Here is a 115,343-nt window from a genome sequence, read left to right on the forward strand (position 1 = left end):
TGGACGGCGTTTACTCAATGCTACAGAACTCATGCAATTGGAAGAAGGAGAAATGGTGGTTATCCGAGGGATCAAGCGACAAGATCAGAAACGAAAAAAGATCAAGGCTTACCCGATTTATAACACAGAAAAAACCCGTATGAAATATCGGTTTGAGTACTTAGCCGATGATTTTGATACCTCCAAAGCTGCGAATGAAATCGACATTCTTTGTTTACATGCCGATCTCTCTTTAAATCAATTACGTTATGAGTTTCATCAGGACGATCCAAAAGCGTTAGATGAAAATGAGGAAACGGAAACTCCGTTAGAACCTTCTTCCCCGTTGCAAGAACACAATACAGAAAAATCTTTTGATGCACTGGAAGTTGGGGTTGTGTTAGAAAATGATAATATTTTGCGTTTCATCACTGAAAAAATAGCTCCTGAAACAGACATGACCGAGGAACAGGTTTTATCGATGCCAACGGTTGATTTCGAACACTTCATTCAGCAGCTAGAACAGGAGAACAAAGTGAAGTCCAATACGGTCAATGTTGTCCTAGATAAATTAAGTGGATTGAGAAATCAGGAAGAAAGCGAGGAACGACACGATGAGCAGTTACCAATGTAAAGTAAGCGATGTGATTCACCAATATGCCGATCTCTTAGAAGACCAGGATTTGATTATACGCTTGAAAGACGGGACATGTCGCATCCAAAAAAACATATACGATAACAACTACAAGATATGGGTTGATGATTATGATCTGATCGTGTCTTCCACCATAGAGAGATTTTTAGACGAATAGGGGGGTGGGTATTGTGAGTGATGAAGATATTTTAGAGATACTAGAAAAATTTGCGGAGCACCTATCTTTGGGGACCATTTTCATTGATATTTTTCGGACAATTGGCTGGTTCTTGGTGCAAGGGATGGCTTGGATTGTTGATCAAGTGGAAAACATCACGGATACGATGCTTGGATTAAAGGCACTTTATAGCCAATCAGAAATCGCGGAATTTTTGGACTCAGCGCAGCCGGTTTTGGTCATTCTCTTTGCTTTTAACATCCTATTCATTGGATATTTGCTTACATTCAATCGGGATTCATTAAACCGTTCTGCCATTTTCACCAATGTTTTTATGGCATTAATGGTCATTGTTTTACTCAGTGCAGGGATGGATCAAGCCAATGAATTCACGGATGATGCCGTAGAAGCGATCAATTATAACGATGAGGCCAGTTCCCTTGCCGATGATGTGATCACCAATAATATTACCGATATTTCGGTGTTTGATTTGGACGATTGGAACAACCCGGATTTAGAAGATAAAAATCATTTAAGCCCATCCTATGCCCGTGACATCAATATTACTTCCCCTCTGACCGAAGGGAGTAAGATCACCGAAGATGAGGAGCTATCAAATGATGGAAAAAAAATTTTAGAAAAAAAAATCGAAACACTCGGGGATGGATCACGGACAGTCGTAGATTTACAGGATGGCAACTGGATCACAGACATTACGCAAGAGTATTACTATCGCTATGACGTGGACTGGATCAATCTACTTGGTACGTTGGGGATTATAACGATTGTTTTGGTGACCATTGCGATTAAGCTTGCTCGTTTATTCTTTGAGTTGGCGTTTAACCATGTGTTAGCTCCGTTCGTTGCGGCATCGGATATGCACAGTGGCCAAAGAACCAAACAAGTGGTTCAAAACATCTTGAATATATTCCTCGTTACGATCATGATCTTTCTTTCTCTAAAAGTCTATATGATCGGGGCGAGTTGGCTAGGAGAAACATTGAGTGGCATTTCATATTTAATTGCCATGATCGGTTTTGGTTTGGCGCTATTGGATGGACCGAATATTGTAGAGCGCATCTTTGGTATTGATGCTGGAAGTAAATCTGGTTGGGGTGCCCTTGCAGCTACTTATGTGGCGACAAAAGGCGCTGCTGGAATGGCTACCAAGGGAGCAAGTGCTGCAGGTAAACTCGGGAGCAAAGTCACCAGTGGCGCAACAAAAGCGAGTGCAGGTGGTGCTGGAATGCTTTCCGGCTTAAGAGGTAAAGGCGATAATCAGCAAGGGAATGTGGCACAGCAAGCCCAAGCGCAACAAGTTAATGGAAAAGGACTGGCAAACAGTCAAGATCAACAAGGAAAAGGGCAAGGGGATAGAACACACCAAGCTCAAGGAAACCTTACCAATGCTCAAGGTACTGAAAAAAATGAAAACCAGAAAGGAAATGGATCTGGGACACAAGAGGGAGGTCCAACCAGACCACAATCCTTGCATGATGAAATGAAAGTGAAGGGTGCTGTATCTGGCGCAGATAAATCAGCTGTAAATGCTGTTGGAAGTACCGTAGTTAGTTCGTCCGCAGGTGCAGCTGGCAAGGTAGCCGGAAACGCCGTAGGAAGCACCTCAAGCAGTGTATCAGCAATGCCTGAACAGAATGTCGGGCAACCAACAGAAGGCGCTGAGAATGTCGTAGAAGGACGCCAAAGTGACGGTGACGTTGCAAGCGTGTCCGAGCAACACCAATTCGGCGCTTTTCATTCGTCAAAAGGTGGTAGCACGGTAACAGGAAGTTTATCTACATCCAGTGCAACGACTGGTTCCCCATCTAGTTCTGTATCCGGAAATGCTGCAAGTATCAATGCAAAAGGTGCATCTGTAACTGGAAGACAACAAGCGTCTTCCAGTGGATCAGGACAGCACAAAGAAGTTATTGAGCAAGAGAATGAAATTGCGGCTACTACGGACCAAGAAATAAGAAATGCAACCGTAGACCGTGGCGGCGCTTCAGGAGGAAACACCTCATCAACAATAAGCTCAACGGGTGGAACAAGTACACCGTCAGGAGGAAGTACTACATCTATCGGAGGCAGCACATCATCGGTTTCTGCTGGTTCATCGGGAAGCACGACGACGACAACGACAACGCAACAAACCACCACAAACGTTTCAGGTGGTGGCGGCAATGATCACGAGGTGATTCAAGAGGAAAATGTGGTCGTGCATGATGATCGCCATGCAGGGCAAGTCATTCGAGATTCTGTGACTCAACGATTGAACAACAATCAAACCGTTCAGGGAGCCAAAAAACATTATAATATCGGGAAAAATACCGGTCAGGCCATCCAGCGTAACGTCAAGAAGCGATTGAATCGAAAATAGAAAGAGGTGATTCGATGAGTCAATATCGCATCCCAAAGGATATGACGAGTGAATTAAAAATCAACAAAGCGTTATATCTGACCGATTTCTTCATCTTGGTTGGATTAATCCCATTCACGATGGTCATGAGTAACATCGTTCATGATTCGTTGCTATGGTACTTTTATCTTTTCATGGTTATTGTGGCAGGCCTGCTAATTATCAGACCTGCCACAAATCCAAAAAAACGAATCTATGAAGCTGTTTACTACGCCATTTGTAGACGAAAGGATACCTACACCGCCATTGATTATGTGATTGACGATGATGAAGATACCGAAGAAATCGGGGGAGCAAAGGAGGATGAACATGGCGATCTTCGATGAGAAAAAGAAGAAACGACTACTAGGAAAAAAAGGCTCCAACGGTACATCTGTTTTTGTGGAATCTGATACTAACAATACGACCCCAAAAGAAAAGCCAATGAAACAGAAAGTGCAATCGAGTTTTGCGGATATTGCCCCGGTGATCGATATTACGGGTAATGGCTATTTGCAATTGTCGATTAATGACGGATACATGGACATTGTGCAATTGACATCGATGGATATTTACTCGTTAAACCAAAATGACAAGGATAAAATGATTTTCTCTTTTGCGTTTTTCTTACAGTGGTATCAACACGACCTGAAAATCATCCCTTTCGATTTTCCGGTCGATACCTCCCGCCAGCAACGGTTTGTATTGGAGAAAATGGACCGCACGACAAACGAGAAATACCGTATGTTTTTAGAACAAAAGCTACGTGAGCTTCAATTCATTGAAAAAGAACGTTCCAATCGTGAATTTTACATGTTCATTTATGCAGAGGATGAATTCACCCTACGTTCACGGATCAGTGACATCACCGGCCAAATGAGTACGGTATGTCCAATCATTAAACTGACCGATGAAAAAAAGATCAATATTCTCTATAAGTTGCACAATTTAAATTCAAAAAACCGAAGCATAAGAGGTGAATCATAATGTTAACCACACTCTTAGATAAAATAAGACCGTCTTCATCGCCTGAAGAAATAGGGTACAATCCGTATTTATTATCGACCATTCAACCCCAAGGGGGGATCAAATTTCATGAGGCTTATATTCGTAAGGGTGATGGCTATGAGACCTCTATACACATCTATGATTTTCAAACCATTGTGAGCGACTTTTGGTTGGAAGAGATCATGAATATGCCCAATGTGATTGCTTGCTTAGATATTGGTACACCGAACCGTAGGGATGTGATTCAAAGCATCAATAAAAGCATGGCCGAACAAAAAACAAGGGGTATTCAAGCAAAGGATACGGCTGATTTGATAGATGCCAGCGAAAGCTACGAGGAATTGAAAGAAGTCTACAACGACATTCGTCAAGGGGAAGTGGTAAAACGAATGGTGCTACGGTTGTTTATCGCTACCAAAACCATGGATGAATTGGAGCTTCGGGCGAAAAAAGTGATGGGTGATTTGGAATCTCTGAACTTTCGTGGCAGCGTGTTTCTGAACGAGCAGGAATACGAATGGGAAAGTTTATTTAAGAGTTATCGCTCGCAAATCAAGTATCCCAATCATCGAAAAGGAGTAGAGATTCCTGCCCTTTCATTGGCTGGTGGATTTCCTTTTCACTATACAAGTTTGGATGATCCGTATGGCACCCATTACGGTACAACCGATACAAATGGCAACGTCATTTTTGATATTTTCCATAGGGATTCTCGACGAAAATTCTATAATGCTTTGATAATTGGAAAGATGGGTTCCGGAAAGTCCACCCTTTTGAAAAAGGTAGCACTGGACAATGCGATAAAAGGACATCAAATACGTATTCTGGACATCACGGGAGAATTTACAGACTTAGCACAAATGCTCGATGGAAAAGTGATTGCCCTGGATGGAAGCAACGGATCGATTAATCCTCTTCACGTATATAAAGCTGCTACCGATGATGACGGTGTTGCTAATCAGGAAGCATCGTTTACGCAGCATTTATCCAAACTGAGTGTGTTCTATCGATTTCTGAATCCTGATGTTAGCAATGAAGAAATTAAAGAATACGAGAATCTTTTGAGAAAGTTATACATTCATCATGGTCTATGGGAGGAAGAATCGGACGATAACCAAATCACGGATTTAAAAGCTGAACGTTATCCGGTTTTCTCTGACTTTTTGAAACTACTACAGAGTGAACTCTATGAAAACGTGGAAAAACAAAAAGTCGATGAAACGATTAGTGTACACAAACGCGAACGATTGGAAAACATTGAACTAAACATTGCGAATGTCGTTCAAAATTATGCTCACTTGTTTAACACTCATTCGAGTATCGATGATTTTTATGCTGAGGACTTTGTTTCTTTTCCATTGAGAAATTTATCGGAATTAAAACCGGAAATATTTCAGGCCCAGTTGTTTAACGTGATGAACATGCTATGGGATGGCATGTTGAGCAATGGTCAACCGCAATTTCGAGCTTTCAATAAGCATCGATTAAAGTTTGAAGATGCCATAAGATATTTGATTTTAATTGATGAAGCACACCACATCATTAATACAAGAAAAGGTTCAGAACATGGCGTCCAGTATTTGCAACGATTCATGCGTGAAGCAAGAAAGTATTTCGGCGGTATTTTCTTTGCCAGTCACGTCATTGAAGACTTTGTTCCAGATAATGCAGAACAAAGTGCAGCAGAGGAAGTCAAAAAATTATTCAGTTTAACGCAATACAAATTTATTGGTGAACAGGATAGTGAGTCATTAGGAAAATTAAAAGAAGTATTTACGGGGCAGTTAAATAGCTCGGAATTGAGCCAAATACCTTTTCTTCAAAAGGGGCAAGTCATCCTCTCCATATCCGGTTTAAAGAACATCAAAATGAGCGTGGATGTCTCCCAAGAGGAACTGGACTTGTTTGGCGGAGGTGCTTGATCATACATGAGTTCTTTTGTTAGAGGGGCAGCAAGAGTCGGGTTATTTTTAAGTAGCTTAGCCACAGTAAAAGCCAAAATTATTACGTTTTTGGTTCTAGGTTTGCTTGCTTTTCTCTTTGTTTTGATCATTGGTATCTTTCAAACGTTGATCGGAAGTACAGGAGACAATGCCATGGAAGGGGACTATGATTTTATATCATCTGGAACGCAAAACCTTTCACCAGCAGTAGAAGAATTAAGGCCTCTTTTTGAAAAATATGCAGAAAAGTATGGCATTCCGGAATACGTCGATTTGCTTATGGCAAAAACGCAACAGGAATCCGGTGGAAAGCTCCAGGATGTCATGCAAGCCAGTGAATCACTAGGACTTCCACCCAACACGATTGATGATAAAGAAACCAGTATTGATGTGGGAACTCAGTACTTTGCGCAAGTGTTAGAACAAGCAGGCGGGGACGTAAAACTAGCCTTACAATCCTATAATTTTGGATCAGGCTTCATTGATTATGCGAATGAACATAACAACGGAAAGTATTCGAAAGAGCTGGCTATTGAATATTCAAGGAAGCAATATCAAAAGGTCAAGCATACAGGAAATTATTCTTGCATTCGACCAGAAAGTGCGGAAACGGGAGCTTGCTATGGAGATATTGGATATGTCGATGCTGTGATGGCTTATATGCGTCCATCTTTTGATATAGATGGGGATGTGGAAGAAGTGGTTGAAGTTGGTACGAAATGGATTGGAAACTCTGACTATGTATTCGGTGGGGGACGTTCAAGATCAGAACAAAAACAAGGGATATTTGACTGCTCTAGCTTCGTTCATTGGTCTTTTGAACAAGTCGGAGTGGAGCTTGGAGATTTAGGTTCGGTCACAACAGATACGCTAAAAAACAAAGGCCAAAGAGTCTCCTATAGTGACGCTCAACCTGGTGATTTAGTGTTTTTTGATACCTACAAAATCGATGGACACGTGGCCATATTTGTTGGTGATGGGCAGTTTATCGGAGCGCAAAGCAGCACGGGTGTTTCGATTGAAAACATGGAAGAAGGCTATTGGCAGGACGCCTTTAATGGGCGTGTGATACGCCTTTAAAAAGAATAGGAAGGGGGCGTTTCCATGGATACATTTAAAGCCTTTAAATCGATTTCTACGATTATTTTAGTTGTTCTATTGGTGCTGAATGGAGTGGTGTTTTTCTCCATTCAGCAAAGGGATACTACAGAAGGTCAAGAGCTCGATCCATCCGAACAAATCCAAGAATTAAAACAAGAAAATGAACGACTTCGCCACCAAGAAGAATTTCAATCTTTAACCGGTCGAGAGGAAATTTTTAAGCAGTTAGAAGAACAGGCTGAACGATTTGCTCATCTAGCTTTTGTTCAGAATGTAGACGAATATCAAACGAGAAAAAATGAGGCAGAAGAAGTGATGAATGAAGAACTTTTTGATCGGTTTTATTCAGCCGAAATGTACGGGGGAGGAGAAGTGGAAACAGATATCAGGGAAGACGAATATTTCATAAAAAATGATCCCATAAGTAGTGAAAAAATGGATGTGATTATTAAGTTGAAGCATGACATTTACTATGTACAAACCGATGTGGAAGAAACATCAAATGTGCTCATTCAAGTGACATTTGAACGTCAAAATGATACTTGGATGGCCACTGATTTAGACGAGTTAACATAGAAAGGGAGGGTGGAACATGTTCAATAAAGACCGTGTAAATTTGAGAAAAAGAGTTAGTAAATGGTACATCATTGGTACTTCTTCTGTGTTTTTGGTGATGGCATATTTTTTATCATCAGGGTTGTTTATGGAAGAAGAATTTGATGTTCTCGCTTCTCCTATAAAAGAAGAAATTGACACAAGAGGGCAAAGTGAAATGGAGATTTTAGAATGGATTTATGACAAAGGACAAAATAAAATGCAGGTCTTATTAGACATAAAAGACTTACGATTTGATGCAGAAGAATTGCAATATCGAGCCATTCAACGTTCAGATGCAAGAGAATTGCAGGTTACTATTCCCTATCAATTAGAAGAATATGTTGTCGTGAATATCGATGGTATTGATCAGGAATTTGTGCAAATGTCATTAGAAGTTTTGGAAGAAAATGAGGAGGGTGAATATCAACAAATTGCTCAACTATTTACCGATATGAGAGAGGTAGATCGAGAACAAATCGACACGATCGATCAGGAAAATTATTTATTTTATGTGATGGATACTCTTATTGAAACATCCGAAGAAGATATAAAAATGTTGGAAAATCAAAGAGAGGAATCGAAAAACGAAGTAGCAGAAATGGACGATGAAATACGGCAAATAAAAAATGAAAGAATGTATGAAACAGAAGAAGAACAATTACAAACAGACAATTATATAAACTCCTTAGAAGCCGAAAAAGAGCAAGTGATTTCAGAGGAAGAAGAGATCAAAGAAAAGATAAAAATAGAGAAAGAACGCATCAAAAATTATAAAGAAAGAAAGAGAGATTCAACCATTTCTCCGTCATAAATGAGTCGAGTTTTTATCATTTTAATGCCCCTATTTTGTAGAGAAAATCAGCCGAATATAAATCAAAAATTGGCTGATATGGGGCTATTTTTAAGAATAATAATCGGCACAAAGGAGGCACAAAGGGGTAAAATCGTGGCACAAACTATGCACAAACATATAAAAAGTATGCACAAAAATGGCACAAAACGATAAAACGATGATATCACTGAAAAATCCGGCACTGCCGGATATAACACGCAAGTGTTATCATTTTTTCCTTATGCTCTTTCTAACTAGTAGTCTTGCACATGCCAAAATCCGGTGTGTTAATGAAAAGGGGGAGGTTTATCGATGGATATTATGATTCGAAATGTAGACCCAATGGTGGTAAAAACTATCGATGAAAAGGCCAAAAAAATGAAGCAATCCAGACAGGTTTTTTTAAAAAACATGATCGAGAATTATGTCATGATGCAGGAGTTAAATGAGCGTGAAACGGAATTAAAAACAACGCTAGAAAAAAATACAGAAATGTTGATGATGGTTGGAGATCACTTGAGACGTCATGAAGAGTTATTTGATGCCCTTTTAGATGAATAAAGAAGGTGAATAATGGTGGTTGAATTAGGAAAGAAAACCGCAGTTGTTGTAAAGTCTCAATTCACTTTACCAGAAAAGAAAGGGGATCATCGTTTTAATGATTACTTGAACTATTTAGACCGACAAGAAGCAAAAAGTAATGGTGACTTTTCTTCGTACAATGATTACATGGATGATGAAAAAAAAGCGACATCCTTATTCTCCCAAACAGATGATTATTTAGATGAGGAGAAAAAGGAAAAGATGAAGCAGGTATTTAAATTAGCACAAAAACGTGGAAGCATTTTATATCAAGATGTTGTTTCTTTTGATAACCGTTGGTTGGAAGAGAATGGAGTGTATGATGCGAAAACAAAACAGGTCGATGAAAAACGATTGAAAAACATCACACGATTAGCGATGAAGGAAATGCAAGAGAAAAATAAACTGGATGGCAATACGGTTTGGTCAGGAGCTATTCATCATAATACGGATAATATTCATATTCACATTGCTACGGTTGATTTATCTCCGGTTGATCATCAACGAGGAAAACGAAAGTTAAAAACGCTAGAAGGTATGCGTTCTATGTTTGTAAATAAGATCAATGATCGTTCAAAACAGCATCAGAAAATTAATGATTTGATAAGAAATCGAATGGTCAATAAGAAGAAAAACCATAAAACATTTACGATATTCAATCGGAAGTTTAAAAAAGACTTTCTTTCCATCTATAATCAATTACCTTCTAATAAACGGTATTGGAATTATGGATACCAGAACATTAATCATGTAAAGCCTGCCCTGAATGATTTAACCAAAAGGTATATTGATACGTACTTCAAGGAAGAAATGAAGCAATTAGAAACAAAACTTAATAAAGAAGAAAAAGTATTAAAACGGACATATGGGGAAGGAAATCAAGCAAGGTACAAGGATTATAAGAAAAATAAAATCAATGATTTATATAAGCGAATGGGGAATGCCTTTCTTTCTGAAATGAGAGAGTACGATAAAAAAATGAAGGACATTGAACAGTCATCAAGCAGTACTCACAAAACCAACTATAATCAAAAGAATCATCAAACCATACGAAAAAATGTAGCATTTCAACAAGTCAAATATGGATTGGATCGAATGGTGTATTCCGAATTAAATTCTTACAAGAATCAGGCTTCCTATGAACGAATGCAACGAAACATTGAAAGGGGGAACTCCATGTGAGTGAAGGTATTTTAAAACGAATGCGTTTATCTGGTGATTCCGTGGAATATATAGAGGATTATGCAAGAGAAAAAGGGTTTCCTGATGGTCGTATGAATCGAACAGTGGATCTTATTATTCAAGAACATAAAGAGATGAGAGAACGGAAAGAGAATGAACAAGAAACAGGAAACGAAATGATACAAGAAGTGTCCGACTCCGTTAGCAAAGAAATGAAAAAAGAAGTGAAACGTATTTTACTAGGAACTAACAATGCAGACCGGAACACACAAATTCTTATTGAGCTACTAAATGGATTAATGATTCACAATAATATATCAGACATTGTAACGACAGATGATATGGAATCGAAGCCCGTTACAACGGCTAAAGAAAACGTGCAAGATCGCATAAAACATTTACAACAAAAGCGTGCGGATTACTATACAAAACAGGGAGGTCAATAAACATGTCGGTAAAGTATGAACATGTATTTATTAAAGAAATTGGCGAAAACGATTTGATTGTTTCTACCAGTAAAAAAGATTATCACATTCTCCTATCCGAGGAAGAAATGAGCGATTTGCAAACGTTATTGATAGAAGAAGAAGTCGAGTATGTGTTGTTCGATACGGAAAAGGAAGTGGTGGTTTTTGATGACCGTTTGAACATGACGGAAATGGAAAATGAAGAGCTAGAAAATATTCATGAAGGCGTAAACGATGAGGGCATGATCGACTAAAGAAAGGAGCGTTGACCGTGGCATATAAACAAAAATCAGCTGAAGCTAAAAGGAAAGAAATTGCTCAATTAACAGAAGACCGAGATGCTCAAGTGGAGAAATTCTTTACAACGCCGGAAGACATGAAAGAATATCTTTCTTTCATGAGCAAATTTTATACCTATTCCCCTCGGAATTCCATCTTAATTCAAAAACAGTTTCAAGGGGCAGAAGCTGTTGGTAGTTTTGATTTTTGGAAGAAAAAAGGCTACTCGGTGCAAAAAGGGGAAAAGGGCTTGAAAGTGTTCGTTCCTGTTCGATATAAAACCTTCATTCGTGAAGAGAATGGCAAGAAGAAATCGGTGAGTGTGAAATATGCAACGAAGGCTGAAAAAGAAGCGATAGAGAAAAAGGAAATCGAAACAAAAGATCATCTTACGTATCGGGTCGGACATGTGTTTGACGTATCCCAAACGAATGCAAAAGCCGAAGACCTACCAAAGATTTTTCCAAATAAATGGCTGGAAGGGGAAGTAGCAAACTACGATGAGATGTTCCAGTCTTTAAATGGGTTAGCTGAGAAAATGAATGTGGAAATAATGGAGGAACCCCATCGGGAATTAGGAGCTGCGAAAGGGGCGTATATAGAGTATCAACAGTTAAATAAAGATGGTCAAATGGAAAACCACAAAGGAATTGAATTGAATCCTCGTAATTCAGAATTGAACAATATTAAAACAATCATTCATGAGTTAGCCCATGCCAAACTTCATCATTCCAGTACAGAACATTCTAAGAACCTCAACCATAATGAAAAAGAATTTCAAGCTGAAATGACTGCATATACGGTTTGTTCCCACTTTAATATTGATACCAGTGATTATAGCTTGAACTATCTTCACACCTACACAAAAGATCACGATCAGATTAACGACAAATTAACATTATTAGAAGAAGTGAAAGATACATCTTATACATTTATTACACACCTGGAACAAGACATATCGAAGACGAAGGAAATAGAAGATACGCTTTTAAGCAATCAGGAGTTACAAGATCGCTTTTCAAATGTCGATGTGATTATTCATGGAGACGTGCATTCTATTGGAGACTTATCTCGTGATGACTTCGCTAAAACGTTCACCGACCAGTATGGGAATAACATCTTAAATCATGGAAATATACGAGGAAAAGAACTATTTGAGCAAGTGGCAGCCTTTAATCAAATGAATGAACCGTGGACGAAACATGGCGACAGTGTAAAAATGCTAGATACAAACGCAAAAGCTCCACAGGCGTATATAGAGTGGTCAGAAACGCATCTTGATCGAAGAGTTATGAATGTCTCAGACATGGATAAGATGCTTGCTCAGAAGAATCTGGAAAGCCTGCAAACCATTGGGTATGACAAAACAAGGGTACGAATGATTATTCCGGAAGAAAAGCGTGTAGAAGGCATGGATCGAATGGACTTAGGCGATGGACATTATCATGATTTGAAATCCCATGTAGAGGAAACAGCTAGCTCTTTAAAGGAATTTGTTCCTGATACTCAAGAGCATTTAAAAGGTGTGTATACAAAAGAAGCTATTTCCAACACGTTGCACGCTATGTATAAGAATGATTTTTATAATCGTTCTTCCGAAATGGGAACTGAGGAAGCTAGAAGAGATAATATTCGTGCAACAGAAGACTTTTCCGTCACTCACCATTATTTATCATCCCATGACGTAAAGAACATCCAGCAGCAAGCACAAGAAGACTATCTTACCCACAAAGAGGAAATGGATGCTGCCAATACAACGGTACAGTTAAAAGACTCCTTTCAGCAATTTCAAGAGAAAGCATGGAAAGAAAAGTCTGGTGAACTTTCAGAAGATAACATTGTAGATCGTATGGCTGCTGAGAATCAATATACGGCATTAAAGCTCCACGCTTTAAAATCAAACGCCCTTACCGAAAGCTCTATTGTTCGGATGGAAAAAAATGTTCGGAAAGAAATGGAGGACACCCCATTTACAAAAAGGGTCAAAGACACCCCCTTTGAAAAGAAGACTCCTCATCAGAAAAATTCGAGTTTTAGCATGTAAGAAGCTAATCAGGAGCGAAAGGGTGATTTTAAGTGTATAGGAGGAAAAATACGGCTAGAGTAACGACAGATGAGATCAATCAAGCGAAAAGTGTATCAGTATTGGATTTTATCGATGCTAATGGCATTGACGTTAAGAGAGAAGGCCGAGGGAGTGATCCGTATTTTCGTTTAGTAGACCATGACAGCTTGGTCATTAAGGGAGAAAAGTTTTTCTGGAATAGCCGCCAAGAGGGAGGACATGGGGCCATTAGCTTTGCCATGACCTATTATGACTTGAACTTTCCGGAAGCTGTTAAACGGATTAATGAACATGCATATGCTCCAAGCATAAATCACATATCAGAAGTGAAGAAAGAGCCTTTTCGCTATCCCCACTATTTTGAAGTCGATAACACAGAGGAACTACAAAACTATTTGGTGAATGATCGGAAAATTGATCAAAGGGTAGTGAATTGGTGTATCGAGAAAGACCTTATCGTTCAAGATAAGAAAGCTAATGTTGTATTTAAATGGAAAGACATGAAAGGAAACATTATTGGCGCAGATCGGCAAGGGACTCAGTCAATGGATAACAAAAAGCAACATACGTTTAAACAAATTGTTCCCAACTCTGCAGAAACAGGTGGTTTTATGATTGATGTAGGGAAAAACATTGATAAAGTCGCCATCTTTGAAAGCCCCATTGATCTCCTTTCCTACTGGTCCGTGAAAAAGGGAGAAGTGCAGAACACACGGTTGAAAAGCATGAGTGGTCTTAAAGAACAATCTCTCATGGATGCGATTAAAGAGCTAAATCAAAACGGCCAGGATGTAACAAAAGTAATTTCGTGCGTTGATAATGATGAAGCCGGAAATCATTTTCATGAACGTCTGAGTAGATTGTTGAAAAAAGGAGCTCTGGAAGATCAACGACCGACACGAACAAAAGATTGGAACGAAGAATGGAAACATTTACAAAGAAGCAAAGAGAATTCAAAGAATCTATCTTATGGGATGTGAACTTGCATCCTTTTTTCCTTTATTTGTGTTATTGTAGTATTATCGTATAATAATCTCGATGACTACCACTATTGCAGCAGTTCAATCCACGCACCCATATAGGATGCGACTTCAAGTTTTTTCATTTACTAGCAAACTTCTACTTTTCCCCTGGTGACAGCTTCGCCGGTACTACCCCTAGTAGTGTGATGTAGAACACACTAGATGGAGTTGACCAGGAACCTCAGCGTGGTAGAGTGGTTCTTGTCCGCAGGGGAAACCCTGAAACACTCGAAGAAAGAGGAAACATGGGTAAGAACCAGAAGCGCAAGGATGGCGACCTCGGTAGCCGTTTCAATATGGATGAGAAGACCTTCAAGAAGCTAGCCGAGAAGGCCAAGGAGAACGAGAAGAAGGACAAGGACAACAAGAAGAAGAAGTAAGTAAAAGCCTACCCTTAACTTTCGCCCCCACCCTCCTCAGGGTGGGGGCCTTTTTCGCTTTGTCTCTCGTAGCATCAAGGTGATGTAAGACACAAAAGCATTGATCAGGCCCATCAACGTGGTAGAGTAGTTCTTGTCAGCAGGGAGAAACCCTAAACCTCAACGGGAAGTAAGGAACGGACGATGGCTAAGCAGAAGTGTCCAGGATGCGGTGAGACCAAGAAGTTCAAGGGAACGGCGTGTTCTCCGAAGTGTGCAAAGGTAGTGGCGAAGGACTACCCGAGCTTGCATCTCAGCTGCGGGTGTAATAAGCATAACCTATTCCACAACTGTGCTGACAAGTATAGAGAGCGTACTTATCCCCCTCCTATTTCTTTCTATTAGTAAATCATTTTCTTCTTGAAGCAAGTGAATGGATCGTGGATGGAGCTGATACAGTGGGACATGTTCGATTTATCCCTTGACGAAGTCGGGGGATAAATCAGGACATGTCGGATAAATGCGGATATGTCCATATCCGTATTTATCCAGTGCCAACAGTTCTAACGGAGAGTGAACAATGTCACTCTCCGTTAGAGCCTTTTTCTTTTCCTATAAGTTCCCCGACCCTCATTTTAGAGGGGCGGGGACTTGCTTGTTACTTCTTCTTCTTGTCGTTGCCCTTTTTGTTCTCCTGCATCTTCTTCTGGGTCTCCTTGCTGACCTTGATCTTCATGTTGCTGCCGACGTCGTTCGGGTTCGACTTCCCGTCCTTCTTGCCCATTTAACTCTCCTTGTTTCTGGTATCTGGGGCTTTGGCTGTCCCCTGCGAACAAGAACAACAATACCACCTTGACCGTCACTGTCAAAGCCCTAGCAAGTGTGACCTGCATCACCCCTTACCTTCAGGTTCCAACCAACAGGAGGCAGGGGGCGTTTATGCCGCGAAAGCCCCTTGATATGGAGGGGTCCCCTCGAAACAGACTCGCCGGAGTCGGTCCCCCCGGGGCGTTTTTTCCCCGGGGGGATTGACTTCGGGGAGCTCGAGGGGACAGAGGCTCCATGTCAAGGGGGACCGTGGAATAAAAAGCCCCCTGCCGGAAGGGGACGCACAGGGGACATGTTCGATTTATCCCTTGACGAAGTCGAGGGATAAATCAGGATATGTCGGATAAATCCTCGGATTTATCCTAAACTCATTTGTTTAAATTTTTATCTTTAGCCTTCATTTTTATTTTGCTATTTTACATTTTTACAAATAAAAAACGTTTATTCGTTTCTTCTTTTATTTATTTCTATAAATAAACATTTCTTCAAAAAGACAGAGGAATTCTGTAATATTCTCTACATTTTTTCTTGAGTTGCTCTAATAAGAAAAGTGTAAGAGAATATTGAATCTCTTAATAAAGTTGTTCCGTTAAAGGTCCATTTAATGGAATAAAGGTTATTAAGTTAGTCTAAATTTTGTTATAATACCACATAGGGGTATGTTTTAAGGGAATTGGTCAGTATGAAAATCTAAAATATTTGAGCGGAGGTTGTAACAATGAAAAAAAAGCAATTAATAATAGGGTTGCTTGCTTTACTTACAACTATGATTTTAGCAGCTTGTGGTGGAAATGAAGAATCAGCTCCAAATGATGATACCAATACGGAGACTGAATCTCACGAAAATATGGATATGAATGAAGAAGGTTCTAATGACCATCCAGGTCACGAAGGAATGAATCATTCAGGCTCAAGTGATGTCCCAGAAGGCTTAGAAGAAGCAGAAAATCCTACCTACCCTGTTGGAAGCCAAGCCATTATTAATGCAGAACATATGTCTGGAATGAATGGTGCTGAAGCTACAATATCTGGTGCCTTTGATACGACAGTTTATACTGTTACATATACTCCAACAACTGGTGGTGAACCAGTTGAGGATCATAAATGGGTGATTCATGAAGAAATTGAAAATTACGGTAATGAGCCGTTTCCACCAGGTGATGAAGTAGTATTAAACGCTGAACATATGGAAGATATGGATGGTGCTACGGCTGTCATTGATACAGCAGAACAAACAACTGTATATATGGTAGATTACACAGATACTGAAGCAGGAGAAAAGGTAATGTATCATAAATGGGTAACAGAAAGTGAACTTTCTCCAGTTGAATAAATACAAACAATTTAACCTTATTGTTATTCGTGGTTAATTGTTAATTCGAAATAAGTATTCCTCCATAATCGGGCGCGTTAATGTAAAAGGGACTACTTTTGAAATAGTCCCCCAAACCATTCCTATGGTCTTAAGTAATAGTAGTGTTTTTTGCAACAGCATACCACTGTTTAACATAAGAATGTTCCAAAAAATGAGGATAGTCTTTAATAGTTTTAAGAAACCACCTTAGTTTTCCATCCCAATTTTCTAATTTTCCAGGCGGATGCAAATACCAGCCTAGTTCACCTAAAGTAAAATTGGATTTGGCACTATTCCTTTTCATTGAAGTAGTCACCAAATTTTCCTTATCATTTGTTCCACCTAATGCAATTGGAATTATATGATCTACTGTAGGCACTAAATCCCAATAGGCCGGATGGCTTTCATTGTATTTCCAATTTGGATGAAAGGGAAATTCCTTAGGATAGATTTCTGATAATATTCTTAGTACAGGTGGAAATAATAGTTTCTCACCACTATAACGGTCTGTAAAACCATCCCTTACAAATATACTCAACATATAAGCTTTTGAATAATTTCTTTTTACATAATCAACCTTTTTAAAAGGATAGTTGATATTTATTAGTTTTGCCCCCGATGTTTTCTCCCCTGATTCAAGTAGCTCACAAACTCTTGCAATAATATCTGCTTTATCCATGATTGGTGCTCCTTTTGTTAACTCATTATTTCTCTTATGTTTCCTATTTTAAAGCAAGGACCATTATTATCGAACCCATTTGTCTCTTGAATAATGTGGTTTTTCGCATTCAAAAATAAATAATTTTATTTGATAACTGCACAATTTGGGTACACCCTGTACAAACAAATAGGAATCCAGTAAAACCAGGGTATTCACGTGTTCAAACAGACTTGTTCATTAAGTAGGAGGAAGGAAGATGATTTTTGGGTACGCCAGAGTAAGTTCCAAAGATCAAAATTTGTCTCGGCAGATAAAAGAGTTGGAGGAATTTGGCTGCGAGCGTATTTATCAGGAAAAACAATCCGGAAAAGACTTAAAACGACCTGTTTATTATGAAATGCGATCCAAAATGCGTTTCGGTGATGTACTGGTCGTTCATGACCTAAGTCGTTTTGACCGGAACAAAGAAGACATTCGAAATGAATGGAAGTCCTTAACGGACGAAGAAATAGATATCGTTGTAATAAATATGCCAATTCTTGACACCCGAAGGTATAAAGATCTTGAGGGAGTAGGTCAGTTGGTATCGGATATTGTACTTACTTTGCTGTCCTGGATGGTAGATGAGGAACGAGAACGAATAAGAGCTGCACAGCGTGAGGGGATTGAAATTGCTAAAGATCAAGGGAAATTTGAAGGTGGAAAGAAACGTTACCATGCAGGTGCCACAGGAAAAGACAAAGTGATCTATGACCGAGTGGTACATTATTAAAAACAGGAAAGAGTGTTATGGATATACATAGGGAAGTAGGAATATCAAGAAATACTATTTATAGTATTAAAAGAAACTTAAAAGAGTAATTAGAAAATAGTTCCCTATAATAACACTAAAAACACATGTTACGTGGAATTTTCAATGTCTGCTCTCATTATACTTCGTGGTCTCTTTTTGTGTCGACAAATTTAACTTATAATGGGATATAAGTACTGGGATTTTAGAAGGGGGATTTTTATGATTAGTCAAAAGCTAAATAAAAATCAAAAACGAGCTGTGAAAACTACGGATGGTCCCCTCTTAATCATTGCGGGGCCTGGCTCAGGAAAAACTTTTACATTAGTAGAAAGAATCTACTATTTAATCACAGAGAAAAATGTGGAACCTGAAAATATATTAGTCTCTACTTTTACTGAAAAAACAGCAAAAGAACTAATGACCCGTGTATCGAATCGGTTGAATGAAGATAATATTCAATTTAATCTAAACGAAATGTATTTGGGAACGATTCATTCAATTTGTTTAAGGTTACTTGAAGAAAATCGTGAATTTACTAGATTAAAGAAGAACTTTATTTTAATGGACCAATTTGATCAACAATACTTCATTTATCAAAAATCCTACCAGTATGAGAAAATTACCGGTAGTGAATTAATTTTAGGAAATAGATCGAGATGGAAAAAAGCTGAGGAACTACTTAAGTGGATAAATAAAGTCAGTGAAGAAATGTTAAGTGTTGATGAATTGAAAAAGTCACCAGAACCACAAATACAAGCATTAGGTCAATGTTATGAGCTATATCAACAGCACTTAGAAGAAGAGAATGCTTTAGACTTTTCCACTATACAATTAGAAGCATCGCGCTTATTAAGAAATCATCCAGAAATACAAGAGTCATTAAATGAGAAGATTGATTATCTAATGATTGATGAGTATCAGGATACAAACACGATTCAGGAAGAAATAATATTTCTTCTAGCTGGTAAAAAAAATAACGTCTGTGTTGTGGGAGACGATGACCAAGGTTTATATCGTTTTAGAGGGGCAACTATTAGAAACATTTTGGAATTTCCAAAGAAATTTGAAGAGGAAAAATGCACGCAGATTGAGTTATCGGTAAACTATCGATCTCATCCATCTATAGTACAGTTCTATAACCAATGGATGGAACAGCAGAGTTGGCATTATGAAAATAAGTCTTTTAGATTTGATAAAAAAATTGTACCTGCCGAAAGAAGTTATTATGGACGTGAGGGAGTCATTAAAGCTTCTGGATCTGATGGAAGGAATGATTGGTATGAAGAGGTATACCAATTTCTAATTTCCATGAGGGAGAAAGGTGAACTCAAGGACTGGAATCAAATTGCCTTTTTATTTCGGTCTGTTCGAAACCCAAAAGTTGTAGGGTTAGCTAATTATTTAGAAGAAAGAGAGATTTCTGTCTACTCCCCAAGATCAAATATGTTTTTTGACAGGGAAGAAATAAGACTTTTAATTGGAGCCATCATGTTCTTATTTCCTCAGCTACCTGAGGTCAGAAAATGGAATGAGAATGCCTATTTAGAAGAATGGGAAATGTACGACCAATGCTTTCTTGAGTTTACAAATGAGCTTAGGAAACCTGAAAATGCAAAGTTACTCAAATGGGCTAGAAAAAAAGCCAAAGCACATTATAACTTAGCAGAGAATACTGATTACGCTTTTGCTGGTCTCTTTTATCAATTGCTTCAGTTTAATTTATTTAATAAATATTTAGAGTCAGAAACGAGTTATATTATTGATAGTAGACCAGTTAGAAACCTTTCATTATTTTCACAGCTATTAACAAAGTTTGAATATTTACACCGTGTGTCAGTGTTTACACCTAAAAATATAAACCAGCTACTTCGAGCGTTCTTTAACCAATATCTTCGGTTTCTAATAAATGGAGGGATTAATGAATATGAAGATGATTCTGAATACGCTCCTAGTGGTTGTGTTTCTTTTCTAACCATTCATCAATCTAAAGGACTTGAATTTCCCATTGTCATTGTGGGTTCACTAGAGTCGACCCCTAGAAAACAATACTCAGACCTGGACGAGGTGTTACAAGAAAATTATTATCATAAAAATCCTTTTGAACCTCTAAATAGAACAAAATATTATGATTTTTGGAGGTTGTATTACACTGCATTTTCACGAGCTCAAAATTTATTAGTACTAAGCTGTCAAGAAAATAAAGCTAGTGGTCAAGGGACAAGAAATGTACCATCAAAAAGTTTTGTAGACTCGTATACGCCTCTTAAAAGTTGGAGACATGTAGATGACATATATAAATTAGAAATTGATGAAATAAAAGACGTGAATATTAAAAAGGAATACTCTTTTACGTCTCATATAAATGTATTTGAAACTTGTGCCCTTCAATACAAGTTTTATAAAGAACTAGATTTTTCTCCTGTGCGGCACGGTGCCACCTTGTTCGGTACGTTGGTTCATCAAACAATTGAGGATATTCATAAGGCAGCGATACGTGGTGAAGAAGGAAAAATAACAAAAGAAAGGATTGATGAATGGTTTTATGCTAATTATAACAACTTAATTAAAAAAGAAAGGGTACACCTAGCTCCAACAACAAAAGAAGCGGCATTGTCCCAAGTGAAACATTATGTTGAACGCCAGAATAACGATTGGTCGCATATAAAGGATGCGGAAGTCGATGTTTCTCTAGTAAAGGATGAATATGTCCTTAAAGGAACAATTGATTTAATTAAAGGTCAAGATAATACAGTTGATATTATTGACTTCAAGTCTGAAAAAAAGCCTGACTTAGTAAAAGAACAGGACACAATCTATCATTATAAGCGTCAACTAGAGATTTATGCTCACTTAGTAGAGGAAAGGACCGGACAACAAGTAAACAACATGCATTTGTATTACACAGGTGAAGATAATAGCAATCCTTATGTTACCTTTCCGAAAGATGGTAAATCAATTGATCACACGATTTCTAAATTTGATAGAATTGTAGAGCGAATCGAAGAAAAGGACTATTCAATAGAGAAACGACCCGTAAAGCAATGTCAGAACTGCGATATGCGTTTTTACTGTAACCAGAAATTTAAGGAATAGGATGATAAGAATGGATGAAATTAATTCCCAACAGTCAGGTAGTCTGGAAGTTGAAAAGCACGAATTTGAACCCATAAAAGGTTATCCAATGTTAGGTTGGAAAGGTAAGCGTCCTTTTCGTTCGACACAGTACTATCCTGCACAATTAAAGGAAACACACGGTGAGCCTGTAGATGGTTGGCTTAATAAGATACTTTGGGGGGACAATTTACAGGTAATGAGTCACCTTTTGAAAGAATATAGAGGCAAGGTTAATTTGGTTTATATTGATCCTCCATTTGACTCCAAAGCTGATTATAGAAAGACTGTTAGGATAAAAGGTACTGATACAGAGTCTTCCTATAATGTTTTCGAGGAAAAGCAATATACTGATATATGGACTAACGATGAATACTTGCAGTTTATTTACGAACGTTTGATTTTAATTAAAGAGCTTTTATCTTCAAACGGCTCTATTTATCTTCATTGCGACTATCATAAAAGCCACTTGCTACGGTGTTTGATGGATGAAATATTTGGACCTCAAAACTTTATAAATGAAATCATTTGGAAAAGGAGAGGGGGAGCGTTAAATAATTCAAAGTCATTTGGTACTATTACAGACACAATTTTTATTTATAGTAAAACTGATAAATATACTTTTAACCCTATACGCACAAAGGAATCTGAGGAAGCTAAAAAATATATAGAAGAAAGGTTTGTCTATAGAGACGAAGACGGAAGGTTGTACAGTAGGGATCCGGTGACAAATCCTTCTTCGAATCCCTCTCCAAGTCTAGTTTATGAGTACAAAGGATATAAGTCTCCTGCAAAAGGCTGGGCTTTTGCAATTGAAACTATGAGGAAATGGGACAAGGAAGGCAGGCTTTATTTTCCTAGCGATAAAAGCAAAAGAATTAGAAGAAAAACTTTTTTAGATGAATATGAGGGTCAGCCTGTTCAAAATTTATGGACTGATATTCATGTTATAAATTCTCAAGCCAATGAATATTTGGACTATCCTACGCAAAAACCAGAATCCTTAATTGAGCGTATTATTAAGACATCAAGTAATGAAGGAGATTTGGTTTTTGATTGTTTTATGGGCTCTGGTACCACTCAAGCAGTAGCTCTAAAATTAGGACGACGTTTTATCGGTTCAGATATAAACTTAGGGGCAGTTCAAACAACCACAAAAAGACTTATATCAGTACTAAAAGATAATAATTATAAACTTCCAGGTTTTGAAGTGTATAACGTCAATAATTATGAAGTGTTTAGAAATCCAGTACAGGCAAAAGAATTATTGGTTGACGCACTAGAAATACAACCACTTACTAGTAATGGTTTATATGATGGAGAAAAAGACGGTAGAATGGTAAAAATAATGCCAGTAAATCGAATTGCTACCAAAGCAGACCTAAATGAATTAATTACGAACTTTGACTATAAATTATTTGAAAAACGGCAACAAGAACATCCTACCCAGCCTGTTGAAAAGCTGTTGCTCGTATGTATGGGCCACGAGCCCGATTTAGCTGCAACATTAGAACAAGAAACGGGATACAAGCTTGACGTTGAAGTTGTTGATATATTGAGGGACAAGTCTAATTTGGAGTTTAGACGTGATTCAGAGGCTGACATTACTATTGATAATGGGAAGTTAAATATAAACAATTTTTACCCGATGAACTTATTACAAAAACTGAGTATTATGAAAGAAAATGTAGATAATTGGAAAGAATTAGTTGAATCAATTATGATTGATTGGAATTACGATGGTGCCGTATTAGAGCCTGCGGTGGTTGATATCCCTGAGAAGGATGGACTGGTTAAAGGTGTTTATGATGTCCCTGAGGATGCAGGAACCATAAGAGTTAAGATAACTGATTTACTGTCAGAAACACTAGAGGTGAGTATGGAAAATGGCTAAAAAGAATAATTTCGCTCTAGAATTTGCTTTCTTCACTTTTTTACAGCAATTTTATCTTGAAAATAAAGGGGCTATTCGTAAACACTATAGGAAACTTACACAGAAGTTTCTTGATTTTAATGATCCTTCTAACCCTGATGCTTTTTTACGTGCCCCGCAATTTGAAGCATTAGAAATGTATGTCTTCTTAAAAGAGTATTTAAACAATGAAAAAGTATATCAAATATTTGATGATTGGTACCATAAAAAAAATGGTTTTGAAAAGAGAGCTGATTTTGGTTTTGTAAAAGGCGAGCAAATGACTTTATTTGGGATTGAAGAAGAACAATACAAAGCTGTTTTTGCTCGTATGAAGAAACATACAGGAGAATTTGCTCAAGAATATCCAAACTACATTTTTGCCTTAACAATGGGCACAGGAAAAACAATTTTAATGGCGACATGTATTTTTTATGAATTTCTTTTAGCAAATAAGTTCCCTAAAGACAAAAAATATTGTCATAATGCATTGGTATTTGCACCAGATAAAACAGTACTCCAATCACTAAAAGAAATTCAATCCTTTTATCGAAGTAAAGTGGTACCACCAGAATATTTAAATTTGCTTAATGCTCATTTGAAAATTCATTTTCTTGAGGACACTACCACTACTTTAAATACAATTGACCGATCTAAGTTCAATATCATCATATCTAATACACAAAAAATCATATTGAAACGACAACGTAAGGAAAAGAATGGGGTTGATAAGCTATTTAATCCCCCTTCTTTTGGTCAAGATAGTGTATATAATGAAGCCCTTGATCTTTATGGGTTTGATGAACCTGAAGACGAAGGAGAGTTACTCGAAAATCAGCGCTTTTTAAAACTAACAAGACTTGAACAGTTAGGAATATATGTAGATGAAGCTCACCATGCTTTTGGAAACGCGTTGGCAAAAGATATGGGATTAAAGAAAGCGAAAACAAGCCTAAGACTTACCATTAACGAACTTTCTAAATCATTAGAGGGATCGGGAACAAAAGTAGTAGGGTGTTACAATTTCACAGGTACTCCGTACGCTGGAAAGGAAATATTTCCTGAAGTTGTGTATGCTTACGGGTTAAAGGCAGCAATTGATAATAAGTACCTGAAAGAAGTAACGGTCAATGGCTATTCAAATACAAAAACAAAGGAATTTGTTCGAATAGCAATTAAAGATTTTTGGGAGAAGTATGGGGAAAATAGACGGGAAGGAATGTTACCCAAACTAGCTATTTTCGGGAGTAAAATAGAAGAAGTACAAAATGAGCTAAAACCAGCAGTGGAACAAGTATTACAAGAGCTCAATTTGTCAAAAGAAAAGATCTTAGTTAATGTTGGTGACTCAAAATTAACTACCAATGATGATATACGTGAATTTAACCGCCTTGATACCTCTGGATCGGAAAAGCAAATTGTATTACTCGTCAACAAAGGGAGAGAAGGTTGGAATTGTCGGTCTTTATTTGGAGTAGCGTTATATAGGAAACCAAGATCTAAAATATTTGTATTACAAGCAACCATGAGATGCTTAAGGTCAATAGGATCAATACAAGAAACAGCTAATGTTTATCTTTCTGAAGAAAATATGAATATTCTACATAACGAGTTGCAAGAAAACTTTAGAGTAAGTGTAGAAGATTTGAAGAATAAAAGTGAAAACAAGCCTTATAAAGTGAAGACAGTACTACCGCCTATAAAAGTAAATGTGAACAGAAAGAAGAAGCTGCACATGCTAAAAGAAAAACAAATCTCTGAAACCATTGATTTTGAATTTGAAAAAGTTGACTTGGAAAAATACAAATTAGTTCATATAGAACAACAAGGCTTAGTGAAGTATAATAATCTCAGTGAAAAAAGTGAAGACTTAACAGAACAGAGAGAAACTAGAGAGTTTAGTCAATTAACTCTGGTAGCAGAGATCGCGCGTTATTTAAACCACCCGTGCATCGAGATAGACAAAATATTAAGAAGCGCCAAACAGAGTATTAAAGAAATTTTGTCGTATGTAAATAAATATAATGAATTATTATATGATTGGATAATACCACGCCTATTTAACGAAATGTACGACATAGAAAGCTATGATAAAGTTGAGAAGCAAGAAATTGCCCTGGTAAAGGAACCGGATAAGGGATATTACGAGGTTTCTGCAAATCCTGACTTAGTTGTTGAAGTAAATGATGAAAATTTTGAAGATGTAATGGATAGATCATTCCATTTAGATACGTATTGTTTTGACTCAAAACCAGAGAAGAAGTTCTTTGAAGATATTGCAAAAAGTGAAGAAATAAGAAATATATACTTTACTGGAATGCTTACTCACGGTCAATCAGAGTTCTTTATTCAATATATCGATCCGGAATCAAATACAGTCAGAAGTTATTACCCAGACTTTTTAATCAGAAAAACAGATGGGAAATGGCTAATTATAGAAGTCAAAGGTGATAATAAAATCGAAGATCCAATTGTACAAGCCAAGGAAAAAGCAGCAAAAGAAACAGCTATTGCTAGTGAAATGAATTATACTATTATCGCTGGTAGTGAAGTGATGAATGGTAAATCAAGTGAAATACTAGAGAAGGGGAAGTAATTATCCTAGATATAGGCTTATATGGTAGCCTATATCTATTTTTTTGTTGATTGTTATTTAGTTGAAGGAGATTCACAAGCAAATTTAAAGAATTTTTGCTAAAATGAAATTATAGTTAAAAGAGGTGAAATTTGTGAGTGGCTATGAGGAATACTTAAGTGAATCACTTTCTAAACTTCGAACGGTGATAGACGATAGTGGATCAAGGCCTATTTTGTTTGTGGGATCGGGAATGTCAATTCGATATTTAGATGCACCAAATTGGATTGGATTGTTGGAAGAACTGATTCATAAAAATCCTAATATTACCCTACCTATTGGTTTTTATGCTCAAGACACTGGGAGTGATCTACCAGAAGTTGCTTCTAGAATTATTGATGAGTACCGTACATATGCCTGGCACGAATATAAAAAAGGTATTTACCCTGACGATTTATATGATCCTACATATGATAAAAGTATATTTTTAAAATATACTATAAAAAAGATATTTGATGAACTCATTTCTGAATTTGATATTAATACAAATATGTATCAATCAGAATTGTTAGCTTTAAAGGATTTGAATCCTCACGCAATAATAACAACTAATTACGACCAACTTTTAGAGAAAATATTCCCTGAATATAAAGTAGTTGTTGGACAACAAGTAATTTTAAACAGCGAATCAACTAATATAGGCCATCTTTTAAAAATACATGGTTGTACTACTAAACCTGAGGAAATTATTATCTCAAGTCAAGATTATAAAAAGTTTAGTGAGGAACAAAAATATTTGTCAGCTAAATTATTAACATACTTTATGGAACATCCAATTGTGTTTCTTGGATATTCAATAAGAGATAATAATATTCAAAAGATCTTATCAGACATCTCTAGGATTGTTAGTAGAACTTCTGATGACATTGTAGATAATATATGGTTTGTAGAATGGAAAAAAGATGAAATTAATATAGATTCACGGCCTCCAAGAGATAAGACAATTCCATTAGGAAATGACAAAAGCATTCGAGTAAATTATATATTACTTAATTCATATGAAGAACTCTATAAAAGCCTTTATCAAAACAACGCTTCTGGAGTGGATGTTCTAAATCAATTACAAAAGAATGTCTACAACATTGTGAAAAGCAAATCAGTCACGGATTTGGAAGTAGATCTGTTAAATATTAATAGAATTACAAATGAGGACATTTTAGCACAGTCTCTTGGGTTCCGATCTACTTCTCAGTCAGTTGATGCTGAAAGGATTGCATTAATGGGAGTTGGAAACGTTGGAAGTGCTGAACAGCTTTTAACTCGTTATCCTATGCGGATTTCTGAAATGGCTCAGAAATTAGGTTACAAATCTTGGTATCAAACAAATGAGGCCATCAAGACAATTTATACAGAAACAGGTTTTAATATGAAGGAGTCTAACAATAGATACCACGTTGATATTGGAAAAAAGCAATCAGAACACAGATATTCTAATGAAGCGCTTGACTTAATAAGAAAAGTTTTAAATGACGAAGATTATACAGTCATTATCAATGATGACGATGATGATGGCATTACGGTTACTAAAGAAAAGACACTACACAAAAACTAAATACAGTATTGAAGTTCATCCAAATGTCTTATAAATAACATTAATTTTATACCCGTTCAACCGTAGGAGTGAAAGTGTCTATAACAAAGGTTGAAAAAAATAAGGGAGATTTTAGATGTTTAGTGAAATGGAAGATGAAAATAACTTTACAATCGAAATTAAAGATGCCAAAGTAGTATTTACACAAGGAACGGACAATTTTGAAGAAATATTATCAACATCTACTAGGAATAAACATTTGTATTTAACCACTTTTAATTATGGGCTCCCTGAAAACTACGATAGTTGGATTAAGAAAGATATTGAATACATAAATGAAATTATTGTTGTTTTTAATAATCGAGAAAAAAATGTTGACAACTTGATAAGAAGGTCTTTAAGAAAAAATCCGTACATTCAATTTTTTTATAATGAGGTTAATCACTCAAAGGTTATTAGCAATGGATCATCCCTTTATATTGGAAGTGCTAATCTAACTGATTTCTCGAAAGATAACTTTGAGGCAGGGGTTATAGTAAAAGATGTAGATAAGATTAAACAAATAGAAGATCGAGTTTTTAAAAATGCTCATTTAAAATATGAGCCGATATTTACGGATCCGGTATCCCCTCTTATTGTACCTTTTCTTTTAATTTATAGAGAGGTGGAAAAAGAGTTTAAATATATCAAACATTTATTAAATGACATTAAACGTATTGAAGGGTTGTCAGAAGAAGATATACCAGACGATGGAGATGAGTTGTGTACTTACATAAGTAAATATATAGAAATTTTTAGGTTGGCAAAGGATGATTTAATTAGTTATGCCACTGAAAAGACAGAGGAGTACTTTGTAATACAAAATCTACTCGAAGAAATTGAGGACAAACTAAACTATGTTAAAAATAAGCAGCCTATTGGTTCTTCTACAATTAGTTTATTGGAATTCTTAGAAGATTATTATAATGCTTTAGATAAATATAAAGAACATTTTTGGAGGATTAACACTTTTGATAGCGATGTTACACTTTTAGAAGAACAAATATATTTTAAGGAAGTGGAGAACATTTTTCAAAGATTAAACCACTTACGAATAAAGTGGATATCTTTAATTAAGTCAAATACCTATATAAAATACAGGAATTCTAAAAGCCCCATTATTTTTTGGTTAGAATTCCCAAGTCAAGCTAAAAAGTACTGGCAATACTTTTTACGTTAGTATGTTTAGGATTAGTGCCTGAAAAGAGTATTCACGAGATTTAAACATGAATACTGCGAGTAGCTGCACTGTCCAAAAAATGCTACTTATTTATTATCTAAATACCGGTAAAATGTAGCACGGCTTATTCCTGCGGCATCCAATATCTCTTGAATACTATATTCCTTACTATCATACATCTTAAAGGCCAATTCAAGCTTGGATTGGTCTTTTCTTGGTCTTCCGCCTTTTCTCCCCCGAGCTCTGGCTGCATCTAATCCAGATTTTGTTCTTTCTGAAATTATGTCACGTTCAAATTGGGCAAGGCCACTGAAAATCGTAAAGACGAGTTTTCCCATTGCTGTTGTTGTGTCGATATTTTCATTAATGGATACAAAGTTGATTCCTTTTTCTTGAAAGTCATTGATCAAGTCCACTAAGTGCTTTGTACTGCGGCCGATCCGATCGAGTTTGTAAACGACGACAGTATCTCCTTCGCGGAGATACTTGAGCATTTCATTAAACGCCGGTCGGTCTTTCTTCGTCCCCGTAATTTTTTCGGAAAAGATGTTTTTCTCTTCCACTCCATATTTCTTTAACTCATCAAACTGCATATGTAGATTTTGATCCTTCGTACTGACTCGAGCATAGCCAAATAACATTTTTGTAACTCCCTTTTGATTTTCGTTTCTTTCATGTTATCAAAAAGGATAAAATAAGTACATATTGTAACTTTGTTTTTGAGATAACTTTTGAAACTTGAGTTTTACCCAAAAACCGGGAATTTTTAAGAGTTTCAAATGAGCATATACCTTGTCTCAAAAACGAACGTTTATTGAATTCATGAGGTAGAAATAATCTTCTTCTTGTTAGGGGAGAAACTACGAGTAAAGCAATTTAGTCCCACGTTAACAATAACAAAAATGTTACGACAAATAGCTCTCAAATTAAAACGCCATTTAATCCTGAAATACTTTACAGGATAAGAGCATTAAAAAGTAGAAAGATAGTAGAGGCATACATAGGAGGAAGTAAGAAAATGATCATTGAACAACGTTTTCATCAAATAAAAGCCGTGGATAGCAGTGACTTAGAGATCGAGTTAAAGGGTCTTATTGAGCAATACTCTGAAAATGAAGAACTTTTCCCATTGTTAAAGCAGGTAATTAAAACAAGGGACAAGGATTATCTCGCTATACTTGACTTACACCATAAAAGTAGAGAAAAAGGTTAATTTTTCAACATTAAACTTTGCACTCAAAGGCGCACAGGGTAGAGGATTGTTGTTAAATTCGAATTGTTTTTCTACGGTTTGTTCGGGGATCGACCCCTCACAAACCGATGTAAGCAAAGCGCAGCAATGCTTCCATTCGCTTCGATGATGATTCCATCATCTTTGCGATCATCCCGTGAGTCTCATTCCTTCTTTGTTCTCTCCATTATAATTGTTTCCTCATGATTCCAGTAAAGGGTCTGCAAAAGATCAAGAGAATGTAAGAAATCCAAGTTGGCTAACTAGGAGTAAAAAAGCAAAAAACGCTTTTCAACTCCTAGTAAGTCATTGGGTTTTCTAACATTCTCTAACTCTTTTTTGATACTTTCGTATTCGCCTAACGGCTCACCCTTGACTTCCATTTTCGGAAAAATTTCTTCGTTGTCAAACAAAGAAAGGAGTTGTTTCCGAAATGGAAAATATTTATGAAGTACAGCGAATTAAACAGGTGAAAACGGAGATGGAAATTAAGGAGAATAGTATACGTATGCCCGAGAATGCAGCTGATATTGCCAGATCGTTCATAGGCGATGATGACAGAGAAGTACTATTAGTTCTATGCTTAAATACCAAAAATAAGGTGGTTGCTGTTCATCGAGCACATGTTGGATCATTAAACGCAAGTGTGGTACATCCAAGGGAAGTTCTGAAAGCTGCTATACTTAATAATGCTGCTTCGATCATCATCGCTCATCAGCATCCAAGTGGAGATGTAACACCAAGTAGAGAAGATATTCAAGTTGCCGACAGAATGAAGGAAGCAGGAAGAATTGTAGGAATTGAGCTGCTAGATGCATTAGTTGTAGCAGATAATTCTTCATTCACCAGCTTAAAAGAACAGGGAGATCTGTAAAGGGGGAGGAATCCCTCTTTTTATCGGTGTTCATTTTTTCTAACTTGCGTATAAAAAAATGAAAAAGAAAAAAGACAATTATGTCATCAATAAGCTGTCAGAAGAAGAGTTCGATCTTCCAGAATAGGGCCATATTGTTTAACAATGCTCGTAAGGCAAATGGATTTTTTATGTTAGGATAAATGGAGATTGTGAAGAGATGTACTTAAAGTAACGGAGCAGGTTAGTTGAAGACTCAGTTTCGAGATAATGGGTAAGTAGTCAAGCCTTAGGATAAGAGGCGTGTAATAAAAAAAGTCACCAATAAAGGTAACTCTTTTAAATAAAACCAATGGGTGAGAAATAAACAGAACTAATCAATAAATAATGATAATATTTCATAATTTTTATTGAGTTACTTTTACTGCAACTTCCCTTTACATTCTATTAGTATTTCGTCTTCGACGTTGTTATCAGATATCAAATAAGCTCTTTCATGTAAATTGCAAACAGGACAAATATGGTTAGGGATAATCTCTATTTTATCACCTATGTTTACTTCATTGCGGAAAGAGGTGTTATTTATAATGGCATGCTCGTCAAAAACACCATCAACATAAACATTATTGAATTGTTTAATTCGGCCAAATCCTTCAGTTTTTGTAAGTCCCTTATTTCTAGTTTGAGCCGTAATTCCTTTGGCTCCCACATCTGAAATAACTCTCTCTGTAGTAGGTTTGCTTATAATAGTAGTAAGTACTGAGGCGGCGCAACGTTCATAATTATTAATAACATTAGCTTGGGAGGCGTCCATAAGAATATAAGTTCCTGGCCTAATCTCGGTTACCCCTTTTGGAATATCAAACTCTAACATGAATGGTGGAGTGGAACCAATACTAATATTCTCAGCCTTCATATCCATCTCCTCCGCTAACTTTGCATAATGCATCGTGGTCCTTACACTCTCCATGTAACTTTCTTTGCATTCCTCAACAGTCTCTGCTTTATAAGAATGTCCATCATGGGAGAAAAGACCTTTGTATTCAATATTTTTGCATCTTTTAAGAGTATTTAATACATTCACGAATTGTTGCTCACTTGTTATGCCAGAACGTTTCTCTCCTACTTCGATTTCTATAAGGACTTGAGCTTTTTTTCGTGCGTTTTCGAAGACTTCCTCAATCTCTTTAACTTGGTATTCATTATCAATCCCAAAAGAAATATTAATCGTTTCAGATAATAACTTAATTCGGTTGATTTTTGTTTTCCCGACGATTTCATTCGCAATAAATATATCCTTTAATCCTCTTTTTGCCATTACTTCGGCTTCTCCTACCTTGGCAACAGTAATCCCATTTGCCCCGATTTCTTCTTGTAATTTAGCTAATTTAGGCATTTTATGGGTTTTCGTGTGTGGGCGTAAGTTTACATTATATTTGTTGGCATACTCTTGCATAGAACGAAGGTTATCTAACATTATTTTCTTATCAATTAGCAGGGCTGGAGTTTCAAGCTCGTACATATTCATTTAATCTATTCCTCCTATAAAAATATAGACACAGTACCCTTTACAAGCTCACTTATATAAAAAAATATACATAAGTCTAAATACAGGGTGTGTTATATAATATTTTATATGTTACAATGAAAAAGTCAATTCGAATTTATATGCGACTTCCAATAATTAAACAGAAGAAGCACTTATACGATCAAAAAGTAGGATATATTTTTTATCGGAAATTATACATGGGATGAGAGGTAGAGAGAGATGGAAGAGAAAAAGCAAATATTGGAGAGGTACATTCCTTTAGCTAAATCTACGGCTAAAATGTTTGGAGAACATTGTGAAATTGTTATTCACGATTTAACAAACCCCCAATCATCTGTCATATTCACAATAAATAGTCATGTAACGGGTAGAGAAGTTGGTCAATCCTTTGATCATCTCGTGACAACGGTATTACGATCGAAAGACTTTAAAGAAGATTATCTGGCCGGTTATACATTTGTTACAGAAGATAAGCGCACGATTCGCTCTTCAACAACGTTAATTCGCGATTTCAATCAGAAAGTGATCGGTGCTTTCTGTATTAATTTCGATGTGGAAGCATTACTTCAAATGCAACAGTTTATGAAAACATTTCTTCCAACACCAGATCTAGTAGAAGAGAAAGAAGAGAAAGAAGAGAAAGAAGAGAAAGAAGAGAAAGAAGAGAAACCAAGTCCTGAGATTAAAAATGTAGAGGAGATCGTTGATGGTTTAATTAATCAAATCATTCAAAATAGTGCTCATCCAGCTATGAAACGCCATGAAAAGATTGAATTGATTCGATTTGTGGATAAAAAAGGGATTTTTTCAATGAAGGGATCTATCGATAAAGTTGCAGCTTTATTAGGCATATCAAAGGTCACTGTTTATAGCTATTTAGATGAAATTAAAAATAAATCAAGGTAAGGATAAAATAAACTGGTTCGTACTGTGTTACCCACAAATAAATTACATTTTGGATTTAAAATAGAAGTTGATTCCATCTATATATATATATAAATTTTTGAATGGAGTATAAAAAAAATCTATTATATATAAATAGCTAAGGGTTTGATAAAGGATGGAACAATATATTTGTAATTATTGTGGAAAAAAGTATGCTATTACGTCCGTTATATGGAAATGTACGTGTGTCGGTTTATTAAATTTGGAGAAAGGCTCCTAAAATAAATGTGGAATCATGGAATCGCTATTGCTGCCTACGCTGCACGTTGTAATATTGCTTGCGATATTTATCTAAGAGATGAAACGTCCTCAAGAAAATTGCCAAATGAATGGTGCCACAATTAAACAAATCCAGGGAACTCGGGAAGGTTTGAAAGCAGCTGACCAACAAGCGGTAGCAGAAGGGATAGCTATAGCAGCACCAGCGCTTGTATCAGCTATACCCTAGGATAAAAGAGCAGCTAGAGTATGAAAGCTGCAGGAGGGATAACGATGAAAAGTAAGCCAACCATTAAAATAATTGCAACTGGTGGAACGATTGCGGGAGCTGGCTCTTCAAATACAATAACCACTGGATATAAACCTGGTGCCTTAACCATTGAAGAACTATTAGAGGTAACACCGGACCTAAACAACTTTTCCAATATAGAAGTAGAACAGTTGTTTAATATTGATAGTGTGGATATGACAACAGAATGTTTATTGACGTTGAGTAGATACATTAATGACACATTGTTAGATGAAGAAGTAGATGGTGTTGTAATCACACATGGAACAGACACACTGGAAGAAACAGCTTATTTTTTACACTTAGTGATTAAAAGCCATAAACCAGTTGTAATTGTCGGGGCAGTTAGGCCAGCAACAGCCATTAGTGCAGACGGTCCGTTAAATCTCTATAATGGTGTGAAAGTGGCTTGTGAGCGCCAGTCACATGGTAAAGGTGTACTGGTTGTCCTAAATGACAGAGTTGGTTCTGCACGGTACATAGGGAAAATGAATACTACAACGGTCGATTCGTTTAAAGCTCTTGAACAGGGGTATATAGGTGCAATTGTAGGAGGAGAAGTACACTTCTTTTATAAAGATATTACCAGGCTTCATACAGTGGATTCGATTTTCGACGTAGAATCAATTGTCGAATTGCCTAAAGTTCCAATTATATATACTCATCTAGGAGACGATCGACATTTATATGACGCAGCCGTTCAGGTAGGTTCTAAAGGTATTATAGTGGCTACTGCTGGGGGTTATACCATATCTAAACAAGCAGAGCAGGGGATTCAAGATGCTTTGAAAAAAGATGTGGTAATCATAAGGTCCTCACGATTAAGTACGGGAATTGTTAGCCGAACAAATATCGATAATGAACAGGATTATATTGCAGCTGACTCGTTCAACCCTCAGAAAGCCCGGATTCTTCTTATGCTTGCATTAAATGTTACTAATGATAAAGATGAAATACAACATTTATTTCAAAAGTATTAAAGGGTGAATTTAACAGGGATTTCATGATTATTTTGGTGTTAATTATGGAGTTATTAAAGGAGAAGTATTTTTATGAAAACAGAAAAAGAAAAGCTCGTAGTAATTATGGTTGATCATCCTTTTAAAGGATTGGCTTTATTGGTGAATTTTCAACTGTACAACGGAGTATGGGAATGAAGGGTCCAGGTTTCCAGAAACCATCCCGTCAATACTCCTGCATGCGTTAAGACGAACAGTATATAAAAAGTTATATGTATTGACTTTTTATATAAAAAAGTATATGATTAGGTAGACTTAAATAAATTGAGGTAGTTAGAGATGGAAGAAAGTAAGAAAATATTAGAGAATTTTTTCCCTTTAGCAAATCTACTGCAAAATGTTTGGATTAAACTGGGAAGTCGTTACTCATGATTTGATGAACCCACAAAGCTCTGTAATGTAAGGCATTTTTTTAATGAAAGGATTGGTTGAATGAAATCAAACAGAAATCAAGTTAAGGAGAATCAAATGAAAAGCATCTCTGAAGTTGGAAATTTAAAATCAAATGGACACTATGCATTAGCAACAGTTCATCAGAACATTGTCTATGTATCAGGACAATTTTCCATTAATCCAGAAACACGTGAAAAGAAATTTGGTACCATCGAAGAAGAAACAATACAAGCACTTAAAAATGTGGAAATAATTATAGAAGCAGCAGGAAGTAAAAAAGAGCAAATTTTACGTATGACATTATATATTCCGGATGTGAAATTTTGGGGTAAAGTTGATGCTGTTTATAAAGAGTTTTTCGGTGAACATATACCGGCTCGCACCATTGTACCAACGAATGAATTGCATTTTGGTTTCAAAATTGAAATGGACGCGATTGCTTATATATAAATCATTTTTTTATCCTTTTTGTATAAAAAATTATATTTTATATAGAAATTTCTTTGAAGGGTTTGATAAATAATGGAACAATTTATATGTAACAGTTGTGGGAAAATGCATGATATTACACCAACCCGATGGAAATGCGAATGTGGTGGCGTATTAAACATCGTAAAAGATACCCCAAAAGTTGATATTGATGCTTGGAGTAACTATCCAAACTCATTATGGCGTTATTTTGAAACCATGCCATTCGCAAAAGATTCAAAGACATGGAAATCTGTGACCATGGGGGAAGGTCAATCCCCTTTAATCGTTGTAGATCCTATGGAGTCAAATACGCATGTAAAAGTTGATTATATGATGCCTACATTATCCTTTAAAGATCGAGGAGCCGTTGTTTTGATGATAAAAGCAAAAGAATTAGGGGTATCAAAAGTAATTGCTGACAGCAGTGGTAATGCAGGAACAGCTTATGCAGCTTATGCAGCACGTTGTAATATTGCCTGTGATATATATCTAAGTGATGAAACTTCACCTAAAAAAATCGCTCAAATAAAAGCTCATGGAGCAACGATTAAAGAGATTCGTGGTACACGAGAGGACATTGCAGCTGCTGCACAAAAAGCAGTAGACGAAGAAAATGTTTTTTACGCAAGTCATGTGTATAATCCCTATTTTTATGAAGGAACGAAAACATATGCCTATGAAATTTATGAACAATTAAATGGTGCGCCTGATACTTTAATTATCCCGGTTGGAAACGGTACGCTTCTCCTAGGTGCGTACTATGGCTTTAAAGAATTATTTGAAAATGGATTAATAGATAAACAACCGAAAATCGTTGCCATTCAAGCGGAGAACTGTGCACCTCTTGTGAAAGCTTACCAAACCGGGGAGGAAGTAGCACAACCTGTTACGAAAAGAGGTACTTTAGCGGAAGGGATAGCTATTGCTGCCCCAGCGCGTTCCAAACAAATTTTAGAAGCTGTACGTAATACCAATGGTACCTTTATTGATATTGAAGAAGATGAGATTCTGCGTGCACGAGCCAAACTTAGTGAGAAAGGATTTTATGTGGAAGTGACATCAGCAGTAAACTATGCTGGTTATCTCAAGTATAAAAAGGTACCAGAAGAAAAAATCATTATACCTCTTTGTGGTGCAGGTATTAAATCAAAATAAAAACTAAGTCGGATCCCCAATTAACAAGAGGGAAAGGATTTGATACTTTTGGCCCTTTAGGTTCATTTATTGTAACAAGTATAAATCTAACTAATTTAAGAATTGTTACAACTTTAAATGGACAAGTTGTACAAGATGGTAATACAAATGATATGTCATTTTCAATACTTTCTCTCATCAGTTGGATTTCACAGGTTATGATACTTGAGGCAGGTGATGTTCTGACTACAGGTTCACGTTCTAGAAGTTGTTCAATGAAATCAGGAGACCCGTGATAGTTGAAGTAGAGCATATACGTGAACTTTGTAACTATGTAAAGTGACTTTATATCAACGAAGCTTAAATAATGAAAGTGTAATATGTAAAACGATCTATTTAATATATGGTTTTTATACGGGGGTGAACAGTGGGAGATAACTTCGACCCACCCCTTTTCAATGAATATACAGAATAATAATTTATTAAATTTCTAATAGGCATTGAGAGACGAGGAGTTATCATGATTGTTGTTAATATAAGACAATCTAACCACTAGTTTGAATGGAAGCGCTTTCTGTAAAATATAAAATACAAATTTAATGGGGAGGTTATTTTGAAATCGGAAAGACTTTCAAATCATTAATGCGTTATTTTTGGGAATAATTATGAAATTATTGCTAAAAGTTGTTAAAACCATTTTTTATGGAAAGTGTTGGGTTATAGTAGGCGGAACGTAAAATGTTGGCGATACCCTTATTGCAGCTTAAGGAAGATGTGATTTTGATTACTACAATTTATAGAGGAGGGAATTTTGTTGGGTAAAATAAAAAATATCGGAATCTTGCCACAGATTTTAATTGCTTTTGTAACCGCTATCATTTTCGGGGTGATTTTTGGCCCCAGCATTAGTGTTGTTCAACCTTTGGGGGATCTGTTCCTGCGGCTTATTGAGTTTATTATTGTACCCTTGATCTTATCCACCCTTGTAGTTGGGGTTGCAAGCATCGGAGACATGAAAACTTTGAGTAGAATTGGCGGGAAAACATTTGTTTATTATATTATTACCACTGCTTTTGCCGTAAGCATAGGTCTGGCCGCTGCCATTCTGTTCAAACCGGGCGAGGGCGTTGACACTTCCATAGCCGTATCCGGTAAAACACCTGAGCCGAATGAAACCGGAGGCGTTATTAATGTTTTATTAAATATCATTCCGACTAATCCAGTTGCAGCTTTATCAAATGGAGACATTTTGCAAATTATATTCTTTGCGCTATTTTTGGGCGTGGGCATTGCAATGGTCGGGGAAAAGGCAGAACCTGTATATCGTTTTTTTGATGGATTTGCCGAGATTATGTACAAAATCACCTGGGTTGTGATGAAGCTTGTTCCAATCGGGGTTTTCGGTTTACTAGCACCTATTATCGGGAGTAATGGTCTATCAATTTTGCTTCCTTTGTTAGAATTGATTGTGGTAGTTGCAGTTAGCTGTATTGTACATGCAGGGGTGACGTATTCCATATCGGTCAGAATACTTGGAAAAATGAACCCTCTTAAGTTTTTCAAAGGAATATTGCCAGCCAGTCTTGTGGCCTTCAGTACACAAAGTAGTTCGGGGACATTACCGGTAACGATAAAAAGCTCTGAAGATAATTTAGGTATAAAAAAGAAGGTATCAAGTTTTGTTTTGCCCTTAGGTGCTACCATTAATATGGATGGAACGTCACTTTATATAAGTGTAGCTACAGTGTTTGCTGCTCAGGCATACGGGGTCGATTTGTCTTTCAGCCAGATCTTGATGGTTGTTCTGATCGCAACCTTAGGCTCAATCGGGACAGCCGGAGTACCGGGAGCCGGTTTAATCATGTTAACGTGGACATTATCTACTGTTGGTTTACCTCTGGAAGCCATCGCATTAATTGCGGGGGTTGACCGTTTTATGGATATGTTCCGGACTTCGACGAATGTTACCGGTGATGCTGCAGCAGCTCTTTTCGTCAACACCACTGAAGATAAAGCCGATAGCAAAGCCGATAGAAATCTTGATTCTGCACAATCTTTTACGGGGTAAATCGCAAATGAAAATTTCTAATCAACAGTATAGGAAATGACTGAAGGAATGGTACAAGAGGTACTTTAACAGTTCAGAAAAAAAGGGTTGGTGTAATTACTGCAGTCAATCCTCATATAGGTTATGAAAGTGCAGCTTGCGAGAGGCTATCCTAACTGGAAAATAAGTTAGAAGAGAATTACTTAACTGTTTATTATCAGAAGAGGAGATTGAATGCATACTTGATCCGTATGAAATGACTAATCTAGGGATTTCTGGTACAAGATTAGTAGCTAATCGTGGGAAAACTGTAAATGGAGCTGATGTATGGTAATGCAGGTATTACAAAAAACACAGAAAATAGTTCGTTATCAGAATCATACTGGTAAAATATATTACGGAATTGTTGAGGATAATGAAATTTTACAATTGTCCAGTAATTTTACTGATATTGTAAAAAACGAATTAAAATTTGAAGGTGTAAGGCTTAAATACAGCGATGTGAGAATATTAGAGCCAGTATCTCCCTCAAAAGTTATTAATTTCGGCTGGACATATGCTGAACATGCAAAGGAGACTGGGGGAAACGCTTATCTCAAGGAACCATTTCTGTTTTTAAAGCCGACATCTTCCTTGATTCCAAATGAGGCGGAAGTCATTCTTCCTTCTAGTGATTTAACAAAACAAGTGGAAATGGAGGGTGAAGTCGCACTTGTTATTGGGAAACGTGGGAAAAATATAAAAGAAGAAGAAGCAATGGATTATATTTTTGGCTGTACCATTTTTAACGATATTACTGCAAGAGATCTTACGAAAACAGACCCTCAATTCACACGCGGAAAAGGCTTTGATACTTTTGGCCCAATGGGGCCGTGGATTGTAACTGGTTTAGATCCAACAAATTTAAGAATAGTCACAACTTTAAATGGCAAAGTTGTTCAGGAAGGTAATACTAATCAGATGTCATTTTCAATTCCTTTCCTTATCAGCTGGGTTTCTCAGATTATGACCCTAGAACCGGGTGATGTTCTAGCAACTGGTTCATCTTCAGGAAGTTGTCCAATGAATTCAGGTGACATGGTTCTTGTGGACGTAGAGTATATTGGTAAGTTACGTAACTATGTAAAATAACAAGTAAAAAACGATTAGAATGATCAACAAAATAGCAAGCAGAACTAGAACTAAAGAAAACGGTCTTGGAATATCACCATGCATCGAAAGATGAGAGTATTTAGATATTCTCGAAAAAAGGCTGTCTTTGGGATAAGTATTAAAATAGGGGTTGTGGCTGAGAAAGAACAACTAATATAAAAGAGTTATTTTTACACAGAACAACGATACTGTGAAAAATTATCTAACTAAGAGACGATTACTTTCTAAGTGATCGTCTCTTCATATTGTATGTGCCCACTATGTACATTACCTCTAGGGTTCAATTTCCGAAAGGCGAAGGTCGTTGTAGCCGCTAGTCGAAGGCAAGGGTACAGGGCTACCTGGAATCTGAAGGAAGCTGTAGACAAACATTCGTCCTAAGGAACACGGACCTTATAATAGGCTGACTTTCCGAGGAAACAGGTTCTAGCGCTTTCGACAAGAGGCATAAGAATGACCCATGGATTTGATTATCTTGAAATTGAGTCTTCAAGTAAAGGGGGGCTTATATGGAATGTTAGTCGTAACGAAAGGGTTTTTTGATTGTTAAAAAAAGTGATATTTTTGGTTTGTATAGCGATGGTTGTGTTAGTACTTGGAATGGTGGTAACTACACCATCCGAATCAGCCTTTAATAAATGGGTATCCGAAAAACACAATATAAAGTGTGAAGCAGATGGAAGTTGTTTTAATGGAAAAGTCAAATAAGGTTTAGTTCCTCTCATTTTAAAAGCGCCGGACTATTTGCTTCGCAGGAACAAAAATTTGAAGATCCTGATGGAGGAGAAACAATAGTTAGAACTTTAGGTGTGTTCGGTCAGTTAATTGAGATGGAGAACAGCAAACTATGGGAGGTCCTCAATTAGGTTTTATCTAACTGAGATAGGAATTTATCTCGAATTCAAGTCTTCAACAAACGGGGGCGAATATTGAATAAGGAGTTGTCGAATGCGACAGCTCTTATTGTGTTAAGAGCAGAAGAGTTGAAGAAGAAAAATATATAAAATATTGTTAAAATTTTAATTCGGCACAGGAGGGAATTATGATTGATAATATAGAACTGACACGATTTACATTAGTAGATGTTATTGAAAGGAAAATACATTTCACAAGAACAAATACTATATTCGATAAAACAGACTTTAAAGATAATGATGAAGGTGAAATGCTAGCTTATAATGAAATGTTGGTAGATGTTAAAGAAATGAAGGAAAATGAATTTGTAAACAAGTACCTAAATATAATAAAAAAACTTGCAGTACAGTTTGAAGACGAAGAATTCAATGATAAAAGGGAAGTAGAAAAAAAGTCAGGATACAATAATGCGATTATATCCATCTTGAAGTGTATTAACCCAATTTATGAGTATGACTTAGAAGATTAGTCATATCGTCTTATTGCACTAACGGGGGCAATAGTTGAAGAAGCCTTGGATTACCCTAAACATTTCTTGTTCTATAAACGGGCGCGTTTATTTAATAAGTCGTCCTTTTTTATGCTGCTATTGGATAAATTTTAAAGTAGTAAGACGACTTTCCACCAGTTGATAACAATTCTTTAATTGTTTAAATTCTTTTTCCTTCAGATTTTTCATATGGCAGATTTTATTTCGGATTGGAGTCAGTTGATAAAGTTGTTTTCGTTCCATTTCCGTGAAAAATTTCTGCAAGGGAGGGTATTTAGCGAAGTAAGGGATCAATTCGTGATAGTAGCAAGTCGCAAATGCATGCTTTTCCTGGGTTCGATGTTCCCAGGCAGTGCCGTAGGCAGCTAATAATTCAGCGGCTATCGTCTTGCGGAGGCTTGTCTCAATGGCATATAGGTATTGATAGGATTGGGTCATCAAAGAAAGAGTGTTCAATTATAATCACCGTCTTTTCTGAGGAATGGTTCGAAGTAAAGGGAAGGGTATGTGGAACAGATTATAGTAGTCTTAACAACCAGTATAGATGAAATTTGATCACTTTTGTAGTTGATTATATGGGGTTGAATCATGTTCTAAATAGTTTATCAATCTGCTGTGGGGTTTATATAAGGACTTTTAAAAAAAGAGACAGAAAATGCAGGGTAAGGCATGTTGAGAGGATGAGTGAATGTGCTGACACTTGAGGAATATATCGCTAGAAGGAAAAGAGAAGATCGTCTTAACGAATTTGATATTGATTCTAGAATGGATGATATGAAAACCTGTGTAAACTACGTCTTTGACTATTTCAATCAACATTTGGATGAATGGAGTATGAATGAGCAAACTGTTTTAAATAGTGAACGGTTACAAAAGTTCAAGAAACAATTAGGTCATTATGATCCTGATATCCAAGAATGGTTAGTCAATATTTATGATGAGTATGATAAACAGCTTAATCGTTCCATTATCAACTTCTTAAAGAAAGATGAGTTATTTCTCCTTTACCATACGGATAGTGAATTTAGAAATATCTCCTATGACTGCTATTCAGCGCTAATAAAGAAAAATCCTTTTTTAAAAGGTCAAACGGAGATGTTATTCAGGTTCATTAAGGGTTTTCACGACAAAGTTAGCGATGATATCAATGATGTGTATATAACGGAAGACGTAAACCAGTGGGTCGAAAGAACATGGATGAAATATAAAGTTAATATGTTTGCATTTGCTTCCAACTGGGTAAATCGCTTTTTTGATAATGAAAGTTTATGGCCAGTAAAACATAAAAGGAAGACCAATGAAAGTGGGAGAAAATATGAGTATGATATAAAACAAAAAAGTAATTTATTTAATATGAACCTGTTTTATAAGAAGGTATCCAATAAACCTTTTATAAAAGGAAAAAAACAGTTCATTGAAATATTACTGATGTGGTTTTGGTTGCAAGAGATCGATGACTCACAGAAAGAATACTGGGAAGAATATCTGGAGAAATCATTATCATAGCTGATTTGCCTGCATTGAATACTGCACTTAATTTGTACCAGCCCTGCAATCTTTTGTACCACTCCTTGCCGAGCTTTTTACCACCTTATGCAGAGTCGTTTACCAACCTCCTGTATACTGAATGAGCGTGCCCCTTTTTGGCATTACATTTGTTTACAGGAGGTTTTTTATGTTCCCATACCGCTACATGCTGGAATTGCATGGAGAAGAGCGAAGTCTACGCACCATCTCAAAACAAAGGAAGGAGGAGTTTAAGTGACATTGCAACAATTGAGATATGTGATTGAAGTGGCGAAGCAACGATCGATTAGTAAAGCTGCGCATCGATTGTTTATTAGTCAGCCGAGTCTGTCGAATGCGATTAAAGAATTGGAGAATGAACTGGGGATTGCGATTTTTTCTCGTACGAATAAGGGGATTGTTATTACGTCAGAGGGTTCGGAGTTTTTAGGTTACGCCAGGCAGGTGATTGAACAGACAGACTTGCTTGAAAACCGCTATGCCAATGCGGCTCAATCCCCGCAGCAGCATTTCTCTGTATCTGCCCAGCATTATGCCTTTGCGGTCAGTGCGTTTGTGAAGCTGTTGAAAAATTATAATCGGGATGAATATGAGTTTACGTTACGAGAGACGAGGACGTATGAAATAATTGATGATGTAAAAAACCTTCGTAGTGAAATTGGGATTTTGTATGTAAATGATTTTAACCAACAGGTCATTCGGAAGTTTCTGAGAGAAGGAAATTTAACGTTTCATGAGCTATTTCAGGCCAAGCCGCATGTGTTCATCAGTTCAACTAATCCACTCGCGGCTCAGAAGTATGTTACCTTAGCTGATTTGGATCCTTATCCGTATTTGTCATTTGAACAAGGGGACTATAATTCGTTTCATTTCTCCGAGGAGATATTAAGCACCATCTCAAGGCGCAAAAATATTCGTGTCAGTGATCGGGCCACGTTGTTTAACCTGCTGATAGGATTGAATGGATACACGATTTCCACAGGGGTAATCAGTTATGACATCAACGACGATGATATTGTGGCGGTGCCGCTTAAGGTGGATGAGAGCATTACAGTCGGGTATATTCAACATAAGAATGTGGCAAACAGCCCGCTGGCAACGATTTATATCAATTTCTTAAAGGAAACGATTGCCGAAGAACTAACTTTGCTATAGGTTAAAGCTATGACAAAGCATAGAATTTACGTGTTATGCTATACCATTATTCAATGCTACACTGACCCTACATTACTAAAGGAGAGGGTTAGCAGTGGGGAAAAGAAGTTTAGAACAAAGATTAAACGAAGGCACAGTCGTTGTAGCCGAAGGATATTTATTTGAAATGGAGCGCAGAGGTTATTTACAGGCAGGATCGTTTGTACCAGAAGTAGCGCTGGAGCACCCGGAGGCTTTAAAGCAAGTATATCGAGATTACATGAATGCCGGTTCAGATGTGGTTTTAGCTTTCACCTATAATGCCCACCGTGAAAAAATGAGAATTATAGGTAAAGAACATTTACATGAGCCGTTAAACCGGAGTGCGATTCGTTTGGCGAAGGAAGTGGCGAAAGAACATCCTACAGAAGAAGCGTTAGTTGCAGGCAACATTTCGAATACGAATATTTTTGATCCGGAAGATGCTGATTCTGCGGAAGAAGTAAGAAGTATATTTGCAGAAATGGCCACGTGGTGTAAAGAAGAAGGCGTCGATTTTATAAATGCGGAAACTTTTTATTACCATGAAGAGGCCGTTATTGCGCTAGAGGAAATTCAAAAACAAGGTCTGCCGGCAGTCGTTACATTAGGGCTGATGGGCGAAAATATACTGCGGGATGGTTATACCGTTGAAGAATCCTGTAAAATTCTTTCTGAAAAAGGTGCGTTAGTGGTTGGGATGAACTGTTTCCGCGGACCAAATACGATGCAGCCATACCTGAAGGGAATTAGAAATGAGGTAGAAGGATATGTCGGTGGATTGCCCATTCCATATCGCACGACAGAAGAACACCCGACGTTCTTCAACTTGCCCGATGGAGGATGCAGTTGTTCCTTGCCGACCGAAACCACGTTCCCGACATCCTTAGACCCGCTTTATCACAATCGGTACGAATTAGCGGAATGGGCGAAAGAAGCAAAAGATATTGGTATTAATTATATTGGTCTTTGCTGCGGGGCCTCACCTGCGATGATCAGAGCAGTAGCAGAAGCGATAGGATACGAAACTATTAATTCCAAATATTCACCGGATATGGAGAAACACTTCTTATTCGGGAAAGATAAAACGCTAAAGGGTCATAATCTAAACTACAGTAAAAAAGCATAAGTCATAAGGTGATCATTGAAAGAGGGTAAGCAGGAAAGCGATAATAAATATGTCTTTACTGGGGCGCTTCTTATTTGAACAAGATGGATGCATTCTTCATTAACTGAAGCTGCATCCATTTTTAAGACTGGTAAGGTCTCCGCAAAAGCTGGTACAAAAGATTGCATACGTGGTAAAAAACGCCCGCCGTACTCATGCATCAAGGAGTATTTCAAATTCAGTAAAATTCTTAAAGCTAATTTCTCAGCATTATAAGCGAGAAATTAGGCTTTTTTATTATGGGAAATTAGCATTTCCTTTATAAATCAAACTTTTACATCGGTTTTTATTAACAATACTCATTCGTTTATGATAAAATATTGTTGACATTGTCAACAAGGAGGCGTTTCACTTGAAGAAGTCGACAGCCTTTATTATGAAAGAGTTTTCCTTTTTGAAAAAATATCTGTCAGATGGTGATCTTAAAGTAACAGACGATGTATTTGCAACCCTATCCAATGTAGAAAAGACGTTTTTACAGTTAGCATGTTTTTATGAGGATCCTGACCATTCCTCGTTTAACTTAGCGATGGTGTATCAAAACTTGGATAATGACTGGTTAGAGGTGGCATTGGAGTCTTTATACATCTTCTTTTCGGAGGATACGTATCTTTTAAAAGATCCTTCTTTCTCTATCATGAGTGAGGGCGAGGAATACATGAACCAGGTCCAATTTGCGGATTATTTAAAGGAGAATGGCCTAAATTATGATCGGCGCAAGCTTAATGTGTATGTAAAAAGAGGAGTTGTTCCTGCGGCTGATTTAACATTGGCTGGTACAAAATACTGGGAAAGAGCCACCTGTGAAGCATTCCTGCAGCAGGAGAGAAAGAAAATGCCTTATTCATCTTCTCAAGTCTCTGAATAGTAAGCTGGAGCTTATTTGTTTGCTGTAGCAAACGTGTTGATAATGTATCAAACAGATGATAATTTAAATCATAAATGAAATTTCAATTACTGTAATTTTGGAATAACTGTAAGAGCATCAGTTTATTAGTTATGGGATATTGTCTATTTCCTTCACCGGTTTCACGTGGTACGTGCATCGGGTGATGTCTTAGGTTGTTCAGTGTATCAGTAAGAATGATCTAATTCTAAGAGGATTTTAGTAGTAAAGTGATATATTTTATAAATTGGATGGCAGTACAACAGACTGATCGAAAAGCAAAAGTCGCTTTCCGTCATTCTGTAAGTGTCGCTTCGGTATTAAACGCCCCGATAACCACGGATTGTAAGGGAGGACCCAACAATCCGTAGGTTCCTGTGTCGTTTGCCTGACGGCCATACCGAACGAGCCAGGAGAAAAATATCGCAGAAACCACCTCCACTTTTCAGAGGTTGATGGAATGGATCCGAAGAAGATTGCGCATGATTCGATGGAAAGAATGGAAACTGCCCAAAACAAGGAGGAAGAATCTTATCGCCTTAGGTGTAACACGATCGAAAGCGTATCAATGGGGAAATACAAGAAAAGGCTACTGACTTATTGCCCACAGCACCGTTCTTCACCACACGCTAAACGATCAATACTGGCGATGGATGGGATTAATGTCTTTAATATAAACACGTTTGATTTTCATGAAACCGCCGAATACGGATCCGTACGTTCGGTAGTGGGAGAGTACGGGGATTAGTCATCCCCTCCTATAACTGCTTCGTTAGTTTTAAGGACATTGCTACATTAATCTATATGTTTTTACCTATATTTATTGAAAAGATCATCAAATTATTACATTTTTAACACAACGTAAATATTATTAATGTTGGATATTTTTACATACTAATCTGTTGTGAAGAATTGACATAGTGGTAAAAATATTAACTTACTTCAATTTTTGGTTTCAAAAAACACAATATTAGTCTAAAATTTATTAGGTAATAATACATAGGAGGAAAGGTTTGTGAGTTTACGGAGTATCAACTTCTGTTTTATTGGATGCAAATCAAAAAGCAAAGGTACTTGAACTTGATGAAGATTTTATCAATCTTATTAAAGAAGCGTTGGAAGCTCAATTTGTACATAAATAAAATGTCATAACAACTTATGAGATAGCAGCGAAAAAGTCGTTGCTATTTTTTTTATTCTTTTGTAGGACTTTTGTAATCATTGTTGAATTATTAAAGATGGGAGGTGATAAACAATGGTGAAAGAGGTTGTTAATAATCAAGAGCTTCATATGATAAAAGCTAAAAACAGTGCACAGTTACAAACAGAATTGTACAAAGTTCTTAATTTTTATGGAAATAATGGAACTGAATATGCATTGATAACCCAAGTAAAACCACTAAATGATCATAAATTTATTGTAATTATAGATATAAACAAGCTGCAAAAATAGTAAATTTACCTTAAATTACCTAAGATATTAAAAATGTCAGTCTTCACGTTAAACTTCCTTAATTCATCGAAAGAAATGCCCCTCTTTATGGGAACAGTAGTTTACCCTTATCCTTTAAACAAACAATTTACTTTTCCCAAGCCTCATCCAAAATATTTTTCACTTCTTTTGTTTTCTTGGTGCTTCAATCATAACTCTCTTTGTTCAGATAGTAGGATTTTCACAAATTAAGATTGTCTTTATGTTAAATTGTCCTCTTATGCTAGAATAATAGCATAATTTGTAAAGGGAGGGGTTCTATGAAAATCGGAAAGTACATACTTTCGTTGGTGTTTGTTTTTACTTTGATAGCACCCGTTGTATCGGCCGATTCTCAACAATTCACAGATGTATCGTCCGGTTTTTGGGCTGAGAAGGAAATTGAATATTTAGCTGAAGAAGGCATCATTTCAGGTTATGAAGATGGGACATTTAGACCTAATGAGCCGGTAAAGCGTAGTCAAGCAGCATCGATGATTGTTGAAGCATTGGATTTAGACACCACAAATCGTCCTGCAGCTGATTTTAAAGATATTGATAATAGTTTTCATGCCTATGACGTAGCTGCCACTGTACAAGATGAAGGTATTATCGGTGGGCGGGATGGTCATTTTATGCCAAACAATGCTTTGACACGTGGTCAAATGGCAGCAGTGTTGAATCGTTCTTTTGATTTTGAACAGCCAGAAGGTACATATAATTTTGCTGATGTTGATGAAGAGGATACGTTTTATAATGATATTTCTACCATTGCAGAAGTCGGTGTGACAACAGGCTACTCTGAAGATAACACTTTCCGTCCAAATAATGAGACTACACGTGCCCAGTTTTCCGTATTCTTGGCAAGAGTTCTTGATTCAGAAAAGTTCGTCGAAGATGATGTCGCTTACCCGGCAGTTAACCTTGATGTCCATTTCATTGATGTTGGACAGGGAGACAGCATTCTACTAGAACCTAACGGCGGTGGTGGAAATATACTCATTGATGGAGGCCGAAAAGGAGAAGGCGAAACAGTCGTTCAATATTTAGAGGAGCAGGGAGTCAATGAATTAGAATGGGTTGTCGCTACACATCCTGATGCTGACCACATTGGTGGTTTGATTGATGTACTCAATGAAATTGAAGTTAAAAATGTCTTAGATAGCGGAAAAGAACACACCACTGATACTTACTTTGAATATCTAGAAACAATTGATGAAAAAAATATAAATTTTGAAGTAGCAGAAGAAGGAGATTATTTAGATACAGTAACAGCAGAAATCCAAATTCTTAATGGATATAATGACAGCAGTGATTTAAACGAATCTTCTATTGTTTTGCATACGACTTATGGGGAAACTACAGCCCTATTTACTGGTGATGCTACTGTAGATAACGAGGCAGAAATGATTGAGGAATATAATGTGGAAGCAGATGTTTTAAAGGTTGGACATCATGGAGCTGCAACTTCTACAAGTGCAGAATTCGTTGAGGCAGTTGATCCTGAAATGGCTATTCTTTCGTACGGAGAAAATAGTTATGGACATCCAGACGCAGATGTAGTGGATCGTCTCAGAAATGCAGATGTTGAACTATATAGTACTTATGAGTCAGGAGATATTGAAGTTTCATTAAGTCACCAACGTCCAATTATCCAAGAAGAAAAGTGGACAGGTGATGGTGAAGGAGAGGTATCAGAACCAGAACCTACGCCAGAGCCGGATCCTGAACCAACTCCAGGGGTGATTAATATCAATACTGCTGGATATGAAGAGTTGCAAGAAATTACCGGAGTGGGTCCAACAATTGCTGAACGTATCATTGAATACCGTGATACTTACGGTGACTTTGAAAGCATAGAGGAAATCATGAATGTTAGTGGCATTGCGGAAGGTCGTTTTGAGGAGATGAAAGACGAGATCACAGTATAGGAGTGATATCGTGGAGAAATATACAATTGACCGGTTTGAAGGAGAACTAGCTGTTCTCCTTCTTTCCGGTAATGAAACGGTACAAAAAGATGTACCAAAAGAGCAGTTACCGGATGGTGTACAAGAGGGCGACGTAATTAAGATAAAATGGATGGATGATGGAACTGTTAAAGAAGCCACTTTTAATAAGGAAGAAACTGAATCAAGGAAAGAAAAAGCAAAATCGCTTCTGGAAAAATTGAAGAACAAAAAGTGAGAGTAAGGCCTTCAGACCTTGCTCTTTTTTACATGGACAAGAATTTTTTCTTCTTCTGTTAAAGGGCCATTTTCTCGAATAACTTATGTACAGAAAAAAGGAACAATTTATCAGAGAAAGTCTAGGAAAAAGTTTTGTTGACAACTGCAAAACACAGGAGTAGATTTATCTTATCAAAATTAAAAAGATGCCTTTTTGATCGCTGAAACTGTTTGGCTAACAGTACGGGGGAACCAATTCTGACGAATGTTATTCGTCTTGGGGTGAATCTTAATATAAAGAGGGGATACTCTCGATCCCTAATCCGACAGCTAACCTCGTAAGCGTCATATGAAGAGAGGAAAGGTCTATTTAAGAGACCATTCTTTGTGATGGTCTTTTTGTGATTGTATTAAAAAAAATAAAAATGGTTTGTATCCTTTTTGAAGGTAGGTTCTGGGATATGGAACGAATGAAAGAATTTTTTGCCAATTTATCAGCGATTCACTTAATTGTTTTGTTCTACTTGTCAGCTGTCATTATTGCCACTGTTCTGCTAAGTCTTCCGATTGCCCGATATCCAGATGCCGAATGGGGGGTAATTGAGGCTATTTTTACTGCTGTCAGTGCAGTAAGTGTGACAGGGTTAACCGTCGTGAATACAGCCGATACATTTACGCCCATCGGTACAATCCTATTGGCTTTTGTTCTCCAGTTTGGTGGGGTTGGGCTTATGACATTAGGTACTTTTTTTTGGATGATTAGGGGCAAGAGAATTGGACTTCGTGAACGTCAACTTATTATGGTAGATCAGAACCAAAGTAACTTGTCTGGTTTAGTGAAGCTGCTTAAGCAGGTTTTAATACTCATTCTCTCGATCGAAGCAGTAGGAATGATTATTCTAACTACATATTTTCTAAAGTATTTTGATACGTGGCAAGAAGCACTCCTACAAGGATTTTTTGCCTCTGTTAGTGCGACAACAAATGCAGGGTTTGATATTACCGGAACCTCCCTACAACCATTTGCGAATGATTATTTTGTACAGCTCATTAATATATTGTTACTAATCTTAGGGGCTATTGGATTTCCAGTTCTAATAGAAGTGAAAGATTTTTTAATGAATAAATCGACAAGAAATTACAGGTTTACTTTATTTACTAAGCTAACGACGGTAACTTTCTTTAGTTTGGTTGTTATTGGATTTATCGTTATTCTTTTGTTGGAAAACAACCACTTTTTTTCGGGAAGATCATGGCATGAAGCGTTTTTCTATGCGCTCTTTCAATCGGTCACGACAAGAAATGGTGGGTTGGCCACTATGGATGTAGCGGATTTTCAAATGTCTACACAGTTATTTCTTTGTACGTTAATGTTTATTGGTGCTTCACCGAGTAGCGTCGGCGGAGGAATTCGAACAACGACATTTGCCATTATTATTTTAAGCACGATAAGTTTTGCAAGAGGGAAAACATCAACAAAAGTATTTAATAGGGAACTTGATCCATATGATATTCATCGTTCCTATATTGTAATGGGTGTAGCTGTTATGCTGGTTTCAAGTGCTGTTATTGTTTTGTCTGCGATCGAACCTTTTCCATTAACGTCTATTATATTTGAGGTATTTTCAGCGTTTGGTACGACAGGGTTATCTATGGGAATTACTTCTGACTTAAGTACCCCTGGAAAAATTGTGATCATCTTATTAATGTTCATTGGACGGATTGGTATCTTTTCTTTCCTATTCCTTATGCGAAGAAATAATTTTGACGATCGATACCATTATCCAAAAGAACGAGTCATTATTGGTTAATGATCAGGTCCTTACTTACTTTAACCATTCAAACGTTTACCGACTTAAAATATCCATAATTGGGGGTTAACAATCTGTAACAATCGGGCGCTTTAATGGAATAAGAAAAAACCAATAGTCCAATAAAATCGTTATATTTTGCATTGAAAACTGACCTGAAGACAATTAAAAAGCTGCTGAGTAATTCGCTCAACAGCTTTATTGTTAAAAATATCTTTAATTAGTTTTTTACAGGATCATTGTTCTTTTTCAGGTTATTAATTTTTCTGTCTGTAGCAAAGAAGGCAACTAAACCAATGCATATAGAAGAGATTGCGATGATAGGTGTTTTGTGTGCATTTGGATCGGTGAATTGCAATATACCAAAGGTAATCGCTCCTATACCATGTGCCACTAACCAAACGATAAGAAAATATTTAAGGTAGAGCCATTTGTTCATGTTCATTCACCTCTCTTATTGAGAATGTATCCAGTACAGCCCTCCTGAGTTAGTGAATCTCATTCGAATACCAGTATCTCCAGCGTTTGCCGAAGTGACAGCCCCGGCTCCAATGGCAGCGATGCCTGCAAGAACTCCGGACGGGAGGGAATGTGCCCCAGGGATAATTGCTGCTATCGTTGTAGCACCTGATCCAGCTGACAATGCCCCGGCTAATTGATCTGACTTACAAGAATCTAAATATATGACGACATCATACCAATTGTCGTTGATTCCATTTACTCCACCACAACTAGAAAGGGCAGATACGTTGTTATTGTCTATATTATTTTGCAATTCATCATTCGTGTTTTCAATATCTTGACTTGTTCTTTCTACAAGAGATTCATCTACTCCATCTTTTAAGGCTTCTTCTTCATCAAATTCTATGTAATCTCCTTCGGCATTTATGTATGGTCTAATTTCCTCAGCTTCTTCTTCAATCTTTTTTAATTCATCTTCATTTAAATCTGGTGCCTCTGGTTCTGTTGTTTCAGCGTTCAAGTTCTGTGGAACAACCATCATAATAACAGCGATCAAAGTACAAATCCAACCTACCACATTTTTCATAAATCCCCAACCCCTTTTCATACATATTGGTTTTCTTCAAGTTAATGTGTAGAGAATAGAGAAAACAATTTGACAGTTAAAATTTTACATTAGGTGAATGCAGTATTTACCCCTTTTATTTAATTAAGAAATAAGTTAAGATATAGGGATTTCCATAAAAAGGATTTCAAAATCAGGAGCTTTGTTATGGGGGAATTAAAGGGAAACTTTTTTGGGTAGAGATGAGGCAGAAATTCATCATTTCTGTCGCATTTTTTTACACTTATATGTGTTCGCCCCCTTTTATTGAAATGATGATCGTTCTACTTATTATCACTGTGTTATTGTTAATCGCTGTTCCTAATATGGTTACGAATAATAATGTTGCTCAATCTAAAGGCTGCGATGCGACTATTCAATTATTGGAGGCCCAAGTGGGAGCGTACGAGGTCGAATTTAATGAAAAACCTGAATCGCTTGAAGCGTTAAAAGATGCAGAATATGTAGATCGAATTGTATGTCCAGATGATTCAACATTGATTTTGGTGGATGGAAGTGTGCAGAAGGCGGATGAATGAATAAAGGGCACACTTTAGTGGAGATGCTGATTGTTCTGCTTATCATTACGGCAGCAATCGGCATCCCTCTTTTATCTTTTCAGTCTTTGAAAGAAAAAACGTCTATTGACAATTTTCTAGAGGTTCTCGCAGCTGATATTAGGTACGCCCAGCAATACGCTTATGCGAATGAAAAAATGGTGTTTTTCAATATGCAAAATAATTATTATTATGTCAGGACGATGGAAATGGCTGCTGAGCCTTTAAAGGAAAGAAAGATTCCAAACGAAGTGATATTTGAAAAAGGCTCACTGGATTTGCGTGATGTTACTTATAACCATAACGGTAATATTAAAAAAGCAGGTACTATCTTAATACACACACCAAAAGTAAAATACAGACTTGTGTTTCTTTTAGGTAAGGGGCGGTTTTATATTGAAGAACGCTGAAAAAGGAATGACATTAATAGAGACAGCAGGGGCATTAACTCTTCTCACATTTTCCGTTCTCTTTCTGCTGCCTGTTTACTCCCTGTTAATAAGTGAACAGCAGACAATTACACAAGAAAGGACGGCTCTTTATCTTCTGGAAAAAAAAGCTCTTTCTATACAAGAGTATAATCATGATACTTCATGGTATGTGGATGGTTATGATATCCAAATAACCCATTTACAAGAAGGAAGAGATATTTGTGTTAAGTGGGAGGGCAGCAATGAAAGAAAATATGAAAAATGTATTTTTGTGTTACCGTAAAAATCATGGGATGACATTGATAGAAGTATTAACCGCTCTAACTATAACACTGGTATGTATCAGCATCATCATATTTTATGTTCCATTGTTTAAGGCTTCATTCCAAACATCTGGACAAGATATTCACATGTTTTTTCAACAAATTAAAGATGATCTAAACGATGCTTTTCAAATACAGATAAATGAAAATGAACTGCTTATATTTGATCACGAGGAAAGCTACCGATACTATCGGTCTAATTCAAATATTATTCGTAGTAAAAGTGGTGCAGGGTATGAAATTGTATTGCAAGGAGTTAAGAAATTAGAAGCAAGTTATCAAGATTACGGTGCAGATTTAAAAATCACAGATACAAACGGGGTGGAATGGGACGCAGCTTTAGGATTCCGTCCATCTGTCGAAAGGAGAATCAAGGAGTGAAGCAAAAAGGAGCTATAATGCCTATAATCTTAATCATTTGCTTTTTATTTTCTGCGCTGCTTCTTTTTCAAATTAAGATTTATGTTAATGAAAAACAAAACATAAGGCATGAACAACGTGTATTAACACTTGAGTGGCTGCTTCGAAATGCGGAGAAACAATTAGTTGAAGGTAAAGAATATGTAACGGAAGAAGAAGGGTCCTACGATTTTCCTAATGGTGAAGTTTACTATAAAACGAAAAAAGAAACAGAAGACAGTTTTAGCATTGAACTTCGCGCGAAAGATAATTTAGGAAATGAAAGAAATCATGATTTTTATATTGTAAATGAGCAGGGAGAATAAAGATATTTTTTCAAGGCTAAGCTAAACGTAATAAATCATTTGAAAGGAAGTTAGCGTTGACACCACATCCGTTCGTCAAATATCTGACGCAGCAAATTGTTGAAGCATTAGATAATCGAGTGACACAAAAGTCAAAAGTTTCTACGTCTAAAAATCTAAACAACTTTTGGACAAGATGGTTTGGGATGCTTCCTTATTCTATAAGTGTGACTTTGAGAAAAATGAAAAGAATAAGGAACTAGTCATTTAGTTACGATTTTTTGGTAAATTATATTTATGATTATGCTCCCCTGTAATATAATTAAAATCAGAACTCACCAGAGGGAGTGTAGTAATGGAACAAGAAACACTAAAGCTAACCAGTGTACTTGCCGATCCAACAAGATTTTCTATTTACCAATATATTTTTAAGCAACGTTCAAAAGTAAACGTGCAAAGATATCGCTGAAATGTTTGATATACATGCGAATGTAGCACGCCTGCACTTAACAAAATTAGAAGATGTTTCTCTGCTTACCTCAGAAACAAAGAAAAGTGGAAAAGGAGGGCCGCCCAAGCCATTTCTACGAGGGGTCAGATAAGGTTGTACAAATCCAGTTCCCATTTCGCGATTATGAACGCTTAGCAGAATTAGCTATGCAATCACTCGTGAAATTTGGTGAAGACAAAAAATTGGAAAAGACTTCGGTAAAGAAGCCATTGACCACTATATGTATTACGAAAACACTCCAGGTAATTTTTTATCTTTAAAAGAGAAAGTCGATGTTATTAGAAAAGTTGCTGTACAGCAGGGGTTAAATCCCGGAATATTTTTGACTGAAAATAATAGTCATGTTACTTTTCGGATCTATAATTGTCCATATAAAGGTTTAACAGGTAAACATGCAACAGCATGCATCATGCAATGATTGAAGGCATGTTTGAATCTGTTTTTCCTGCTGCAGACGTGGAAGAAGAGGCGTTAATTGCAGGCGGAGAGTTTCCATTCTGCTCTTATAGGGCAGTACGTTTATAATTTTGAAAGTATGCATTTAAACATTTACAAGTATTGATGCCCTCATATATAATAAGTATAGTAATTTTTTATCCAATTGTGGTAATACTATAGGCAGACCTAAATACTGCTCTAGTGACACTATAAAATAAAGAAGAGGGGGGAGTAAGAAAATGGATCGCATGTTTCGTATGATGGGGTTTTGGACGGCTGTTTTTGCTATTTTATTTTTTGTTGGTGATATGTTCAGCATGGCCATCTTGTTCTTTGCGCAAACAGCCGGCTTTTTAGCGCTTGGATACATGAGACTGACAGAACGTATGTATATTTATATTTTTGGAGCTTATCTGACTGTGTTCTTTGTTGGATTCACTTATTACACAACTTTCCTAATGGAGCCAGGTTTCCATTAATTCAGGTTATTTATATTAGGAACTACATAAGTATTTTTAAAGGAGCAGTGCCCCAAAATTATGGGGAGTGCTCTTTTTTTCGTGGTTTTTGCCTCGTGAGAAAGTTGCTTTTTCATTTTGACATATTGGAAGACCTAGCTAGCTTTATCCTAGTACTTTTAAACACCATAACTGGCTTTAAGTGCTGGCAGCATAAACAGAACAATAGAAATACAATTCTTTATAGATCTTTTCTAGCAGGGACTGTGTTTTCTCATTTTGTTACGGTGCAGCGTCTTTATTTTATCGACTAAACTCCCGATGTGGATTTTAATCTATATCATCTGACCAATATTAAATCCCGTCGTGAACGCTCACATTTAATATAGGTTTATACTATTGACATAGTGTTAACACATATAATATACTAAAAACACATTGTTAGAACAATGATTAGGGAGTCCCCCTCCCCCTCATAGTTCATTTTTCAATACGATTTACTCCCCTTAAAGATCTCCCTCCCCCGGGAGATCTTTTTCTTTAAAAAAGCCATAATAATAGCTGCGTCTGCTATTATTATGGCTTTTATTCATACTTTATTTTTATAATCATAAAAGTAAGTATTTTTTCAGTAAAGGAACAAAAAATGTTTATAAAAGACTTAAAATCCATTTAGAAATGGATTGCTGTCCATTTCTGTACCTATTGTTGTAACAGGACCGTGCCCGCAGGCTACCTGGGTGTTTTCAGGCAGCTCAAGAAGTTTATCGTGTATGGAATTTAATAATGTTTGATGATTACCTTCAGGAAGGTCTGTACGGCCAATGCCACCAGAAAATAAAACATCTCCCGAAAATATTGTTTCGCTTTCAGAATGGTAAAAAGAGACACTGCCAGGAGAGTGGCCCGGGGTTTCGTACATTTCAAATGAAAAAGTACTGATTGTAAGGTTTCCTTCTCCATTAATATGATGATCAGCTTGTGCGGATGTTATGGAGGAATTCCCTATAAATAGAGCTGAGCCGTTTTTGTTCGGGTCTGTTAACCAATCTTTTTCCTTTTCATGAAGATAAACATCAATATCATACGACTGCCTAATGTCACTTACTGCTCCTATGTGGTCAAAGTGAGCATGGGTTAACAGAATGGCTGCAGGGATAAGCTTGTTTTCATTCAGCCAGCTTTTTAAAATTTGTGCATCCCCGCCTGGATCAAATATAACAGCATTTTTATCAGAATCGTACAAAACATAACAATTTGTTTGTAAAGGTCCTAATGGAATCTGCTTCCACTTCATTGTGTATTCCTCCATCTTTATCTTGGATTTAATGATACCATTATATCAATGTATGTTTTAGAGTTAAAATTTTTAATGCATGTCTTTTTAAAAAAGGGTATAATAATAATGAAATTTGTCATATCAAATAATATAGTTGTAAATGAATGGAACCAATACATAAAGGGGGGAATGCTCCATGGCATTAGGTGTTATGCTTCTTGTTGTAGCTGTTTTATGTGGAATTGCAACAATCCGGGAAATTAAAAGAAGAAACTTTTTTGCAGTTGGCTTTGCTGGAATTTCGTTTTTAGTCTTCGGATGGTTTTCCATTATGACGATATTTGTAAGCGGAGCCCCTGAAGTATAGGAGTGCTAGAACCCATACTTATAAAAAAACGAGGCCCAAACCGTGGGACCTCGTTTTTTGCATTTCATTCTATTGAAATGAAGAGTCTCCTAAATAAAAAAGTCCGGAATTAATAATATCCACATATATTCTCGGTTTGTACCTCTCAACAATTGCATTTTTTTCTTGTACATATTCTTCCTGTGGCTGAGAAGAAGAGTGATAGTATGCTTCTAGAATATTTATTTCTTCTTTCATCTTTTGGTATGCTTTTTCTGCCCAATGTTTAGGCTCATTTAGAAGCCTGTTTTCAATATGCCGTTTAACCCGTTGTAAGCCGCTGTTTACTTGAATGAGGGAATGCATAGGAAATGAATGTGCAGCTATTATATTATTTAATTTCTTGCTATTTAGATGTTCCATCATATTTTCAACCATTTGACCGTGTATTAATTGAAGTCCGATGGATTGTATACTGTCTTTGCGCTGATAAGACGTGTATGAAATTTTCACATTAACAACCAGCCATGGGAACAATGGGGTTGGTTCCTTTCCTTCTTTCTTCTCTTCATAAAGGATTGTCCAATTTCCTTGTTTTTTTGCAGATTGAAAAATTTGATGCAACCGCGGTGATCCGAAATGAAGGTATTCGGCTTTTTCTTGCTTTTCTTTTTCTCCTTCTGTAATGAGGGTAAGTGTCATGGGCTGTGGAATTCCGCCTGTTTTTTTTATATATTGCCAATAAAAGGGGCGATTCATTAACTGTTGATCTAACTCTTCTGTTAATTGTACTTTAAGACGCTTATTATCATCTATAAGAATGTCAGCATCATTGGCCTTAAAATAACGTTTGACAAATTGGTGGAGAACTTTTTGTTCCATGACGTAACACCTTCTCTTTAATTGGATTGCTGCATCAATTCGGAAAGGTGATGCAATTTTAACTCGATTTCTTGTTCGGAATCTGACGAATGCAAGGCATCTGTAATATATCCTTCAAAGGAAGAATAGGAAGTAGAAGCTAAAATCGTATCGAGTTCGCCAATAACGTTTTCAAACAGTTTAATTTTTTCATAAAGCAAGGAAAGAATGTGTTCTTCGACCGTTTGTTTAACGGCAAAATTGTAGACCTCTACATCTTTTGTTTGTCCGAGCCGGTGCAATCGGCCTATTCTTTGTTCTAACCGCATTGGGTTCCAAGGAAGATCGTAGTTTATGATTGTGCTGCTGAATTGAAGGTTGATCCCTTCTCCCGCAGCTTCTGTAGCAATCATTACTTTAGCACGATCTCTGAAAAGCTGCTGCATCCATTCTTTTTTCGTTCTTTTGAAGCCGCCGCGAAAAGGGACAGACAATATTCCATGCTGGCGAAAAAACCATTGTAAATACAGCTGCGTGGCTCGATATTCTGTGAAGAGCACTACTTTTTCATTTGTTCGTTGAATAATATCTAGAGCCTTTTCTGCTTTGCTATTGGATGAAATAGATTGCAGGGAAGTCATTAGTTGTTCAAATAAAGTATTAGAAATCTCTTTTTGTTCATATAAATTTTTTAACGTCATATATGCAGCTTCTCTGCTGCTGCATGCTTCTCTTAAAAGCGTGGTTGCGGTAAAACCGTGTATCATGTTTTCAGGACTCTTTTTTAATTGAAAGAGAGTGTCATAAAACGTTCTCTCTTCTTCACTGAAATCAATGTAAGTCGAATATACATTTCGTTTTGTCCATTTAAGGCCGGTTTGGTCCCGGCGGTTTCTTACCATTACTTTTTGAACGATATGTTTTACAGCTTCTTGTCCTCTTTCTTTAAACAGTGTTTTAAATTCTTGCATGTTTCCTAATAAACCGGGCTTTAATAAATTTATTAAATGATACAGCTCCCCAGGATTATTTTGAACAGGAGTTGCGGTAAGCATTAGACAAAACTTCTTTTGAAGCAATCGAGCAAATTCATAGTTTTTTGTTTTTGGATTTTTTAATTTATGTGCTTCATCAAAAATAATCATATCGTATTCTTGCTGCAGTACAATATCTCTATGAGGAGGTCGTTTTGCCGTATCAATCGATGCTACGACGATATCAGCTTCTTCCCATACATACGTTTTTCTTTGCGTAACCGCCGGAATATAGAATTTTTCATTCATCTCTTTTGCCCACTGGCCAGTAAGGGAAGCTGGAGCTAATATTAATACTTTTTTTACTAAACCACGGACCATATATTCTTTCAAAATTAAACCTGCTTCAATCGTTTTTCCTAGTCCAACTTCGTCAGCTAATATGGCTTTGCCGTCCATTTCTTCTATGACTCGTTTTGCTGTTTTTTCTTGGTGTGAAAATAGCTCAAGGCTGGAAAGATGGTTTTGGCATAACAATCCATCAAATGAGGGGGTTGAGGTCCATTGTTCGGATTCATAACCTAAAGAAAACTGTTCCCATGTGGATATAAATCGATTTTCATAGTTTTTCTCCTTTGAAAGTTCCCAATCCGAAAGAAACTTAATTTCAGGCTCCATAATGTTCGCTCCTTTATGAAAAAAAGATTGTCAACCACGAACCCTCATGATAGAATAAAAAACGCAGTAAGATTAGTATGGTGCAATTAAAAATATTTTTATTCATATATTGGAAAACTTCTATTCATACATAATCAATAAACATAACAAAGCGGATGACGACAAAGGGAGAGATCGTTTTAAACGGCGCCGAAGGAGCAAACTGTTTGTGCAGTGAATCTCTCAGGCAAAAAGACTTTTGTCTGACGCATCTCTGGAGAGAGCTCTTTAGAGCCACCCACGAAGACATTCTCCGCGATGGAGAAGAAACTTTCTGGTTGTAGGACAGAGGAATCTTTTTAAAGGGATTCCTCTGTTTTTTTGTATTTAAAAAAATTTTCTAAGAAATTTGAATTTATCTAAAGAAGGGCGGTTGAAAAATGACGGAATTAAAGCGTACATCATTATTTCCATTGTACAAAGAAATAGGTGCTAAAACAGTTGATTTTGGAGGATGGGAGCTGCCTGTTCAGTTCACAAGCATTAAAGAAGAACATCGGGCAGTCAGAGAAAAAGCAGGTCTATTTGATGTCAGTCATATGGGAGAAGCTGAAGTAAAAGGAAGAGACGCTTACGATTTTTTGCAGTCTATTATTACAAATGACATGGCCAAACTAGAACCGGGTAAAGCTCTTTATACTCTCCTTTGTTATGAAAATGGAGGCACTTTAGATGATCTATTAATATATCAGCTCGATGTTGATCATTATTTGCTCGTGTTAAATGCCGCCAATACAAAAAAAGATATCGATTGGTTAAAAAAGCATGCTAGAGATGAAGAATTGATAAAAGATATGTCATCTTATTATGCACAACTTGCGGTTCAAGGGCCTAAAGCTGAACAAATAGTGCAGAAACTTGCGAATGAAGATTTGTCAAACATCGGTTTTTTTCGGTTTCGTAAAAACGTTGATCTAAACGGCGTAAATGCCTTAGTGTCTAGAACAGGATACACCGGAGAAGATGGTTTTGAAATCTATTGCAGTGCCGAAAAAGCACCTTCTCTATGGAAAGCCATTCTAAAAGCAGGAGAGTCAGAAGGAATAGCGCCATGCGGACTTGGGGCCCGGGATACGCTTCGCTTTGAAGCTCGTCTTCCTCTTTACGGTCAAGAAATAGATGAAACGATCAGCCCGTTAGAGGCAGGTCTTGGGTTTGCTGTTAAACTGCAAAAAGATAGTGATTTTGTAGGTAAAGAAGCATTAAAAAAAGAGAAAGAATCCGGGGTTAAACGGAAAATGGCAGGGGTTGAAATGCTGGAAAAAGGCATACCTAGAACCGGTTATGAAGTGCTAAATGAAAAAGGGGATATCATTGGCCGTGTAACATCGGGAACGCAATCACCGACACTCGGAAAAAATATAGGACTTGTTCTTATACAAACACCGTATACCAAACTGGATACAGAACTTTATATAAAGATACGCAAAAAAACATTAAAAGCTGTCGTTATTTCAACACCTTTTTATAAAAAGGCTTAACAAAAAGGAGGCTGGAACATTGAGTTTTCGATATTTGCCAATGACAGAAGAAGATAAACAAGAAATGTTAGATTATATTGGAGTTAAAAGTACAGGTGAGCTTTTTTCAGAAATACCCGAAAAAATTCGATTTACTGGAGAAATGAACCTTGCTTCTCCTTTATCGGAACCGGCACTTATAAAAGAATTTCAGCAGCTAAGCAGTGAAAACGATAATATAAAAGTGTACCCCTCGTTTTTAGGAGCTGGAGTTTATGATCACTACATCCCATCTGTTGTCGATCATGTTATACGGAGATCTGAATTTTATACAGCTTATACACCTTATCAACCTGAAATTTCTCAGGGAGAACTTCAGGCCATTTTCGAATTTCAAACAATGATCTGCGAATTAACTGGGATGGAAATTGCTAACTCCTCAATGTATGACGGGGCGACTGCTTTAGCAGAAGCGGCATTAGTGGCGGCAAGTTACAGCAAGATGAAAAAAACAAAAATTATCGTTTCAGAAGGGGTTCATCCAGAAGCATTAGAGGTTTTGAAAACGTACGCTAGCGGTCCCGATTTGACTGTTCAACAAATTCCCCTTCTTAAAGGACAGACAGACGTTGAGGCGGTAAAAGATGCAATAGATGACAGTACAGCAGGAGTTATTGTTCAATATCCGAATTTTTATGGTTCTTTAGAAAATTTAAAAGAAATGGAAAAAGCGGCACATGATTATAAATCTTTATTTATTGTATCAAGCAATCCTTTGGCGCTTGGTGTTCTGACTCCGCCTGGAGAGTTTGGCGCCGACATCGTCATAGGGGATGCGCAGCCTTTTGGGATCCCTTCGCAAATGGGAGGACCTCATTGCGGCTATTTTGCAGCTTCTAAGAAATTAATGAGAAAAGTGCCTGGCCGATTAGTTGGACAAACAGTAGATGAAGATGGACGACGGGGTTTTGTGTTGACAATTCAAGCTAGAGAGCAGCACATCCGTCGTGATAAAGCAACTTCGAATATATGTTCCAATCAGGCTCTAAATGCTTTGGCTGCATCCGTTGCGATGAGTGCTCTTGGAAAAAAAGGACTCAGACAAATGGCGGTACAAAACATAAAAAATACTAATTATCTTAAAGAACAGGTAAAAAATACAGGTATAAATATTGTAAATGAACAGCCTGTATTCAATGAGTTTGTTATTGATGTAAAAAGACCAGTGTCATCTATAAACAAAAAGCTGAAAGAAAAAGGGATCATTGGCGGTTTTGATCTATCTAAAGTCGATAATAACCGTAATGAACAGATGCTTGTATGTGTGACGGAGCTAAGGTCAAAAGAAGAAATGGATTATTTTGCTAGAGAACTGGAGGGTGCCGTAAATGCAGACTGAAGAACATGCCCTTATTTTTGAATTAAGCAGACCAGGGCGGATTGGTTATTCTCTTCCTGAAGATGAGCTGATTGAAACAGATGTGGAAAATTTACTCCCAGCAGAATATCTTCGAACGAATGAACCAGAACTTCCTGAAGTATCAGAATTACAGATTATGAGACATTACACAGCATTGTCTTCTAGAAACCATGGCGTAGACTCAGGTTTTTATCCGTTGGGTTCTTGTACAATGAAATATAACCCGAAAATTCATGAAGACATTGCTCGTATGCCGGGATTTGCTCATGTTCATCCTTATCAGCCGGAAGAACAGGTGCAGGGAGTTATGAAAATGATGTATGATCTGCAAGAATCCCTTGCTGAAATTACAGGGATGGATCAAGTTACCTTGCAGCCTGCTGCCGGAGCACAAGGAGAATGGACCGGTTTAATGATGATCAGATCTTTTCATGAAGCCAATGGAGATCATCATCGAAACAAAGTTATTGTCCCGGATTCTGCTCACGGAACGAATCCTGCTTCCGCTACTGTTGCAGGGTTCGAAGCTGTCACCGTGCATACAAATGAAAGAGGTCTTGTTGATTTGGATCATTTAAAAGAGGTGACAGGCGATGACACGGCAGCGCTTATGTTAACTAATCCAAATACGTTAGGTTTGTTTGAAGAAGATATAGTAGAAATGTCGGCTATAATACATGATGCTGGCGGCAAATTGTATTATGATGGAGCAAATTCCAATGCGATCCTCGGCATTACAAGACCAGGAGATATGGGATTTGATGTGGTTCATTTAAACTTGCACAAGACGTTTACAGGGCCGCATGGAGGAGGTGGTCCAGGAAGCGGACCAGTAGGTGTTACAAAAGAGCTTGCCCCTTTTTTGCCTAAACCAATATTGATAAAAAGTGAAACAGGTTATACATGGGAAAATAACCGGCCGAACTCCATTGGAAGAGTAAAACCGTATTATGGTAATTTCGGGATTAACGTACGAGCATATGCGTATATTCGAACTATGGGAGCAGAAGGGTTGAAAAAAGTTTCAGAATACGCTGTGTTAAATGCTAACTATTTAATGAGAAGACTTCAGCCTTATTTTGAGCTTCCATACAATCGTAACTGTATGCATGAGTTTGTACTATCAGGAAAACGTCAAAAGAAGCTTGGCGTAAGAACCCTGGATATGGCAAAAAGACTGCTCGACTTTGGGTACCATCCACCAACTATTTACTTTCCAATAAATGTGGAAGAATGCATGATGGTTGAGCCGACAGAAACAGAATCAAAAGAAACACTTGATGAGTTTGCAGATGCAATGATACAAATTGCCCAAGAAGCAGAAAAAGATCCAGAAATTGTTCAAGAAGCTCCGCATACGACTGTAATCAAGCGGCTCGATGAAACATTGGCAGCACGAAAACCCGTTTTAAAATATAAAAAACGGGCAGATTCAGAAAATAAAGTAAAGGCCTAATAAAAAGGCTGTTTATTTAACAGCCTCCAGATTGTAAAAACCCCTGCTTGTTGGTTAGGGGTTTTATTTTTTGATTTTACCTGTCCATTTCTTAAACCCTTTTTTTAAATGAAAAATATTATCCGTACCGCGTTGTTTCTTGATGATTCTTGCGGCCTGCCGGCTTCTTCCACCAGATTGACAATAGAGGTATACAGGCTGGTCTTGGCGTATTTCATTAATTCGTTGTTTTAACTGAGATAAAGGGATGTTTCTAGCACCAAGGATATGTCCTCCGTTAAACTCGCGTGGTTCGCGAACGTCAATTAATTGTGCTTTCCGATACCCTTTTTTAAACTCACTCTCGTTCAACTCTGTTAAAAATTTAGGATTTACAAAACGCCGGACAATCATAAAAACGAGAACGGCTGTTAATATTCCCCATAAAATCCATGTAATCATTATCAATTCCCACTCCTTTATTAGGCTACATGATGTATTATAATAATGATTCTATCACTAAGCAAAACCTTTTGATTGGAAACTTTTTAACAATCATCAAACTTTTGTTTTTTTAAAAGGTTTGGTAGACTATTTTTGCACTAAAAAAAAATTAATACAGCCTATCGCAATTCTCTATTAATGAGGCTTTTTCAAGCTGAGTGTTGTTCTGTTGGGGAAAGAACAGGAAGAAAGGTGGAGGTTAATGGATAAAGAAACATGGTATTTTATTGATTCGGGCAATTGTTCTCCTGCTTATAATATGGCGATGGATGAAATGCTGCTTCATTGGCACAGCAAGGGGGTGCTCCCGCCAATTGTTCGTTTTTACGGATGGAATCCAGCAACACTTTCTATTGGTTATTTTCAAAAAGTACATAAAGAAATAGACTTTGAGGCTGTAAACAAATATGGACTAGGATTTGTTAGACGGCCAACAGGTGGACGCGGGGTACTTCATGATCAAGAGTTAACATATAGTGTGATCGTTTCAGAAGAACACCCGCAAATGCCTGCTACAGTAACAGAAGCTTATCGAGTTATATCAGAAGGAATTTTACAAGGATTTCGGTATCTTGGACTGGATGCTTATTTCTCTGTTCCACGTACGAAAGAAGAAGAAAATCAATTGAAAAATCCCCGTTCTTCCGTATGTTTTGATGCACCCTCGTGGTACGAACTGGTTGTAGAAGGAAGAAAAATAGCAGGAAGTGCTCAAACAAGACAAAAAGGGGTTATTCTGCAGCACGGTTCGATTATTTTAGATATAGATGAGGATAAATTATTCAATCTTTTTAAATATCCAAGTGAACGGGTAAGAAAAAGAATGCAAAAAGCATTTAAAAATAAAGCTGTGGCGATCAATGAGCTGAAGAGTTCACCAGTTGAATTAAAAGATGTTTCTGAAGCATTCCATAAAGGTTTTGCTGATGGCTTGAATGTAGGTTGGGAGCCTTATCAATTAAATGATAGAGAAGAAAGAGAAGTATGGGAGCTTGCAAGGACCAAATATGAATTGGAAGAATGGAATTTCCGCCGTTAATGGAAAGAGCGGTTCCGCTATGACAAAGGAACCGCTTTATTGTTTGTCTTTTTAGTGAAACGGTAATAAATTAAGTAGAAACAATTCTAACCAGCATGTGTATGTTCTTTAAAAGCTTGCTGCAGCTTTCGGGTAATAGTCCCAGGCTGCAAAGATGTTTCAATCGAACCTTTTATATTTATTACCGGCATGATTTCAAGAGTGGTACTAGTCACAAAAATTTCATCAGCATTTATCGTTTCTTCAAGGGAAAAAGCTTCTTCAAAAATTGGGATTTTTTCTTCCTGTGCAAGATTAAATACGTGTTGCCTGGTAATGCCGTTTAAAATATAGTGATTAGCAGGATGTGTGTAAATGACACCTTTTTTGACGATGAAGATGTTAGAGGAAGACCCTTCTGTGACAATGTCTCCTCGATGCTGTAAAGCTTCATCACAATAATAGTCTTCTGCTCTTCTTTTTGCCATAACATTACCAAGCAAATTGATCGTTTTAATATCACAACGGAGCCAGCGTATATCTTCCGTTGCCAGCAGGGAGATTCCGTTTGTTTGTTTAGTTACAGGTATTTCTGCTTCTTTTGTAAATGCAGTTATGACGGGTATTATATCTCGAGAGTAAAGATGGTCTCTAATTTGTTCGCCTCTAGTCATTTGTATATAGACGTAACCGTTTTTGATATCATTTTTTTGCAATAGGTGCCTGATGTTTTCCTTCAGTGTAGTAATGGAATAAGGAAGGGGCATGTCTAGTTCTTTAGCACTTCTTAAAAAACGTTCAAAATGTTCATCAAACAAGAATGGTAATCCATCGTACACTCGGATAACTTCGTAGATACCATCGCCGAAGTAGTAACCTCTATCATCGAAATGGACATAGGCGTCGTGTCTTGATATTATTTTGTCTTTTAACCAAACGTATTCCAAAGTACAACCTCCATTCAGATGTCTTTTAAATAATTTGTTTCTTTATCTAAACTGTAACATACAATTTATTCAGGAACCGATAATATAAAAAAGTGTTTTGTTTTGACGAAAAATAAGATGATCCTGTTTTTTAAATCTGCAAGATAGAAATTAATGTAATTATATAAATGAATAAAGAGATGGTCAGATATGCTTGATTATTCTCTCGATATCGTATGTTTTTGTAGTTGACAAATTTCAGCAAAATTCTATTTATCACCATATATAGTGTGTTGGACATTTCAATAAATACAATATATTGATTTGTTGTAATTGAATATGGTAAGCTTAGACATACCATAGAATGAACGGGGAGGACGAAAAAAAATGGGTGCTACCATGCAGCAAGTAATAAAAGTTGATAAACAAAAGTTAAACCAAGATATTGAACTTTTCCCCCAAGTACACCCGGTTACCGAAGATATGCATATGACCAAAAAAGGTGTATCTCGTTTAGTAATGCTTGACCGGTATACCTTTAAAGATACAGAGAAAAAAACATTGAAAAACGGAGACTTTGTAGTACTGACTGTTAAAGAAGATCCAAAATTCCCAGCTAGAGGTTTTGGAATTGTCATGGAATTAGATTGGGATGCTGGAAAAGCTAAAGTATTAGTAGATGACAGTTTTCACCACGTGCTCGACCCAGAAGAAGCAGAAACAGGGCTAATAACGAGATCACTTGACGTCATCGAAAAACCGCTTGAAATTTACTATGAACAAATAGCGAAACGAAATGCTACAGGCCTAGCTGAAGTAGAAACAACAGATGAGAAACGAGAACAATCTTTTCAACGGTTTTATGAAGAATTGGTCAATATGAACTTCATTCCTGCAGGGCGTGTTTTATACGGAGCAGGAGCTAAAACAGATGTTACTTATTTTAATTGTTATGTGATGCCTTTTATTGAGGATTCAAGGGAAGGAATCTCTGAACACCGTAAACAAGTTATGGAAATAATGAGCCGAGGAGGCGGAGTGGGGACAAACGGATCTACCCTTCGACCTAGAAATACATTAGCAAGAGGTGTAAATGGAAAATCCTCAGGGTCTGTTTCCTGGCTCGATGACATTGCAAAGCTTACTCATTTAGTTGAACAAGGAGGATCCCGTCGTGGTGCTCAGATGATCATGCTTGCAGACTGGCACCCAGACATTCTCGAATTTATTATTTCTAAGATGCAAAATCCTCGGATTTTAAGGTTTTTGTTAGATCATACAGAGGATGAGCAGATTAAAATGTTAGTGAAAGAAAAATTAAAATTCAGTCCGTTGACAGAAACAGAAGAAGCTTTATATCAGGGAGTTTTAAATTATAAAAATATCCCAGGTCAAGGTGGATTTGATTCTAAAGTTATTCAAGAAGCAGAAGAAAAATTGAAAAATGGCGGAACGTATTCTGTCAATTCGCCGGAATTTTTAACAGGAGCCAACATTTCTGTATGTTTAACAAATGATTTCATGGATGCTGTAGAAAATGATGAAGATTATGAATTGCGCTTTCCTGATGTAGAAAATTACACAAAAGAAGAAATGAAACAGTACAATAAATATTGGCAGGAAATTGGAGATGTCCGTCAGTGGGAAGCAAAAGGATATGGTATTCGTACGTATCGAAAAATTAAAGCAAAAGAATTATGGAAGCTGATTAATATATGTGCCACTTACTCTGCAGAACCAGGTATTTTCTTCATTGATAATGCCAATGAGCAAACAAACGCTCAAAGCTACGGACAAAAGGTAGTGGCAACTAATCCTTGCGGCGAACAGCCGCTTGCACCATATTCAGTATGCAACTTAGCTGCAGTGAATCTTGCTGAAATGGCGGATAAAGAAAATAAAGTAGTAGATTTTGAGAAACTCAAGCAAACAGTAGAAACCGGTGTACGTATGCAAGATAATGTAATCGATGCGACCCCGTATTTTCTCGAGGAAAACACACATCAGGCCAAAGGAGAGCGGCGGATTGGCCTGGGTGTAATGGGGCTGCACGATTTACTGATTTACGCTGAAACAAGTTATGGATCAAAAGAAGGGAATCAGCTTATTGATGAAATCTTTAAAACGATTGCTACAACCGCGTACCGGACAAGTGTTGAATTAGCCAAAGAAAAAGGCAGCTTTCCATTTCTTGTTGGAGAGACGGAAGAAAAAACCAAAGAACTGCGTCAAGCATTCATTAATACCGGTTATATGAAAAATATGCCAGAAGACATACGACAAGCTGTTTTACAGCATGGGATCCGCAACTCTCATCTTCTTACAGTAGCGCCGACTGGAAGTACGGGAACGATGGTTGGTGTAAGCACCGGCCTTGAACCTTATTTCTCCTTTAAATATTATCGAAGCGGAAGGCTTGGTAAATTTATTGAAGTAAATGCAGAGATTGTCCAAGAATATTTGGAACAAAACCCAGAAGCCGATAACAGCAATCTTCCTGAATTTTTTATTTCTGCAATGGACTTAACACCAGAAGCACATGCTGATGTTCAATGTGTCATCCAAAAATGGGTAGACAGTTCTCTATCTAAAACGGTTAATGCCCCGCGCGGATATACGGTAGAACAGGTGCAAAAGGTGTATGAAAGACTTTATCGCGGAGGAGCCAAAGGCGGCACGGTTTATGTAGATGGAAGCCGTGATGCCCAAGTTCTTTCTCTAAAGGCAGAAGAAAATGATTTGGATGCCAGCACAGAAGCGACGGAGAACGACCAAGAAAAAAATGAAAATAAGGTTGTACTCGTAGATACAATCAAAGATGTACGTTCTACTACCATTAATTTTGGAAATGAAATCGGTGATACTTGCCCAGTTTGCCGAGAAGGAACGGTTGAAGATATGGGCGGATGCAATACATGTACTAACTGCGGTGCTCAATTAAAGTGTGGTCTGTAAATAAACTTTATCGAAAAAGAGGGGAAATCTCCTCTCTTTTTTTTATAACGGAATCAATTTCATAAGTGCTATTTTGATTATCAAAAACGAACATTATATCGATTGTAGCGGAAGTCGGCGACTGCAGGATAAGCTTGCTGAAGGCCCGCAGATAGCTTCCTGCCGAGGAGGCCGAAGCCAAGCCCCCGGCAAAGAAGACACTACGATAACGAATAAAGTGAGTGGAGTAGATGTCGCGCTTGTGCCCCGAGAGTGAAAGCGTCCGCCTGAAGAGAAAATCGAACGATGACGAGGAATTTTATAAAATGTTCGTTTATAATGATATAGAAATGTATTATGAAATTCATTCAACTACAAAGTATTATATTTATAAGTGTAAATGAGGTTTTCTGACAAAGAGCAATAAAAAGGCTGGTTTGTGGTTCAAAAGAATATATTGTACACTATATGAAGCACTAATTTAACTTAATTATCCATGTAACTATTGTTATCTCGTATTGGAGGAACCAGGATGCCCACCCCAAGTATGGAAGATTATTTAGAAAGAATTTATAAATTAATAGAAGAAAAAGGATATGCAAGAGTGTCGGATATAGCAGAGGCACTTGAAGTACACCCCTCTTCTGTTACGAAAATGGTTCAAAAACTTGATAAAAAAGATTACCTGGTGTATGAAAAATATAGGGGACTTGTACTAACAGCAAAGGGAAAAAAAGTCGGAAAAAGATTGGTTTATAGACATGAACTGCTAGAGGACTTTTTAAAATTGATTGGTGTAGATAAAGCATATATCTATGACGATGTAGAAGGGATAGAGCACCATCTTAGCTGGGATGCCATAGATCGTATTGGAGATGTGGTTCAATTCTTTCAAGAAAACGATGAAAGAATACAATTATTAAAAGAGATTCAGCGGAAAAATGAAGCGGATGAAATAGAAGAAATGTAAGCCTGTCCAAGAAGGGGCGGGTTTTTTTATACCTTAGGAAAGTTTAACTTTGTTAAAGGAACAAAGTATAAGTAAAACGACGACTTCCACCATAAGGACTCGGCGGCAAGCCGAGTTTTTCTAATGGTCTAAGAAATGATAATTGTTTCATATATTATTTGATCCATGTCTAGCTTCAGTGCCCAGCCGTGCGAACGAACACGATAAAGAGGAACTTTTTACTAAAACTGCGAATATTTGTTCCGGGTGCAGAAGTCAGTATCTAATGTGAAAAATGACGTTTTTATGTCAAGATCAACACATCAATGAAGTTTGGGCCATAGTATAAAAAAAAGTAATTGGGGAGAGGTCCATGAGAATTGATGGTGTTTTTGCTGGTGGTGGTGTAAAGGCATTTTCTTTTTTAGGAGCATTAGAAATAATGGAAGAACGAGGGTATTGTTTTGAGAGGACAGCCGGAACGAGTGCAGGTGCACTAATGGCAGCTTTAGTAAAAGCAGGATATACTGCAAAGGAACTTCAATCTATCATCATGCCATTAAAAGCAAACGACCTGCTTGATAAAACGAAATTAATGGAACATGCTCCGTGGCTGGCATGGTTGTCTGTTTATTGGAATTTAGGTTTATATAGAGGAGATAAACTTGAAAGATGGATAAACAGCTTGTTAGCCCAAAAGAATATTTATACATTTAAAGACCTTCCAAAGGGCAGTTTAAAAATTATTGCTTCAGACCTTACGTCTGGCAGGATAATGGTTCTCCCAGATGACCTTTCTAATTATGGATATAAAGAAGAAGAATTTCCAATATCTTTAGCAGTGAAGATGAGCTGTATGCTGCCTTATTTTTTTAGACCTGTCAAATTAAAAACAGGATATAGAAAAACGAACATTGTAGTAGATGGAGGAATACTAAGTAATTTTCCTTTATGGCTTTTTAAAGAACGAAAGTCAGGACGTTGTATACGACCAGTAATAGGATTTCAATTGTCCCCGTCTCTTAAGGAGATGCCCTATAATAAAATAAAAAATGCTGTGGAATTATATCAGTCACTGTTCGACACGATGAGAAAAGCGCATGACTTAATGTATATTTCAAAAAACGACGCGAAAAATGTCGTGTTTCTCCCTGTAGAAGATATTAAGTGTACACAATTTGATTTAGATAATCAGCAAAAAGAAGAATTAGTGAATATAGGACGAATAGAAACGAAAAAATTTTTAAAGAAATGGCAAGGATAAATTGGTTTATTCTCCATCTTCAAAAAATCATTCGTGGTTCTTTCGTTCATCAAAGCTCTTTTAAATAATCATGTAACGTTACAAGTTATTATTACGTATGCTTCCTGCTTGTTCATGCAAACCTAGCTTTATCGAAAGCATAGGGAGAAGCAGTGTTATCCAAAGACCTATAAATGCTGTATGTAAAAATTGCAGCAGTGTCGTTTGAGATAATAAGCTTTCTAGATAGACAATCAATAAAAGACCAACTAGTCCTGTGGCTGCCGCAGCGGCTTTTTTCCATAGATGTTTTGAAAAAATCATTCTGTTTTTAATCAATTCAAAACTATATCCCACTCCTCCTCCTAATAGAAGGCCAGCATAATGAGCTCCCTCTGGAAACAGAAGTAATAATGATGAAGGAAGCACCAGCGAAAAGGAAAAAATAATTGGTTCAGGAACGCTTCCGATCCAATCCATTGATCGATAAACAATATAAACAACAAAAATACCTAATAGTATCGCTACAATTATATCTTGAATGGAACGTTCGCCATAAAGGAGGGATACGAAGGAAGTAAAAAATATAATACTGCAAGCAAGAGCGGTATAACGGCGGTCAGATATTTCAGGAATAAGGAATCCCCAAAAGGCGGATGCAAGTTGCACCTCTTTTGGAGGGAATATAAATTCGAAAGATCCCGAGGAGAGCTCAGAAGTTTCAGCAGACGGAATGGTAAACTGCAGAAATCCATTGATATAAACAGAAATAGAAAAAATAACTAGTAAATTAAACCCTATATTTTTATCAATGGTCCAAAAAACCAGTGCTATGATGGTTAAATAAAACCAATCATTTATTAATAGTGCTGCAGTATTTGCCATCCAATCCATAAACATCTCTTTCCCTCCTTCGGTAAAGAGAATTTTTATCGCTAAAACAAATTACGGCTGGCAGTAAAAAGCAATACGTAAAGAAAAAGAACTGGGCTCAGCTTAAAAAAGAGCCCTGTTCTTTTTTCGATTCTTTTTCCCCTCAATTACAGTTAAATTATGATCGCTTCGCCTTTTATTTATTGGGCGAGAGGGGCGTTTTTTTAATGGTTTATTTTTAGTTTGAGGTTGTTTTACTGCTTTGTAGCTTTTGTTTTTAGTATTTGATTTAGGGCGTGCAGCAGTCTGATATTGGCTCATACTCATTCGTTTTAAAATCACCCTTGTAAATAAGAAATACATACCAACAGCAACTGCAGCACCTACAACCAGATAGGTAATTAAACCTAGTGGATTTGTTACCAGTTGATACCCTAACCCTAAAGCCGCCAGACCGAAAAGAAGGAGCAAAAAAGGATTTGCTGGTAGACGGGACATGGGATCACCTCCGCAATCCTATATTTTAAAATGCTATAAAAAAGCGGTTAAACCAACTTTGTTCGTTTCTCTTCTCTCAGTGACATTTGGAGTATATTCTTTTTCTCATTTATTACACTTAGAAAAGTATACGTTTTATTGGCACAAAGTATAAGCAAAACTACGGTATTCAACGTAAAAGATGCACGAAAAACGTGCTGCTACAGGACGTGGCGACTTCTAAGTTGAATTACAAAGGATATGTTGACTTCTGCACAGGAACAGGACATTCGTAAGATTAGCAGAAGTTCCTTATCTTTTGTTAGGCAGTTTTCATTCCAGCATCAATGAATGTTAAGGTATACCAACGCTTACATGATACGCGCCTGCTTTTAGCAGTGTTGATGTAAACGTGAATAATTTTTAATTTCTTCAAAAATAAGTGATTTTCCTGCTTCAAATGTATTTATAACTTTGTGTTCTTATAATATCCAGAATTTCAACAAAATCGGTTTAACAGGCTTTGATCTTTATAAATATTTCACGGAACGTCACTCAGTCGAATAAATGGAACTTCCGCAAATTATGACGTAGTGCACTTCGTAAGTTTTATTTTTCATCCTATAAGAAATTAAGTGTTTTAACTATAGTCAGTAACATTAATAATTATTACTACTATTCTACATTAATGAGCGATTTTCCTCTATAGCAAAGGGTATATTGAATTAAAAAACAGGAAAACTAAGATTACTGCCATTTCAACCAGTAAACGTTCTGTATTTATCCATTCCCTCTTTTATAAAAAAATACACCTGTAAAGAATAAAATACGTGAAGTTTATAAAAGTATGAATGAACTTCACATAAAAAAATGAATTAATCCTTCTCTTTGCAGCAATCTATATTAAATAATCAATGGATAGGTAATAGACCAATTTATTTTTTTTAGATATTAAGAAAATCTTTTTAAGGCTGATTTGATCTTTCTTATCATAGATAAATATTTTGTTCGGGAGGAAAATGATGGAAAATTATTGGTTATATCATCAAAGAGTAGCTGCAATTGGTTTTTTTGGAGGATTATTTTGGAGCTGTATTAGCTATGCCTTACATTATTTAAATTTTACTAAACTTGGGCCAGCTATGGCGATGCTGCCGTGGGCTCTGCCCGATTGGAAAAATTCCTACCTCGGCCATTTGACGGGTATCTTATTTATTTCGCTTTTGTCTATTGCTGTAGCTTTTTTCTACCGGTTTATATTTCAAAAATGGGATTCCATTTGGCCGGGAATTGGTTTTGGAATAGTTCTTTGGCTCGTTATTTTCTATTTGCTTCATCCATTATTTCCTGGGGTAGGTCCTGTGAATACATTAGGTACTTCAACGGTGGTCACAACTCTGTGTCTTTTTATATTATATGGTGTATTTATAGGTTATTCCATCTCTTATGAATACAACGAATTTCAACGCCACGAAGCGTAATCTATTCAAAAAAAACTCAGTATGGTAAAATATACTAAGGGCAAAAAACGAAAGAAACTAAAGTGTGTGTAAAAGTTCAGGCTTGTACACATGCTGCTCTGATGGTGCCTGATAACTGCCAGGCATAGTGTCAGCAATTATAGGGGAGGAATAGCATGAGCAATAGATTCGATCAACTTCGCCGTGTCTTAAGAGATCGCTCAGTTGAAGGTATATTTATAAACAGCCATACAAACAGAAGGTATATATCAGGATTCACTGGTACAGCCGGAGCTTTATTTGTTACGCAAACGGATGCTTATTTTATTACTGATTTTAGATACATACAGCAAGCCGAAGATCAATGCAGAGATTGTAAAATTATAGAACAAACTGCATCTATATATGCATCCTTAGGCAAATTAATAAAAGAAACGGACATTAAGTCTTTGGCATTTGAAAAGGAACATGTGAGCTATGCTGCATATGAATTTTTAAAAGAAAATGTCGATGCTGAATTAAAGCCGATGAAAGGTATCGTAGAAGCAATTAGACTAATTAAAGACGATAAAGAATTAGCAGTATTAAAAGAAGCAGCAGAAATAGCTGACAGTACTTTTAAACATATTGCTGCTTTTATTAAACCGGGTATGAAAGAAATAGATGTAAGTAATGAACTTGAATTTTTTATGCGAAAACAAGGAGCAGAGTCGTCTTCTTTTGATATTATTGTAGCATCTGGGTGGAGGAGTGCACTTCCACACGGAGTCGCAAGTGACAAAGTTATTGAATCCAGAGAGCTAGTTACTCTTGACTTTGGGGCGTACTACAAAGGATATTGTTCTGATATTACTAGGACGATTGCAGTAGGTGAACCTTCTGAAGAGTTAAAAAAAATATACGAAACTGTTTATGAAGCACAAACAAAAGCGGTGGAGGAGATAAAACCCGAAATGACCGGAGTTGAAGCGGATGCAATAGCAAGGGATTACATAAACAACAACGGTTATGGAAAATATTTTGGGCACGGCCTTGGACACGGTTTAGGGATGGAGGTTCATGAAGGGCCGCAGCTCTCTCCTAAAGGCAAAAATATATTGAAACCGGGAATGGTTGTAACCGTTGAACCTGGTATTTATGTTCCTGAGGTTGGGGGAACTCGTATTGAAGATGATATTGTGATTACGAAACAGGGGAATGAAAGACTTACCCGTTCTCCAAAAGAATTAATCATAGTTGGAGAATGATTCGTATATAAACGATACCTATGTTATAGTAGAACGGAATGAATGATTTGGCAGATATGGAGGAAATGTTATGATTTCAGTAAATGATTTTAAAACGGGCCTAACAGTAGAAGTAGACAATGACATTTGGCAGGTCATTGATTTTCAACATGTTAAACCTGGAAAAGGTGCAGCGTTTGTAAGGTCCAAATTGCGCAGCCTTCGGACCGGCAACATTCAAGAAAAAACATTTCGTGCCGGAGAAAAAATAAACCGGGCACACATAGAACGCCGCAAAATGCAATATTTGTATTCGAGCGGAGATGACCATACTTTCATGGATAACGAAACATTTGATCAACTGGAACTAACGAGTAAGCAAATTGAACAGCAGCTTAACTTTTTGAAAGAAAATATGGAAGTACAAATTATAACGTACGGATCAGAAACACTTGGAGTAGAAGTGCCAAATACAGTAGAACTAGAAGTAACTGAAACAGAGCCTGGTATTAAAGGAGATACTGCTTCAGGTGGAACAAAACCAGCTGTACTTGAAACAGGCTACACGGTTCAAGTTCCTTTCTTTGTTAATGAAGGTGAAAAACTTGTTATAGATACTAGAAGCGGTGAGTATGTATCAAGGGCATAATTATATTTTTTAGAGGAGCTATTTAAAAGAATAGTTCCTTTTTTCGGTTTTAGAAAAGGATAAAATTATATTTGCACATAAAGACTCGGTGGCAAGCCGTTTTTTCTACACCATTTAAACGAACATATGTTCTTGAAACGTAGTCCTCAGTTACATAAAAAAAGGAAGTTTGTCTGAGTATATGCTCTGAAGACAAAGGTGTATCCGTTGTTAAGAACCGTTACTTCTTATTGCGTCTGGAAGATCTTTTTTCCATTTTAAAGTATTTACTCTCAATAGTTAGAAATTAAACCATTTCCCTTTTGGTTAACCCCCTTGCCATGATGTCTTTCCAGTTCTATAAAGAAAAAAGATGAATAAAGTGTACAAACAGCAGGTTGGGAGGAGGAGAAGAAATGGATGACATCTTTGCGCTGTTGCCTGAAAATCTACAACAATTATTTGATAAAATTTCTAATTGGTTTTCCATAGAAGAAATTCGGATTAGAATATTTTCTCCCGTAGAGATCATAACGTCAGAAAAAGCATTTTATCTTTGTAACAATGATAATGACCCGTATGTCATTACGGAGGAGGATATTGAATATATATTAAACCAGTTAAGCGAATTTTCGATGTATGCATTTCAGGAAGAATTGAAGCAAGGTTTCATAACGACCAGAGGAGGACATCGGGTTGGTGTCGGAGGACAAGTCATCCATGAAAAAGGGATTATACAAAGTTTAAAACATATTCGATATTTTAACATTAGAGTTGCGAAAGACCATAAAGGAGCAGCTAAGCAATATTTAGACAAGCTATATGCAAATGGTTATGACGATACATTAATCATTGGTGCTCCTCAATCGGGTAAAACAACCTTCCTTCGTGATCTTGCTAGATGTGCTAGTAAAGGTATGCCCGAAATAAATCTGCCTTCAAAAAAAGTAGCGATTGTTGATGAACGTTCTGAGCTGGCCGCGTGTTATAAAGGAATCCCTTCTTTTGATGTTGGGCCGAGGACAGATGTGTTAGATGGCTGTCCAAAAGCTGTAGGAATGATGATGATGATTCGATCGATGAGTCCTGAAATGATAATTGTAGATGAAATCGGGAGACCAGAAGATGCAGAAGCGATTATGGAAGCCATACATGCAGGTGTAACGATTGTTTGTTCTGCACATGGAACTTCACTTAATGAGATTAAAAGACGTCCCATTCTACAAGAATTATTGACTAATGGAATTTTTAGTAATATTGTTACGCTCACTCGAAGGCAAGGAGCCATGAATGCAAATATAGACAGCTTTGTAAAATGGCAAAAGGCGGCTGAAAAATGAGCTGGCTTGGTGCTTTATTTATATTAACCGCATGCACGTGGATTGGTTTTGAAATTGCAAAAAAACTGACAGAAAGGCCGAGGCAGCTGCGCCAATTAAAAGTTGCGCTGCAAAGTTTTGAGGCAGAAATAATGTATGGAATGAGTCCGCTCGCTGAGGCAAGTGAAAAAATTAGTAAGCAGCTTCCGGCACCTGTGTCTTACTTGTTTAAATATTTTGGGGATTATTTAAAAAACGGGGAACGTAATGCTCAAAAAGCTTGGACGAAAAGCCTTGAAGAAACATGGCCGTATACAGCTATGGGAGCACAGGAAAAAGAAGTAATGATGCAATTTGGGTCCACGCTTGGAAAACACGAAAAAATGCAGCAGCAAAAACACATCAGACTAGCAATGGTCCATTTAGAAAAAGAAGAATCAGAAGCTAAGGAGAAACAAAACCGATATGAAAAGATGTCAAAAACACTTGGATTTTTAGCAGGATTGCTGTTAATTATACTGTTTTTATAGTTGGATCAGTCCAGCCTCATTTTAGAGGACAAAGGGGGACACAGCATTGGCCTATGATGTAAACACTATATTTCAAATAGCAGGCATTGGGATTATCGTAGCTATGATCCACACAGTATTAAAGCAAATGGGGAAAGAAGATTGGGCGCACTGGGTCACTTTAATTGGATTTGTCGTTGTTTTGTATATGGTTGCAACCATTATAGATGATCTTTTTCAAAAGATAAAAAGTGTTTTTTTGTTTCAAGGATAGGAGGCGATGGTTATTGAAATCGTGCAAGTGGTCGGTTTCGGTCTCATCGCCACTTTTTTAATTATGGTCATTAACGAACAAAAACCTGTTATCGCATTAGCTATTGCATTAGTAACAGGAGCAATGATTTTTTTGTTTATAATGGCTCCATTGCAAGCTGCGTTAGAACTCATCTCAACTCTCTCGGGACAAGCTGGCATTAATAATATGTATATTCAAACACTTTTAAAAATTATAGGCATTGCTTATTTATCTGAGTTTGGAGCTCATATAGCAAGAGATGCTGACCAGGAATCGATTGCTTCTAAAATTGAACTTGCAGGGAAAATGATGATTATTATGATGGCGATTCCAATCTTTCAAGTATTAATTGAAACGGTACTGGCTCTTATACCCGGCGGAGCGTAAGGATGTGAAATTATGGTAAAAAAAATGTCTCTATGCATCCTTTTTATCATGTTGCTTTTACCTGGAATAGACACGTATGCAGAAACAGAAAACGAAGAGAAAGTTGATGGTGAAGAAAATACTGGGATTGAAGAGTTAAAAGAACAACACTTGGAATCTTTAGGGCTGGAAGAGGTAACGAAATTTTGGGAGCAGCTGTCAAGGGAGTACGGAGTTTTTTTACCAGAATCACAAAAAGGGTCCATTAAAGATTTCTTAACTGGTGACAAGTCGTTTCATCCCAAAGAATGGGGTATAGCTTTCATTCGTTTTTCGCTGCATGAAGTAACAGCAAATGGGCAATTGATGGGGACATTGCTGCTGCTGGCTGTATTTAGTGCGATATTAAAGGCATTACAAAATGCTTTTGAAGAGGAATCGGTTAGTAAAGCAGCATACGGTGTCATTTTCATTGTATTAATAATTATTGCCCTAAACAGTTTTTATATTGCAATGAATTATGTGCAAGAAACCGTAGCTGACATGGTCCATTTTATGATTGCTCTACTGCCTTTAATGCTTGCTCTTTTAGCTTCTAGCGGATCATTTGCTACCGCTGGTTTATTTCATCCTCTCGTTATAATGCTCGTACAATCGAGCGGTATATTAATACAGTACGTTATTTTACCTTTTTTATTTTTCTCGGCAGTACTTAGCATTGTAAGCAGCTTAAATGAACACATCAAAGTAACTAAACTTGCTGAATTACTAAGAAATGCTGCTATGGGTGTACTGGCTGTATTTTTTACCGTTTTTCTAGGAGTAATTTCAGTTCAAGGGGCAACCGCAGCTGTAACAGATGGAATTGCTATCCGGACTACTAAATTTCTAGCAGGTAACTTTGTTCCAGTAATCGGGAGAATGTTTACGGACGCTGCAGATACAGCGCTTGGCGCATCTGTACTTCTTAAAAACACAATTGGACTTGCCGGTGTAGGGATACTTTTTATTATTTGTGCGTTTCCAGCTATTAAAATTTTAGTTATTGGATTTATTTTTCACTTAACGGCAGCATTAATACAGCCTTTGGGCGAAGGTGCGTTACTTGATGCCCTTTCTACACTGGGAAAAACAGTACTTTCCATGTTCGCGGCATTAGCAGCTGTATCTTTCATGTTTTTCCTTGCACTTACATTAATTATAGCTTCAGGGAATATTTCTTTGATGGTGAGGTGAATCACAATGGATTGGTTAACCAGCTGGATGAGCAATTTAATTGTTTTTTTGCTTGCTGCGTTCTTATTAGAAATGCTGCTTCCGGCCTCATCATTGCAAAAATATGCCAGGCTGGTGCTTTCTTTTATATTAATGCTTATAATTATTGAACCTCTTTTATCGTTAACAAATGGACAAGTAGAAGATATATGGGAGCAAGAATTAGCAAACTTGAATTTCCAGCCAATTCAATCGGCATCGATAGAATCTAACATGAATAATAAGAAAAACGAAATAGAAGAGGGACAAGATGCATATATTTCTAAACAAGTATCTAACCATCTAAGAGAACAAGTAGAAGAAACAATAAAAGAACGTTGGGGGTGGGAAATTGAAGAGCTCCAAACAGAATGGGAAGGAGACGATCCAGAAGAAATGAAGGTTTATCTTTCCCTTGCTAGATTTTCACCTGAAGAAAACAAGACGGATATTGAACCAGTAAACATTCAGGTGGAAGAAACGGAAGAAATAGATGACAAAGAAAAAATTTCAGCAATAGAACAGGACGTATACTCGTATTTGACGCAAACATGGGAAGTAGATGAAGAACAAATTCACATCACAACAGCAAAGGAGGGGGGATAGTGGCTGAACACAACGATAAACAAAACGTAAAAGAGCGTTTTAAAAAATGGTTCGATAAAGAAGAGAAAACAACTTCGAAAAAACCGGTTCCCATTTACCTCGTCATCATCTTAATATTTGGGATTATTTTAATGGTTATAGGGACTTTGGGTAAAGAAAAAGAGGAAGAACCTTCTGATCAACAATGGGTTCAAGATAAACAAGAACAAGAAGAATCTTTAGAAGTGAATTCTAAAACGTCCGAAAAATCCGATATGTCTGATGCAGAAAGAGCTATTCAAACCAGATTAGGTGAAATGCTTGAAAAAATTTCAGGAGTTTCAGAGGTAACCGTAATGGTGAATTTACAAGGAACTGAAGAAAAAGTGTATGAAAAAGATACTACGATACGTCAACAAATTACTTCAGAAGAAGATCGTGAGGGTGGAAAAAGAGATTTAGAAGACGGAACGAAAGAGGAACAAGTTGTGATTATAAGACAAGGTGAACAGGAAGAACCACTTCTTATTCATACAAAAAAACCAGAGGCAAGGGGGGTGCTTGTCGTTGCTGAAGGGGTGGAAGACATAAAAGTAAAGGAATGGGTGGTTGAAGCGGTAACAAAAGTAATGGATATTCCACCGCATAAAGTATCTATATTGCCAAGGAACAGGGAGGAAGGAGAATAAATATGGTATTAAAAAAACAAACCGTATGGTTAATGACGATGCTTAGTTTAACAATTGTTCTAGCCGTTTATTATATTACGTCGCCAAGCGAGGTCGCAGAGAACGACCCAGAAGCGGATGAAACGAGTGAAATGACTGCTGCAACAGAAGATGAAGATTGGGTAGAGTGGCTTTCAGAAGAGGATATGGAAACGGCAATTGAAGAAACAGAACCTCCAACAGAAGGGGGAGAAACTGGAGCTGAAGAGGAAGAAGAAGTTCCAGCGGAGGAAGCAGAAATACACAATGAAAACCAGGAAGCAAACACACAAGGGAACTTATTTAGTGAGCTGCGCTTAGAAAGGGATGAATCAAGAAGCAGATTACGAGAAGAATATACGGAGGCGATTGCGTCTGAAGATTATTCTGCTGCAGAGAAAAGCGAAGTCTTTGATAAGAGAGAACAATTGCAAGAGAAACAGCAGAATGAAAGTATGCTTGAAAGCTTAATTCAATCAGAAGGATATGAAGATGCCGTTGTCATTTCAGAAGAAGATAGAACTAGAATTATTGTCCAGGCAGAAGAGTTAACACGAGAAGATGCAGTGATGCTAAATCGGCTTGCTGCCGAACACTTAGATGTGTCTGATGTGGTCATTGGACACCAGGCAACAGCAGCAGGACAGTAAGAAAAAGCCTGTGGGACAATCTAACATTGTCTTACAGGCTTAATATTTTAAATACATATTTTAAACACACATGTTTTTATCATATAGACGTGTTTGAAGGGGATAATGAAAAATAGACTTCACCATGATATAATTTTAGTATACGTTTAAAACTTAGTGTTAACTAGCTGATGAGGAGCGATTTTATTCATGGAATGGAACGATTTAACAGACGGAGCTAAAGCTGTATTAGAACAAACGCGAAACATAAAAAATGACCACATACAGATCGTTGAATTTGAAGTTGGTTTTGAGCATGAATATGGAGAAGGTGAAAACACCTATACCGTTTCCATACAAGAAGAGGATTATGAGAATTTGAAACGTTTCACTAAGGAAAATGAATATGGAGATAAATACCATATGGCAAGAAATAAAAACATCGTAAAGATCATTTTGCTAGAAAATGGAAAAATCCCCGATAATCTTTCGGAGTTTCCTGTTTTTCGTCAATATAAGTTTGATTACGTCCAAAAACAAGCTGAAAAAGCCGAGGAAGTTAATACAGAAGAAGATTGATTTGGAAAGTAATTGGTGTTTTTATTGTTTAAGCCATGGAGGTGAGAAGCATGAATGAATACCGCACGATTGATTTGGAAGAAGAAAAGAATGAGTTAGGTAAAATAGAAATATCTCCTGAAGTCATTGAAGTTATTGCCGGACTCGCTGCATCTGAAGTGGAAGGAGTCCACTCTTTAAGAGGTAACTTTGCTGCAGGAGTTGTGGAGCGGCTCGGTCGTAAAAATCATGGCAAAGGCGTAAAAGTGGAACTTGGCGAAGAAGGGATTACTATTGAATTATCTGTAACGCTGCGTTACGGGGTTTCTGTACCGGAAGTGGCGAGAAATATTCAGACTAATATTCAACAGGCGCTTCAAACTATGACTTCTATTACTTTAGATTCCATTAACATTCATGTGCTCGGTATCCAATTTGAGGTGCAAGATGAAGAGGGAGAACAATAAACGAGGCTTTTTATTGCAATTCATTTGCTAGTGCAGAATTATTGTTAAGGGGCTGATAAGTGATGGCTGGAAAAAGTGCTGTCATTGCAGCCTCTTTTTTTCCCTGCGAAGAAAGTATAAAATATTACTGGTGAACAAGTATAAGTAAAACTACGGCATTCAACGTACAAAATGTATGAGTTGCGATAGTTTTTTTAAAAAGGAGAATAGAGTATGAACCGACGTCTAGCACGATTAAGAGCTGTTCAGGCATTGTATCAAATGGAGCTCACAGATGCAGGTTGGCAAGCAGCATTAAACAACTCTCTTGAAGAAGATGAAACAGCTGATGAATTTTTAACTACATCTGTAAAGGGAACGTTAGATCATTTAACTGAAATAGATAATAAGATACAAAATCACTTAGAACACTGGACTTTGGAGAGAGTCGGAAATGTTGACCGTTCTATTCTTCGAAAAGCTGTGCATGAAATGTTGTATATGGAAGATATTCCGCTGCATGTCAGTGTTAATGAGGCAATTGAACTTGCAAAAGCTTTCGGGGGCACGGAATCTGGAAAATTTGTCAATGGCGTATTATCTAATATATTAAAACAATGTGAAAGTGATTAAAACAAGGAGAGGATAAGAATGAGTGCAACTATTATTAGCGGAAAAGAAGTAGCTTCAAGTTTACGAGAAGAAATCAAGAAAGAAGTGAATTCTATTAGTATTACACCAGGACTAGCTGTGATTCTTGTAGGGGATAATCCTGCTTCTAGATCATATGTGAAAGGCAAGGAAAAAGCTTCAAAAGAAGTAGGCATTTATTCAGAATTAAAAGAGCTGTCTTCTGATATATCTGAAAAAGAATTGTTGGATATAGTTGATTATTATAACGAAAAGCCTTCCATACATGGCATTCTTGTACAATTACCTCTACCAGGCCATATTTCAGAAAAGAAAGTGATTGAACATATTTCACCAGAGAAAGACGTGGATGGCTTTCACCCTATAAATATAGGGCGGATGATGACAGGTAAGGATGCTTTTTTACCTTGTACACCATATGGTATATTACAAATGTTAAAATATAAAAATATCCAAACCGAAGGAAAGCATGCTGTCGTAGTTGGAAGAAGCAATATTGTCGGAAAACCTGTTGGACAGCTCCTTCTAAATGAAAATGCTACGGTTACATATTGTCATTCTAGAACCCCTGACTTAGCTTCTTTCACCTCAAAAGCTGATATCTTAATTGCAGCTGCAGGCAGAGCAGAATTTATAGACGCTGCATACGTAAAAGAAGGAGCAGTTGTCATAGATGTAGGTATGAATCGCAAAGATGACGGAAAACTTTGCGGGGATGTAGCCTTTGAAGACGTGAAAGAAAAAGCTTCGTTTATAACTCCTGTACCAGGAGGAGTAGGCCCTATGACCATTACAATGCTGCTTTATAACACTTTGCAGTCAGCAAAGAAGCATGCAGAAAGGGTTTAACTGTAATGCTGTTTGAGCAAGGGAAATGGACCACGGTTTCACAGCTTACTACACATATTAAAAAGACAATAGAGATGGAGTCTAATCTTCAGCAAGTATGGTTAAGAGCTGAGATTTCAAATTTTAAAAAGCACAGTCGCGGTCATATGTATTTTACCTTAAAGGATGAAAAATCAAGAATTTCAGCTGTCATGTTTGCTGGTAATAACCGCTTTTTAACCTTTCAGCCCGAAAATGGAATGAAAGTTTTAATAAAGGGTCATGTTTCTGTGTATGAGCCATTCGGGCAGTATCAGCTGTATGTGAAAGAGATGGAACCAGACGGTATTGGCCAATTGTACATTCAATATGAAAAATTAAAAAAACAATTAGAAACTGAAGGCCTTTTTGCACCAGAGCGTAAAAAGTCATTGCCTGTATTTCCGCGCGAAATAGCTATCATTACTTCTCCAACTGGTGCAGCAATCAGAGATATGATTACAACGCTGAAAAGACGGTTTCCCTTAATTAGAATTACACTGTTTCCTGTCCTCGTTCAGGGCGAAAACGCTCCTGTATCGATTTCTTCTGCAATGGAAAAAGCCGAATTAATGGGTGGATTTGATCTAATTATTTTCGGCAGAGGCGGAGGTTCCATTGAAGAATTGTGGGCATTTAATGAAGAAGCCGTGGCAAGAAAAATTGCATCTCTGTCTATTCCGACTATTTCTGCAGTAGGGCATGAAACAGATTTCACTATTGCCGATTTTACAGCTGACTTAAGAGCAGCAACACCAACAGCAGCAGCTGAAATGGCTGTCCCGGTACTTAAAGAACTTGAAAAACAGCATAACCAGTTGAAAACACGTCTTCAAAAAGCGTTGAAAGACCAAGTTAAAAGAGAAAATGAAAAGCTTGAGCGAATAAAGCGATCGTATGCCTTTAGGTATCCAACCCATTTAATAAAGCAAAAAGAACAAGAATTAGATCGTTTATTAGAAAGGTTAAATAAAGCACTATTTGACAAAAAAGAGCTTCGTAGAGAGCAGCTTCTTACGTTTAAAAAGCGCCTTGAACGACAGCATCCTTATCGGCTGTTAGAAGGTGAAAGATCGAAACTGAATCATATGGATGAAAAGACCTTTAAAGCAATGGAACGTTATTTAACAGGGAAATATGAACGTTTCAAACATACGCTGCAAAAGCTTAATATTCTTAACCCTCTCGAAGTGATGCAAAGAGGATATAACGTCACCTATAATCAGAAGGGGCAGTTGGTGAAGTCCATCAAACAAATTGAACCAGGTGAAGAGATTTCCATGCATATTCAAGATGGAACTGTTCACGCCAAGGCTGAATCTGTTTCAAAGGATTCACTATGGTTTGGTAATAAGTCGGATAAGGGAGATGGAGTACGTGACAGATGATAATTTGAAAAATGTATCGTTTGAAGAAGCTATGGAAAAATTAGAAGGCATTGTAGAAAAACTCGAAGAAGGTGAGGTTCCTTTAGAGCAGGCAATTGTTATGTATCAAGAGGGGATGAGCCTTTCTAACGTTTGTCATGAAAAACTGCAGCGTATTGAGAAACAGATGGACAGAGTAGTAGAGGAAGATGGGGAAGTAAAACCTCTCTTATCTGAGGAGGATGAAGAGTGAGCATCACAGAACTACAAGCTTTTATTTCTCAATTTAAAAATGAACTGGAAAAAAGACTTCCGGCATTTTTGGAAAAACTGGAATGTCCAGATACCTTGAAAGAAGCGATGCTTTATTCTGTTAATGCCGGTGGAAAAAGGGTCCGTCCTTTGTTAATGCTCGCGGCTGTCCAGTCATATCGTAACGTAGAAGAATCTGATTATGCGGTAGCTTGTGCAGTCGAAATGGTTCATACGTATTCTCTTATTCATGATGACTTACCGTCTATGGATGATGATGACTATCGGCGCGGAAAACCAACAAACCATAAAGTATTTGGAGAAGCATTTGCCGTTTTGGCTGGTGATGCCCTGCTAACCAAAGCATTTGAAGTTATTAGTTCACTTAAAGAGTTAGAAAGTCATAACAAAATATTATTAATAAGAGAATTAGCCAAATCGGCAGGGGCTGAAGGAATGGTCGGTGGACAGGCTGCAGATTTAGAGGGAGAAGGAAAAGATCTTTCATTAGAGCAGCTTGAATATATTCATCACCATAAAACAGGAGATCTTTTAAGTTTTTCCGTTGTGGCAGGCGGGATATTAGGTGAAGCTCCAGACAATGATATGGATTATATCAGAGGGTTCGCCAGAGAGCTGGGCCTGGTTTTTCAAATTAAAGATGATATATTGGATATTGAAGGCGATTCAATAGAAATGGGAAAGGCAGCCGGTAGTGATGAATGCCGAGAAAAAAGCACATATCCAAGATTATTAACACTTGATGGTGCCAAAGAAAAACTCATCACTCATGCGGATAATGCAAAAGAATACTTACGTTCTGTATCAGGTAATCCACTATTACTTGAGGATTTTATACATTATATTACGGAGCGGACCAAATAATTTTGTGATATTTCAATTATTTGTGCTAAGTTTTTAGATCGTGGTATAATATATATACAAAATATCGGATGGTGCAGTATTCTAGTCGATTCTCCATTCTCGAGGGCGGGCCTAAAAATCCGCTGAAGGGCACATCGATGAAGTTCCTGATGCCGGCTCGAAGCGCCCAGCTTTGGGTCGGTGTTGGGAGTAAAGGTGTAAGGGCGATCCACAAAGGCATGTGGGCGTGAACCCTTTCACCGCGGAGGCCTCTTATTTTATGGGTAAATAAGAGGTAAGACCTGCAAGGCATGCCAGAGGGAAGGTATGTGTGCAGCGTAGCCTGCCTTGAGTGGAGCAGCGGGGAAGGTAAAGTCTAGGATGATTACCGTAGGCCAACGGATACTTTCCTATCACCTGAAACCTGCTCTGCAAAAGAGGCTAAGAGAGTGGCACGGAATTGTTGAGGAAAACTCCTAGACTGTTCATATAGACGAATGAAGTGGATTGCAGTGTGTGCTGAGTGGCAATCCAGTCTGATGTCCGGCGACGGCATCAAGCTGTTTTTAAAGGGAAACCACCAAGGCGGCGACGCTTTGGCAAGCAGCTGGGAAATCCTACTGGACCTAAGACACAATGTTTACGCTTTATATCGGCCATCCGATATCTACATATATTTATTTTAACCAACATTCTTAAAATATATTAGGTGATTATGCAAATAATGAAAAGTATATGGAAAAATTCTATACGTTGGAGCGTTTTAATTGCCGTTATCACACTGGTGTTAGCGGCTATTTTTTCAATTATTTCCACTGCAGTTCTTAGTGGAGTAGACTGGGCCGTTGGAATGATTATAGTGCTTGTGATCGTTCTTGTTGGTGTGTTTTTTGATATGATTGGAGTAGCGGCCACCGCAGCGTCTGAAAAACCATTTCATTCGATGGCTTCAAAAAAGGTACCCGGTGCTTATCAAGCAATGAAGGTCACAAGAAATGCAGATAAAGTAGCAAATTTTTGTGCGGATGTTATTGGTGATATATCCGGTGTAGTAAGCGGAACAGCAGCTTCAGCTGTTGTATTGCAATTTACATTTGCTTTAGGTTCTAGCGATGGAAGTACGCTTCAATTTATACTAGGTGTAATATTTACAGCTGTGGTAGCAGCATTAACAGTAGGTGGAAAAGCATTAGGCAAAACATTTGCCATTACTTTTTCTACCGCAATAATTTTTCAAGTTGGACGTATCTTTTATATACTTGAACATAAATTAAAAATTAAATTATTTAACAAAAAGACGACCAAGAAAACAAAGAAAGTTTAAAACGACTGAAAGTGAGGGTTCGCTTCATGGATTTAAAAACAATAAAGGACCCGGCAATTGTACAAGCATGCAGCCGACAAGAACTTGAAAGTCTAGCTCAACATATTAGAGAGTTTCTTATTCAGAAGCTGTCGGTTACAGGCGGCCATTTAGGCCCTAATTTAGGTGTAGTAGAATTAACACTTGCTTTACATCATCTGTATCAAACACCAAAAGACAAAATCATTTGGGATGTTGGGCACCAAGCTTATGTTCATAAGATACTGACTGGACGAGCTGGTCAATTTGACAGTCTGCGTAAATATAAAGGATTGTGCGGTTTTCCAAAACGAGATGAGAGTGAACATGATGTTTGGGAAACTGGCCACAGCTCTACCTCACTTTCTGCAGCTATGGGGATGGCGGTAGCTAGAGACTTAAAAGGAAGTAAGGATCAAATAGCAGCTGTTATTGGTGACGGTGCTTTAACGGGTGGAATGGCACTTGAAGCATTAAACCATATCGGTCATGAACAAACAAATTTGACCATCATATTAAATGACAATGAAATGTCCATTGCACCAAATGTTGGAGCTCTTCACAGCATTCTTGGCCGTCTCAGAACAACAGGTAAATATCAAAAAGTTAAAGATGATATAGAATTTTTAATCAAAAAAATCCCTGCTTTTGGAGGGAGACTTGCGTCAACTGCTGAACGAGTAAAAGACAGTTTGAAATATTTACTTGTATCGGGAATGTTTTTTGAGGAAATGGGATTTACCTATCTTGGTCCTGTTGATGGTCATGATTTTGACGACCTGTTGTCTAATATTAAATATGGACGAGATACAAATGGTCCGGTAATCGTTCATGTGTTAACCAAAAAAGGAAAAGGCTATGCTCCAGCTGAAAACGATGCTAAAGGTACATGGCATGGGCTCGGGCCTTATAAAATCGAATCGGGAGAAGTAGTGAAAAAACCGGGACCTCCTGCATACAGTGCAGTATTTAGCAGTACATTACAAAGACTCGCTCATAAAGATGAGAGAATTGTAGCTTTAACAGCTGCTATGCCCGGCGGTACCAAACTGGATCAATTTGGTGCTGAGTTTCCGGAAAGAATGTTTGATGTAGGTATAGCTGAACAGCATGCCACCACTATGGCAGGCGGATTAGCTACACAAGGGATGAAACCTGTATTTGCCGTGTATTCCACGTTTTTGCAGCGAGGTTATGATCAACTTGTACATGATGTATGCAGGCAAAACTTGAATGTATTTTTTGCGATTGACAGGGCCGGCCTTGTTGGAGCGGATGGAGAAACGCATCAAGGGGTTTTTGACATTGCTTATTTACGGCACCTTCCTAACATGAAAGTGTTAATGCCAAAAGATGAGAATGAATTACAGCATATGATTTATACAGCTTTACGATATGATGACGGTCCCATTGCAGTTCGTTACCCCCGCGGTAATGGCTATGGAGTTAAAATGGATGAGGAATTAAAAGAGTTAGAAATCGGAAAATGGGAAATCCTTAAGGATGGCAAAGATGCAACAATATTATCTTTTGGTACTATGCTTCCGGTAGCTGTTGAAGCAGCTAAGACGCTTTCTGAACAAAATGTCCATGTTCGTGTCGTAAATGCCAGATCGGCTAAGCCGTTAGATGCAGATCTTTTGAAAGAACTGCAGGAAGAAGGACAGCCTATTCTTACTTTGGAAGAAGCAGTTTTAAAGGGAAGTTTTGGAAGTGCAGTTCTTGAGCACTTTCATGATACAGGCTGTCATAACATGGTAATAGAACGGATGGGCATACCAGATAGATACATTGAACATGGCAGTGTACCGGAATTATATGAGGAAATAGGATTGACTGCAGAAGAAGTTATAAATAAAATTTTTACACTTGTCCCTAGAAGACGGCAAAGGGCGTAGACCATGAAAAAAGAACGAATAGATATATTATTAGTCGAACAAGGTTTTTTTGATTCACGAGAAAAAGCAAAGCGCTCGATTATGGCAGGTTTAGTATTAGCTGACAATGAACGTATTGACAAACCCGGCACTAAAATTGACAGATCTACCTCTATTCGTATAAAAGGAGAAGCAATCCCTTACGTCAGCCGCGGGGGATTTAAACTTGAAAAAGCGTTAAATGTATTCCCGTTAAACCTGCAAAACAAAATTGTGCTGGATATAGGAGCTTCTACTGGAGGCTTTACGGATTGTGCTTTGCAAAATGGGGCTAAAATGGTTTACGCTGTGGATGTTGGATACAATCAGTTATCGTGGAAACTGCGTAATCACGATAAAGTTGAAGTAATGGAACGCTTTAATTTTCGATATGCAGCACCCGAACATTTTAAAGATAAACCTGAGGCAGCGGTAGCTGATGTATCTTTTATATCTTTAAAACTTCTTTTGCCTCCATTAAAAAATATATTAACGAAGGATAGTCAAGTATGTTTGTTAATAAAGCCTCAATTTGAAGCAGGACGTGACAAAGTTGGAAAAAAAGGTATTGTTCGTGATCCAAACGTCCATCGTCAAGTTATTTATGATATTCTTTCGTTTGCAACATCCACAGGGTTTACTCCGGTAGATATGGATTTTTCTCCAATAACTGGAGGAGACGGTAATATCGAATTTTTATTGTTTATGCAATGGCACCCTTTGCCTCAAAATGAAAATTTAATTACGGAAAAGAATGTATCTTCTGTTGTTGAAAAAGCCCACTCCCACTTTCATGCCGTTCAACGGGGTGAGTAAGTATTTCTCATCCCCCTGTTGAATGAATACCCCTTCAAATCCTAAACATATGTTTTCACCTTCTCTTCTCTATATTTTTACTCGTATGTTTGTATAAATATAAAAAATTAGTTATGATACAATTAGCACTTTTACTATATAGCCAATGATATTGGAAGCATCAAGAGGAGGTTGCACATGAATAAAGGGCAGCGTCATATTAAAATTAGAGAATTAATAACAGACTTGGATATAGAGACACAAGATGAATTGGTGGATCGGTTAAAAAAGGGCGGTTATAATGTAACTCAAGCAACTGTTTCTAGAGACATAAAAGAACTGCATCTGGTTAAAGTACCGATGATGGACGGAAGATATAAATACAGTTTGCCGGCAGATCAAAGATTTAATCCTTTACAAAAGTTAAAAAGAGCGCTTGTTGACAGCTTTATCGGAGTTGATCAAGCTGACAATCTCATTGTTATGAAAACCCTTCCTGGAAATGCTAATGCTGTTGCGGTATTAATCGATAATTTAGATTGGGAAGAGATATTAGGTACCATTTGCGGAGACGATACGATATTAATTATTTGCCGTGATAAAAAACAAGCTGGTCCTATTGTGGATCGGTTCCTTGAAATGCTTTAATTTAAAAGATGATCGAGGTGCTTTCATGCTCGAAGAACTTTCAATAAAAAATTTCGCTATTATTGAAGAATTAACCGTTCCATTCGGTGAAGGACTGACAGTATTAACTGGAGAAACAGGTGCCGGTAAATCAATTATTATCGATGCTATTGGCTTATTAATTGGAGGGCGCAGTTCAGTAGAATATGTACGTCACGGGGAAAAACGTGCAGAAATAGAAGGATTGTTTCGAATTAATACTTCACATCCTTCAAGAAAGAAGCTTGAGGATGCCGGCATTGAAGTAGAAGAAGATATGGTGGTATTAAGAAGAGATATTACAGATCAAGGAAAAAGCGTTTGCCGTATAAATGGAAAATTAGTAACACTAGCTATACTGCGGGAAACAGGACAATCTTTAGTCGATATACATGGTCAACATGAACATCAGGAATTAATGCAGCCAGAAAAACATATTACAATGCTTGATCGTTTCGCAGGAAAAAAACTGTATGAAACACTTCAGGATTACAAATCGCGGTATCAAACCTTTACAAAACTTCAATCAGAATTAGAAAAATGGAAAGAAAACGATCAAGAAACGGCAAACCGCCTTGATTTTATCCAATACCAATTAAATGAGATAGAAGCAGCAAGTTTAGTCCCTGGAGAAGATGAAGAATTAGTGAAAGAAAGACATATTTTATCGAATAGTGAAAAATTATTCAGTCAGCTGAATAACACCTATGAAAGCCTCTATGGTGAAGGAAAAGCATTAGACTGGGCAGGGCTGGCTATGTCACATTCTGAAGATGCTGCAGCTATTGATAGTGACATGGAGAAAGTTAATGAATCCATTCATACAGCTTATTATATGCTTGAAGAAGCAGCTTTCTCATTAAGAAACCATGTAGACTCTTTATTATTTGATCCTGAACGTTTAAATGAAATTGAAGCAAGGTTAGAGGAAATTAAAAAGTTAAAACGAAAATACGGCAATTCTGTCATGGAAATACTTGAATTTTCCTCAAAAATTGAAGAAGAAATGGAGCACCTTACCAATAAGGACGAAAAAATTCAGGAATGTCAAGAACAGCTAAAAATAGCAGCTCTAGATTTAAAAGCAGAAGCTGATACGTTAACGGATTTGCGGTATCAAGCTGGAAAAGAGCTATCGGACAAAGTGAAAACGGAACTTAAAGAGCTGTATATGGATAAAGCTGAGATGGAAGTAAACGTAAAAAAATTAAAAAAAGGAAAGCAGTACGAATGGGAGAATGGACGAACCATTTTTAATGACAATGGAAAAGATAAAGTTGAATTTTTAATGGCCACCAATGCCGGCGAACCTTTAAAGCCACTTGCCAAAGTCGCCTCTGGCGGAGAAATATCAAGAATTATGCTTGCCATGAAAACGATTTTGTCAGGTTTCCAGCACGTTACCTCCCTAATATTTGATGAAGTGGACACCGGAGTAAGCGGACGTGTGGCCCAAGCCATCGCACAAAAAATATACCACGTTTCGGTTGGTTCTCAAGTATTATGCATTACCCATCTTCCGCAAGTAGCTGCGATGGCTGATAACCATTTATTCATCGAAAAAAGAGAGAAGGAAAACCGGGTAATAACTACTGTAAAACCAATAGATGGAATGAAGAAAGCGGATGAAATTGCCAGAATGATATCAGGGGTAGAAATAACGGAATTGACACGAAAAAATGCAAATGAATTATTGGCTATGGCCGAGAAGATTAAAACCAAATCATGAAAAGCTGACCAAAACAGGTCAGCTTTTTTATTTTTACCTGCTTATAAATCCTTTGTCAGGAGGCAATTATATGAATACAACAGATAATTTTAAATAGGGGACGAGGAGGATTTAATGCATGGATTGGGGGAGAAGAATTACTGGTGTTGTGCTATTATTATTATTTACCATAGGAATAACAAATCATACGGTCCAAACATTAATAAATATACCGGATGAATTCATTTTTTTTGAGTCCGATTGGCAAAATGACAATATAGTCAGCGGTATACAAAACAAATTAAATATAAAAGATAAAAACGATGTGCAAATCACTGAAAATCAAGAAAAATCAAACGCTTCAATAAAAGTCACGTCTATGCCAAAAAAACAAAGTAAAATAAAAACAATACCAGATATCAAATTAATTCCAGGCGGTGATTCTATTGGGGTGAAACTGCAATCAGATGGGATAATGATTGTAGGTTTTCATGAAATAGCTGCAGAAAAAGAAAGAATTTCTCCGGCAAAAGAGGCAGGCATGAAAGTAGGCGATCGGATTATTTCTATAAATGGCAAGAAAGTGAATCAGTTAGAAGATGTTGTGCAAATCTTAGAAAGTTCAGATACAAGTGATTCACTTCAAGTTAAAGTAAAAAGAAACAATGAAGAACGAAATATAAATGTAAAAATCCATCAAGGAAAAAAAGGAAATGTCATTGGAGCTTATATTCGCAATGCAGCATCAGGAGTAGGTACATTAACGTTTTATGAACCTAAAAGTGGGAAATTTGGCGCTTTAGGTCACGTGATTGCTGACTCTGATACTAAAAAGCCTATTATCGTTGAAAATGGAACGATTGTCCGTTCTTCCGTCAAGTCTATTGAAAGAGGGGCCAATGGAAAGCCTGGGGAAAAGCAAGCTGTTTTATCGTCTGACAACGATATTCTAGGAAAAGTGACAAAAAATAGTTCGTTTGGTGTATTTGGCCAATTAGATACAGACAAACTTTTAAAAAAGCCATCTAATTCGAAGCCGCTTCCTATAGCATTTGCTCATGAAGTAAAAAAAGGACCTGCAGAGATATTAACTGTTGTAGAAGGTGAAAAAATCGAAAAGTTTGATATTGAAATTGTACAATCTGTCCCTCAAATGCACGCAGCTTCAAAAGGAATGGTCATAAAGGTGACAGATGATGAATTATTAGAAAAAACAGGAGGGATTATTCAAGGAATGAGCGGAAGTCCTATCATCCAAGACGGAAAAATCATCGGAGCGGTTACACACGTATTTGTAAATGATTCAACTTCAGGGTACGCTTCTCATATTGAATGGATGCTTGAAGAAGCAGGGATTGACACGTTTATAAAAGAAAGGAAAAAAGCGAGTTAAGGGAAAACTGGAAGCAGTTTTCCTTTTTATAAATTCGTTAATGAAATATTTGTGGTACGATAATATACATAACTATATGAATGTATCGATTCCATATATTTTTAATTTTGTCAAACGTCAAAAAACGACAAAAAGGTAGAAAATGAAAGATGTAAGGAGCTGGATTTTATTTTCTAAGAATTTTGAATTAAGGAAAGGGTATTAGACAGTCTTGTCGAAAACAATATACAGACATGTGAAGAAAAGTATAATAAGGAGGTACATTTGTGAATAAAATTAAAGTTTGTGTAGCTGACGATAATAGAGAATTGGTCGGTTTGTTAAATGAATATATTGGGGCACAAGAAGATATGGAGGTTACTGGCAGAGCCTATAACGGGCAAGAGTGTTTAAAGATGGTAGAAGAAACGCAGCCAGATGTTCTTGTTCTTGACATCATTATGCCTCATTTAGATGGGTTAGCGGTTTTGAATAAAATCAATTCTGGCCAGCACAACCCGCGGCCTAAAATTATTATGCTAACAGCTTTTGGTCAAGAAGATGTAACAAAGAAAGCAGTTAATCTTGGTGTTTCTTATTATGTTTTAAAACCTTTTGACATGGAAACCTTGATTTCTAATATTAGAGAAGTGTGCAGTGGCGAAACATCTGTGGTTCAACAAGCGTATAGTTATAATAATGAAAGCAAAGAAGAACCTGAGATTAATTTAAATCAAAGTATTACAAATATTATTCATGAAATCGGAGTGCCTGCTCATATTAAGGGATATATGTATTTAAGAGAAGCGATTTCTATGGTTTATAATGATATCGATTTGTTAGGTTCCATTACGAAGGTATTGTACCCTGATATTGCTAAAAAATACAACACTACTTCAAGCAGAGTAGAACGAGCCATCCGACATGCTATTGAAGTTGCTTGGAGCAGAGGTAATTTTGAATCGATTTCGCGTATGTTTGGGTATACAATAAATGTTTCAAAAGCAAAGCCTACTAACTCTGAATTTATAGCAATGGTTGCAGATAAGCTGAGACTTGAACATAAAGTAAGTTAAGAACGTTGTTAGAAGGAGCCGCCCTAATAAAGGACGGCTTCCTTTTTGTGAGCATATAAGAGTAAGCCCGAAAGATTAATTTTGATCAGAAATGTATGACTCAAAAAGCCGTGAAACCATGGAAGAACTTTCTGTATAAGGTCGTAATTGATTAATTCTTTTAGACGAAGGTTCGTATTGAATCACATATTGTTCACCATTATACGATGCCAGATACATATCAAACCCATGTCTAGATTCAATAAACTGAAACAATTTGGTTCCCCCTTATCATTTTTCGTTGGTACTTCCACTTTACAGTTTAAATTCCTCGAAAAAAATTTTTTCTTTATAATTATCTTTTTCCTCATTCCTATATCTATGCATGTAATCCCTCCGATTTGGACCATACTAGAAAAAGGTATTAGAAAAACTTGGCTTGGCACCACGGTCTGTGGCACGAAATTGGTACGTCCTGCATGCTGGAAGCCTTAGTCTTTTCTTATACTTGATTCCTTTAGAAAAGTCACTTTCCTAAAGTATAAAAAAGGGGTGAAAGCAGCGTGGATAAGATTCAAGGAAAAGCGCACTTTCATGAAAAAACAAAAATTCTTGCAAATCAAATTGAAAAAAAACAAATTGCTGTAATTGATCATGAAGACATAGATCCGATTGCTGCAGAAAGTTTAATAAAAAAGAATGTCAAAGCCGTCATAAATTTAAAACGTTCTATGAGCGGAGAATTTTTTCATGAAGGTGTCAAAAGGCTGTTAGAGCAAAACATAAAGGTATTTGATATTCATCCAAATAGTGATATAGGTAAATGGATACATGGACGAGAGATTGAGATTAATCATAATTATTTGTTTGTGATTTATTCTCAAAAAAAATATGATGTTGGACCATTAAAAGAATACAATATGCCATTTGTACGCTTATTAGAAGAAAAAGGAAAGAAAAATCTTCCTATTACTTTTGAGAAATTTAGCAGCAATAGTATATCGTACGCAGAAAAAGATTTAATACAGCTGTTAGAATGTTGGAAAAAATGGGAACATGGATCAGCTTTACAAGGAAAAGATGTGTTAATTGTTATTCGGGGAACTGATTATGAAAAGGACTTAGATTGCGTGAAAAAATACTTTATAAGAAATGGTAATAATATTTCATTGATAGCAGTTGATGGAGCAGCTAATGAGATGCTTCATAAGGATATGCATCCTGATTACATTATAGGAGACATGGACTCTGTTAGCAGTAAAGTATTACAATGCGGAGCCAAGCTTATTGTGCATCAAGGCGCAAAAGGTCATTCACCGGGTATGCAAAGGGTAAAGGATCATCAATTATCAGCTAATACTGTAACGTTTATCGGTTTGAGTGAAGATGCTGCCATTGCTTTTGCTTTAAAAGAAGGAGCGAAAAAAATTTATTTGCTTGGCGGTCATCGTGATATGGAAGAATATCTCAGCAAAGGAAGAAAGGGCATGGGGTCCTCTTTGTTAATAAAAATGCTTGCAGGCAGTAAAATTATTGATTTAAAAGGGATACATCACCTTTATGATAATAGCAGAAAATCACAGTCTTTATTTTGGCATTTTAGAAAAATATATCATTCTTTACCATTTTTACGTGGTTCGAAATCAGAAAAAGAAATGAGGGAAATGAAAGCGTGAAAACAAGTGTTATTATTCCAGCTTATAATGAAGAGCGACATTTAAAATCAACATTGCAAACTCTACGCAAAGCTGGCTGGGCAAACGAATTAATTGGAGTAAACGATGGGAGTTCTGATTCTACTGGAAGAATTATGGAAAAATATTGTGATGTATCGATTTCATTTATTAAAAATCATGGAAAAACAGCTGCAGCAAAAGCAGGATGGTTAGCCAGCAAAGGAGAGTTTATTGTAATTTTAGATGCAGATTTAAGAGACAGTGCAATATACGGCAGCGAATTATTATATCCATTGGAATCAAATGAAGCTGACTTAGTTATTGGTACAGTAATGGGAAGTGGAAAAAATGGTTTTGGACTTGTTAAGAGAAGGGTACAGCGTCTTATTCATAGAAGAAGTGGTCTGCTTTTACAAATGCCATTGTCAGGACAAAGAGCTTTTCGAAGAAAACATATTGAACATTATCATCAATTACAGGCAGAAGGTTTCGGTCTAGAGACGATGATGACATTAAAAGCTGTAGAAGAAGGATTTAGAATTAAAGAAGTAGAAGTGCCATTTGTACATGACGGCAAAGGATGGGGAATTCAAGGTATGTGTCACCGTGCCAAGCAATGGCTGGAGGTGGAAAGGTGCCTATGGAAATATGGAAAATCATACTCTTAAGTGCAATGGTGCCGATCTTTTGGCCTGTATTGAGAAACAGCTCTGTAAAATTTGGGTGGACGGCTGTTAATTATAAAAATATGTACATTCCATTTACACTCGGAATTGTTTTGTTACTTTTTGTTTTTAATTTTATTCTTTTATGGCCACCCGATCATTTATTAGCTTTTATGGTATATATAGTAGGAATTTGGACCGCCGGATGGATTGATGATGTACGTGGAAGTGATTATCCAAAAGGAATAAAAGGACATATGTATTTTTTTATAAAAAAAGGAGAGTGGACGACAGGGCTTACAAAAATTGTAATTATTGTCATTTCTGCAAGTGTCAGTCTCCTTTTAGCAGAAGCAACGATGCAAATAGGTACGGTGATTACATTTATGTTGTTCGTATTATCGCCACATGTGTGTAATTCTCTCGATACACGACCACTTAGAGTTTGGAAATGGGTAAGCATTCATGTTTTAATGTTGCTTATATTTCTGTCTGTAAGGCCGGTGCCAGGCATGCTTTTCTATATAGTGGTGGCAATGGGGGTATGGGGGTATTTAGAAATAACGAAAAAAGGAATGCTTGGAGATAATGGAGCTGCTTTGGCCGGAGGAATCATAGCATGGGTGGGAATGCAGTTTTTTCCCTTTAGTATTCAACTTTTTTTTATGGGCATTCTTGTTGGTATTACTTATTTAGCAGAAAAAATTTCGATTCATGCTTTTATTGAAAAAGTTCATATTTTGAAGGAAATTGATCATTTGGGGAGAAGGGAAAGGATGGAATAAAATGGAATAATAAAAGGGCTGACTCTAAATAGTCAACCTTTTACTTGCTGCTCGGGCCCGTTTTTGATTGATACCGAATGCCTACTTTTTTATTTTTACGATCCCGGTAAAAAACAAAACCGGAAATAAACCAAATCCCAAAAACAAGCATTAACAAACCAGTTAAAAATTGCAGCCATAAAAAGGGAAAAGGAGGCTGTAAAATTTGAAAAAGCATATCCCTCATTAACTTTATGCCTAAGGCTGCCATTATACCAGGAATAACTAAAATTAATAACGCAATCAGCCGCATGAGTTATTTCTCTCCTAAATAATAACTATAAAGGCTTGGCTTTGCCAAGTTTCTTTTTTATACTTTAAGGACGTTTAACTTTATTAAAGGATTAAAGTATAAGAAAAATTAAGGCTTTCGCCATTAAGGACTTGGCGACAAGCCGAGTCTTTACTAATTGTACTCTATTTATACAATGTTGTCCAAAGGGGGATATTTGTGAAAACAGCTGTTATTGTTGGTGGGGGAAAAGGCGGAACGGCTCTTTTTAAAATGTTAATGGAAAGCGGGCGTCTTAAAATAATCGGAATAGCTGATATTAATCCTTCAGCTCCCGGATTAAAAAAAGCAGAAGAAGCAGGAATATCAACTACTAAATATTGGAAAGAACTATTAAAGTTAAAACCTGATATGGTGATTGAAGCAACAGGCGAAGAAAAAGTATTCCAGCAAATATATAATTACTCTAATCATCAATTTCTTGTTATTCCAGCATTTGTTGCTAATGTGCTCTATGATTTAATTCATGATAAAGAACAATTAATTCAAGCCCTTCAAAGTCATGACAGAGTGAGATCTACCATTTTACATTCTACTCATGATGGGATGATAGCGATTAATACTGAAGAAAAAATCATTTTATTCAATCGGGCTGCCTCAGAAATGACTGGAACTTCTCAAAGCCAAGCAGAAGGAGCATTAATTGATGAAATTCTTCCGGAAAGTGGGTTAAAAAGAGTGATGAAAACCAGCATAGAAGAAACAAACAGAAAGCTCACTTTTCAAAACGGCCGTTCGATTATTACTACTCGCCTTCCTTTATGGGAACACGGATTGTGCATCGGAGCTTTAGCTGTTTTTAAGGATGTAACGGAAATTGCGAAAATGGCTGAAGAAGTTACGAACTTAAAAAGTATTCAACAAATGCTTGAGTCTATCATTCATTCCTCAGAAGAAGCTATATCCGTTGTAGATGAAAACGGCTATGGTACAATGATCAATCCGGCATACACCCGTTTGACAGGTCTATCAGAAGAAGAAGTAATTGGAAAACCTGCTCATACCGACATTTCAGAAGGCGACAGCATGCACATGCAAGTGTTGGATACGAAAAAACCTGTAAGAGGGGTTAGAATGAAAGTCGGTCCTAAGAAAAAAGAAGTTATTGTTAATGTTGCACCGGTGATCGTAGATAGGAAAATAAAAGGCAGTGTCGGAGTACTGCATGATGTTTCAGAAATACGAACTTTAACGGAAGAATTAAAACGTGCCCGAAAACGTATACGGACATTAGAAGCAAAATATAATTTTGAAGATATCATCGGAAGATCAAAAGAAATGCAAGTCCCATTAGAACAGGCAAAATTGAGTGCAGGAGTCCCCGTTACAGTTTTATTACGCGGGGAATCTGGTACAGGAAAAGAATTGTTTGCTCATGCTATTCACAACGCAAGCAGCCGCAGATTCAATAAGTTTATCAGGGTGAATTGTGCTGCTATTTCCGAGTCATTGTTAGAGAGTGAACTTTTTGGTTATGAGGAAGGGGCTTTTTCTGGAGCTAAGCAAGGAGGGAAGCGCGGGTTAATTGAAGAAGCCGACAAGGGAAGTATTTTTTTAGATGAAATTGGGGAGATGTCGTCGTCTACTCAAGCTAAATTGCTGCGTGTTTTACAAGAAGGAGAGATTGTTAAAGTTGGAGCTGCAAAATCAATTACTATTGACGTAAGAGTGATAGCAGCTACAAATATCAATCTTGAAAAAGCGGTTCATGAAAATAAATTCCGTGAAGATTTATATTACCGCTTAAACAAGATGCCGATTTATATTCCTTCATTACGGGAAAGAAAAAGTGATCTAAAAGAACTGTGCAACCACTTACTCGATAAAATAAATTCAGATTTTGGAAGAAGTGTCTCTAATATCTCAGACGAAGTGCTAGATACTTTATATCATTATGATTGGCCAGGAAATGTCAGGGAACTTGAGAATGTGCTAGGAAGAGCGGTTATTTCGATGCAGAATACGGACCAAATGATTAAAACAAGACATCTTCCGCCGCTTCGTTTGACACACCACTCAAATCACGTCCAAACATCAGGAAATCATAAGAAACATACTACACTGCAAGAAGACGTTCAAGCGTTTGAAAAAAATAAAATTCAAGAAGTACTAAAAGATAATCAGAATAATAAAACCTTAACTGCGAAACAACTCGGTATTTCCGTAAGAAATTTGTATTACAAATTAGAAAAGCATAAAATTGAATATAATGGCATGCAATAATTTTCTTAGTATGAAAAAAAGTGCACACATTTCATTAGCTATAACCTCCATACAAATGATATGTTTTTCATTTTAGCCATTGGCATGTCATTTGCATTTTTACATAATAAGGCAAAAGATGATGAGAGAGTCAGAGCTATCTTAAATATAGAAAGAATGAAGCAGCTGCGGCTGATAAAATTGGTCAGTAAGATTTACCAAATAAAGCGTAGATGCCAAGTATTTGAAATATGATGATAAAAATACAGAATCAGGGGGCACTACTAATGAAATTGTTTCAAGAGATGGAAAAATATAATTATGAACAAGTAGTGGTATGCCAAGATAAAGCATCAGGCTTAAAAGCTATTATTGTTATTCATGACACTACCCTTGGTCCTGCTCTTGGCGGGACGAGAATGTGGAGGTATGATTCCGAAGAAGCTGCTTTTGAAGATGCTCTTCGTCTTGCAAAAGGGATGACATATAAAAATGCAGCTGCTGGATTAAATCTTGGGGGAGGTAAAACAGTTATTATAGGAGACCCCCGAAAGGATAAAAATGAAGAAATGTTTCGGGCTTTCGGCCGCTATATTCAAGGACTGAACGGCCGCTATATTACAGCAGAAGACGTAGGAACGACAGTAGAAGATATGGACATTATTCATGATGAAACTGATTTTGTTACAGGCATATCACCAGCTTTTGGTTCCAGCGGTAATCCTTCACCGGTTACTGCGTACGGAGTATACGTGGGAATGAAGGCCGCTGCAAAAGAAGCATTCGGCTCTGATGAATTAACAGGTAAAGTAATCGCAGTTCAAGGGGTTGGAAATGTTTCTTATCATTTATGTAAGCTTTTGAATGAAGAAGGTGCGGTATTAATTGTAACAGATATTCATAAAGAGTCTGTAGAACGGGCTGTCCGTGATTTTAACGCAAAAGCTGTAGATCCTGATAGTATATTTGACGTAGAGTGTGATATTTTTAGTCCATGTGCTTTAGGTGCTGTTATAAATGATGATACAATAAACAGATTAAAAGCAAAGGTGATTGCTGGAGCCGCTAATAATCAATTAAAAAAAGACGAACATGGAGAAATGCTTCATGAGAAGGATATTGTTTATGCACCAGATTATGTTATTAATGCAGGAGGGGTTATTAACGTAGCAGATGAACTTTATGGATATAATCGAGAAAGAGCCATGAAAAAAGTAGAAGGAGTATACGACAACATAAAAAAGGTTATTGACATTTCAAAAAGAGATCGTATTCCGACTTACTTAGCAGCTGACAGGCTGGCTGAAGAAAGAATTGAAAAAATGAAAGACTCTCGAAAACAATTTTTAAGAAATGGCTGTCATATCTTAAGCAGACGATCTTATTAAGTATAATAGGTTTAATAACAATTGTTGATATATCCAATTGTGAAAGACAGCTCTTTGTGCTGGAAGGAAGAGGGAGTTACATGCTATGTTCTAACTGCAGGTGTTATGTCCAAGCTATTATTAATACTTTAGGAAATAATTAACTTTGCTAAAGGAATCAATTAAGAAAAGACTAAGGCTTTCAATGTACAGGTCGTCTAATGCCGCCGTTCCCACAGACGCACTTCCACACGACGTGGCGACTTCTAAGTTGAGCACAGGAAGTGTACGTTTTAAATAGAATTTCGTTTGCCTAGGCGGTTTTCTCTTAATAGAGCTGCAAGCCAAGTTTTTTCTAAAGACAAATGACGAACCACTTCAACTAAAATGGGATAAGTGTTTTAAATATCCGGGACAACACAACCACAACCTTGCTTATAGGGATTAGAGAGGAAATAAAACAATCTTAAATTAGGGGTAGATACTAGAAGGAGGGGACAATTATGGCTAAGGAATATGACCTGGTCATACTAGGTGCTGGTACAGGAGGTTATGTTGCAGCAATTAAAGCCGCACAACACGGCTTGAAAACTGCTGTGGTTGAAAAAGAAAAAGTAGGAGGAACCTGTTTACATAAAGGTTGTATCCCGAGTAAATCTTTACTTCGGAGTGCTGAAGTTCATGCTACGATTAAAGAAAGTGATCAATTTGGCATCTCTGTACAAGGTATAGAATTACAGTTTGATAAAGTGCAAAAAAGAAAAGATGATATTGTCAATCAACTTCATAATGGTGTCAAAAGTCTAATGAAAAAGGGGAAAATTGATATATATGAAGGCCACGGGCGTATTCTTGGTCCTTCTATATTTTCTCCTGCTGCTGGCACTATATCAGTTGATATGAAAGATGGTTCAGAAAATATTATGCTGCTTCCTAAAAATATTATTATTGCAACAGGCTCACGGCCCAGGCTGCTCCCTGAAATAGAGGTAGATGGAGAAAAAGTTCTGACATCAGATGAAGCATTACATTTAAAAGAACTTCCAGCCTCTGTAAATATTATAGGAGGCGGTGTGATCGGAATTGAATGGGCTTCTATGTTATCAGATTTTGATGTTGATGTTACGGTGCTTGAATATGCGGATCGAATTCTTCCAGGAGAGGATGCAGACATTTCGAGTGAAATGACTCGGCGGTTGAAAGATCGAGGAGTCCACATTGTTACAAACGCTGAAATATTATCTGGTAGTACAACCGAGAATGAAAAAGTATCTGTTACAGCTGAAGTGAATGGAATAGAACAAAGTTTTACAGCTGACACGTTACTATTGTCTGTTGGACGGAATGCAAATATAGAAGACATCGGGTTAGAAAACACCGACATTAAAGTAGAAGATGGATTCATTGGCACAAATGAATATTACCAAACGAAAGAATCTCATATTTATGCGGTTGGAGACGTTATTGGAGGTATGCAGCTTGCACATGTTGCTTCAAGAGAAGGTATCATAGCGGTTGAGCATATCTGTTCAAAACAACCTTTGCCGCTCGATGTAACGACTGTTCCAAGATGTACTTACAGCAGGCCAGAAGCGGCGAGTATCGGTTTAACAGAAGACCAAGCAGTAAGTGAGGGGTATCACTTAAAAACGGGAACATTTTCATTTCAAGCAATAGGGAAAGCAATCGTTAATGGGGATGCAGAAGGTTTTGTAAAGCTTGTAGCCAATAAAGAAAATGATGATCTTCTAGGCGTCCACATGATAGGAGCACATGTAACAGACTTAATCTCTGAAGCGGCGCTTGCAAAATTAGTAGATGCTTCAAACTTTGAAATCAGTGAAACGATACACCCTCATCCCGCCTTGTCAGAGATTTTAGGGGAAGGTTCACTCGCGGTTGATGGAAAAGCCATCCACTCATAAAACTATTAAGGAGGTATACAATGGCCTCAACAAAACATGAACAACTGGGATTATCAAATGAAAAAGTATTAGAGATGTATAAAACAATGCTATTAGCAAGAAAGATTGATGAAAGGTTGTGGCTTTTAAATAGGGCTGGCAAAATACCTTTTGTTATCTCTTGTCAAGGACAAGAAGCAGCCCAAGTAGGTGCCGGAATGGCTTTGAACACGGAGGAGGATTATATTCTGCCTTATTACCGTGATATGGGGTTAGTATTAAGCTTTGGCATGACAGCAAAAGATTTGATGATGTCGAGTTTTGCTAAAGCAGAGGATCCAAGTTCAGGCGGCAGGCAGATGCCCGGACATTTTGGGCAGAAAAAAAATCGAATTGTTACCGGATCTTCCCCAGTGACCACTCAAGTGCCACATGCAGCTGGCATTGCCCTTGCCAGTAAAATGGAAAGGAAAAACTTTGTTACGTTGACAACGTTTGGAGAGGGATCTTCTAATCAAGGTGATTTTCATGAAGGTATTAATTTTGCTGGTGTTCATAAACTGCCTGTTATTTTTATGTGTGAAAATAATAAGTATGCTATTTCCGTTCCTATTGAGAAACAGCTTGCATGCGAAAAAGTTTCAGATAGGGCAATGGGTTATGGTATGCCCGGAGTGACTGTGGATGGAAACGATCCGCTTGCTGTCTATGAAGCAGTTAAAGAAGCTTGGGACCGTGCTAGAAAAGGAGAAGGGCCATCCTTGATTGAAACTGTATCCTACAGGCTGACTCCACATTCCAGTGACGATGATGACAGATCTTATCGAACGAAAGAAGAAGTAGAGGATGCAAAACAATTGGACTCCATTCATACGTTTGCTAAATATCTAAAAGAAACAAATACACTAACGGATCAAGTAGAAGAAAATATGCTCGAAGATATAAGAAAAACAGTTGACGAAGCAACAGAGGCTGCAGAAGAAGCTCCGTATGCTGACCCAGATTCCACTCTGCTGCATGTATATAGTGAAAAGGACGGTGAGTTGTAATGACTGTCTTAACTTACATTCAAGCTGTAACGGCGGCTTTGCGTGAAGAAATGGCAAGAAATGAAAAAGTCTTTGTATTAGGCGAAGATGTCGGCGCAAGAGGAGGCGTTTTTCGAGCGACAGACGGACTTTATCAAGAGTTTGGAGGCGAAAGAGTACTTGATACACCTCTTGCCGAATCAGCTATTGCAGGTGTAGGCATAGGAGCAGCAATGTATGGAATGAGGCCGGTTGCCGAAATGCAATTTGCAGACTTTATTATGCCCGCTGTCAATCAAATCGTTTCTGAAGCTGCTAAAATACGTTATCGTTCAAACAACGACTGGTATTGTCCCTTAACGATTCGTGCACCATATGGCGGCGGAGTTCATGGGGCCTTGTATCATTCCCAATCAGTGGAGGCTCATTTTGCTAATGTTCCAGGATTAAAAATTGTGATGCCTTCTACTCCATATGATGTTAAGGGCCTTTTAAAAGCAGCCATCCGTGATGATGATCCGGTATTATTTTTTGAACATAAAAGAGCCTACCGTTTAATTAAAGAAGAAGTGCCCGATGAGGACTATACACTGCCCATTGGAAAAGCTGATATAAAAAAAGAAGGCTCGGATGTTACGGTGATCAGCTATGGGTTATGTCTTCACTTTGCTTTACAGGCAGCAGAAAAACTAAAGGAGGACGGAATATCCACTGAAATACTTGATTTAAGAACGATTTACCCTTTAGATAAAGAAGCAATTATAGAAGCTGTTTCAAAAACTGGTAAAGTACTGCTCGTAACAGAAGACAATAAAGAAGGAAGTGTTATGAGCGAAGTGTCTGCTGTAATTGCAGAAAACTGTCTATTTGATTTGGATGCCCCTGTCCAGCGTTTAGCAGGCCCGGACGTCCCAGCGATGCCTTATGCTCCTGCGATGGAAAAATATTTTATGATGAATCCGGATAAAGTCGAAAAAGCAATTCGTGATTTAGCAGAATTCTAGAAAGGAGGGGGCCATATGGCTGAAGAAATAAAAATGCCGCAGCTCGGTGAAAGTGTAACCGAAGGTACGATTACAAAATGGCTGGTAAAGCCCGGGGATAAAGTGAACAAATATGATCCGATAGCAGAAGTAACGACAGACAAAGTGAATGCTGAAGTACCTTCTTCTTATTCAGGTACCATTACTGAAATCGTGGCAAAAGAAGATGAAACTGTTCAGGTCGGTGAGCTTATTTGTTATATGGATACAGCTCAAATAACGAAAGAGACAACAAAAAAAACAGAAGACGATGCTTCAAACCCTGACCCTGCAGATAACTCTTCAATGAAAAAACGGTATTCTCCTGCAGTAATGAAGCTGTCACAAGAACATAACATTGATTTATCTAAAGTAGAAGGAACAGGAAGAAGCGGAAGAATAACAAGAAAAGATTTGGAGCATCTAATACGTTCGGAAAATGTTTCAGAAACAAAAGCTGCAACAAAGCCAGTTCAGGAAGAAGACGAAATATCCACTCCGGTGTACCCAACGTATAAACAAAAGCCAGGCGAAAAACCAGAAGCCGGTGATCAAGATACAGAAATACCATTAAGCGGGACGAGAAAAGCAATTGCTGCAAATATGGTGAAAAGTAAACAAGAAATTCCTCACGCTTGGACAATGGTAGAAGCTGATGTCACAAACCTTGTTTCTTATCGAGATAAAATTAAAAATGATTTTAAACAAAAAGAAGGATTCTCTATAACCTTTTTGCCCTTTTTTATAAAGGCTGTTGTTGAAGCTCTAAAAGAATTTCCGGAAATTAATTCGGTATGGGGCGGTAATAAAATCATTCAAAAAAAAGGTATTCATATGTCGATAGCAGTTGGTACCAACGAGGCACTTTATGTTCCAGTTATTAAAAACGCGGATGAAAAAAGTATTAAAGGTATTGCCAAGGAAATAGATGAATTGGTCCATAAAGCGAGAAGCGGTAAGCTAAGCAGTGAAGAAATGAAAGGAGGAACCTTCACTGTTAATAACACAGGTACATTTGGATCTGTTCAATCGATGCCAATTATTAATTTTCCCCAGGCTGCTATTTTATCTGTTGAATCGATAAATAAAAAGCCGGTTGTCATGCAAGGAGACATGATTGCCATTCGAAGCATGGTGAATCTTTGTTTATCCCTAGACCACCGTATTTTAGACGGATTGATTTGCGGAAGGTTTTTAGCAAGGATTAAAGAAAAAATGGAAAATTTTGATCCTGCATCAGAGAATATTTATTAAAACAAGTCAGGAGCTGTCCCAATTCATATGGGAACAGCTCTATTTTTCTATCTGCAGCCACTAAACCTTCAAAGCAGCAAGCAGAGTTTTTCTAATAAAACAGAATGATTCTTGTTTACAAATCGTAACTTTTACGATAAAATGCTGAGGGATAAAACGTAATGATTACGGAAGGGGAAAGGAAATGAAAAACCAAGGTATTTTCCTGCTGTTATTGGGAGCATCTATTTCTATTGCGGCATGTGGAACAGAAGAACAAAATCAAGATAATACAGACAATACAGAAGAAAATGAAAGCGAACCCCTGCAAATTTATACGACGCTGTACCCATGGGAAGAATTCACAGAGATAATTGGCGGTGATGCAGTCCAAGTAGAGAATCTAGTACCAGCTGGCAGTGATGTCCATAGCTTTGAACCCACAGCTCAAACAATGGTAAAAATAGCGGAATCTGATGCTTTTATTTATAATGGAGCAGGTATGGAAGGATTTGCTGATGCAGTTAAAGATACAGCTCAGCAAGAAGGTGCAGCAACAATTGAAGTCACAGAAGAGTTGGACTTAAATACTTATGATGCGCATTCCCACGAAGAAACAGGTGAAGAAGATGGTCATGGAAGTGGTGAACACGAGGAAGAAGAGCATGATCATGGAAACGAGAACCATGGAAAAGAAAAAAACCATGAAGAAGAACATGACCATAACCATGACCACGGTGACCAGGATCCACATGTATGGTTAGATCCTTTACTAGCTGGTGAAGCAGCTGAGAAGATTAAAAATGAACTAATTGAACTTCGGCCTGAAAATGAAGAAGAATTCGAAGAAAATTTTAATAATTTGAAGACAAAATTGAATAGTATACATGACCAATTTGAGGAAATGGCAGCAAATACGAAAAATAATACGTTTTTAGTATCTCATGCCGGATATGGGTATTGGGAGGAGAAATATGGCTTGCATCAAATCGGAATTTCCGGTCTTTCTCCTACAAATGAACCTTCTCAAAAGCAATTACAAAACATTGTCCAATTAGCGGAAGAAAACGGCATAAATCATGTTATGTTTGAACAAAATGTTTCTTCTAAAGTTGCACAATTGGTTCAAAAAGAAGTAGGGGCTGAAGCCTTGTATTTGCACAATTTAGAATCCTTAACGGAAGAGGATATTGCTAATGACGAGAATTATTTTACTCTAATGAATAAAAATATTGAAAATTTAAATGAAGCATTAAATTATTGATTAAGAACGGTTTTCTTTTCAAGAAAGTAAAGTTACTTGCTGTCATTTCCATTTTTTCGATACAATAAGATCAGAACATTAAATTTTGATATGAAAGGATGGATAAAATGGATTTTAACTTTATGATAAATGATGTTGTACAGACGGCAAGAAAAGAAATGGAAGAAGCAGGGTACGAATCATTAAGTACTCCCGAAGAGGTAGAGGAAGCGTTGGCTGGAGAAGGAACAACACTTGTAATGGTTAACTCTGTTTGTGGCTGTGCAGGCGGCATTGCTCGTCCGGCAGCAGCGTATATGAGAAATTACGAAAAGAAACCTGACCGATTCGTAACTGTCTTTGCTGGACAAGATAAAGAAGCTACCGAAAAGGCTCGTTCCTATTTTACAGGGTATCCACCATCTTCCCCTTCATTTGCACTAGTTAAAAATGGGGAAATTCAAAGAATGGTAGAGCGTCATGAAATTGAAGGCCATGAACCAATTGAGGTCGTTCAACAACTCGAAAAAGCATTCGACGAATATTGCAATTAATAAAGAAGAAATACCGCCATCTGTTTTTTTCAGTTGTTGGCGGTATTTTATTTCAGTAGTAATAAATATAGCTAAAACGTATGTATGAGAAATGACTTCTTCAACACACAGAAAGCACGACTGCAGCCATTGTCACAGGACGTACATTTTTAGAAGATTTCTTTTACACAGAAGCAAACCGAATGTTTCTAAAACTTGACTATCCCAAAAATTGTTGTGCTATAATAACGTAAGAATTCATACATAAAGGGCTGAAAGAATGATGGATAAATTATATGATCAAGTGCAGAAATATTTAAATATGGATGAAGAAATTGCTTTTAAAGAATTTCAACAATTTTATCAGGACGTCATATCCCAATTAGACAGTGAAGCGGAAAGTTTTCAGGAAGACAAAATCTGGAAAGGATTGTTTGTTGTAGAAAGCATTATGTCAAATGCTGAAAATCGTGCGAAGACAACTAAAAGTGCGTCAGAAACAAAAAAATATAAAAAAATGGCTAAGCGAACTAAATTATATGCCCAGAATTTCACGAGACGTCTTCACCAATTTGGATATACACAAGAACACATTGGTGAAAAGTTCGAACAAATGCTTGAAGAAGGCACAAAGGAAGAGGTAGAAGAATAACGTTCTGCAGCTGATACACTCAGTTTCCTGCCTTTTCTGATTTTTTCCTTTTTTTTTATTGACATAGAAGGAAAAAACAGATAAAATAGGCGTTGTCTTACTTGAGAAGAAGCTATGTTTGCGCCTATGGTGAAAGGGATATCACGCGAGATTCCGGTTCTCGTATTCCAGGTTCGAATCCTGGTAGGCGCGCCATAAATGAATACATAACTAGCAGTACTGCACAATTAGTTTGTGCAGTTTTTTGTAATTTACAGGAGAAATGTTAAAGAATTGTAAATCGAAGGAGCTGCTTATGCCAAAATGGAGAATTGGATATAGAACGTTAAAAACAGCAGTCGGTGCGGCATTAGCTATTTTTATTGCACAATTTTTGCAGTTAGAATTTTTTGTGTCAGCCGGAATTATAACTGTTCTTTGTATTTCTATAACAAAGAAAGAATCCGTGCGTGCTTCTTGGGAACGAATTGTCGCTTGTATTATCGGATTAGGGTATGGAAGTGTGATTTTTGAAGTGTTAGGTTATCATCCTATGTCGATTGCTGTTTTATTTTTGTTGTTTATCCCAACTGCTGTAGCAGCAGGAGTCAAAAAAGGCGTAGTAACTAGTGTTGTAATCATGCTGCATCTGTATACCTATGGGAATGTTTCTATTGCTATATGGATAAACGAGATTTTTTTGATTACGATTGGAGTAGGCGTTGCTCTTGTAATGAATATGTATATGCCTAGTGCAGAAAAGATTTTGATTTGTAAACAAGTAAAGCTTGAGGAATGTTTTGAAAAAATATGGCAAGAATACGCTTCCTTTCTCCGTTACGGCGATAATTCTTGGGATGGAAAGGAAATTGCAGAAGTTTCCTCTTTTATAGAAGAAGGAAAAAGTTTAGCAATGAAAAATATTGATAACCATTTTTTACGGCACGATGATTATTTTTATCACTATTTTAATATGAGAGAAAAACAGTTAGATGTTATAGAAAGTATTCTGCCTTTTATCTCGACTTTAGACAGAACGGTTATTCAAGGAGAAAAAATGGCAGGTTTTATGGAAGAATTAAGTCAAGCTGTTACTCCAGGCAACACAGCTGGATACTTTTTAATTAGACTGAATGAACTAAGAGAAGAAATAAAGCAAATGGAGCTTCCAAAATCAAGAGCAGAATTTGAAATAAGGTCGTCACTTTTTTATATTCTACATGAAATAGAAGAGTATTTACTAATAAAAAAGATGTTTAAACCAGATCCAAAGCGCACTCGTACAGTGTCTGGGAAACGATTGAATAGAGATCATAATAGGAGAGATACTAATTAAAACTTCATTCTCAGTAATGGACGCGGGGGCGTTGAGGAAAATGAAATTATGTAATATCGCTATAATTTCTTTAATGATACAATCAGTTTTATGGCCGCTGAATGCAGTACCTAATGCAGGTGATCCCTATATTATAATAAATAAACGGACAAATCAGCTCGCTTTTATAGAAGGCGGAGAAATCGAAGAAACATATCATGTCGCAACCGGAAAAACGGAATTATTAACACCTGAAGGAGAATTTACAGTCATTGTAAAAGCTATCCGGCCATATTACCGAAAGTTAGATATTAAAGGCGGCGATCCAAAAAACCCTTTAGGAAGCAGATGGATTGGATTTGATGCTGAAAACACAAATGGAAGGGTTTACGGAATTCATGGCACGAACCGTCCTGAATCTATCGGCCGTCATATATCGAATGGATGTATCCGTATGAAAAATGAAGAAGTTAATCAATTATTTGAAAAAACTATTCCGGGAACAAAAGTATGGATCGAAAGCAGTCCAAAATCCATTTCCCAGATCGTTAATGAAAGAGGGCTTCGTTACGGAGATAAACCGTATTATTTAGAAGAAGATTTAAAATCGTTATAATTAAACAAGTAAGCCCCTCCTTAATGGCTGGGGGCTTTTTATATTCATTCTGTTGTATTTTAAAAGAAAGTGGCTGCACCTGTAAGGACACTTCCGACCACTAATGTTATGATCATTATATAGATAATCGTTTTTTGAAATTTTTTAGGCATGTTTCTTCCCTCCATACATATTGTTAGTTTATATTTTACGGGGCAAAGGGACAAGACTCAACCTTTTATTGCTTTTGAAAACAGGAAAAAAACTGCTGCACCTAGAAGTTATACATGCTGAAAACGACTATTATATACATAAAGTAGGGATGATAATGCAAAAACCCCCAAAAAAAATCGATCATATTGGGATAGCAGTAAGGTCAATAGAAGAGCACTTACCTTTTTATGAAAATGTACTCGGATTAGAACTATTGAAAATGGAAGAAGTAAAAGCCCAAAAAGTTAAAGTTGCGTTTATAGCTATTGGCGATTCGAAATTAGAACTGCTAGAGCCATTAGACTCTTCCAGTCCAGTAGCAAAATTTATTGAAAAAAACGGCGAAGGTATACATCATGTAGCTCTTGGTGTAGCAAACATTGAAGAACGGCTCCGCGAAATAAGAAACGAAGGTATCCAAACATTAAATGATAAACCAGTAAAAGGAGCTGGCGGAGCTGACGTTGCTTTTTTACATCCAGCTTCAACAGGACGAGTACTGTTTGAGTTTTGCGAAAAGAAATAAAGCTTGTTTTATTCTTCAAAAACAAAAATTGATAGGAAATGAACATAGCAGGAGGAACGCATATGATTAATGAAGAACGCCTTGTTAATGAATTTATGGAGCTAGTACAAATTGATTCCGAAACAAAAAATGAAAAGCAAATCTCTAAAGTATTAACACAAAAATTTGAAGATCTAGGGATTAAAGTGGAAGAAGATAATGCGGGTGAGACAACGGAGCATGCTGCCGGGAATTTAATATGTACATGGGAAGGAAATACCGAGGCTGATTGTATTTATTTTACTTCCCATATGGATACGGTTGTGCCCGGACAAGGAATTAAACCGTTTATAAAAGACGGTTATATTCAAACAGATGGCAGCACTATTTTAGGCGCAGACGATAAAGCAGGAATTGCCGCAATGCTAGAATGCATCAGGACAGTTCAAGAGAATAATTTGGCTCATGGAACGATTCAATTTGTAATTACTGTCGGGGAAGAGTCCGGGCTGGTAGGAGCAAAAGCTCTTGATGAAACCTTATTAAAAGCGGAATACGGATATGCTTTAGATAGTGACGGGAAGGTTGGCAATATTATTGTGGCCGCGCCAACTCAATCTAAAATAATTGTAAAGGTTAAAGGGAAAACAGCACATGCCGGAGTTGCACCAGAAAAAGGGATATCAGCAATAACAGTAGCGGCGAAAGCTATTTCGAAAATGCCGCTCGGTCGTATCGATGAAGATACAACAGCAAATATAGGCCGATTTGAAGGAGGGTCACAAACGAATATCGTTTGCGACGAAGTATATGTGCTTGCTGAAGCAAGGTCTCTAGTTAAAGAAAAAATGGACAAACAAGTTGAGAAAATGAGAACAGCTTTTGAACAAACAGCAAATGATATGGGAGCAGAAGCAGAAGTTGAGGTTACCGTCATGTATCCAGGTTATAAATTAAGTGAAAAAGATCATGTCGTTTCTACAGCTGTGAAAGCGGGACAAACAATTGGGCGAACTCCTAAACTGTTGAAAAGCGGCGGAGGTAGTGATGCTAATATTATTAGCGGTTACGGAATCCCAACGGTTAATTTAGCTGTAGGATATGAAGAGATCCATACTACAAATGAAAAAATCTCTGTCGAAGAACTAGTAAAATTAACAGAAATGGTGACAGCAATTATTGAAGAAAGCACATCTAAAAGATAACATTCCAAAAGATCTAGGAAGTACTAAGTTAAACATATTAAGGGTGAAGAGAAACCATGGAAGATCAACATCTAAATTATCATTCCTATTTAAATTTATTGCGTGGCGCACTGAAGGTAGTCGAAGAAGATTGGCAGTCGGCTGCAAACGACTTAGGAATTACTCAGGCAGAACAGCATATCCTTTGGATTTTATTTATGGAAAAGAAAGCTACTATGTCCAAAATAGCGGAACTTGGGCTTTGGGACTTATCCACTGTGATGCAGATTATAAAAAGATTAAAAAGTAAACAATTAGTGAAAACAGAAAAAAATGAAAATGATTTACGTGTTTCTTATGTTACTCTAACGGAAAAAGGGGCAGAGATACGAAAAGCTTCAAGTGAAAAAGATCATCGGTTTTTACAATTTATAGAACATTACGGCAGGTCTAACCAAGAATTTTTAGAGGATTTTCATTCGTTTTTACAAACCGCTAACAGCCGCTTCCATGGTGAAAATTTTGTGCGCTGGGTCGAAAAAACGAGTGATTTTAGCAAACAATAAAATAAGGAGACCCTTTTTCCCCT

General features: G+C 37.1%; 117 protein-coding genes, 1 tRNA gene, 2 pseudogenes and 2 riboswitches (1 of these 122 only partly in view). Of the genes and pseudogenes, 103 read left to right on the forward strand and 17 right to left on the reverse strand.

Annotation, left to right across the window (positions count from 1 at the left end):
- The 15 genes from CEF16_RS02175 to CEF16_RS24045 form a co-directional block, all read left to right on the forward strand.
- Nucleotides 1–613, forward strand: partial view of a VirD4-like conjugal transfer protein, CD1115 family gene (locus tag CEF16_RS02175; protein WP_245917962.1) — the end only. Its footprint begins 1,880 nt before the window's first position; the window shows 613 of its 2,493 coding nt (coding positions 1,881–2,493); the start codon falls outside the window, past its left edge; the stop codon is at nucleotides 611–613.
- Between the two features lie 191 nt (nucleotides 614–804).
- A complete protein-coding gene (locus CEF16_RS02180) occupies nucleotides 805–3,171 on the forward strand; it encodes a pLS20_p028 family conjugation system transmembrane protein (protein WP_091587656.1) in 2,367 nt (788 codons plus the stop codon).
- 14 nt (nucleotides 3,172–3,185) lie between these two features.
- Nucleotides 3,186–3,536 carry a DUF5592 family protein gene (locus CEF16_RS02185; protein WP_091587657.1) on the forward strand — a complete coding sequence of 117 codons (351 nt, stop codon included), beginning with the start codon at nucleotides 3,186–3,188 and terminating at the stop codon, nucleotides 3,534–3,536.
- Entirely contained in the window at nucleotides 3,520–4,176 is a 657-nt protein-coding gene (locus CEF16_RS02190) for a hypothetical protein (protein WP_091587659.1), read from the forward strand. Before CEF16_RS02185 ends, CEF16_RS02190 begins: the two co-directional genes overlap by 17 nt.
- Nucleotides 4,176–6,119 (forward strand): VirB4 family type IV secretion system protein, encoded by a 1,944-nt coding sequence (locus CEF16_RS02195; RefSeq protein WP_091587661.1) that lies wholly within the window; start codon nucleotides 4,176–4,178, stop codon nucleotides 6,117–6,119. The genes CEF16_RS02190 and CEF16_RS02195 overlap by 1 nt, the downstream gene beginning before the upstream one ends.
- A gap of 6 nt (nucleotides 6,120–6,125) precedes the next feature.
- A complete protein-coding gene (locus tag CEF16_RS02200; RefSeq protein WP_091587662.1) occupies nucleotides 6,126–7,220 on the forward strand; it encodes a bifunctional lytic transglycosylase/C40 family peptidase in 1,095 nt (364 codons plus the stop codon).
- 24 nt (nucleotides 7,221–7,244) lie between these two features.
- Entirely contained in the window at nucleotides 7,245–7,817 is a 573-nt protein-coding gene (locus tag CEF16_RS02205; RefSeq protein ID WP_091587664.1) for a hypothetical protein, read from the forward strand.
- Nucleotides 7,818–7,833: 16 nt separating this feature from the next.
- Nucleotides 7,834–8,649: a hypothetical protein gene (locus tag CEF16_RS02210; RefSeq protein ID WP_091587666.1), complete on the forward strand. Its 816-nt coding sequence runs from the start codon at nucleotides 7,834–7,836 to the stop codon at nucleotides 8,647–8,649.
- Nucleotides 8,650–8,982: 333 nt separating this feature from the next.
- Nucleotides 8,983–9,231: a ribbon-helix-helix protein, CopG family gene (locus CEF16_RS02220; RefSeq protein ID WP_091587669.1), complete on the forward strand. Its 249-nt coding sequence runs from the start codon at nucleotides 8,983–8,985 to the stop codon at nucleotides 9,229–9,231.
- Between the two features lie 12 nt (nucleotides 9,232–9,243).
- Nucleotides 9,244–10,434, forward strand: coding sequence for a MobP2 family relaxase (gene mobP2, locus CEF16_RS02225; protein WP_170031524.1), 1,191 nt, complete (start codon nucleotides 9,244–9,246; stop codon nucleotides 10,432–10,434).
- Nucleotides 10,431–10,880, forward strand: a complete 450-nt coding sequence (locus tag CEF16_RS02230) for a hypothetical protein (RefSeq protein WP_091587671.1) — start codon at nucleotides 10,431–10,433, stop codon at nucleotides 10,878–10,880. The genes mobP2 and CEF16_RS02230 overlap by 4 nt, the downstream gene beginning before the upstream one ends.
- Before the next feature lie 2 nt (nucleotides 10,881–10,882).
- Entirely contained in the window at nucleotides 10,883–11,155 is a 273-nt protein-coding gene (locus CEF16_RS02235; RefSeq protein ID WP_091587673.1) for a hypothetical protein, read from the forward strand.
- A 17-nt stretch (nucleotides 11,156–11,172) separates the two neighbouring features.
- Nucleotides 11,173–13,224: an ArdC-like ssDNA-binding domain-containing protein gene (locus tag CEF16_RS02240; protein ID WP_091587674.1), complete on the forward strand. Its 2,052-nt coding sequence runs from the start codon at nucleotides 11,173–11,175 to the stop codon at nucleotides 13,222–13,224.
- Between the two features lie 32 nt (nucleotides 13,225–13,256).
- Nucleotides 13,257–14,225, forward strand: coding sequence for a DUF3991 and TOPRIM domain-containing protein (locus CEF16_RS02245; protein WP_091587676.1), 969 nt, complete (start codon nucleotides 13,257–13,259; stop codon nucleotides 14,223–14,225).
- Nucleotides 14,226–14,461: 236 nt separating this feature from the next.
- Entirely contained in the window at nucleotides 14,462–14,647 is a 186-nt protein-coding gene (locus CEF16_RS24045; RefSeq protein WP_139186012.1) for a hypothetical protein, read from the forward strand.
- 614 nt (nucleotides 14,648–15,261) lie between these two features.
- On the opposite strand, the gene CEF16_RS02250 is transcribed toward CEF16_RS24045, so the two are convergent.
- Nucleotides 15,262–15,522 (reverse strand): hypothetical protein, encoded by a 261-nt coding sequence (locus CEF16_RS02250; RefSeq protein WP_139186013.1) that lies wholly within the window; start codon nucleotides 15,520–15,522, stop codon nucleotides 15,262–15,264.
- 650 nt (nucleotides 15,523–16,172) lie between these two features.
- Between CEF16_RS02250 and CEF16_RS02260 the strand changes: the two genes are divergently transcribed.
- Entirely contained in the window at nucleotides 16,173–16,787 is a 615-nt protein-coding gene (locus tag CEF16_RS02260) for a YdhK family protein (RefSeq protein ID WP_170031527.1), read from the forward strand.
- A 130-nt stretch (nucleotides 16,788–16,917) separates the two neighbouring features.
- On the opposite strand, the gene CEF16_RS02265 is transcribed toward CEF16_RS02260, so the two are convergent.
- Complete coding sequence (locus CEF16_RS02265) at nucleotides 16,918–17,487, reverse strand: HNH endonuclease (protein WP_091587680.1); 570 nt, start codon at nucleotides 17,485–17,487, stop codon at nucleotides 16,918–16,920.
- A 238-nt stretch (nucleotides 17,488–17,725) separates the two neighbouring features.
- Here CEF16_RS02265 and CEF16_RS02270 point away from each other — a divergent pair, with 238 nt between their 5' ends.
- The 7 genes from CEF16_RS02270 (at nucleotide 17,726) to CEF16_RS02295 (ending at nucleotide 28,670) form a co-directional block, all read left to right on the forward strand.
- Nucleotides 17,726–18,241, forward strand: coding sequence for a recombinase family protein (locus CEF16_RS02270; protein WP_245917740.1), 516 nt, complete (start codon nucleotides 17,726–17,728; stop codon nucleotides 18,239–18,241).
- A gap of 17 nt (nucleotides 18,242–18,258) precedes the next feature.
- Complete coding sequence (locus tag CEF16_RS24210) at nucleotides 18,259–18,330, forward strand: hypothetical protein (RefSeq protein WP_245917963.1); 72 nt, start codon at nucleotides 18,259–18,261, stop codon at nucleotides 18,328–18,330.
- 151 nt (nucleotides 18,331–18,481) lie between these two features.
- Nucleotides 18,482–21,355, forward strand: coding sequence for an ATP-dependent helicase (locus CEF16_RS02275; RefSeq protein ID WP_091587682.1), 2,874 nt, complete (start codon nucleotides 18,482–18,484; stop codon nucleotides 21,353–21,355).
- A 10-nt stretch (nucleotides 21,356–21,365) separates the two neighbouring features.
- Nucleotides 21,366–23,267, forward strand: coding sequence for a site-specific DNA-methyltransferase (locus CEF16_RS02280; RefSeq protein WP_211295841.1), 1,902 nt, complete (start codon nucleotides 21,366–21,368; stop codon nucleotides 23,265–23,267).
- Nucleotides 23,260–25,881 carry a TnsA endonuclease N-terminal domain-containing protein gene (locus tag CEF16_RS02285; RefSeq protein WP_091587683.1) on the forward strand — a complete coding sequence of 874 codons (2,622 nt, stop codon included), beginning with the start codon at nucleotides 23,260–23,262 and terminating at the stop codon, nucleotides 25,879–25,881. The genes CEF16_RS02280 and CEF16_RS02285 overlap by 8 nt, the downstream gene beginning before the upstream one ends.
- 133 nt (nucleotides 25,882–26,014) lie before the next feature.
- A complete protein-coding gene (locus CEF16_RS02290) occupies nucleotides 26,015–27,472 on the forward strand; it encodes an SIR2 family protein (RefSeq protein WP_091587685.1) in 1,458 nt (485 codons plus the stop codon).
- A gap of 115 nt (nucleotides 27,473–27,587) precedes the next feature.
- Nucleotides 27,588–28,670 carry a phospholipase D-like domain-containing protein gene (locus CEF16_RS02295; RefSeq protein WP_091587686.1) on the forward strand — a complete coding sequence of 361 codons (1,083 nt, stop codon included), beginning with the start codon at nucleotides 27,588–27,590 and terminating at the stop codon, nucleotides 28,668–28,670.
- An 86-nt stretch (nucleotides 28,671–28,756) separates the two neighbouring features.
- On the opposite strand, the gene CEF16_RS02300 is transcribed toward CEF16_RS02295, so the two are convergent.
- On the reverse strand, nucleotides 28,757–29,311 hold the full coding sequence (locus tag CEF16_RS02300) for a recombinase family protein (RefSeq protein WP_091587688.1): 555 nt from the start codon (nucleotides 29,309–29,311) through the stop codon (nucleotides 28,757–28,759).
- A gap of 377 nt (nucleotides 29,312–29,688) precedes the next feature.
- On the opposite strand from CEF16_RS02300, the gene CEF16_RS02305 reads away from it, so the two are divergent.
- Both CEF16_RS02305 and CEF16_RS02310 read left to right on the forward strand, forming a co-directional pair.
- Nucleotides 29,689–29,883, forward strand: coding sequence for a hypothetical protein (locus tag CEF16_RS02305; protein ID WP_091587690.1), 195 nt, complete (start codon nucleotides 29,689–29,691; stop codon nucleotides 29,881–29,883).
- A 451-nt stretch (nucleotides 29,884–30,334) separates the two neighbouring features.
- Nucleotides 30,335–30,775 (forward strand): JAB domain-containing protein, encoded by a 441-nt coding sequence (locus CEF16_RS02310; protein ID WP_091587692.1) that lies wholly within the window; start codon nucleotides 30,335–30,337, stop codon nucleotides 30,773–30,775.
- Between the two features lie 400 nt (nucleotides 30,776–31,175).
- Here CEF16_RS02310 and CEF16_RS02315 read toward each other — a convergent pair whose 3' ends face one another.
- A complete protein-coding gene (locus CEF16_RS02315) occupies nucleotides 31,176–32,282 on the reverse strand; it encodes an alanine racemase (RefSeq protein ID WP_091587693.1) in 1,107 nt (368 codons plus the stop codon).
- Between the two features lie 240 nt (nucleotides 32,283–32,522).
- Between CEF16_RS02315 and CEF16_RS02320 the strand changes: the two genes are divergently transcribed.
- The 20 genes and pseudogenes from CEF16_RS02320 (at nucleotide 32,523) to CEF16_RS02410 (ending at nucleotide 51,581) form a co-directional block, all read left to right on the forward strand.
- Nucleotides 32,523–33,209, forward strand: a complete 687-nt coding sequence (locus CEF16_RS02320; protein ID WP_091587696.1) for a helix-turn-helix transcriptional regulator — start codon at nucleotides 32,523–32,525, stop codon at nucleotides 33,207–33,209.
- Between the two features lie 364 nt (nucleotides 33,210–33,573).
- On the forward strand, nucleotides 33,574–33,696 hold the full coding sequence (locus CEF16_RS24725; RefSeq protein ID WP_281259139.1) for a hypothetical protein: 123 nt from the start codon (nucleotides 33,574–33,576) through the stop codon (nucleotides 33,694–33,696).
- A 44-nt stretch (nucleotides 33,697–33,740) separates the two neighbouring features.
- Entirely contained in the window at nucleotides 33,741–34,736 is a 996-nt protein-coding gene (locus CEF16_RS02330; RefSeq protein WP_091587697.1) for a type II asparaginase, read from the forward strand.
- Between the two features lie 507 nt (nucleotides 34,737–35,243).
- A complete protein-coding gene (locus tag CEF16_RS02335; RefSeq protein WP_091587699.1) occupies nucleotides 35,244–35,618 on the forward strand; it encodes a RidA family protein in 375 nt (124 codons plus the stop codon).
- 72 nt (nucleotides 35,619–35,690) lie between these two features.
- On the forward strand, nucleotides 35,691–36,794 hold the full coding sequence (locus CEF16_RS02340) for a threonine synthase (RefSeq protein WP_091587700.1): 1,104 nt from the start codon (nucleotides 35,691–35,693) through the stop codon (nucleotides 36,792–36,794).
- Between the two features lie 68 nt (nucleotides 36,795–36,862).
- On the forward strand, nucleotides 36,863–37,069 hold the full coding sequence (locus CEF16_RS24215; protein WP_245917964.1) for a fumarylacetoacetate hydrolase family protein: 207 nt from the start codon (nucleotides 36,863–36,865) through the stop codon (nucleotides 37,067–37,069).
- A 515-nt stretch (nucleotides 37,070–37,584) separates the two neighbouring features.
- A complete protein-coding gene (locus tag CEF16_RS02350) occupies nucleotides 37,585–38,841 on the forward strand; it encodes a dicarboxylate/amino acid:cation symporter (protein WP_091587702.1) in 1,257 nt (418 codons plus the stop codon).
- 77 nt (nucleotides 38,842–38,918) lie between these two features.
- Nucleotides 38,919–39,154: pseudogene (locus CEF16_RS24220) on the forward strand (hypothetical protein); the annotation flags it as partial.
- Nucleotides 39,148–39,951: a fumarylacetoacetate hydrolase family protein gene (locus CEF16_RS02355; RefSeq protein WP_245917741.1), complete on the forward strand. Its 804-nt coding sequence runs from the start codon at nucleotides 39,148–39,150 to the stop codon at nucleotides 39,949–39,951. The pseudogene CEF16_RS24220 and the gene CEF16_RS02355, both read left to right, overlap by 7 nt.
- Before the next feature lie 1,063 nt (nucleotides 39,952–41,014).
- The gene (locus CEF16_RS02360; RefSeq protein WP_091587703.1) at nucleotides 41,015–41,356 is read left to right on the forward strand and encodes a hypothetical protein; all 342 of its coding nucleotides are present in this window, start codon (nucleotides 41,015–41,017) and stop codon (nucleotides 41,354–41,356) included.
- A gap of 711 nt (nucleotides 41,357–42,067) precedes the next feature.
- Nucleotides 42,068–42,883, forward strand: coding sequence for a hypothetical protein (locus CEF16_RS02370; protein ID WP_091587706.1), 816 nt, complete (start codon nucleotides 42,068–42,070; stop codon nucleotides 42,881–42,883).
- A gap of 255 nt (nucleotides 42,884–43,138) precedes the next feature.
- On the forward strand, nucleotides 43,139–44,059 hold the full coding sequence (locus tag CEF16_RS02375) for a LysR family transcriptional regulator (protein WP_096241734.1): 921 nt from the start codon (nucleotides 43,139–43,141) through the stop codon (nucleotides 44,057–44,059).
- Nucleotides 44,060–44,153: 94 nt separating this feature from the next.
- Nucleotides 44,154–45,206, forward strand: coding sequence for a homocysteine S-methyltransferase family protein (locus CEF16_RS02380; RefSeq protein WP_096241735.1), 1,053 nt, complete (start codon nucleotides 44,154–44,156; stop codon nucleotides 45,204–45,206).
- Between the two features lie 391 nt (nucleotides 45,207–45,597).
- Nucleotides 45,598–46,113, forward strand: coding sequence for a hypothetical protein (locus CEF16_RS02385; protein WP_096241736.1), 516 nt, complete (start codon nucleotides 45,598–45,600; stop codon nucleotides 46,111–46,113).
- A gap of 440 nt (nucleotides 46,114–46,553) precedes the next feature.
- Nucleotides 46,554–46,727, forward strand: coding sequence for a group II intron maturase-specific domain-containing protein (locus CEF16_RS25190; protein WP_139186041.1), 174 nt, complete (start codon nucleotides 46,554–46,556; stop codon nucleotides 46,725–46,727).
- 447 nt (nucleotides 46,728–47,174) lie between these two features.
- Nucleotides 47,175–47,273: pseudogene (sda, locus tag CEF16_RS25195) on the forward strand (sporulation histidine kinase inhibitor Sda); the annotation flags it as partial.
- A 113-nt stretch (nucleotides 47,274–47,386) separates the two neighbouring features.
- Nucleotides 47,387–47,584, forward strand: a complete 198-nt coding sequence (locus CEF16_RS02395; protein ID WP_091588508.1) for a hypothetical protein — start codon at nucleotides 47,387–47,389, stop codon at nucleotides 47,582–47,584.
- Between the two features lie 299 nt (nucleotides 47,585–47,883).
- Complete coding sequence (locus tag CEF16_RS02400; RefSeq protein ID WP_096241737.1) at nucleotides 47,884–49,533, forward strand: S-layer homology domain-containing protein; 1,650 nt, start codon at nucleotides 47,884–47,886, stop codon at nucleotides 49,531–49,533.
- Nucleotides 49,534–49,543: 10 nt separating this feature from the next.
- On the forward strand, nucleotides 49,544–49,789 hold the full coding sequence (locus tag CEF16_RS02405) for a DUF3006 domain-containing protein (protein WP_091579188.1): 246 nt from the start codon (nucleotides 49,544–49,546) through the stop codon (nucleotides 49,787–49,789).
- Between the two features lie 190 nt (nucleotides 49,790–49,979).
- Nucleotides 49,980–50,131: riboswitch (cyclic di-AMP (ydaO/yuaA leader) on the forward strand.
- A gap of 100 nt (nucleotides 50,132–50,231) precedes the next feature.
- A complete protein-coding gene (locus tag CEF16_RS02410; protein WP_091580682.1) occupies nucleotides 50,232–51,581 on the forward strand; it encodes a TrkH family potassium uptake protein in 1,350 nt (449 codons plus the stop codon).
- A gap of 220 nt (nucleotides 51,582–51,801) precedes the next feature.
- Here the strand turns inward: CEF16_RS02410 and CEF16_RS02415 are convergent, their stop codons facing one another.
- Together CEF16_RS02415 and CEF16_RS02420 are read right to left on the reverse strand one after the other, a co-directional pair.
- Nucleotides 51,802–52,020, reverse strand: coding sequence for a hypothetical protein (locus CEF16_RS02415; protein WP_139185878.1), 219 nt, complete (start codon nucleotides 52,018–52,020; stop codon nucleotides 51,802–51,804).
- 15 nt (nucleotides 52,021–52,035) lie between these two features.
- Nucleotides 52,036–52,629 (reverse strand): hypothetical protein, encoded by a 594-nt coding sequence (locus tag CEF16_RS02420; RefSeq protein WP_091579193.1) that lies wholly within the window; start codon nucleotides 52,627–52,629, stop codon nucleotides 52,036–52,038.
- 221 nt (nucleotides 52,630–52,850) lie between these two features.
- On the opposite strand from CEF16_RS02420, the gene comGC reads away from it, so the two are divergent.
- From comGC to CEF16_RS02455, 7 genes are all read left to right on the forward strand, one after another.
- On the forward strand, nucleotides 52,851–53,186 hold the full coding sequence (gene comGC, locus CEF16_RS02425) for a competence type IV pilus major pilin ComGC (protein ID WP_245917742.1): 336 nt from the start codon (nucleotides 52,851–52,853) through the stop codon (nucleotides 53,184–53,186).
- A complete protein-coding gene (gene comGD, locus CEF16_RS02430) occupies nucleotides 53,183–53,614 on the forward strand; it encodes a competence type IV pilus minor pilin ComGD (protein WP_091579196.1) in 432 nt (143 codons plus the stop codon). Before comGC ends, comGD begins: the two co-directional genes overlap by 4 nt.
- Nucleotides 53,601–53,918 carry a type II secretion system protein gene (locus CEF16_RS02435; RefSeq protein WP_091579199.1) on the forward strand — a complete coding sequence of 106 codons (318 nt, stop codon included), beginning with the start codon at nucleotides 53,601–53,603 and terminating at the stop codon, nucleotides 53,916–53,918. The genes comGD and CEF16_RS02435 overlap by 14 nt, the downstream gene beginning before the upstream one ends.
- On the forward strand, nucleotides 53,878–54,339 hold the full coding sequence (locus CEF16_RS02440; protein ID WP_091580687.1) for a competence type IV pilus minor pilin ComGF: 462 nt from the start codon (nucleotides 53,878–53,880) through the stop codon (nucleotides 54,337–54,339). The genes CEF16_RS02435 and CEF16_RS02440 overlap by 41 nt, the downstream gene beginning before the upstream one ends.
- Nucleotides 54,336–54,683, forward strand: coding sequence for a competence type IV pilus minor pilin ComGG (comGG, locus tag CEF16_RS02445; protein WP_170031534.1), 348 nt, complete (start codon nucleotides 54,336–54,338; stop codon nucleotides 54,681–54,683). Before CEF16_RS02440 ends, comGG begins: the two co-directional genes overlap by 4 nt.
- 56 nt (nucleotides 54,684–54,739) lie before the next feature.
- Nucleotides 54,740–54,925: a YqzE family protein gene (locus CEF16_RS25200; protein WP_139185879.1), complete on the forward strand. Its 186-nt coding sequence runs from the start codon at nucleotides 54,740–54,742 to the stop codon at nucleotides 54,923–54,925.
- Nucleotides 54,926–55,850: 925 nt separating this feature from the next.
- Nucleotides 55,851–56,090: a DUF2626 domain-containing protein gene (locus CEF16_RS02455; RefSeq protein WP_091579207.1), complete on the forward strand. Its 240-nt coding sequence runs from the start codon at nucleotides 55,851–55,853 to the stop codon at nucleotides 56,088–56,090.
- Nucleotides 56,091–56,730: 640 nt separating this feature from the next.
- On the opposite strand, the gene CEF16_RS02460 is transcribed toward CEF16_RS02455, so the two are convergent.
- Nucleotides 56,731–57,366: an MBL fold metallo-hydrolase gene (locus CEF16_RS02460; protein WP_091579208.1), complete on the reverse strand. Its 636-nt coding sequence runs from the start codon at nucleotides 57,364–57,366 to the stop codon at nucleotides 56,731–56,733.
- A gap of 178 nt (nucleotides 57,367–57,544) precedes the next feature.
- Between CEF16_RS02460 and CEF16_RS02465 the strand changes: the two genes are divergently transcribed.
- Nucleotides 57,545–57,715, forward strand: coding sequence for a DUF2759 domain-containing protein (locus CEF16_RS02465; protein WP_091579211.1), 171 nt, complete (start codon nucleotides 57,545–57,547; stop codon nucleotides 57,713–57,715).
- 69 nt (nucleotides 57,716–57,784) lie between these two features.
- Here CEF16_RS02465 and CEF16_RS02470 read toward each other — a convergent pair whose 3' ends face one another.
- Both CEF16_RS02470 and CEF16_RS02475 read right to left on the reverse strand, forming a co-directional pair.
- Complete coding sequence (locus tag CEF16_RS02470) at nucleotides 57,785–58,576, reverse strand: YqhG family protein (protein WP_091579213.1); 792 nt, start codon at nucleotides 58,574–58,576, stop codon at nucleotides 57,785–57,787.
- A 17-nt stretch (nucleotides 58,577–58,593) separates the two neighbouring features.
- The gene (locus CEF16_RS02475; RefSeq protein WP_091579216.1) at nucleotides 58,594–60,207 is read right to left on the reverse strand and encodes a DEAD/DEAH box helicase; all 1,614 of its coding nucleotides are present in this window, start codon (nucleotides 60,205–60,207) and stop codon (nucleotides 58,594–58,596) included.
- Nucleotides 60,208–60,362: 155 nt separating this feature from the next.
- Nucleotides 60,363–60,455: riboswitch (glycine riboswitch) on the forward strand.
- 171 nt (nucleotides 60,456–60,626) lie between these two features.
- Between CEF16_RS02475 and gcvT the strand changes: the two genes are divergently transcribed.
- Genes gcvT through gcvPB form a run of 3 tightly spaced genes read left to right on the forward strand, consistent with a single transcriptional unit; the run spans nucleotide 60,627 to nucleotide 64,582 of the window.
- Nucleotides 60,627–61,727, forward strand: a complete 1,101-nt coding sequence (gene gcvT / locus CEF16_RS02480; RefSeq protein WP_091579218.1) for a glycine cleavage system aminomethyltransferase GcvT — start codon at nucleotides 60,627–60,629, stop codon at nucleotides 61,725–61,727.
- 19 nt (nucleotides 61,728–61,746) lie between these two features.
- Nucleotides 61,747–63,105, forward strand: coding sequence for an aminomethyl-transferring glycine dehydrogenase subunit GcvPA (gene gcvPA, locus CEF16_RS02485; RefSeq protein ID WP_091579220.1), 1,359 nt, complete (start codon nucleotides 61,747–61,749; stop codon nucleotides 63,103–63,105).
- Nucleotides 63,095–64,582, forward strand: a complete 1,488-nt coding sequence (gene gcvPB / locus CEF16_RS02490) for an aminomethyl-transferring glycine dehydrogenase subunit GcvPB (RefSeq protein WP_091579223.1) — start codon at nucleotides 63,095–63,097, stop codon at nucleotides 64,580–64,582. The genes gcvPA and gcvPB overlap by 11 nt, the downstream gene beginning before the upstream one ends.
- 63 nt (nucleotides 64,583–64,645) lie before the next feature.
- On the opposite strand, the gene CEF16_RS02495 is transcribed toward gcvPB, so the two are convergent.
- The gene (locus tag CEF16_RS02495) at nucleotides 64,646–65,023 is read right to left on the reverse strand and encodes a rhodanese-like domain-containing protein (RefSeq protein WP_091579226.1); all 378 of its coding nucleotides are present in this window, start codon (nucleotides 65,021–65,023) and stop codon (nucleotides 64,646–64,648) included.
- Between the two features lie 244 nt (nucleotides 65,024–65,267).
- Between CEF16_RS02495 and CEF16_RS02500 the strand changes: the two genes are divergently transcribed.
- The gene (locus CEF16_RS02500) at nucleotides 65,268–66,104 is read left to right on the forward strand and encodes a lipoate--protein ligase family protein (RefSeq protein WP_091579229.1); all 837 of its coding nucleotides are present in this window, start codon (nucleotides 65,268–65,270) and stop codon (nucleotides 66,102–66,104) included.
- 86 nt (nucleotides 66,105–66,190) lie between these two features.
- Here CEF16_RS02500 and dat read toward each other — a convergent pair whose 3' ends face one another.
- A complete protein-coding gene (gene dat / locus CEF16_RS02505; RefSeq protein ID WP_091579231.1) occupies nucleotides 66,191–67,030 on the reverse strand; it encodes a D-amino-acid transaminase in 840 nt (279 codons plus the stop codon).
- A gap of 366 nt (nucleotides 67,031–67,396) precedes the next feature.
- Between dat and CEF16_RS02510 the strand changes: the two genes are divergently transcribed.
- The 3 genes from CEF16_RS02510 to CEF16_RS02520 all read left to right on the forward strand — a co-directional run bounded on the left by CEF16_RS02510 (nucleotide 67,397) and on the right by CEF16_RS02520 (nucleotide 72,156).
- On the forward strand, nucleotides 67,397–69,964 hold the full coding sequence (locus CEF16_RS02510; RefSeq protein ID WP_091579234.1) for a vitamin B12-dependent ribonucleotide reductase: 2,568 nt from the start codon (nucleotides 67,397–67,399) through the stop codon (nucleotides 69,962–69,964).
- Nucleotides 69,965–70,475: 511 nt separating this feature from the next.
- Nucleotides 70,476–70,913 (forward strand): transcriptional regulator MntR, encoded by a 438-nt coding sequence (mntR, locus tag CEF16_RS02515; RefSeq protein ID WP_091579237.1) that lies wholly within the window; start codon nucleotides 70,476–70,478, stop codon nucleotides 70,911–70,913.
- A gap of 352 nt (nucleotides 70,914–71,265) precedes the next feature.
- A complete protein-coding gene (locus CEF16_RS02520; protein WP_091579240.1) occupies nucleotides 71,266–72,156 on the forward strand; it encodes a patatin-like phospholipase family protein in 891 nt (296 codons plus the stop codon).
- Between the two features lie 78 nt (nucleotides 72,157–72,234).
- On the opposite strand, the gene CEF16_RS02525 is transcribed toward CEF16_RS02520, so the two are convergent.
- From CEF16_RS02525 to CEF16_RS25205, 3 genes are all read right to left on the reverse strand, one after another.
- On the reverse strand, nucleotides 72,235–73,035 hold the full coding sequence (locus CEF16_RS02525; protein WP_091579242.1) for a phosphatase PAP2 family protein: 801 nt from the start codon (nucleotides 73,033–73,035) through the stop codon (nucleotides 72,235–72,237).
- Nucleotides 73,036–73,131: 96 nt separating this feature from the next.
- Entirely contained in the window at nucleotides 73,132–73,506 is a 375-nt protein-coding gene (locus CEF16_RS02530; protein ID WP_091579246.1) for an SA1362 family protein, read from the reverse strand.
- 371 nt (nucleotides 73,507–73,877) lie between these two features.
- Nucleotides 73,878–73,955 carry a DUF1385 domain-containing protein gene (locus tag CEF16_RS25205; RefSeq protein WP_139185891.1) on the reverse strand — a complete coding sequence of 26 codons (78 nt, stop codon included), beginning with the start codon at nucleotides 73,953–73,955 and terminating at the stop codon, nucleotides 73,878–73,880.
- A gap of 549 nt (nucleotides 73,956–74,504) precedes the next feature.
- Between CEF16_RS25205 and CEF16_RS02535 the strand changes: the two genes are divergently transcribed.
- From CEF16_RS02535 to spo0A, 25 genes are all read left to right on the forward strand, one after another.
- Entirely contained in the window at nucleotides 74,505–74,966 is a 462-nt protein-coding gene (locus tag CEF16_RS02535; protein WP_091579248.1) for a YqhR family membrane protein, read from the forward strand.
- A 155-nt stretch (nucleotides 74,967–75,121) separates the two neighbouring features.
- Nucleotides 75,122–76,192 carry a M24 family metallopeptidase gene (locus CEF16_RS02540; protein ID WP_091579251.1) on the forward strand — a complete coding sequence of 357 codons (1,071 nt, stop codon included), beginning with the start codon at nucleotides 75,122–75,124 and terminating at the stop codon, nucleotides 76,190–76,192.
- A gap of 70 nt (nucleotides 76,193–76,262) precedes the next feature.
- Nucleotides 76,263–76,820, forward strand: coding sequence for an elongation factor P (efp, locus tag CEF16_RS02545; RefSeq protein WP_091579254.1), 558 nt, complete (start codon nucleotides 76,263–76,265; stop codon nucleotides 76,818–76,820).
- Nucleotides 76,821–77,215: 395 nt separating this feature from the next.
- Nucleotides 77,216–78,139: a stage III sporulation protein AA gene (gene spoIIIAA, locus CEF16_RS02550; RefSeq protein WP_091579256.1), complete on the forward strand. Its 924-nt coding sequence runs from the start codon at nucleotides 77,216–77,218 to the stop codon at nucleotides 78,137–78,139.
- Complete coding sequence (spoIIIAB, locus tag CEF16_RS02555; RefSeq protein WP_091579259.1) at nucleotides 78,136–78,648, forward strand: stage III sporulation protein SpoIIIAB; 513 nt, start codon at nucleotides 78,136–78,138, stop codon at nucleotides 78,646–78,648. The genes spoIIIAA and spoIIIAB overlap by 4 nt, the downstream gene beginning before the upstream one ends.
- Nucleotides 78,649–78,694: 46 nt before the next feature.
- Nucleotides 78,695–78,901 (forward strand): stage III sporulation protein AC, encoded by a 207-nt coding sequence (spoIIIAC, locus tag CEF16_RS02560; protein ID WP_091579262.1) that lies wholly within the window; start codon nucleotides 78,695–78,697, stop codon nucleotides 78,899–78,901.
- 12 nt (nucleotides 78,902–78,913) lie between these two features.
- A complete protein-coding gene (spoIIIAD, locus tag CEF16_RS02565) occupies nucleotides 78,914–79,309 on the forward strand; it encodes a stage III sporulation protein AD (protein ID WP_091580690.1) in 396 nt (131 codons plus the stop codon).
- Nucleotides 79,310–79,321: 12 nt separating this feature from the next.
- The gene (gene spoIIIAE / locus CEF16_RS02570; protein ID WP_091579265.1) at nucleotides 79,322–80,524 is read left to right on the forward strand and encodes a stage III sporulation protein AE; all 1,203 of its coding nucleotides are present in this window, start codon (nucleotides 79,322–79,324) and stop codon (nucleotides 80,522–80,524) included.
- Nucleotides 80,525–80,530: 6 nt separating this feature from the next.
- Nucleotides 80,531–81,148 (forward strand): stage III sporulation protein AF, encoded by a 618-nt coding sequence (gene spoIIIAF / locus CEF16_RS02575; protein ID WP_091579267.1) that lies wholly within the window; start codon nucleotides 80,531–80,533, stop codon nucleotides 81,146–81,148.
- Nucleotides 81,148–81,816, forward strand: a complete 669-nt coding sequence (gene spoIIIAG / locus CEF16_RS02580; RefSeq protein ID WP_245917743.1) for a stage III sporulation protein AG — start codon at nucleotides 81,148–81,150, stop codon at nucleotides 81,814–81,816. The genes spoIIIAF and spoIIIAG overlap by 1 nt, the downstream gene beginning before the upstream one ends.
- 2 nt (nucleotides 81,817–81,818) lie before the next feature.
- Nucleotides 81,819–82,484 (forward strand): SpoIIIAH-like family protein, encoded by a 666-nt coding sequence (locus CEF16_RS02585; RefSeq protein WP_091579270.1) that lies wholly within the window; start codon nucleotides 81,819–81,821, stop codon nucleotides 82,482–82,484.
- Between the two features lie 189 nt (nucleotides 82,485–82,673).
- Nucleotides 82,674–83,042 (forward strand): hypothetical protein, encoded by a 369-nt coding sequence (locus tag CEF16_RS02590; protein WP_091579273.1) that lies wholly within the window; start codon nucleotides 82,674–82,676, stop codon nucleotides 83,040–83,042.
- A 50-nt stretch (nucleotides 83,043–83,092) separates the two neighbouring features.
- Nucleotides 83,093–83,488: an Asp23/Gls24 family envelope stress response protein gene (locus CEF16_RS02595; protein ID WP_091579275.1), complete on the forward strand. Its 396-nt coding sequence runs from the start codon at nucleotides 83,093–83,095 to the stop codon at nucleotides 83,486–83,488.
- Nucleotides 83,489–83,701: 213 nt separating this feature from the next.
- The gene (gene nusB / locus CEF16_RS02600; protein WP_091579277.1) at nucleotides 83,702–84,100 is read left to right on the forward strand and encodes a transcription antitermination factor NusB; all 399 of its coding nucleotides are present in this window, start codon (nucleotides 83,702–83,704) and stop codon (nucleotides 84,098–84,100) included.
- An 18-nt stretch (nucleotides 84,101–84,118) separates the two neighbouring features.
- Nucleotides 84,119–84,967, forward strand: coding sequence for a bifunctional methylenetetrahydrofolate dehydrogenase/methenyltetrahydrofolate cyclohydrolase FolD (folD, locus tag CEF16_RS02605; RefSeq protein WP_091579280.1), 849 nt, complete (start codon nucleotides 84,119–84,121; stop codon nucleotides 84,965–84,967).
- A gap of 5 nt (nucleotides 84,968–84,972) precedes the next feature.
- Nucleotides 84,973–86,373 (forward strand): exodeoxyribonuclease VII large subunit, encoded by a 1,401-nt coding sequence (xseA, locus tag CEF16_RS02610; protein WP_091579281.1) that lies wholly within the window; start codon nucleotides 84,973–84,975, stop codon nucleotides 86,371–86,373.
- Nucleotides 86,363–86,605: an exodeoxyribonuclease VII small subunit gene (xseB, locus tag CEF16_RS02615; RefSeq protein ID WP_281259140.1), complete on the forward strand. Its 243-nt coding sequence runs from the start codon at nucleotides 86,363–86,365 to the stop codon at nucleotides 86,603–86,605. The genes xseA and xseB overlap by 11 nt, the downstream gene beginning before the upstream one ends.
- Nucleotides 86,602–87,489: a polyprenyl synthetase family protein gene (locus CEF16_RS02620; protein WP_091579286.1), complete on the forward strand. Its 888-nt coding sequence runs from the start codon at nucleotides 86,602–86,604 to the stop codon at nucleotides 87,487–87,489. The genes xseB and CEF16_RS02620 overlap by 4 nt, the downstream gene beginning before the upstream one ends.
- 703 nt (nucleotides 87,490–88,192) lie before the next feature.
- Entirely contained in the window at nucleotides 88,193–88,792 is a 600-nt protein-coding gene (locus tag CEF16_RS02625) for a hypothetical protein (RefSeq protein ID WP_091579289.1), read from the forward strand.
- A 26-nt stretch (nucleotides 88,793–88,818) separates the two neighbouring features.
- Entirely contained in the window at nucleotides 88,819–90,708 is a 1,890-nt protein-coding gene (dxs, locus tag CEF16_RS02630) for a 1-deoxy-D-xylulose-5-phosphate synthase (RefSeq protein WP_091579291.1), read from the forward strand.
- Nucleotides 90,709–90,711: 3 nt separating this feature from the next.
- Nucleotides 90,712–91,542, forward strand: a complete 831-nt coding sequence (locus tag CEF16_RS02635) for a TlyA family RNA methyltransferase (protein WP_091579294.1) — start codon at nucleotides 90,712–90,714, stop codon at nucleotides 91,540–91,542.
- 177 nt (nucleotides 91,543–91,719) lie between these two features.
- Nucleotides 91,720–92,169 carry a transcriptional regulator AhrC/ArgR gene (gene ahrC, locus CEF16_RS02640; RefSeq protein ID WP_091579297.1) on the forward strand — a complete coding sequence of 150 codons (450 nt, stop codon included), beginning with the start codon at nucleotides 91,720–91,722 and terminating at the stop codon, nucleotides 92,167–92,169.
- A gap of 25 nt (nucleotides 92,170–92,194) precedes the next feature.
- Nucleotides 92,195–93,916, forward strand: coding sequence for a DNA repair protein RecN (gene recN, locus CEF16_RS02645; protein WP_091580695.1), 1,722 nt, complete (start codon nucleotides 92,195–92,197; stop codon nucleotides 93,914–93,916).
- Nucleotides 93,917–94,034: 118 nt separating this feature from the next.
- On the forward strand, nucleotides 94,035–95,288 hold the full coding sequence (gene spoIVB, locus CEF16_RS02650) for a SpoIVB peptidase (protein ID WP_091579300.1): 1,254 nt from the start codon (nucleotides 94,035–94,037) through the stop codon (nucleotides 95,286–95,288).
- A 266-nt stretch (nucleotides 95,289–95,554) separates the two neighbouring features.
- On the forward strand, nucleotides 95,555–96,343 hold the full coding sequence (gene spo0A, locus CEF16_RS02655) for a sporulation transcription factor Spo0A (protein ID WP_091579302.1): 789 nt from the start codon (nucleotides 95,555–95,557) through the stop codon (nucleotides 96,341–96,343).
- A 75-nt stretch (nucleotides 96,344–96,418) separates the two neighbouring features.
- Here the strand turns inward: spo0A and CEF16_RS02660 are convergent, their stop codons facing one another.
- Nucleotides 96,419–96,598, reverse strand: a complete 180-nt coding sequence (locus CEF16_RS02660) for a hypothetical protein (protein WP_091579305.1) — start codon at nucleotides 96,596–96,598, stop codon at nucleotides 96,419–96,421.
- Between the two features lie 287 nt (nucleotides 96,599–96,885).
- Between CEF16_RS02660 and steA the strand changes: the two genes are divergently transcribed.
- The 3 genes from steA to CEF16_RS02675 are packed head-to-tail and all read left to right on the forward strand — an operon-like array spanning nucleotide 96,886 to nucleotide 99,448.
- Nucleotides 96,886–97,998 (forward strand): putative cytokinetic ring protein SteA, encoded by a 1,113-nt coding sequence (gene steA / locus CEF16_RS02665; RefSeq protein ID WP_091579308.1) that lies wholly within the window; start codon nucleotides 96,886–96,888, stop codon nucleotides 97,996–97,998.
- Complete coding sequence (locus CEF16_RS02670; protein WP_170031537.1) at nucleotides 97,995–98,666, forward strand: glycosyltransferase family 2 protein; 672 nt, start codon at nucleotides 97,995–97,997, stop codon at nucleotides 98,664–98,666. Before steA ends, CEF16_RS02670 begins: the two co-directional genes overlap by 4 nt.
- A complete protein-coding gene (locus tag CEF16_RS02675) occupies nucleotides 98,639–99,448 on the forward strand; it encodes a hypothetical protein (RefSeq protein ID WP_091579315.1) in 810 nt (269 codons plus the stop codon). Before CEF16_RS02670 ends, CEF16_RS02675 begins: the two co-directional genes overlap by 28 nt.
- 40 nt (nucleotides 99,449–99,488) lie before the next feature.
- Here CEF16_RS02675 and CEF16_RS02680 read toward each other — a convergent pair whose 3' ends face one another.
- Complete coding sequence (locus CEF16_RS02680) at nucleotides 99,489–99,740, reverse strand: DUF2627 domain-containing protein (RefSeq protein WP_091579318.1); 252 nt, start codon at nucleotides 99,738–99,740, stop codon at nucleotides 99,489–99,491.
- A 198-nt stretch (nucleotides 99,741–99,938) separates the two neighbouring features.
- On the opposite strand from CEF16_RS02680, the gene CEF16_RS02685 reads away from it, so the two are divergent.
- The 12 genes from CEF16_RS02685 to CEF16_RS02740 all read left to right on the forward strand — a co-directional run bounded on the left by CEF16_RS02685 (nucleotide 99,939) and on the right by CEF16_RS02740 (nucleotide 112,873).
- Entirely contained in the window at nucleotides 99,939–102,002 is a 2,064-nt protein-coding gene (locus CEF16_RS02685; RefSeq protein WP_091579322.1) for a sigma-54 interaction domain-containing protein, read from the forward strand.
- Nucleotides 102,003–102,268: 266 nt separating this feature from the next.
- Nucleotides 102,269–103,369, forward strand: coding sequence for a branched-chain amino acid dehydrogenase (gene bcd / locus CEF16_RS02690; protein WP_091579325.1), 1,101 nt, complete (start codon nucleotides 102,269–102,271; stop codon nucleotides 103,367–103,369).
- A 482-nt stretch (nucleotides 103,370–103,851) separates the two neighbouring features.
- On the forward strand, nucleotides 103,852–105,273 hold the full coding sequence (lpdA, locus tag CEF16_RS02695) for a dihydrolipoyl dehydrogenase (RefSeq protein WP_091579327.1): 1,422 nt from the start codon (nucleotides 103,852–103,854) through the stop codon (nucleotides 105,271–105,273).
- A gap of 20 nt (nucleotides 105,274–105,293) precedes the next feature.
- On the forward strand, nucleotides 105,294–106,301 hold the full coding sequence (locus CEF16_RS02700; RefSeq protein WP_091579330.1) for a thiamine pyrophosphate-dependent dehydrogenase E1 component subunit alpha: 1,008 nt from the start codon (nucleotides 105,294–105,296) through the stop codon (nucleotides 106,299–106,301).
- Nucleotides 106,301–107,284 (forward strand): alpha-ketoacid dehydrogenase subunit beta, encoded by a 984-nt coding sequence (locus CEF16_RS02705; protein ID WP_091579333.1) that lies wholly within the window; start codon nucleotides 106,301–106,303, stop codon nucleotides 107,282–107,284. Before CEF16_RS02700 ends, CEF16_RS02705 begins: the two co-directional genes overlap by 1 nt.
- 15 nt (nucleotides 107,285–107,299) lie before the next feature.
- Nucleotides 107,300–108,556, forward strand: coding sequence for a dihydrolipoamide acetyltransferase family protein (locus CEF16_RS02710; protein WP_091579336.1), 1,257 nt, complete (start codon nucleotides 107,300–107,302; stop codon nucleotides 108,554–108,556).
- A 184-nt stretch (nucleotides 108,557–108,740) separates the two neighbouring features.
- A complete protein-coding gene (locus CEF16_RS02715) occupies nucleotides 108,741–109,799 on the forward strand; it encodes a metal ABC transporter solute-binding protein, Zn/Mn family (RefSeq protein WP_091579339.1) in 1,059 nt (352 codons plus the stop codon).
- Between the two features lie 107 nt (nucleotides 109,800–109,906).
- Nucleotides 109,907–110,332, forward strand: a complete 426-nt coding sequence (locus CEF16_RS02720) for a BrxA/BrxB family bacilliredoxin (protein WP_091579341.1) — start codon at nucleotides 109,907–109,909, stop codon at nucleotides 110,330–110,332.
- Between the two features lie 259 nt (nucleotides 110,333–110,591).
- On the forward strand, nucleotides 110,592–110,963 hold the full coding sequence (locus CEF16_RS02725; protein WP_342750461.1) for a hypothetical protein: 372 nt from the start codon (nucleotides 110,592–110,594) through the stop codon (nucleotides 110,961–110,963).
- A gap of 120 nt (nucleotides 110,964–111,083) precedes the next feature.
- Nucleotides 111,084–111,158, forward strand: a tRNA-Arg gene (locus CEF16_RS02730).
- Nucleotides 111,159–111,258: 100 nt separating this feature from the next.
- A complete protein-coding gene (locus CEF16_RS02735) occupies nucleotides 111,259–112,278 on the forward strand; it encodes an aromatic acid exporter family protein (RefSeq protein ID WP_091579344.1) in 1,020 nt (339 codons plus the stop codon).
- A 40-nt stretch (nucleotides 112,279–112,318) separates the two neighbouring features.
- Nucleotides 112,319–112,873: a L,D-transpeptidase gene (locus CEF16_RS02740; RefSeq protein WP_091579347.1), complete on the forward strand. Its 555-nt coding sequence runs from the start codon at nucleotides 112,319–112,321 to the stop codon at nucleotides 112,871–112,873.
- Between the two features lie 59 nt (nucleotides 112,874–112,932).
- On the opposite strand, the gene prli42 is transcribed toward CEF16_RS02740, so the two are convergent.
- Nucleotides 112,933–113,025 carry a stressosome-associated protein Prli42 gene (gene prli42, locus CEF16_RS23550; RefSeq protein ID WP_158735217.1) on the reverse strand — a complete coding sequence of 31 codons (93 nt, stop codon included), beginning with the start codon at nucleotides 113,023–113,025 and terminating at the stop codon, nucleotides 112,933–112,935.
- Between the two features lie 155 nt (nucleotides 113,026–113,180).
- Between prli42 and mce the strand changes: the two genes are divergently transcribed.
- The 3 genes from mce to CEF16_RS02755 all read left to right on the forward strand — a co-directional run bounded on the left by mce (nucleotide 113,181) and on the right by CEF16_RS02755 (nucleotide 115,320).
- A complete protein-coding gene (gene mce / locus CEF16_RS02745; protein WP_091580701.1) occupies nucleotides 113,181–113,591 on the forward strand; it encodes a methylmalonyl-CoA epimerase in 411 nt (136 codons plus the stop codon).
- 62 nt (nucleotides 113,592–113,653) lie between these two features.
- The gene (locus tag CEF16_RS02750) at nucleotides 113,654–114,775 is read left to right on the forward strand and encodes a M20/M25/M40 family metallo-hydrolase (protein ID WP_091579349.1); all 1,122 of its coding nucleotides are present in this window, start codon (nucleotides 113,654–113,656) and stop codon (nucleotides 114,773–114,775) included.
- Between the two features lie 56 nt (nucleotides 114,776–114,831).
- Entirely contained in the window at nucleotides 114,832–115,320 is a 489-nt protein-coding gene (locus tag CEF16_RS02755; protein ID WP_091579352.1) for a transcriptional regulator, SarA/Rot family, read from the forward strand.
- The last annotated feature ends 23 nt before the right edge of the window (nucleotides 115,321–115,343 follow it).

Source organism: Alteribacillus bidgolensis (genome assembly GCF_002886255.1).
Classification (GTDB): Bacteria; Bacillota; Bacilli; order Bacillales; family Marinococcaceae; genus Alteribacillus; species Alteribacillus bidgolensis.

Coding starts and splice junctions, on each gene's coding strand:
- lpdA (WP_091579327.1), top strand. CDS start 103,852: ATGGCTAAGGAATATGACCTGGTCATACTAGGTGCTGGTACAGGAGGT.
- mce (WP_091580701.1), top strand. CDS start 113,181: ATGCAAAAACCCCCAAAAAAAATCGATCATATTGGGATAGCAGTAAGG.
- CEF16_RS02305 (WP_091587690.1), top strand. CDS start 29,689: ATGATCATTGAACAACGTTTTCATCAAATAAAAGCCGTGGATAGCAGT.
- CEF16_RS02635 (WP_091579294.1), top strand. CDS start 90,712: ATGAAAAAAGAACGAATAGATATATTATTAGTCGAACAAGGTTTTTTT.
- CEF16_RS02735 (WP_091579344.1), top strand. CDS start 111,259: ATGCCAAAATGGAGAATTGGATATAGAACGTTAAAAACAGCAGTCGGT.
- CEF16_RS02585 (WP_091579270.1), top strand. CDS start 81,819: ATGGTATTAAAAAAACAAACCGTATGGTTAATGACGATGCTTAGTTTA.
- CEF16_RS02680 (WP_091579318.1), bottom strand. CDS start 99,740: ATGCGGCTGATTGCGTTATTAATTTTAGTTATTCCTGGTATAATGGCA.
- mobP2 (WP_170031524.1), top strand. CDS start 9,244: ATGGTGGTTGAATTAGGAAAGAAAACCGCAGTTGTTGTAAAGTCTCAA.
- bcd (WP_091579325.1), top strand. CDS start 102,269: ATGAAATTGTTTCAAGAGATGGAAAAATATAATTATGAACAAGTAGTG.
- mntR (WP_091579237.1), top strand. CDS start 70,476: ATGCCCACCCCAAGTATGGAAGATTATTTAGAAAGAATTTATAAATTA.
- CEF16_RS02280 (WP_211295841.1), top strand. CDS start 21,366: ATGGATGAAATTAATTCCCAACAGTCAGGTAGTCTGGAAGTTGAAAAG.
- spoIVB (WP_091579300.1), top strand. CDS start 94,035: ATGGATTGGGGGAGAAGAATTACTGGTGTTGTGCTATTATTATTATTT.
- CEF16_RS02720 (WP_091579341.1), top strand. CDS start 109,907: ATGGATTTTAACTTTATGATAAATGATGTTGTACAGACGGCAAGAAAA.
- CEF16_RS02725 (WP_342750461.1), top strand. CDS start 110,592: ATGATGGATAAATTATATGATCAAGTGCAGAAATATTTAAATATGGAT.
- CEF16_RS02470 (WP_091579213.1), bottom strand. CDS start 58,576: ATGGAACAAAAAGTTCTCCACCAATTTGTCAAACGTTATTTTAAGGCC.
- CEF16_RS02220 (WP_091587669.1), top strand. CDS start 8,983: ATGGATATTATGATTCGAAATGTAGACCCAATGGTGGTAAAAACTATC.
- CEF16_RS02520 (WP_091579240.1), top strand. CDS start 71,266: ATGAGAATTGATGGTGTTTTTGCTGGTGGTGGTGTAAAGGCATTTTCT.
- CEF16_RS02300 (WP_091587688.1), bottom strand. CDS start 29,311: ATGTTATTTGGCTATGCTCGAGTCAGTACGAAGGATCAAAATCTACAT.
- CEF16_RS02755 (WP_091579352.1), top strand. CDS start 114,832: ATGGAAGATCAACATCTAAATTATCATTCCTATTTAAATTTATTGCGT.
- CEF16_RS02200 (WP_091587662.1), top strand. CDS start 6,126: ATGAGTTCTTTTGTTAGAGGGGCAGCAAGAGTCGGGTTATTTTTAAGT.
- spoIIIAE (WP_091579265.1), top strand. CDS start 79,322: ATGGTAAAAAAAATGTCTCTATGCATCCTTTTTATCATGTTGCTTTTA.
- CEF16_RS02395 (WP_091588508.1), top strand. CDS start 47,387: ATGGTGAAAGAGGTTGTTAATAATCAAGAGCTTCATATGATAAAAGCT.
- CEF16_RS02460 (WP_091579208.1), bottom strand. CDS start 57,366: ATGAAGTGGAAGCAGATTCCATTAGGACCTTTACAAACAAATTGTTAT.
- CEF16_RS02540 (WP_091579251.1), top strand. CDS start 75,122: ATGAGCAATAGATTCGATCAACTTCGCCGTGTCTTAAGAGATCGCTCA.
- CEF16_RS02320 (WP_091587696.1), top strand. CDS start 32,523: ATGGAAGAGAAAAAGCAAATATTGGAGAGGTACATTCCTTTAGCTAAA.
- spoIIIAA (WP_091579256.1), top strand. CDS start 77,216: ATGGATGACATCTTTGCGCTGTTGCCTGAAAATCTACAACAATTATTT.
- prli42 (WP_158735217.1), bottom strand. CDS start 113,025: ATGCCTAAAAAATTTCAAAAAACGATTATCTATATAATGATCATAACA.
- CEF16_RS02465 (WP_091579211.1), top strand. CDS start 57,545: ATGGCATTAGGTGTTATGCTTCTTGTTGTAGCTGTTTTATGTGGAATT.
- CEF16_RS02440 (WP_091580687.1), top strand. CDS start 53,878: ATGAAAGAAAATATGAAAAATGTATTTTTGTGTTACCGTAAAAATCAT.
- CEF16_RS02340 (WP_091587700.1), top strand. CDS start 35,691: ATGGAACAATTTATATGTAACAGTTGTGGGAAAATGCATGATATTACA.
- CEF16_RS02675 (WP_091579315.1), top strand. CDS start 98,639: ATGGAAATATGGAAAATCATACTCTTAAGTGCAATGGTGCCGATCTTT.
- CEF16_RS02195 (WP_091587661.1), top strand. CDS start 4,176: ATGTTAACCACACTCTTAGATAAAATAAGACCGTCTTCATCGCCTGAA.
- CEF16_RS02360 (WP_091587703.1), top strand. CDS start 41,015: ATGATTGATAATATAGAACTGACACGATTTACATTAGTAGATGTTATT.
- CEF16_RS02265 (WP_091587680.1), bottom strand. CDS start 17,487: ATGGATAAAGCAGATATTATTGCAAGAGTTTGTGAGCTACTTGAATCA.
- CEF16_RS02315 (WP_091587693.1), bottom strand. CDS start 32,282: ATGAATATGTACGAGCTTGAAACTCCAGCCCTGCTAATTGATAAGAAA.
- CEF16_RS02205 (WP_091587664.1), top strand. CDS start 7,245: ATGGATACATTTAAAGCCTTTAAATCGATTTCTACGATTATTTTAGTT.
- CEF16_RS02475 (WP_091579216.1), bottom strand. CDS start 60,207: ATGGAGCCTGAAATTAAGTTTCTTTCGGATTGGGAACTTTCAAAGGAG.
- CEF16_RS02210 (WP_091587666.1), top strand. CDS start 7,834: ATGTTCAATAAAGACCGTGTAAATTTGAGAAAAAGAGTTAGTAAATGG.
- comGC (WP_245917742.1), top strand. CDS start 52,851: ATGAGGCAGAAATTCATCATTTCTGTCGCATTTTTTTACACTTATATG.
- nusB (WP_091579277.1), top strand. CDS start 83,702: ATGAACCGACGTCTAGCACGATTAAGAGCTGTTCAGGCATTGTATCAA.
- folD (WP_091579280.1), top strand. CDS start 84,119: ATGAGTGCAACTATTATTAGCGGAAAAGAAGTAGCTTCAAGTTTACGA.
- CEF16_RS02270 (WP_245917740.1), top strand. CDS start 17,726: ATGATTTTTGGGTACGCCAGAGTAAGTTCCAAAGATCAAAATTTGTCT.
- efp (WP_091579254.1), top strand. CDS start 76,263: ATGATTTCAGTAAATGATTTTAAAACGGGCCTAACAGTAGAAGTAGAC.
- CEF16_RS02400 (WP_096241737.1), top strand. CDS start 47,884: ATGAAAATCGGAAAGTACATACTTTCGTTGGTGTTTGTTTTTACTTTG.
- CEF16_RS02705 (WP_091579333.1), top strand. CDS start 106,301: ATGACTGTCTTAACTTACATTCAAGCTGTAACGGCGGCTTTGCGTGAA.
- spoIIIAF (WP_091579267.1), top strand. CDS start 80,531: ATGGATTGGTTAACCAGCTGGATGAGCAATTTAATTGTTTTTTTGCTT.
- CEF16_RS02535 (WP_091579248.1), top strand. CDS start 74,505: ATGATGGAAAATTATTGGTTATATCATCAAAGAGTAGCTGCAATTGGT.
- CEF16_RS02500 (WP_091579229.1), top strand. CDS start 65,268: ATGGATAAAGAAACATGGTATTTTATTGATTCGGGCAATTGTTCTCCT.
- CEF16_RS02415 (WP_139185878.1), bottom strand. CDS start 52,020: ATGAACAAATGGCTCTACCTTAAATATTTTCTTATCGTTTGGTTAGTG.
- CEF16_RS02410 (WP_091580682.1), top strand. CDS start 50,232: ATGGAACGAATGAAAGAATTTTTTGCCAATTTATCAGCGATTCACTTA.
- CEF16_RS02355 (WP_245917741.1), top strand. CDS start 39,148: ATGGTAATGCAGGTATTACAAAAAACACAGAAAATAGTTCGTTATCAG.
- CEF16_RS02625 (WP_091579289.1), top strand. CDS start 88,193: ATGAAAAGTATATGGAAAAATTCTATACGTTGGAGCGTTTTAATTGCC.
- recN (WP_091580695.1), top strand. CDS start 92,195: ATGCTCGAAGAACTTTCAATAAAAAATTTCGCTATTATTGAAGAATTA.
- CEF16_RS02510 (WP_091579234.1), top strand. CDS start 67,397: ATGGGTGCTACCATGCAGCAAGTAATAAAAGTTGATAAACAAAAGTTA.
- CEF16_RS02260 (WP_170031527.1), top strand. CDS start 16,173: ATGAAAAAAAAGCAATTAATAATAGGGTTGCTTGCTTTACTTACAACT.
- CEF16_RS02525 (WP_091579242.1), bottom strand. CDS start 73,035: ATGTTTATGGATTGGATGGCAAATACTGCAGCACTATTAATAAATGAT.
- CEF16_RS02185 (WP_091587657.1), top strand. CDS start 3,186: ATGAGTCAATATCGCATCCCAAAGGATATGACGAGTGAATTAAAAATC.
- comGD (WP_091579196.1), top strand. CDS start 53,183: ATGAATAAAGGGCACACTTTAGTGGAGATGCTGATTGTTCTGCTTATC.
- CEF16_RS02700 (WP_091579330.1), top strand. CDS start 105,294: ATGGCCTCAACAAAACATGAACAACTGGGATTATCAAATGAAAAAGTA.
- CEF16_RS24725 (WP_281259139.1), top strand. CDS start 33,574: ATGAATGGTGCCACAATTAAACAAATCCAGGGAACTCGGGAAGGTTTG.
- CEF16_RS02495 (WP_091579226.1), bottom strand. CDS start 65,023: ATGATTACATGGATTTTATGGGGAATATTAACAGCCGTTCTCGTTTTT.
- CEF16_RS02710 (WP_091579336.1), top strand. CDS start 107,300: ATGGCTGAAGAAATAAAAATGCCGCAGCTCGGTGAAAGTGTAACCGAA.
- CEF16_RS02330 (WP_091587697.1), top strand. CDS start 33,741: ATGAAAAGTAAGCCAACCATTAAAATAATTGCAACTGGTGGAACGATT.
- ahrC (WP_091579297.1), top strand. CDS start 91,720: ATGAATAAAGGGCAGCGTCATATTAAAATTAGAGAATTAATAACAGAC.
- CEF16_RS02590 (WP_091579273.1), top strand. CDS start 82,674: ATGGAATGGAACGATTTAACAGACGGAGCTAAAGCTGTATTAGAACAA.
- CEF16_RS02455 (WP_091579207.1), top strand. CDS start 55,851: ATGGATCGCATGTTTCGTATGATGGGGTTTTGGACGGCTGTTTTTGCT.
- CEF16_RS02750 (WP_091579349.1), top strand. CDS start 113,654: ATGATTAATGAAGAACGCCTTGTTAATGAATTTATGGAGCTAGTACAA.
- CEF16_RS02285 (WP_091587683.1), top strand. CDS start 23,260: ATGGCTAAAAAGAATAATTTCGCTCTAGAATTTGCTTTCTTCACTTTT.
- dxs (WP_091579291.1), top strand. CDS start 88,819: ATGGATTTAAAAACAATAAAGGACCCGGCAATTGTACAAGCATGCAGC.
- CEF16_RS02190 (WP_091587659.1), top strand. CDS start 3,520: ATGGCGATCTTCGATGAGAAAAAGAAGAAACGACTACTAGGAAAAAAA.
- xseA (WP_091579281.1), top strand. CDS start 84,973: ATGCTGTTTGAGCAAGGGAAATGGACCACGGTTTCACAGCTTACTACA.
- gcvT (WP_091579218.1), top strand. CDS start 60,627: ATGACGGAATTAAAGCGTACATCATTATTTCCATTGTACAAAGAAATA.
- CEF16_RS02235 (WP_091587673.1), top strand. CDS start 10,883: ATGTCGGTAAAGTATGAACATGTATTTATTAAAGAAATTGGCGAAAAC.
- CEF16_RS02420 (WP_091579193.1), bottom strand. CDS start 52,629: ATGAAAAATGTGGTAGGTTGGATTTGTACTTTGATCGCTGTTATTATG.
- CEF16_RS02715 (WP_091579339.1), top strand. CDS start 108,741: ATGAAAAACCAAGGTATTTTCCTGCTGTTATTGGGAGCATCTATTTCT.
- CEF16_RS02335 (WP_091587699.1), top strand. CDS start 35,244: ATGAAAAGCATCTCTGAAGTTGGAAATTTAAAATCAAATGGACACTAT.
- gcvPB (WP_091579223.1), top strand. CDS start 63,095: ATGCAGACTGAAGAACATGCCCTTATTTTTGAATTAAGCAGACCAGGG.
- CEF16_RS02530 (WP_091579246.1), bottom strand. CDS start 73,506: ATGTCCCGTCTACCAGCAAATCCTTTTTTGCTCCTTCTTTTCGGTCTG.
- CEF16_RS02310 (WP_091587692.1), top strand. CDS start 30,335: ATGGAAAATATTTATGAAGTACAGCGAATTAAACAGGTGAAAACGGAG.
- CEF16_RS02595 (WP_091579275.1), top strand. CDS start 83,093: ATGAATGAATACCGCACGATTGATTTGGAAGAAGAAAAGAATGAGTTA.
- spoIIIAB (WP_091579259.1), top strand. CDS start 78,136: ATGAGCTGGCTTGGTGCTTTATTTATATTAACCGCATGCACGTGGATT.
- CEF16_RS02740 (WP_091579347.1), top strand. CDS start 112,319: ATGAAATTATGTAATATCGCTATAATTTCTTTAATGATACAATCAGTT.
- CEF16_RS02275 (WP_091587682.1), top strand. CDS start 18,482: ATGATTAGTCAAAAGCTAAATAAAAATCAAAAACGAGCTGTGAAAACT.
- CEF16_RS02295 (WP_091587686.1), top strand. CDS start 27,588: ATGTTTAGTGAAATGGAAGATGAAAATAACTTTACAATCGAAATTAAA.